Origin of the sequence: Gracilibacillus xinjiangensis, from assembly GCF_042651765.1 — a bacterium.
GTDB lineage: Bacteria > Bacillota > Bacilli > Bacillales > Amphibacillaceae > Gracilibacillus > Gracilibacillus xinjiangensis.
Genome location: NZ_JBHSDT010000004.1, coordinates 1,095,758 through 1,209,827, shown reverse-complemented (window position 1 = coordinate 1,209,827; position 114,070 = coordinate 1,095,758). Strand labels below are relative to the sequence as shown.

Annotated in this window: 136 protein-coding genes, 2 pseudogenes and 1 riboswitch (1 of these 139 only partly in view); of the genes and pseudogenes, 23 read left to right on the top strand and 115 right to left on the bottom strand. The window is 36.3% G+C overall.

The features are described 5' to 3' along the window. Window positions 1-268 precede the first annotated feature (268 nt). Window positions 269-550: a hypothetical protein gene (locus tag ACFOY7_RS10010; RefSeq protein ID WP_390251906.1), complete on the top strand. Its 282-nt coding sequence runs from the start codon at window positions 269-271 to the stop codon at window positions 548-550. A gap of 53 nt (window positions 551-603) precedes the next feature. On the opposite strand, the gene ACFOY7_RS10005 is transcribed toward ACFOY7_RS10010, so the two are convergent. Beyond that, entirely contained in the window at window positions 604-1,518 is a 915-nt protein-coding gene (locus ACFOY7_RS10005; protein WP_390251905.1) for a phosphatidate cytidylyltransferase, read from the bottom strand. Between the two features lie 88 nt (window positions 1,519-1,606). Between ACFOY7_RS10005 and ACFOY7_RS10000 the strand changes: the two genes are divergently transcribed. After that, a complete protein-coding gene (locus tag ACFOY7_RS10000; RefSeq protein ID WP_390251904.1) occupies window positions 1,607-2,155 on the top strand; it encodes a hypothetical protein in 549 nt (182 codons plus the stop codon). 83 nt (window positions 2,156-2,238) lie between these two features. Further along, a complete protein-coding gene (locus ACFOY7_RS09995) occupies window positions 2,239-3,369 on the top strand; it encodes a CAP domain-containing protein (protein ID WP_390251903.1) in 1,131 nt (376 codons plus the stop codon). Between the two features lie 57 nt (window positions 3,370-3,426). On the opposite strand, the gene ACFOY7_RS09990 is transcribed toward ACFOY7_RS09995, so the two are convergent. The 3 genes from ACFOY7_RS09990 to ACFOY7_RS09980 form a co-directional block, all read right to left on the bottom strand. Then, window positions 3,427-6,609 (bottom strand): rhamnogalacturonan lyase family protein, encoded by a 3,183-nt coding sequence (locus ACFOY7_RS09990; RefSeq protein ID WP_390251902.1) that lies wholly within the window; start codon window positions 6,607-6,609, stop codon window positions 3,427-3,429. Window positions 6,610-7,013: 404 nt separating this feature from the next. Continuing rightward, the gene (locus ACFOY7_RS09985; protein WP_390251901.1) at window positions 7,014-8,834 is read right to left on the bottom strand and encodes a YhgE/Pip domain-containing protein; all 1,821 of its coding nucleotides are present in this window, start codon (window positions 8,832-8,834) and stop codon (window positions 7,014-7,016) included. A gap of 4 nt (window positions 8,835-8,838) precedes the next feature. After that, on the bottom strand, window positions 8,839-10,782 hold the full coding sequence (locus ACFOY7_RS09980) for an efflux RND transporter permease subunit (RefSeq protein ID WP_390252075.1): 1,944 nt from the start codon (window positions 10,780-10,782) through the stop codon (window positions 8,839-8,841). A gap of 273 nt (window positions 10,783-11,055) precedes the next feature. On the opposite strand from ACFOY7_RS09980, the gene ACFOY7_RS09975 reads away from it, so the two are divergent. Next, on the top strand, window positions 11,056-11,628 hold the full coding sequence (locus ACFOY7_RS09975) for a TetR/AcrR family transcriptional regulator (RefSeq protein ID WP_390251900.1): 573 nt from the start codon (window positions 11,056-11,058) through the stop codon (window positions 11,626-11,628). Window positions 11,629-11,670: 42 nt separating this feature from the next. Here ACFOY7_RS09975 and ACFOY7_RS09970 read toward each other — a convergent pair whose 3' ends face one another. The 8 genes from ACFOY7_RS09970 to ACFOY7_RS09935 form a co-directional block, all read right to left on the bottom strand. After that, window positions 11,671-13,422, bottom strand: coding sequence for a hydantoinase B/oxoprolinase family protein (locus tag ACFOY7_RS09970; protein WP_390251899.1), 1,752 nt, complete (start codon window positions 13,420-13,422; stop codon window positions 11,671-11,673). Beyond that, window positions 13,422-14,888 carry a hydantoinase B/oxoprolinase family protein gene (locus ACFOY7_RS09965; protein WP_390251898.1) on the bottom strand — a complete coding sequence of 489 codons (1,467 nt, stop codon included), beginning with the start codon at window positions 14,886-14,888 and terminating at the stop codon, window positions 13,422-13,424. Before ACFOY7_RS09965 ends, ACFOY7_RS09970 begins: the two co-directional genes overlap by 1 nt. Beyond that, window positions 14,885-16,984: a hydantoinase/oxoprolinase family protein gene (locus tag ACFOY7_RS09960; RefSeq protein ID WP_390251897.1), complete on the bottom strand. Its 2,100-nt coding sequence runs from the start codon at window positions 16,982-16,984 to the stop codon at window positions 14,885-14,887. Before ACFOY7_RS09960 ends, ACFOY7_RS09965 begins: the two co-directional genes overlap by 4 nt. A gap of 15 nt (window positions 16,985-16,999) precedes the next feature. Continuing rightward, entirely contained in the window at window positions 17,000-18,334 is a 1,335-nt protein-coding gene (locus tag ACFOY7_RS09955; protein WP_390251896.1) for a purine-cytosine permease family protein, read from the bottom strand. Beyond that, the gene (locus ACFOY7_RS09950) at window positions 18,327-18,731 is read right to left on the bottom strand and encodes an OsmC family protein (RefSeq protein ID WP_390251895.1); all 405 of its coding nucleotides are present in this window, start codon (window positions 18,729-18,731) and stop codon (window positions 18,327-18,329) included. The genes ACFOY7_RS09955 and ACFOY7_RS09950 overlap by 8 nt, the downstream gene beginning before the upstream one ends. Beyond that, window positions 18,728-19,351, bottom strand: coding sequence for a TetR/AcrR family transcriptional regulator (locus tag ACFOY7_RS09945; RefSeq protein ID WP_390251894.1), 624 nt, complete (start codon window positions 19,349-19,351; stop codon window positions 18,728-18,730). Before ACFOY7_RS09945 ends, ACFOY7_RS09950 begins: the two co-directional genes overlap by 4 nt. Before the next feature lie 412 nt (window positions 19,352-19,763). Further along, window positions 19,764-21,065 carry a nucleobase:cation symporter-2 family protein gene (locus ACFOY7_RS09940; RefSeq protein WP_390251893.1) on the bottom strand — a complete coding sequence of 434 codons (1,302 nt, stop codon included), beginning with the start codon at window positions 21,063-21,065 and terminating at the stop codon, window positions 19,764-19,766. After that, window positions 21,065-21,652, bottom strand: coding sequence for a xanthine phosphoribosyltransferase (locus tag ACFOY7_RS09935; RefSeq protein ID WP_390251892.1), 588 nt, complete (start codon window positions 21,650-21,652; stop codon window positions 21,065-21,067). The genes ACFOY7_RS09940 and ACFOY7_RS09935 overlap by 1 nt, the downstream gene beginning before the upstream one ends. Window positions 21,653-21,849: 197 nt before the next feature. Then, a riboswitch (purine riboswitch) is annotated at window positions 21,850-21,951 on the bottom strand. A 489-nt stretch (window positions 21,952-22,440) separates the two neighbouring features. Between ACFOY7_RS09935 and ACFOY7_RS09930 the strand changes: the two genes are divergently transcribed. The 4 genes from ACFOY7_RS09930 to panF all read left to right on the top strand — a co-directional run bounded on the left by ACFOY7_RS09930 (window position 22,441) and on the right by panF (window position 25,670). Next, window positions 22,441-22,821, top strand: coding sequence for a DoxX family membrane protein (locus ACFOY7_RS09930; RefSeq protein WP_390251891.1), 381 nt, complete (start codon window positions 22,441-22,443; stop codon window positions 22,819-22,821). Window positions 22,822-23,021: 200 nt separating this feature from the next. Further along, a complete protein-coding gene (locus tag ACFOY7_RS09925; protein ID WP_390251890.1) occupies window positions 23,022-23,834 on the top strand; it encodes an ATP-grasp domain-containing protein in 813 nt (270 codons plus the stop codon). A gap of 136 nt (window positions 23,835-23,970) precedes the next feature. Further along, window positions 23,971-24,246, top strand: a complete 276-nt coding sequence (locus ACFOY7_RS09920) for a YhdT family protein (RefSeq protein WP_390251889.1) — start codon at window positions 23,971-23,973, stop codon at window positions 24,244-24,246. Beyond that, complete coding sequence (gene panF / locus ACFOY7_RS09915) at window positions 24,243-25,670, top strand: sodium/pantothenate symporter (RefSeq protein ID WP_390251888.1); 1,428 nt, start codon at window positions 24,243-24,245, stop codon at window positions 25,668-25,670. The genes ACFOY7_RS09920 and panF overlap by 4 nt, the downstream gene beginning before the upstream one ends. Before the next feature lie 105 nt (window positions 25,671-25,775). On the opposite strand, the gene ACFOY7_RS09910 is transcribed toward panF, so the two are convergent. Further along, window positions 25,776-26,423: a YqcI/YcgG family protein gene (locus ACFOY7_RS09910; protein WP_390251887.1), complete on the bottom strand. Its 648-nt coding sequence runs from the start codon at window positions 26,421-26,423 to the stop codon at window positions 25,776-25,778. A 206-nt stretch (window positions 26,424-26,629) separates the two neighbouring features. Next, a complete protein-coding gene (locus tag ACFOY7_RS09905; protein ID WP_390251885.1) occupies window positions 26,630-27,220 on the bottom strand; it encodes an SCO family protein in 591 nt (196 codons plus the stop codon). A gap of 691 nt (window positions 27,221-27,911) precedes the next feature. On the opposite strand from ACFOY7_RS09905, the gene ACFOY7_RS09900 reads away from it, so the two are divergent. Next, window positions 27,912-28,454, top strand: coding sequence for a hypothetical protein (locus ACFOY7_RS09900; protein ID WP_390251883.1), 543 nt, complete (start codon window positions 27,912-27,914; stop codon window positions 28,452-28,454). Between the two features lie 186 nt (window positions 28,455-28,640). Here ACFOY7_RS09900 and ACFOY7_RS09895 read toward each other — a convergent pair whose 3' ends face one another. The 5 genes from ACFOY7_RS09895 to ACFOY7_RS09875 all read right to left on the bottom strand — a co-directional run bounded on the left by ACFOY7_RS09895 (window position 28,641) and on the right by ACFOY7_RS09875 (window position 34,618). Continuing rightward, window positions 28,641-29,390 (bottom strand): hypothetical protein, encoded by a 750-nt coding sequence (locus ACFOY7_RS09895; RefSeq protein ID WP_390251881.1) that lies wholly within the window; start codon window positions 29,388-29,390, stop codon window positions 28,641-28,643. 12 nt (window positions 29,391-29,402) lie between these two features. Then, window positions 29,403-33,113 carry a multicopper oxidase domain-containing protein gene (locus tag ACFOY7_RS09890; RefSeq protein ID WP_390251880.1) on the bottom strand — a complete coding sequence of 1,237 codons (3,711 nt, stop codon included), beginning with the start codon at window positions 33,111-33,113 and terminating at the stop codon, window positions 29,403-29,405. Between the two features lie 15 nt (window positions 33,114-33,128). Further along, window positions 33,129-33,431, bottom strand: a complete 303-nt coding sequence (locus tag ACFOY7_RS09885; RefSeq protein ID WP_390251878.1) for a hypothetical protein — start codon at window positions 33,429-33,431, stop codon at window positions 33,129-33,131. Between the two features lie 28 nt (window positions 33,432-33,459). Continuing rightward, on the bottom strand, window positions 33,460-33,753 hold the full coding sequence (locus ACFOY7_RS09880; RefSeq protein ID WP_390251876.1) for a hypothetical protein: 294 nt from the start codon (window positions 33,751-33,753) through the stop codon (window positions 33,460-33,462). A gap of 91 nt (window positions 33,754-33,844) precedes the next feature. Further along, window positions 33,845-34,618 carry a hypothetical protein gene (locus ACFOY7_RS09875; RefSeq protein ID WP_390251874.1) on the bottom strand — a complete coding sequence of 258 codons (774 nt, stop codon included), beginning with the start codon at window positions 34,616-34,618 and terminating at the stop codon, window positions 33,845-33,847. Window positions 34,619-34,770: 152 nt separating this feature from the next. Between ACFOY7_RS09875 and ACFOY7_RS09870 the strand changes: the two genes are divergently transcribed. The 3 genes from ACFOY7_RS09870 to ACFOY7_RS09860 all read left to right on the top strand — a co-directional run bounded on the left by ACFOY7_RS09870 (window position 34,771) and on the right by ACFOY7_RS09860 (window position 36,289). Further along, window positions 34,771-35,184: a hypothetical protein gene (locus tag ACFOY7_RS09870; protein ID WP_390251872.1), complete on the top strand. Its 414-nt coding sequence runs from the start codon at window positions 34,771-34,773 to the stop codon at window positions 35,182-35,184. 11 nt (window positions 35,185-35,195) lie between these two features. Next, entirely contained in the window at window positions 35,196-35,660 is a 465-nt protein-coding gene (locus tag ACFOY7_RS09865; protein WP_390251871.1) for a hypothetical protein, read from the top strand. A 176-nt stretch (window positions 35,661-35,836) separates the two neighbouring features. Continuing rightward, the gene (locus tag ACFOY7_RS09860) at window positions 35,837-36,289 is read left to right on the top strand and encodes a CotY/CotZ family spore coat protein (protein WP_390251869.1); all 453 of its coding nucleotides are present in this window, start codon (window positions 35,837-35,839) and stop codon (window positions 36,287-36,289) included. A gap of 281 nt (window positions 36,290-36,570) precedes the next feature. On the opposite strand, the gene ACFOY7_RS09855 is transcribed toward ACFOY7_RS09860, so the two are convergent. The 4 genes from ACFOY7_RS09855 to ACFOY7_RS09845 form a co-directional block, all read right to left on the bottom strand. Then, window positions 36,571-38,079 (bottom strand): malate:quinone oxidoreductase, encoded by a 1,509-nt coding sequence (locus tag ACFOY7_RS09855; RefSeq protein ID WP_390251867.1) that lies wholly within the window; start codon window positions 38,077-38,079, stop codon window positions 36,571-36,573. A 224-nt stretch (window positions 38,080-38,303) separates the two neighbouring features. Further along, window positions 38,304-38,897: a class D sortase gene (locus ACFOY7_RS09850; RefSeq protein WP_390251865.1), complete on the bottom strand. Its 594-nt coding sequence runs from the start codon at window positions 38,895-38,897 to the stop codon at window positions 38,304-38,306. A gap of 165 nt (window positions 38,898-39,062) precedes the next feature. Further along, complete coding sequence (locus tag ACFOY7_RS18435; RefSeq protein WP_465260648.1) at window positions 39,063-39,182, bottom strand: SpaA isopeptide-forming pilin-related protein; 120 nt, start codon at window positions 39,180-39,182, stop codon at window positions 39,063-39,065. A 48-nt stretch (window positions 39,183-39,230) separates the two neighbouring features. After that, window positions 39,231-39,995: a sugar phosphate isomerase/epimerase family protein gene (locus tag ACFOY7_RS09845; RefSeq protein WP_390251863.1), complete on the bottom strand. Its 765-nt coding sequence runs from the start codon at window positions 39,993-39,995 to the stop codon at window positions 39,231-39,233. 168 nt (window positions 39,996-40,163) lie between these two features. Here ACFOY7_RS09845 and ACFOY7_RS09840 point away from each other — a divergent pair, with 168 nt between their 5' ends. Then, entirely contained in the window at window positions 40,164-40,937 is a 774-nt protein-coding gene (locus tag ACFOY7_RS09840) for a protein kinase family protein (RefSeq protein ID WP_390251861.1), read from the top strand. On the opposite strand, the gene ACFOY7_RS09835 is transcribed toward ACFOY7_RS09840, so the two are convergent. The 5 genes from ACFOY7_RS09835 to ACFOY7_RS09815 form a co-directional block, all read right to left on the bottom strand. Then, window positions 40,934-41,140: a hypothetical protein gene (locus ACFOY7_RS09835; RefSeq protein ID WP_390251859.1), complete on the bottom strand. Its 207-nt coding sequence runs from the start codon at window positions 41,138-41,140 to the stop codon at window positions 40,934-40,936. The two genes, ACFOY7_RS09840 and ACFOY7_RS09835, sit on opposite strands and share 4 nt — an antisense overlap. Window positions 41,141-41,624: 484 nt before the next feature. Beyond that, window positions 41,625-45,377 (bottom strand): alpha-L-arabinofuranosidase C-terminal domain-containing protein, encoded by a 3,753-nt coding sequence (locus tag ACFOY7_RS09830; RefSeq protein WP_390251857.1) that lies wholly within the window; start codon window positions 45,375-45,377, stop codon window positions 41,625-41,627. Window positions 45,378-45,665: 288 nt separating this feature from the next. Beyond that, window positions 45,666-46,865, bottom strand: coding sequence for a Bcr/CflA family efflux MFS transporter (locus tag ACFOY7_RS09825; RefSeq protein ID WP_390251855.1), 1,200 nt, complete (start codon window positions 46,863-46,865; stop codon window positions 45,666-45,668). Between the two features lie 394 nt (window positions 46,866-47,259). Continuing rightward, window positions 47,260-47,991 carry a hypothetical protein gene (locus tag ACFOY7_RS09820; protein ID WP_390251853.1) on the bottom strand — a complete coding sequence of 244 codons (732 nt, stop codon included), beginning with the start codon at window positions 47,989-47,991 and terminating at the stop codon, window positions 47,260-47,262. Beyond that, window positions 47,988-48,791: a hypothetical protein gene (locus ACFOY7_RS09815; RefSeq protein WP_390251851.1), complete on the bottom strand. Its 804-nt coding sequence runs from the start codon at window positions 48,789-48,791 to the stop codon at window positions 47,988-47,990. The genes ACFOY7_RS09820 and ACFOY7_RS09815 overlap by 4 nt, the downstream gene beginning before the upstream one ends. 91 nt (window positions 48,792-48,882) lie before the next feature. Here ACFOY7_RS09815 and ACFOY7_RS09810 point away from each other — a divergent pair, with 91 nt between their 5' ends. The 3 genes from ACFOY7_RS09810 (at window position 48,883) to ACFOY7_RS09800 (ending at window position 50,999) form a co-directional block, all read left to right on the top strand. Continuing rightward, window positions 48,883-49,305 (top strand): uracil-DNA glycosylase family protein, encoded by a 423-nt coding sequence (locus ACFOY7_RS09810; RefSeq protein WP_390251849.1) that lies wholly within the window; start codon window positions 48,883-48,885, stop codon window positions 49,303-49,305. 334 nt (window positions 49,306-49,639) lie between these two features. Further along, a complete protein-coding gene (locus ACFOY7_RS09805; RefSeq protein ID WP_390251847.1) occupies window positions 49,640-50,449 on the top strand; it encodes a TraB/GumN family protein in 810 nt (269 codons plus the stop codon). A gap of 31 nt (window positions 50,450-50,480) precedes the next feature. Then, the gene (locus ACFOY7_RS09800; RefSeq protein ID WP_390252074.1) at window positions 50,481-50,999 is read left to right on the top strand and encodes a TraB/GumN family protein; all 519 of its coding nucleotides are present in this window, start codon (window positions 50,481-50,483) and stop codon (window positions 50,997-50,999) included. A 110-nt stretch (window positions 51,000-51,109) separates the two neighbouring features. Here the strand turns inward: ACFOY7_RS09800 and gvpU are convergent, their stop codons facing one another. From gvpU to ACFOY7_RS09620, 36 genes and pseudogenes are all read right to left on the bottom strand, one after another. Continuing rightward, window positions 51,110-51,505 (bottom strand): gas vesicle accessory protein GvpU, encoded by a 396-nt coding sequence (gene gvpU / locus ACFOY7_RS09795; protein WP_390251845.1) that lies wholly within the window; start codon window positions 51,503-51,505, stop codon window positions 51,110-51,112. Window positions 51,506-51,526: 21 nt separating this feature from the next. Then, window positions 51,527-52,120, bottom strand: a complete 594-nt coding sequence (gvpT, locus tag ACFOY7_RS09790) for a GvpT/GvpP family gas vesicle accessory protein (RefSeq protein ID WP_390251843.1) — start codon at window positions 52,118-52,120, stop codon at window positions 51,527-51,529. Next, a complete protein-coding gene (locus tag ACFOY7_RS09785) occupies window positions 52,120-52,449 on the bottom strand; it encodes a gas vesicle protein (protein WP_390251841.1) in 330 nt (109 codons plus the stop codon). The genes gvpT and ACFOY7_RS09785 overlap by 1 nt, the downstream gene beginning before the upstream one ends. A 24-nt stretch (window positions 52,450-52,473) precedes the next feature. Further along, window positions 52,474-52,758, bottom strand: coding sequence for a gas vesicle protein K (locus ACFOY7_RS09780; RefSeq protein WP_390251839.1), 285 nt, complete (start codon window positions 52,756-52,758; stop codon window positions 52,474-52,476). Continuing rightward, window positions 52,724-52,996 (bottom strand): gas vesicle protein, encoded by a 273-nt coding sequence (locus ACFOY7_RS09775; RefSeq protein WP_390251837.1) that lies wholly within the window; start codon window positions 52,994-52,996, stop codon window positions 52,724-52,726. The genes ACFOY7_RS09780 and ACFOY7_RS09775 overlap by 35 nt, the downstream gene beginning before the upstream one ends. A gap of 10 nt (window positions 52,997-53,006) precedes the next feature. After that, window positions 53,007-53,813, bottom strand: coding sequence for a GvpL/GvpF family gas vesicle protein (locus tag ACFOY7_RS09770; protein ID WP_390251836.1), 807 nt, complete (start codon window positions 53,811-53,813; stop codon window positions 53,007-53,009). Window positions 53,814-53,822: 9 nt separating this feature from the next. Then, window positions 53,823-54,080, bottom strand: coding sequence for a gas vesicle protein GvpG (locus ACFOY7_RS09765; protein WP_390251834.1), 258 nt, complete (start codon window positions 54,078-54,080; stop codon window positions 53,823-53,825). Window positions 54,081-54,084: 4 nt separating this feature from the next. Beyond that, window positions 54,085-54,852, bottom strand: coding sequence for a GvpL/GvpF family gas vesicle protein (locus ACFOY7_RS09760; RefSeq protein WP_390251832.1), 768 nt, complete (start codon window positions 54,850-54,852; stop codon window positions 54,085-54,087). A gap of 4 nt (window positions 54,853-54,856) precedes the next feature. Further along, a complete protein-coding gene (gvpN, locus tag ACFOY7_RS09755) occupies window positions 54,857-55,777 on the bottom strand; it encodes a gas vesicle protein GvpN (RefSeq protein ID WP_390251830.1) in 921 nt (306 codons plus the stop codon). Between the two features lie 21 nt (window positions 55,778-55,798). Then, window positions 55,799-56,065, bottom strand: a complete 267-nt coding sequence (gvpO, locus tag ACFOY7_RS09750) for a gas vesicle protein GvpO (protein ID WP_390251827.1) — start codon at window positions 56,063-56,065, stop codon at window positions 55,799-55,801. Window positions 56,066-56,117: 52 nt separating this feature from the next. After that, window positions 56,118-56,381, bottom strand: a complete 264-nt coding sequence (gene gvpJ, locus ACFOY7_RS09745) for a gas vesicle protein GvpJ (RefSeq protein WP_390251824.1) — start codon at window positions 56,379-56,381, stop codon at window positions 56,118-56,120. 34 nt (window positions 56,382-56,415) lie between these two features. After that, a complete protein-coding gene (locus ACFOY7_RS09740) occupies window positions 56,416-56,799 on the bottom strand; it encodes a gas vesicle protein GvpQ (protein WP_390251822.1) in 384 nt (127 codons plus the stop codon). A 23-nt stretch (window positions 56,800-56,822) separates the two neighbouring features. Continuing rightward, window positions 56,823-57,242 (bottom strand): hypothetical protein, encoded by a 420-nt coding sequence (locus tag ACFOY7_RS09735; RefSeq protein WP_390251820.1) that lies wholly within the window; start codon window positions 57,240-57,242, stop codon window positions 56,823-56,825. A 23-nt stretch (window positions 57,243-57,265) separates the two neighbouring features. Next, window positions 57,266-57,520, bottom strand: coding sequence for a gas vesicle protein GvpJ (gene gvpJ, locus ACFOY7_RS09730; protein ID WP_390251818.1), 255 nt, complete (start codon window positions 57,518-57,520; stop codon window positions 57,266-57,268). A gap of 510 nt (window positions 57,521-58,030) precedes the next feature. Then, window positions 58,031-58,885, bottom strand: coding sequence for a DegV family protein (locus ACFOY7_RS09725; protein ID WP_390251816.1), 855 nt, complete (start codon window positions 58,883-58,885; stop codon window positions 58,031-58,033). 353 nt (window positions 58,886-59,238) lie between these two features. After that, window positions 59,239-60,138 carry a 3-hydroxyacyl-CoA dehydrogenase gene (locus ACFOY7_RS09720; protein WP_390251814.1) on the bottom strand — a complete coding sequence of 300 codons (900 nt, stop codon included), beginning with the start codon at window positions 60,136-60,138 and terminating at the stop codon, window positions 59,239-59,241. Window positions 60,139-60,359: 221 nt separating this feature from the next. Then, entirely contained in the window at window positions 60,360-61,871 is a 1,512-nt protein-coding gene (locus ACFOY7_RS09715) for a glycine betaine uptake BCCT transporter (RefSeq protein ID WP_390251812.1), read from the bottom strand. 515 nt (window positions 61,872-62,386) lie between these two features. Continuing rightward, window positions 62,387-63,136 carry an SDR family NAD(P)-dependent oxidoreductase gene (locus ACFOY7_RS09710; RefSeq protein WP_390251810.1) on the bottom strand — a complete coding sequence of 250 codons (750 nt, stop codon included), beginning with the start codon at window positions 63,134-63,136 and terminating at the stop codon, window positions 62,387-62,389. 494 nt (window positions 63,137-63,630) lie between these two features. Continuing rightward, the gene (locus tag ACFOY7_RS09705; protein ID WP_390251808.1) at window positions 63,631-64,305 is read right to left on the bottom strand and encodes a general stress protein; all 675 of its coding nucleotides are present in this window, start codon (window positions 64,303-64,305) and stop codon (window positions 63,631-63,633) included. Between the two features lie 949 nt (window positions 64,306-65,254). After that, window positions 65,255-65,659 carry a hypothetical protein gene (locus tag ACFOY7_RS09700; protein WP_390251806.1) on the bottom strand — a complete coding sequence of 135 codons (405 nt, stop codon included), beginning with the start codon at window positions 65,657-65,659 and terminating at the stop codon, window positions 65,255-65,257. Then, on the bottom strand, window positions 65,640-66,116 hold the full coding sequence (locus ACFOY7_RS09695) for a MerR family transcriptional regulator (RefSeq protein ID WP_390251804.1): 477 nt from the start codon (window positions 66,114-66,116) through the stop codon (window positions 65,640-65,642). The genes ACFOY7_RS09700 and ACFOY7_RS09695 overlap by 20 nt, the downstream gene beginning before the upstream one ends. 337 nt (window positions 66,117-66,453) lie before the next feature. After that, a complete protein-coding gene (fosM, locus tag ACFOY7_RS09690) occupies window positions 66,454-66,876 on the bottom strand; it encodes a FosM family fosfomycin resistance protein (RefSeq protein WP_390251802.1) in 423 nt (140 codons plus the stop codon). A 174-nt stretch (window positions 66,877-67,050) separates the two neighbouring features. Further along, the gene (locus tag ACFOY7_RS09685) at window positions 67,051-67,314 is read right to left on the bottom strand and encodes a hypothetical protein (RefSeq protein ID WP_390251800.1); all 264 of its coding nucleotides are present in this window, start codon (window positions 67,312-67,314) and stop codon (window positions 67,051-67,053) included. Between the two features lie 191 nt (window positions 67,315-67,505). Further along, window positions 67,506-68,435, bottom strand: coding sequence for a prenyltransferase (locus ACFOY7_RS09680; protein WP_390251798.1), 930 nt, complete (start codon window positions 68,433-68,435; stop codon window positions 67,506-67,508). Between the two features lie 277 nt (window positions 68,436-68,712). After that, a complete protein-coding gene (locus tag ACFOY7_RS09675; protein ID WP_390251796.1) occupies window positions 68,713-68,892 on the bottom strand; it encodes a hypothetical protein in 180 nt (59 codons plus the stop codon). 80 nt (window positions 68,893-68,972) lie between these two features. Beyond that, on the bottom strand, window positions 68,973-69,179 hold the full coding sequence (locus ACFOY7_RS09670; RefSeq protein ID WP_390251794.1) for a hypothetical protein: 207 nt from the start codon (window positions 69,177-69,179) through the stop codon (window positions 68,973-68,975). Window positions 69,180-69,185: 6 nt separating this feature from the next. Continuing rightward, window positions 69,186-69,428 (bottom strand): hypothetical protein, encoded by a 243-nt coding sequence (locus ACFOY7_RS09665; RefSeq protein ID WP_390251792.1) that lies wholly within the window; start codon window positions 69,426-69,428, stop codon window positions 69,186-69,188. 232 nt (window positions 69,429-69,660) lie between these two features. Further along, window positions 69,661-69,918: a hypothetical protein gene (locus tag ACFOY7_RS09660; protein WP_390251790.1), complete on the bottom strand. Its 258-nt coding sequence runs from the start codon at window positions 69,916-69,918 to the stop codon at window positions 69,661-69,663. 1,332 nt (window positions 69,919-71,250) lie between these two features. Further along, the gene (locus ACFOY7_RS09655; RefSeq protein WP_390251788.1) at window positions 71,251-71,598 is read right to left on the bottom strand and encodes a hypothetical protein; all 348 of its coding nucleotides are present in this window, start codon (window positions 71,596-71,598) and stop codon (window positions 71,251-71,253) included. 716 nt (window positions 71,599-72,314) lie between these two features. Next, window positions 72,315-73,247: a PIN domain-containing protein gene (locus ACFOY7_RS09650; RefSeq protein ID WP_390251785.1), complete on the bottom strand. Its 933-nt coding sequence runs from the start codon at window positions 73,245-73,247 to the stop codon at window positions 72,315-72,317. Between the two features lie 1,223 nt (window positions 73,248-74,470). Beyond that, on the bottom strand, window positions 74,471-74,623 hold the full coding sequence (locus ACFOY7_RS09645; protein WP_390251782.1) for a hypothetical protein: 153 nt from the start codon (window positions 74,621-74,623) through the stop codon (window positions 74,471-74,473). Window positions 74,624-74,847: 224 nt separating this feature from the next. Further along, a complete protein-coding gene (locus tag ACFOY7_RS09640; RefSeq protein ID WP_390251780.1) occupies window positions 74,848-75,363 on the bottom strand; it encodes an ImmA/IrrE family metallo-endopeptidase in 516 nt (171 codons plus the stop codon). A gap of 13 nt (window positions 75,364-75,376) precedes the next feature. Further along, window positions 75,377-75,733 (bottom strand): helix-turn-helix domain-containing protein, encoded by a 357-nt coding sequence (locus tag ACFOY7_RS09635; RefSeq protein ID WP_390251778.1) that lies wholly within the window; start codon window positions 75,731-75,733, stop codon window positions 75,377-75,379. A 940-nt stretch (window positions 75,734-76,673) separates the two neighbouring features. Further along, a pseudogene (locus tag ACFOY7_RS18425) lies at window positions 76,674-77,213 on the bottom strand (N-acetylmuramoyl-L-alanine amidase family protein); the annotation flags it as partial. A 25-nt stretch (window positions 77,214-77,238) separates the two neighbouring features. Further along, complete coding sequence (locus ACFOY7_RS09625) at window positions 77,239-77,508, bottom strand: holin (protein WP_390251775.1); 270 nt, start codon at window positions 77,506-77,508, stop codon at window positions 77,239-77,241. Between the two features lie 25 nt (window positions 77,509-77,533). Beyond that, window positions 77,534-77,836, bottom strand: a complete 303-nt coding sequence (locus ACFOY7_RS09620) for a hypothetical protein (protein WP_390251773.1) — start codon at window positions 77,834-77,836, stop codon at window positions 77,534-77,536. A gap of 1,028 nt (window positions 77,837-78,864) precedes the next feature. On the opposite strand from ACFOY7_RS09620, the gene ACFOY7_RS09615 reads away from it, so the two are divergent. Next, entirely contained in the window at window positions 78,865-79,182 is a 318-nt protein-coding gene (locus tag ACFOY7_RS09615) for a hypothetical protein (protein ID WP_390251771.1), read from the top strand. 34 nt (window positions 79,183-79,216) lie between these two features. On the opposite strand, the gene ACFOY7_RS09610 is transcribed toward ACFOY7_RS09615, so the two are convergent. The 29 genes from ACFOY7_RS09610 to ACFOY7_RS09470 all read right to left on the bottom strand — a co-directional run bounded on the left by ACFOY7_RS09610 (window position 79,217) and on the right by ACFOY7_RS09470 (window position 99,660). Next, window positions 79,217-79,351, bottom strand: coding sequence for an XkdX family protein (locus ACFOY7_RS09610; RefSeq protein WP_390251769.1), 135 nt, complete (start codon window positions 79,349-79,351; stop codon window positions 79,217-79,219). After that, window positions 79,352-79,567: a hypothetical protein gene (locus ACFOY7_RS09605; RefSeq protein ID WP_390251767.1), complete on the bottom strand. Its 216-nt coding sequence runs from the start codon at window positions 79,565-79,567 to the stop codon at window positions 79,352-79,354. Continuing rightward, on the bottom strand, window positions 79,567-81,297 hold the full coding sequence (locus ACFOY7_RS09600; RefSeq protein ID WP_390251765.1) for an Ig-like domain-containing protein: 1,731 nt from the start codon (window positions 81,295-81,297) through the stop codon (window positions 79,567-79,569). The genes ACFOY7_RS09605 and ACFOY7_RS09600 overlap by 1 nt, the downstream gene beginning before the upstream one ends. Beyond that, a complete protein-coding gene (locus ACFOY7_RS09595; protein WP_390251763.1) occupies window positions 81,297-81,842 on the bottom strand; it encodes a hypothetical protein in 546 nt (181 codons plus the stop codon). Before ACFOY7_RS09595 ends, ACFOY7_RS09600 begins: the two co-directional genes overlap by 1 nt. 2 nt (window positions 81,843-81,844) lie before the next feature. Beyond that, complete coding sequence (locus tag ACFOY7_RS09590) at window positions 81,845-82,153, bottom strand: hypothetical protein (protein ID WP_390251761.1); 309 nt, start codon at window positions 82,151-82,153, stop codon at window positions 81,845-81,847. After that, window positions 82,153-82,833 (bottom strand): phage tail protein I, encoded by a 681-nt coding sequence (locus tag ACFOY7_RS09585; RefSeq protein WP_390251759.1) that lies wholly within the window; start codon window positions 82,831-82,833, stop codon window positions 82,153-82,155. The genes ACFOY7_RS09590 and ACFOY7_RS09585 overlap by 1 nt, the downstream gene beginning before the upstream one ends. Then, window positions 82,826-83,974, bottom strand: coding sequence for a baseplate assembly protein (locus ACFOY7_RS09580; RefSeq protein ID WP_390251757.1), 1,149 nt, complete (start codon window positions 83,972-83,974; stop codon window positions 82,826-82,828). The genes ACFOY7_RS09585 and ACFOY7_RS09580 overlap by 8 nt, the downstream gene beginning before the upstream one ends. After that, window positions 83,952-84,191, bottom strand: a complete 240-nt coding sequence (locus ACFOY7_RS09575) for a GPW/gp25 family protein (RefSeq protein ID WP_390251755.1) — start codon at window positions 84,189-84,191, stop codon at window positions 83,952-83,954. The genes ACFOY7_RS09580 and ACFOY7_RS09575 overlap by 23 nt, the downstream gene beginning before the upstream one ends. A 70-nt stretch (window positions 84,192-84,261) precedes the next feature. Next, entirely contained in the window at window positions 84,262-84,669 is a 408-nt protein-coding gene (locus ACFOY7_RS09570; RefSeq protein WP_390251753.1) for a phage tail protein, read from the bottom strand. Window positions 84,670-84,672: 3 nt separating this feature from the next. Next, a complete protein-coding gene (locus ACFOY7_RS09565) occupies window positions 84,673-85,092 on the bottom strand; it encodes a phage baseplate assembly protein V (RefSeq protein ID WP_390251751.1) in 420 nt (139 codons plus the stop codon). Continuing rightward, complete coding sequence (locus tag ACFOY7_RS09560; protein WP_390251749.1) at window positions 85,092-86,111, bottom strand: phage late control D family protein; 1,020 nt, start codon at window positions 86,109-86,111, stop codon at window positions 85,092-85,094. The genes ACFOY7_RS09565 and ACFOY7_RS09560 overlap by 1 nt, the downstream gene beginning before the upstream one ends. Next, the gene (locus tag ACFOY7_RS09555) at window positions 86,112-86,318 is read right to left on the bottom strand and encodes a tail protein X (RefSeq protein ID WP_390251747.1); all 207 of its coding nucleotides are present in this window, start codon (window positions 86,316-86,318) and stop codon (window positions 86,112-86,114) included. 12 nt (window positions 86,319-86,330) lie between these two features. After that, complete coding sequence (locus tag ACFOY7_RS09550) at window positions 86,331-88,271, bottom strand: phage tail tape measure protein (protein ID WP_390251745.1); 1,941 nt, start codon at window positions 88,269-88,271, stop codon at window positions 86,331-86,333. A 171-nt stretch (window positions 88,272-88,442) separates the two neighbouring features. Then, complete coding sequence (locus ACFOY7_RS09545) at window positions 88,443-88,730, bottom strand: phage tail assembly protein (RefSeq protein ID WP_390251743.1); 288 nt, start codon at window positions 88,728-88,730, stop codon at window positions 88,443-88,445. A 14-nt stretch (window positions 88,731-88,744) separates the two neighbouring features. Further along, on the bottom strand, window positions 88,745-89,263 hold the full coding sequence (locus ACFOY7_RS09540) for a phage major tail tube protein (RefSeq protein WP_390251741.1): 519 nt from the start codon (window positions 89,261-89,263) through the stop codon (window positions 88,745-88,747). Further along, complete coding sequence (locus ACFOY7_RS09535) at window positions 89,263-90,720, bottom strand: phage tail sheath family protein (protein ID WP_390251739.1); 1,458 nt, start codon at window positions 90,718-90,720, stop codon at window positions 89,263-89,265. The genes ACFOY7_RS09540 and ACFOY7_RS09535 overlap by 1 nt, the downstream gene beginning before the upstream one ends. After that, complete coding sequence (locus ACFOY7_RS09530; protein WP_390251737.1) at window positions 90,720-90,974, bottom strand: hypothetical protein; 255 nt, start codon at window positions 90,972-90,974, stop codon at window positions 90,720-90,722. Before ACFOY7_RS09530 ends, ACFOY7_RS09535 begins: the two co-directional genes overlap by 1 nt. Beyond that, entirely contained in the window at window positions 90,971-91,447 is a 477-nt protein-coding gene (locus ACFOY7_RS09525) for a hypothetical protein (RefSeq protein ID WP_390251735.1), read from the bottom strand. The genes ACFOY7_RS09530 and ACFOY7_RS09525 overlap by 4 nt, the downstream gene beginning before the upstream one ends. A 3-nt stretch (window positions 91,448-91,450) precedes the next feature. Further along, the gene (locus ACFOY7_RS09520) at window positions 91,451-91,984 is read right to left on the bottom strand and encodes a phage tail protein (protein ID WP_390251733.1); all 534 of its coding nucleotides are present in this window, start codon (window positions 91,982-91,984) and stop codon (window positions 91,451-91,453) included. A 26-nt stretch (window positions 91,985-92,010) separates the two neighbouring features. Continuing rightward, on the bottom strand, window positions 92,011-92,328 hold the full coding sequence (locus tag ACFOY7_RS09515) for a hypothetical protein (RefSeq protein ID WP_390251731.1): 318 nt from the start codon (window positions 92,326-92,328) through the stop codon (window positions 92,011-92,013). Beyond that, a complete protein-coding gene (locus ACFOY7_RS09510; protein ID WP_390251729.1) occupies window positions 92,328-92,696 on the bottom strand; it encodes a DUF7210 family protein in 369 nt (122 codons plus the stop codon). The genes ACFOY7_RS09515 and ACFOY7_RS09510 overlap by 1 nt, the downstream gene beginning before the upstream one ends. Before the next feature lie 12 nt (window positions 92,697-92,708). Further along, complete coding sequence (locus tag ACFOY7_RS09505) at window positions 92,709-93,743, bottom strand: major capsid protein (RefSeq protein WP_390251727.1); 1,035 nt, start codon at window positions 93,741-93,743, stop codon at window positions 92,709-92,711. 12 nt (window positions 93,744-93,755) lie between these two features. Further along, window positions 93,756-94,106: a head decoration protein gene (locus ACFOY7_RS09500; RefSeq protein ID WP_390251725.1), complete on the bottom strand. Its 351-nt coding sequence runs from the start codon at window positions 94,104-94,106 to the stop codon at window positions 93,756-93,758. Next, window positions 94,106-95,149, bottom strand: coding sequence for a head maturation protease, ClpP-related (locus tag ACFOY7_RS09495; RefSeq protein ID WP_390251723.1), 1,044 nt, complete (start codon window positions 95,147-95,149; stop codon window positions 94,106-94,108). Before ACFOY7_RS09495 ends, ACFOY7_RS09500 begins: the two co-directional genes overlap by 1 nt. Window positions 95,150-95,168: 19 nt before the next feature. After that, complete coding sequence (locus ACFOY7_RS09490; RefSeq protein ID WP_390251721.1) at window positions 95,169-96,761, bottom strand: phage portal protein; 1,593 nt, start codon at window positions 96,759-96,761, stop codon at window positions 95,169-95,171. Window positions 96,762-96,775: 14 nt separating this feature from the next. Further along, a complete protein-coding gene (locus tag ACFOY7_RS09485; protein ID WP_390251719.1) occupies window positions 96,776-97,003 on the bottom strand; it encodes a hypothetical protein in 228 nt (75 codons plus the stop codon). Window positions 97,004-97,019: 16 nt separating this feature from the next. Then, window positions 97,020-97,238, bottom strand: a complete 219-nt coding sequence (locus ACFOY7_RS09480) for a DUF6148 family protein (protein ID WP_390251716.1) — start codon at window positions 97,236-97,238, stop codon at window positions 97,020-97,022. Window positions 97,239-97,277: 39 nt separating this feature from the next. Beyond that, the gene (locus ACFOY7_RS09475) at window positions 97,278-99,092 is read right to left on the bottom strand and encodes a phage terminase large subunit family protein (RefSeq protein ID WP_390251715.1); all 1,815 of its coding nucleotides are present in this window, start codon (window positions 99,090-99,092) and stop codon (window positions 97,278-97,280) included. Further along, window positions 99,070-99,660, bottom strand: a complete 591-nt coding sequence (locus ACFOY7_RS09470; RefSeq protein ID WP_390251713.1) for a hypothetical protein — start codon at window positions 99,658-99,660, stop codon at window positions 99,070-99,072. Before ACFOY7_RS09470 ends, ACFOY7_RS09475 begins: the two co-directional genes overlap by 23 nt. Window positions 99,661-100,502: 842 nt before the next feature. Here ACFOY7_RS09470 and ACFOY7_RS09465 point away from each other — a divergent pair. Further along, window positions 100,503-100,691, top strand: coding sequence for a hypothetical protein (locus tag ACFOY7_RS09465; RefSeq protein ID WP_390251711.1), 189 nt, complete (start codon window positions 100,503-100,505; stop codon window positions 100,689-100,691). Window positions 100,692-100,744: 53 nt separating this feature from the next. On the opposite strand, the gene ACFOY7_RS09460 is transcribed toward ACFOY7_RS09465, so the two are convergent. From ACFOY7_RS09460 to ACFOY7_RS09355, 22 genes and pseudogenes are all read right to left on the bottom strand, one after another. Further along, a complete protein-coding gene (locus ACFOY7_RS09460; protein WP_390251709.1) occupies window positions 100,745-101,287 on the bottom strand; it encodes a site-specific integrase in 543 nt (180 codons plus the stop codon). Beyond that, window positions 101,284-101,751 carry an ArpU family phage packaging/lysis transcriptional regulator gene (locus ACFOY7_RS09455; RefSeq protein WP_390251707.1) on the bottom strand — a complete coding sequence of 156 codons (468 nt, stop codon included), beginning with the start codon at window positions 101,749-101,751 and terminating at the stop codon, window positions 101,284-101,286. Before ACFOY7_RS09455 ends, ACFOY7_RS09460 begins: the two co-directional genes overlap by 4 nt. A 22-nt stretch (window positions 101,752-101,773) precedes the next feature. Next, a complete protein-coding gene (locus ACFOY7_RS09450; RefSeq protein WP_390251705.1) occupies window positions 101,774-101,971 on the bottom strand; it encodes a hypothetical protein in 198 nt (65 codons plus the stop codon). 63 nt (window positions 101,972-102,034) lie between these two features. Next, window positions 102,035-102,337 (bottom strand): hypothetical protein, encoded by a 303-nt coding sequence (locus tag ACFOY7_RS09445; RefSeq protein WP_390251703.1) that lies wholly within the window; start codon window positions 102,335-102,337, stop codon window positions 102,035-102,037. Between the two features lie 99 nt (window positions 102,338-102,436). After that, window positions 102,437-102,634 carry a DUF3954 domain-containing protein gene (locus ACFOY7_RS09440; RefSeq protein ID WP_390251701.1) on the bottom strand — a complete coding sequence of 66 codons (198 nt, stop codon included), beginning with the start codon at window positions 102,632-102,634 and terminating at the stop codon, window positions 102,437-102,439. Between the two features lie 65 nt (window positions 102,635-102,699). Next, window positions 102,700-103,203: a hypothetical protein gene (locus tag ACFOY7_RS09435; RefSeq protein WP_390251699.1), complete on the bottom strand. Its 504-nt coding sequence runs from the start codon at window positions 103,201-103,203 to the stop codon at window positions 102,700-102,702. A gap of 9 nt (window positions 103,204-103,212) precedes the next feature. Next, window positions 103,213-103,800 (bottom strand): annotated as a pseudogene (locus tag ACFOY7_RS09430) (dUTP diphosphatase). Between the two features lie 25 nt (window positions 103,801-103,825). Further along, entirely contained in the window at window positions 103,826-104,092 is a 267-nt protein-coding gene (locus ACFOY7_RS09425) for a hypothetical protein (RefSeq protein WP_390251697.1), read from the bottom strand. 189 nt (window positions 104,093-104,281) lie between these two features. After that, window positions 104,282-104,485, bottom strand: a complete 204-nt coding sequence (locus tag ACFOY7_RS09420; RefSeq protein ID WP_390251695.1) for a DUF6877 family protein — start codon at window positions 104,483-104,485, stop codon at window positions 104,282-104,284. A gap of 68 nt (window positions 104,486-104,553) precedes the next feature. Beyond that, complete coding sequence (locus ACFOY7_RS09415) at window positions 104,554-105,327, bottom strand: DNA-methyltransferase (protein ID WP_390251693.1); 774 nt, start codon at window positions 105,325-105,327, stop codon at window positions 104,554-104,556. A gap of 115 nt (window positions 105,328-105,442) precedes the next feature. Beyond that, a complete protein-coding gene (locus ACFOY7_RS09410) occupies window positions 105,443-105,970 on the bottom strand; it encodes a Holliday junction resolvase RecU (RefSeq protein WP_390251691.1) in 528 nt (175 codons plus the stop codon). Next, window positions 105,934-106,155, bottom strand: a complete 222-nt coding sequence (locus tag ACFOY7_RS09405) for a hypothetical protein (RefSeq protein WP_390251689.1) — start codon at window positions 106,153-106,155, stop codon at window positions 105,934-105,936. Before ACFOY7_RS09405 ends, ACFOY7_RS09410 begins: the two co-directional genes overlap by 37 nt. After that, entirely contained in the window at window positions 106,143-106,283 is a 141-nt protein-coding gene (locus tag ACFOY7_RS09400) for a hypothetical protein (protein WP_390251687.1), read from the bottom strand. The genes ACFOY7_RS09405 and ACFOY7_RS09400 overlap by 13 nt, the downstream gene beginning before the upstream one ends. Next, window positions 106,280-106,435, bottom strand: coding sequence for a hypothetical protein (locus ACFOY7_RS09395; RefSeq protein WP_390251685.1), 156 nt, complete (start codon window positions 106,433-106,435; stop codon window positions 106,280-106,282). Before ACFOY7_RS09395 ends, ACFOY7_RS09400 begins: the two co-directional genes overlap by 4 nt. Window positions 106,436-106,561: 126 nt before the next feature. Then, window positions 106,562-106,702 (bottom strand): hypothetical protein, encoded by a 141-nt coding sequence (locus tag ACFOY7_RS09390; protein ID WP_390251683.1) that lies wholly within the window; start codon window positions 106,700-106,702, stop codon window positions 106,562-106,564. A gap of 23 nt (window positions 106,703-106,725) precedes the next feature. Then, the gene (locus tag ACFOY7_RS09385) at window positions 106,726-107,772 is read right to left on the bottom strand and encodes a phage replisome organizer N-terminal domain-containing protein (RefSeq protein ID WP_390251681.1); all 1,047 of its coding nucleotides are present in this window, start codon (window positions 107,770-107,772) and stop codon (window positions 106,726-106,728) included. A gap of 19 nt (window positions 107,773-107,791) precedes the next feature. Continuing rightward, complete coding sequence (locus ACFOY7_RS09380; protein ID WP_390251679.1) at window positions 107,792-108,373, bottom strand: BRO family protein; 582 nt, start codon at window positions 108,371-108,373, stop codon at window positions 107,792-107,794. Window positions 108,374-108,902: 529 nt separating this feature from the next. Further along, a complete protein-coding gene (locus tag ACFOY7_RS09375; protein WP_390251677.1) occupies window positions 108,903-109,124 on the bottom strand; it encodes a hypothetical protein in 222 nt (73 codons plus the stop codon). 153 nt (window positions 109,125-109,277) lie between these two features. Next, window positions 109,278-109,562, bottom strand: coding sequence for a helix-turn-helix transcriptional regulator (locus tag ACFOY7_RS09370; RefSeq protein ID WP_390251675.1), 285 nt, complete (start codon window positions 109,560-109,562; stop codon window positions 109,278-109,280). A gap of 116 nt (window positions 109,563-109,678) precedes the next feature. Further along, window positions 109,679-109,933 carry a helix-turn-helix domain-containing protein gene (locus ACFOY7_RS09365; protein WP_390251673.1) on the bottom strand — a complete coding sequence of 85 codons (255 nt, stop codon included), beginning with the start codon at window positions 109,931-109,933 and terminating at the stop codon, window positions 109,679-109,681. Continuing rightward, window positions 109,934-110,716, bottom strand: coding sequence for a phage antirepressor (locus ACFOY7_RS09360; protein ID WP_390251670.1), 783 nt, complete (start codon window positions 110,714-110,716; stop codon window positions 109,934-109,936). It abuts the gene before it with no gap. Beyond that, entirely contained in the window at window positions 110,713-110,967 is a 255-nt protein-coding gene (locus tag ACFOY7_RS09355; protein WP_390251668.1) for a helix-turn-helix transcriptional regulator, read from the bottom strand. Before ACFOY7_RS09355 ends, ACFOY7_RS09360 begins: the two co-directional genes overlap by 4 nt. A 158-nt stretch (window positions 110,968-111,125) precedes the next feature. Between ACFOY7_RS09355 and ACFOY7_RS09350 the strand changes: the two genes are divergently transcribed. The 5 genes from ACFOY7_RS09350 to ACFOY7_RS09330 all read left to right on the top strand — a co-directional run. Next, the gene (locus ACFOY7_RS09350) at window positions 111,126-111,464 is read left to right on the top strand and encodes a helix-turn-helix domain-containing protein (RefSeq protein ID WP_390251666.1); all 339 of its coding nucleotides are present in this window, start codon (window positions 111,126-111,128) and stop codon (window positions 111,462-111,464) included. 71 nt (window positions 111,465-111,535) lie between these two features. Continuing rightward, window positions 111,536-112,144, top strand: a complete 609-nt coding sequence (locus ACFOY7_RS09345) for an ImmA/IrrE family metallo-endopeptidase (protein ID WP_390251663.1) — start codon at window positions 111,536-111,538, stop codon at window positions 112,142-112,144. Then, the gene (locus tag ACFOY7_RS09340) at window positions 112,141-112,494 is read left to right on the top strand and encodes a hypothetical protein (RefSeq protein WP_390251661.1); all 354 of its coding nucleotides are present in this window, start codon (window positions 112,141-112,143) and stop codon (window positions 112,492-112,494) included. Before ACFOY7_RS09345 ends, ACFOY7_RS09340 begins: the two co-directional genes overlap by 4 nt. Window positions 112,495-112,573: 79 nt before the next feature. Beyond that, a complete protein-coding gene (locus ACFOY7_RS09335) occupies window positions 112,574-113,659 on the top strand; it encodes a DUF4236 domain-containing protein (protein ID WP_390251659.1) in 1,086 nt (361 codons plus the stop codon). Window positions 113,660-113,661: 2 nt separating this feature from the next. Next, on the top strand, window positions 113,662-114,070 hold the 5' portion of the coding sequence (locus ACFOY7_RS09330; RefSeq protein WP_390251657.1) for a thermonuclease family protein. Its footprint extends 692 nt past the window's final position; the window shows 409 of its 1,101 coding nt (coding positions 1-409); the start codon lies at window positions 113,662-113,664; its stop codon lies off the right edge, out of view.

The following is a 114,070-nucleotide window of genomic DNA, read 5'->3' as shown; positions in this document are numbered from 1 at the left end:
ATTATTTAACATTCTATCATAGAAACCTATACACTTTATATACAATTAATCATAAACAGAATCATATAAAGGGAGGATTTGTCTGTGATTCCACCCTTTATAAGCAGGAAGAACTTATCAGGAAGTTAACTGCCGTGATAAACCATTTATTTCAGTAATGTTACAATTGTCATCATTTTTTAACGGAACAACATGTTTGATTGGTAGATAAACGGTGTATAGATTACTAACACAGAAAATAACACAACATTATATGGAGGTTCTTCAAATGAAAGAATTTAAATCAAAAAATATTACTTTAAATAAAAAATTATCAATTAATGAGGTTCTGGCAATTAACTTATATCAAAAAGTGTACGATGGGAATATTTACTTGCTACATAACCATGAATTGGTTAACACGGAACAGCTACCTGAACTGGTTACATTCTCACTACTAATAGAAGAAGGTACAGAATTACAGTGTGTTGTAGAAGGTCCGAATCCAGAAGAAGCTTTAGAAGAAGTTTCTCATAGATTACATGCAAGGGTACTAAGTGAAGCATTATAAAATAAGGAAGAGAGCAGGGTGCCTCAAAAACACCCGGTTCCCTTCCTTATTTGTTACATAAAATCAAAATAATACCGGATAATATGAAAAAATATCGGCGATGTATAAGTTAAACTATCGATTCGACTTAAATACCGTCCTTTCAGCAACTCCTGTTTTTCTTGATTACCAATTAGCAAATCCCGTTTTAAAACAGAAATTGTTAAACTTCCAATAAATCCTGCCACACTAATAATCACTCCTGATAAAATACCAAAGTTGAATGCAAAAGGTGTCAAATATGGATATAAGGTATAAGAAATTACTGTAGTCAGCATTATTCCACCAATAAATCCTTCCCAGGTAATATAAGGATTGGCTGATGGAATAACCTTTCTTTTTCCAATGTACAATGTGATGAGATATTGGATTACATCATTAGCCTGTGTTAATATGATTAAGAATAAAACCAAGTTAGATCCGTACTCTGGTGTTGCGAATTGATAATAAGCTAAGTGACTTAGACCAAATACCATGAGCATCACACCCCACTGTGTAAAACTTACAGAACGAAGGAAACCAATAGTTCCTTTTCTAATAATCCTTGGTAATGGTAAAAATAAGAATACATAGACAGGAATAAAGACAATAAACATACCATACCACCCAATGAATATCCAATAATATTGAATAGGGATCATGAGGTAGGCCCACAAAAATAGTCTGCGGTCAGATTTCCTTGTTTTCATCATCGAAAAATACTCGTTCAGTGCAAAATAAGATAGAGCCATTATTGATAATAAAGATAATGTTGGGCTGAATAATGTTGCAAAGAAAAAAACTATAAACATTCCCCACCATACTTTCACCCGATACTGTATACCTGAAAAATCTTTATTTGGTTGTTTATTTTTTGCAATGATATATAATATTGTTGCAATCGTAATTGTTAAAAGAATAATAGATAATGTCCAGATTGTTTCTTCCATATAATACCCCTCTTTTTTTCCTGCTTCATTTATTTTACAATAACTCATATATAATAAAAAGGTGAGAATATAAGGTGGAGACTTTAGAATGTGCTATGTTTATATTATGCTTTCAGATACCGGGACCCTGTTTACGACAATGATTAAAAAATATACCAAAGCACCATATAACCATGCTTCCATTTCATTTGATCCACAGTTAAAAGAAATGTACAGCTTTGGTCGAAAACATCCAAAAAACCCCCTAAATGGCGGATTTGTAAAAGAAGATATATGGTCAGGGACATTTAGCAGATACCCGGATACTACTTGTGTTATTTATAAATTAAGGGTTAGTGAAAGGCAAATAATAAAAATGAAACGTGTACTTCATGTTTTTATTAAAAATAATGATAAATTCCTATACAATATTTTAGGTGTACTCGGGGTCTCTATAAAAGAACCTGTTGAATTTAGCAACTCTTACTTTTGTTCCCAATTTGTTGCCGAAATCTTAAATCGATCAGGGATAAAGTTGTGGGATAAACTCCCTGTAATGGTGACACCAGATGATTTTAGGAACTGTGACAAATTAGAGTTAATTTATGAGGGCAAGCTTTTTGAATTCAAACCGATCATACAACACATGCCTAAATAGAAGGGATTTCACAGGATTGTATCTTTATAGATTTGGGTAAGATATGGATAAAGATACGAACGGTTTAGAATAGGAGTGAGAGCTTGGGTAAACTGAAATTTTTATCAATGTTAATCATTGTTCTCTTAGGTATTTATTATTTTTATGGTGATGAATTCCAGCAATCTGGTATCACTGGTGTCAGTAACGAAATCAAAGATGATGTTCAATCAATCATTGAACACCCTCAGCTTCACGCAATCATTGACACCATTAACCAAGAGTTTCAATTATTAAGAGGGAGAATAGAAAACTTAGGGGAAGAGAATAAAGACACAAAAATGACTGATGTGGAGAAACCGGACCTATCTGTTCCTTCATCCCAAACTTTTTCCATATATAATATTGAATTAGGCGATACAAAAGCAGAAGTAGAAAACGAGATAGGGAATGCAAAACGAAACTCCCTCAATGAATATGGAGTCGATTGGTATACTTATCACGAAAATTACCAGAACTTTGTCATGGTTGCCTATAATGCTAATCAGCAAGTCGCAGGACTTTATACAAATCAAAACCTGCTTACATCAACCAATGGTTTGACCATTGGCAGTGAAAGAAACAATGTCAGGTCTGCATTAGGTGACCCGATCGACGGTATTCGTAAAGGATTTACTTATTATCAAACTCAAAATAATGAGGAGTATGATACATTTCTAATCGATCAAAATTATGTCACCATTTTTTATGACTTGCATCAAGGCGAAACCGTTACTGCTGTCCAAATAATTTCAGCAGATTTAGAAAGTGAGAAAGCTGGCTTTTTTGCTGATCCTAGTGATCAATTAAGACAAGGCTTCGAATCTCAATTGTTTGATTTGACCAATGCTGCAAGAGTGGTTCATGGAAAACGGGTGTTAGCATGGACAGAATCTGTAAAAGAAACAGCACGTCATCATAGTGAAGATATGGCTAGTAACAATTATTTCTCTCACACAAATTTAGATGGGGAAACTCCATTTGACCGATTAACATCGGATGGTATCGATTATCGAATGGCCGGAGAAAATTTAGCTGCCGGGCAATCTAGTAGTATATTTGCCCATGAAGGATTAATGAATTCACTTGGTCACAGGAAAAATATTTTAAAGGGTGACTATCATTCTCTTGCGGTTGGTGTGGCATTTGGGAGTGACGCCAGACCATTTTACACTGAGAATTTTATCACACCCTAAAGAAATTCTTGATTGAGGCTGGGACAAATCAAAGATCTTTTGTCCCAGCCCTTTTTCTTAATTAGACCATATTTCCATCAGTTTCAAGGCATCATTATTTAGTGATGTCTTTGTATCTGAAGCAAGGTTACTTTTTGTTAGTTGTTTGGTAAAGTCATCCAAATGCTTGATCGCTTGCTTTATGTTGTTATTTTCCAAATGATGTTGGGCCTGATCCAATTTGTTGAATAAAACAGATAAATTCTTATCACTTGTTTCCAGCTGAAGTATATGTTTCATTGCCCTTATATTGACAGTATAATCGACATTCGGGAATTTTAATGATCCATTTAACACCTCTTCCCTTATGTCTTCACCAAGATAATAACTTATATGCGGCGGCTGATTATAAGTAGTGTTTTGCCACGCAATTCCCATGCGGTACACAGTGTCATGCATTAATGTTGGCAGCCTGTAATCTGTTGGAATGGTTGTACTGAAGATACGTAATTCTGAACTATCTTCTGTCGGATAGATTACCTCTTCTCGCCAATCACCTAATATATCCGCTTGCAGGGTAGGATTCGCTTTCGTACCATTATTGCTTACAACCTCTTCAAACCTTTCCATCACAGTGACTTGGTTAGTTTCTTCATCATATTTAGAAATGGTAGTCCCATCAAGTAACTCATGGAACAAATCTCCATCCCAGTATGTCACAAAGTTTACTGGAAGACCAATGTCTCTAAAGCTGTCTGTGATGACATCTCCTTGTACATTATAGACGCCGCCACCAGTTTCTACAGTTCCTCCGCCAGTACCCCAGAATTCATAGCCCGGCTTCGAGGTAATATTAGCAGCAACTCCGCGGCCAGCATCTTTGAATGCATAGAATGATTGTAATGTTTCCCCAGTTGCACCATCGCGATATTGTAATGAGGCAACAGCAGGATCTTCATGAACACCAAACACATGAAGACCCTCACGGTTTGGGTCAAATGCGCCAACATGAAGTGCATCTCCATGGGAACCTTTCTCCCGGCCCATTTCTCCGTCCATTGCATAAAGAATCGTTCCATCATGATCTAATGTCAATGATCCAGCGATAATCTCGTCAAATCCATCATTATCCACATCACCTGTTGCAAGATTATGGTTACCCAAACCTTCACCACGGCCAGCCTCATCTGTATCAAATACCCAATCTTCTGATAGCTTACCATCTTTTAGACTGTAAGAAACAAAACCTGTTCTTTCATAATATCCGCGTCCGTATATCGCACTAGGGTTTTTTCCATTGATATATGCAACACCAGAAAGGAAGCGGTCAGATCTGTTATAAAAGCTATCACCCCATGAGATGCCTCCATCCCCTTCTTCTTTTTCTACAGGGAAAGCAAAATCAATTGTATCAATTACTTCACCTGTTTCCCCATTGAATACCGAAACATATTCCGGTCCACCGACTACATGACCGCCATCATTAATCCAGCGTCCATCGTCTTCAGGATTGCCAATTACACTGACTACCTTATCCGGATCATATACGCCATCTGTTGTACCATATACCGTTGTTGCATCAGCTGTCTTAATTAAAAACTCTGATTTCCCATTACCATCCATATCTGCCACAACAAATTGATGATATTGCGGACCAGATGTTAAGTTCATTCCCATATTCATTCGCCACATTAATGTTCCATCTAACTTGTATGCATCAAAAATCGTCGGACCTGTTATCACATCTTCTAATGCAGTCATTGCATTGGATGGACGCCATAACAGGATAATTTCATATTCTCCATCACCATCTAAATCCCCGACACTAGCATCATTAGCACTATAGGTATAATCGCCTGTCGGTGTCGTCCCACCTTCAGGTTTTTGCACTGGTATGGATAAGTAATTTTGAGATGCTGCGATCACTTCACTATTATCTGTCTTCTCACCATTTATCAGTGTCTCTACTTTGTATGCAGCTCCAGCTGTCCCTTGCTGGTCTACATAGTTCGTTACAGCAAGTGGTTCATTGTTTACCTTCTCACCATTTCGATATAAGTTAAAGGTAACATCTTTATCATACTCATCTGCCAGTAAACGCCATGATACGAAAATTCCATCATCAGCTTGGAGTGCAATTACACCTCTGTCTAACCATTCTGTATTACGATTCGTTTCCGGTGGTGTTAGTCTATTATAGACATAGATAGATGCTTTCCGACCAAAAATGTTCTCAATCTCATTATCTTCAGCAATAGTTCCCTCAAAATGATAGACACCTGCTTTATTTGGGTCCCATTTTTTATCGGATTCTTTCCATTCATTGACTGCTACATTTACTGTTTCATTATTCGCTAATACAACAGGCACTGTTTCTGGTAATCCAATCGAATCAATGCTTTCTGTTGTTTCACCAACATAAACACGGTGATATGGTAAGGATTGGATACTTGTAATCATATGATCTGCAATTGGCTTATGATAAATTCCAATATTATCTAAGTACGTTGTCCATGTATGATTATTTCCAGATGTACGAATTCCCACAAGTCTAAGTGTTGAAATTGTGCCATCAAAGGTCACACCGTCTAATGAGGATTGGTGAGATTCCCTTTCCCCAGTCTCTTTATTCTCAATCGTTAAGGTTGCATTATTTTCTAATAAATCAAAGGCAACTTTAATATTATACCATGTAAGGGGATTATCGAAACTTGTTGTGGTAGCCTCATTATTACCCAGGAAATATTTAAGGGCCGCGTTATTTGTATGATTTAAAGTGAAAATCGGATTTTTCGAACTGTCAAGAATTCTAAATTCTCCCCCATTTTCACTAGGGTGGGAACCTTTATCATTATGTTTCCCTGGATACCAGTCAAATTCGACAAGCATTTTTGTTCCCATTACTGGAGTATCCAATGGTTTTGTGGCAACACGGCCGCCTGACTGATCGATAATAGTAAAATCTAGTTTTGCTGTGTCATTTCCTGCTAACTCTTCTTCATGGATAGAAAGAGTTGCGCCTGACGTTGTAAAGCCTGCGTTTTCTTCTATAAGTTCACCTGTATCGCCGAAGTCAGTGAAATATACATTTTCATATTCATCTACATTAGTTATTTCTTCTACAGCATGTATGGAAACATAGGAAAAATTACTGATTATTAGCATAGCTATTACTATGAAGAATAAACTTCTTTTTAAACCTTTAGGAAATTGCAAACCATCATCCACTCCTTCTTTATTGTTATAATAAGAGACACGCATTAATGAAACAGAATAATTCCCCCCCTTTCATGTAAGCGTATTCATAATTCTGTTTTTTTAATGGAAGTCTCGATAACAGATTAACAACACTGGTTCAATTATGTAAATAGGATTTTTTTGCGTCTCTCAATCATTGATATAGAAGAATATTTAAAAGTTTTAATACTTTATTGTAGTATCAATAACGATTAAGCAATTATTTACTAGTAAATTTGTTCACCTTTTTATCTGTTAGTAATCTCACAATAGTAGAAAATGCATAATAACGATAAGTGTATGGTCCTACTCCTCGTTGCATGCTGAAATTATTTATTAGTGAATTTAAATAGAAACTTTTCATCATTTTCATATAAATGCTGAAAGAGAAGCCCAGTATGGTAGGCAATAACACACTGGGCTCTTCCTTATGAAAATAATTCTATTAGTTTTGACCAGAATCCTTTTTCTTCTTCTTCTTCTTCAACTGGTTCTACTTCTTCTTGCTCTACAATACTCTCCGTCTTAATAACGAATTGAACTGTTTCCACCTTTTCATTCTTATCAGAAACAAATGATACTGGATCAAAATTCGATTTATCAAATTCCTCTATCATTTTATCAACTTCTGATTGTATTTCATCTGGCATTTCACTTGTAGCATCAGCTAATTCAGACGTTCCATTCTGAAGCTCTCCAGCACCGATTGATAATTCACCTGCACCATTTGATAATTCAGCAATGCCGCTATTTATCCCACTGTAATTATTCGCTAATTGACTCACTCCATTTGTATATGACACTAAGCCATTATGAAATTCCTGATAATTAGTGGAGAGACTTGCAATTCCGTCCTGTAATTGACCTAAAGAATCAGTTACATCCATTGTTTCCAATGAGTATGATAAATTAGTCGCAATTGTTTTTAAAGAACTGGACATTTCGGTCAGGGTTCCATTGACTTGATTTAATGTCCCATCAATCGCATTAAAAGCTTCTTTTACATTACGATACGTTTCTTTTACAGTCACAGCTGCTTTATATGTTTCTACTAGTTTATCAACTACATTACTATTGGCTCCGCTATTATATAATGCATTAATTTGTTCTTGATTGACACCAGATGCAGGCAATGCTTCTATCGCTTGATCTAATGCATGGAATGCATTCACATAGTTTTCATGCAATGTGGATAATCCAGCAGCTGTTTCATTCAGACCATTTCCAATTTGCGTAAGTCCTTTTGGTAATTGTGTTAATTGTGATAAATCTATCTCCTCGGTTTCACCTTGAAGCGATTGGTTCATTAGTGTTAAGGCCTCTTGGATGGAAAGCGATGCATTGACCAATTCAGTTGATGATTGGTTTATTTCTTCTATCCCGTTATTGTATTTCTGAGAACCATCGGCAAGGTTCGCAATACCTGTATTCAATTCAGCAATGCCGTCTTCTAATTGTGAAACACCTGAATTAATTTCAGCTACTGCATCCGATAATGTTTCCATCTCTCCTGTCATTTCATCTACATCAGGAGTATCTATTGACATAGAAGATGGTACAGCATTTATTTCAATCCCATTTAGTTCAAAATCAGTTACATCTGCAGATAAGGTCAGATTTCCATCCTTCTCTGGCATTACTGTAAAAGTGACTTGTTTGTTCTTACCTGCATTGGCAATGGTGCCCTCAGGTGCACTAATATTATTATATACAGATGGATCTAAAGTTAGAGAAACTTGCAATAAATAATTCTGATAAAAAACGGTATTTGCATTCTTATTTTCTGTTGTTGTAATTACAATTTCTAGTGCTCCGTCTTTCCCTAACATATCTTCTGGTTTTATCGTCTGTCCATCTAATGTGTATACTATTGATATATCCCATGGCAATGAACGGTTTCCCAGGTTCCCTTGGTAATAATATTCTCCCTCATCTGCATGAAAAACCACTTCTTGGTCTGTCTGTTCTATTTCGGTTAAGTCGGTTAAGTTTTTAACAGTCGTATATGGTCCATTATCAATAATTTGCCCAGCTTTACTTATATCAAAGCGATTGACCACATACAATGCTTGTTCTTCACCAGTTGCAGAAAGGGTTGCATAGACAACCTCATCCTTACTTTCATATTCACCGCTGGATTCATCCCCGCTACTCGCTTCAACCTCATCCTCATTCGAGGCTGCATTAACGAATGAGGGAAGAACGAGAACGAGTGTGAGCAACAGAAGAAATATATTTTTCCATCTCATATTATCATGTCTCCTTATAATAATTTGCGTTCCATGTTGTTTTATTAATTACTTTATCAAATACTAATAACATCGCTGGAAGGAAGCAGATCACCATTACAAATGCAAGTAATGCACCACGCCCTAACAATAACCCAATCGATGATACAACTGGATTTGTAGATGTTATCCATAGTATGAATCCAACACTTGATAGAATAGATGCAGACACGGCAATTGAGAAGAATTTCTCATTGATTGTTTGTTTAATTGCCTGTAATGCCGGCATTTTTTGACGATTTTCTTTATACCCCTCCATCAATAAAATCGCATAATCGACTGTTGCTGCTAGCTGAACAGTACTAATAATCAGATAACCTACAAAAACCAGGGAAGAGTTTGTAAAATACGGTACAGCTAAATTAATCCAAACAGCTGATTGGATTGTAAGTAATAATACAATAGGAATAGTTAAAGAACGAAATGTTAATAACAGAACAATCGCTATCGCTATAACTGTCAACAGATTAACAACTGTATTATCTTTTTCAACAGTATGTTTTATATCATATAGTGTTACACTTTCTCCAAGTGTATAGCTTGCATCATCATAATACTCTTTTGCTAATCGATTCACATTTTCAACCAAAGTAAATGCCTTGTCTCCTTCAGTATCCGTTTTACCATAAATAATAATTCTACTGTAATTTTCCGAATAGAATTGATCTGTTACCGATTGATCTAAATATTCTGAAGGAATCACAGGGCTTACTGTGTTAACATATGCAAGCACACTAGCAACATCATTTAATTTCTCCAAATCCTGAACAAGTACCTCTTCTTTTGCTGGATCACCTTTTGGTACCAATAGAACAACAGGAGTAGATTTTCCAAAAGTTTCTTCTATTTTGATTAAATCACTTCCTGCTCTAGTAGAATCAGGTTGTTCTCCAATCCCGTAGATAAAATTAGTGTTATTTTGCGCCAAAAATGCTGGAACAATGATGATTAAGACAATAAATAAACTTGGAATTCTTAATTTAATAATTCTTTTTCCTGCATTTTTAAACTTTGGTATGATTGGTTGATGTTTCGTCTTGTCCATCCATTTGTAAAAACATAATGTAAGTGCCGGCAAGAAGATCATGACACTAATAAAACTTAACACAATCCCTTTTACTAAGTTGACACCTAAGTCCGAACCTATTTCAAATTTCATAAATGTTAAGGCAATGAAACCGAAGAAAGTTGTTGATGCACTTGCAGCAATAGCCGGGAAAGATTTTTTCATCGCTAACTGCATTGCTTCTTTCGGATCCGATACCCTCTCACGATAGTCCGAGAAACTATGCAGCAGAAAGATCGCATAATCCAGCGAGACGGCCAATTGAAGAATTGGAGCAACCGATTGAGTAACAAAGGAAACTTCTCCAATAAAGATATTTGTGCCAAGATTGATAAGCACAGATACACCTATTGCGGTTAGGAAAAAGACCGGTTCGATCCAGGAATTTGTTGAAATCACTAATATAATTATAATGATTGGTACTAGCAAGGCCGCAGCATACATTGATTCTTTTCCAGCCATTGTTTGCGATGTAGCTGTGTTTAACGCTTCACCAGACATTGCATTCTTCTCACCGATAACTTCGTAAATGTCATTCGTAATCTCAACTTCATCACCTTCACGAATACTTAGAGTAATCAATGCATTATTATCTTTATAGTATGTTTCAACAGTTTCTGGGTCAGCGATTTCAATTGGTGTTTTAACATCTATTGCATCATCAAGCCACATTACATCAGATACACCATCAATAGAAGCAAGCTGTTCTTTATATTCCAGCCCTTCTTGTATGGTAACATCTTGTAACATTACACGAACATTTTGCGTTGAGCCCTCGAATTCTTGATCCATCACTTCCATCGCATTTGTTGATGGGGCATCTTCAGGTAAATAATCCACCATATTATAGTTTACAGAAACAAAAAACTGTGCAACTGAACTAATTACTGCAATAATCAGGAAGGCAATGACCACTGTTTTTTTATGTTTTACTATTGACGTAACTATGATTCTTCATCCTCTCTTGCATAAACGAACATTCCACTATATCATTATAAAGACACGGTGTTGCTTATACAACAGACAGTTTTCTAGTCTTTGTTAAATGAACAACAGTTTTAGAAAATGTGTTGGATAGTTAACAAAATCTCAATATTTAAGAAGGTGTTTTACAACATGCCAATAAAAATGGATCGCCGGAAAAAGTATACGCAAATGGTTTTGAAAGAAAGTTTTTTGAAATTACTCAATGAAAAACAATTATCAAGTATAACTGTGAAGGAATTATGTCAACTAGCCGATATTAATCGTTCTACATTTTATTCCCATTATGCCGATCAATATGATCTTTTGTCCAAGATGGAAGAGGAGATTATTGAAGATATGAATAAATATTTGAGTGAGTGCAATTTTACAAAAGAAGATGAATCTGAACAGGTCACAGAAAAATTGATGGAATACATTGTTAAAAATAAGAAAGTATGTCAGACTTTATTATGCGGGAATGGTGATGCGAGTTTTCTTGAGAAGGTAATGTTAGTTGCTAAAGAAAATATTAAAAAAAATGGATTCTTAGGAAATCATTTTAATGAGGATACAGCAGACTATTGGAGCACTTTTATTGTAAGTGGAGGAATCTATGTAATCAAAAACTGGTTAGAAAGAGGAATGGACAAAACGCCGAGAGAGATGGCACTCATGATTAATGCTTTTGCCAGTTCTGGAATGAACATGTTGAAGTTCCATTAAACCTTAGCTTCTGCTAATTTTATTAAAAAGAAAAGACTGAGCTTAATCGCTCATTCTTTTCTTTTTTGAACTGTTCCTGTGTCTATTTGTTTTGTCTATATTAACTGATAAATCTTCGCGATCTATAATTACACCATATTCCTTCTCAGCCGCTTCTATGGAAACATAGCCATTTTTCACATCTTCTAATACCAGTTCTGGATCACGTTCAAAAGGGTCTCCCCAGCCCCCTCCTCCAGCCCGATAGAATTGAATAATCCCACCTGGAGGCATTTTTATTGCAAATGCTGTCTCTTCCACATCTTGCTCATTTTCAGAGCCGTAATTTACAATAACTTTATTACTAGGCGCATCGTGACCGCCAACAAATCCTTTGGTTGTGTTCCTGACTCCTGCCATCATTACACTTGTCGAACTGTTATCTAAATGCTGGATTTGAACATCTAGCCCTGGAGTTCCGCGCCACTTTCCTGAACCAGTAAAATCTGCTACATATTCATGTCGGAGTACTCTGCTCGGATACTGGATTTCATTCATTTCAATCGATGGCAAAGTAACCCCTGTCATTACCGGAGGATAAAGCCCCCATCCATCAGTTTGATAGGCTGCACCCGCACCACCAGTATAACCAAAAAAGTTCAAATTCACCCACTGATTCCCACCTTCGTCCACCCCATTGGTATATGCTAAAGGTAATTTATGGGCATTAACTCCCACTCGTTTTGGAGCACATTCGGCAATAGCTAACAGTACTGCTTCAGCGATCTCCGCACCAACACATGCTGTAGCATGTCCGCAAGGTGCCGGTAATACCGGGTTTACAACTGTCCCTTCTGGCGCAGTAACAGTGACAGGATTCATGTAACCTTCATTAATAGGAATATCTTCATCACAACATGTGGAGATACCAACAAACGCGAATGAAGTTGTATTGGATAACGGGCTGTTAATAAAACCATCGACTTGCGGGGAAGATCCTGTAAAATCAATATGCAAATCACTCCCTGTTACTGTAACAGTAGCTTTTACTTTTATATCATGATTCCCCTGAAAATCATGATCAGCATATGTCTCTGCACTGTACGTACCATCAGGCCAGCTTGCGATTTCATCACGTACTCTTCGTTCCGTATAGGAAATTCGGTTATCAATCGTACCTATCATTTTCTCTGCACCGTATTGATCTAACATCTGCTGGATTCTGCCTGCAGCTAACTTACATGCACCAATCATTGCATCCAAATCTCCTTCTAACCAATGGGACAATCGATTATTTGCAACAATTAAGTCAAATACATCCTGACGTTTTTCGCCACGTTCGTATATTTTTAATGGCGGGATTCGAAGTCCATCATGCCAGATATCTTGTGATTTAGGATTATAACCACCTGCGACTGGACCACCATTGTCTCCCATATGACTTCTCACCGCTGGCAAGAGAATTGGCTTTCGATTATAAAAAACGGGCATGACAATCGTCCAATCCAGACTGTGCGAGCCACCATGATAAGGGTCATTCACAAGTAAAATATCACCTGGATGAAGGTCGTAACGAAATGCATCAATTAAATGATCAACAGCACCTACGATCGCATAAAGGTGTAATGTACACCCCGGTGCTTGGGCGACCAGACGTGATTTACGCCCAGATAAGTCAAATACACCTGTTGTGAAATCGTGTGCTTCATTAAATAGCGGTGAACGAGCTGTTCGTGTAACTGTCGCACTCATTTCACGTGCGATCGCATCCAATGAACCACCAACTACTTGTGATAGTATCATATCCTGATCCATTATTGATTACCTCCCATCTCATAAACAAATTCTATCTCGTCACCATTATGAAAGGATATACCTGCAGTACTTTGGTTGAGTGCATATTGATCACCTTTGGACATTATTCTTATCTCCCCAAGAGAATGGTCAATTTTCTCAGGAATAATTGTGACAACTTGATATAAATCACCTTCATTTACTAACCTGATTGTCATCTGGTTTGCTTCTTTCTCTCTTTTTATCATTTTGAAGCTGTAATTGAATTCTAGTTCCTCAGCAGAGACTAATTTCCGGTCACCAAATAACCCGGAAGGTCCAAAGCCTTGTTTCGATTCAGGGTAGCCAGGTACTAGAAAAAGAGGTTCTGTTTCTTTGTTTTGCCCAAATGGCGGAAAAAGAATAGCCTGCGGACCAGGACCGTGAATTTCTGAAAACAGGGTTTCTGAAGCACTCGCATTCCTTAATGCAGTTGTAATTACCTCTGATATAAAATGACCAGTAACAGCAGTATTGAACCCAACAGAGGCTGGAAATTTCGGATGAAGCAGAGACCCCTTTGGTGCACTAATTTCAAAAGCATCCAATATCCCCTGGTTAATAGTAATTTCTTCCGCTATTGGGGCAAGAATTGGCCATACTGCAAATGCCTTTGTAACAGGTAAAGTCGCATTCACAGGTAGAGCCACTTGTTCGATTGTTCCATCGAAATCTATTTTCAATTTGTCTTCAGTCGGACTTACAGATACTTGAATGGATAAGTCTTTATTATTACTTTTAAAAAGCAATTCAGCACTCATATTATCTTTTGGCAATTGGTTTATTTGTTCGACAACCCTGCGATTGCTGTAGTGCTGCATTTCAGAAATGGATATGTCCAACTGGTTTCTGTATTGTTTTATTAATACTAACAATTGTTCTTGTGCTGCGCGTAAACAAGCATACATTGATTGTAACTCTGCTTCATATACACTTTCTACACGGCTGTTTGCTAAAAAGAAACGAAGTACATCACGTTGCAGCAGTCCTTGTTTATACAATTTAATCGGTGTAATTCTTATATTTTCCTGCCATACTTCAAATGCATCTGGATTGAAACCCCCGGGATATTCTCCGGCAAGGTCCATCATTTGAACACGTAAAACTGGAAAAAGAACTAGCTCCCCTTGATCGAAAAGCGGGGCTGCCATTGTTAATGTTTGACCTTTTGTACCGCCATTGTACGGGTCTGCTGTTAATAAAATATCCCCATCCGAAATATCAAAAGAAAAATATTCAAATAAATGGTTCACACTTTCTTTCACAGCAAATAGATGCTCTGGTTCATATTGATGTTGGACAGCCAAACTTAACTCACTTGTGAATATTGCTGTAGCAAAAGTGCGATCTTGTGATACTAAAGGGGATCTTGATATTCTTTGTAACGTTTCCCCCATTTGCCGGCTTACCGCTTGCAGTTTTGAATAATTAATTTGCGATTCAATCATTGCTGACCACCTCTGGCTTGTTGCACTTCAATAACACAGTTTCTGTTTGCATCAATCAATGCTTCTTGTCCGGGATATACTACAATAGTTGTTCCCCATTGTTCAATAATGGCTGGACCAGCAATTAAATTACCTGGTGTCAATAAAGAACCATTATAAACAGGAATCGTGTTTGGCTCTTTTTCAAAGTAAACAATTCTCTCACCGCTTTTTGCTCTATTTGGTTCTTCATCACCAAATGCTTCATCTATTAAAGCTAGCTTCTCTCTTACTCCAATAAGATCAAGACGTAAATTTAATATTTCAATCGATTGCTCTGGATCCTGGTGTGCATAAAGCCTTTCATGCATTCCATGGAAATCCTTAATCGTTGCCTCTAAATTAAGTGCAGTTATTCTTTTTGTTCTCGAACGTACAGGAACAGTTACTTCATGGACTTCCCCTTTATAGCGCATGTCAATATACTTTCGTGTTTCAAAATGCTTCACAATACTTTCTCCACCTAATTTTCCACGAGCTATTTTTTCCATTTGTTCAAAGTCTTGATTGATCTCATCCAAGTCGATTGCATCTATATCTTCAAATCTTGTCTTTAATTCTGTAACCTTTAGGTTTGCCGCTACATCACCAAATGCAGAAAAGACTGGAGCAAGTGCTGGCACAATAACAGTATTGATACCTAAATCCTCTGCCTGTCTGCCGGCATGAATGGCACCAGCTCCGCCAACAGCCATTAATGCAAAATTACGGGGATCATATCCTCGTTGGGAGGAGACATACTGAACAGCATTGGACATATCACTATTTACAATTTGTGAAATTGCTAATGCTGCTTCTATTGCTGTAATTCCTAATGGTTCTGCAACATGTTTTACTATGGCTTGCTCTGCTAAATCCCGATCTAATTTCATTTCACCACCAAGGAAATTATCTGGATTGATATAACCTAAGACGACATTCACATCTGTTACTGTTGGCTCTGTTCCACCTCTGCCATAGCAGGCAGGTCCAGGATAGGAACCAGCACTTTTAGGGCCAACTCGCAATGCCCCTCCACTATCAATCCAGGCAATACTGCCACCACCTGAACCAATTGTATGAATGTCCATCATTGGCAATGCAACACGATAACGGCTTATCCAGCTTTCTGTTGTTATTGTTGGCTGAAGTTGTTCAATTACAGAAACATCATAGCTTGTCCCACCCATATCAACTGTAATAATATTTTCATTACCAGATTTCTCCCCAATAAAAGCTCCAGCAGATACCCCACCAGCAGGGCCGGACAGTAAACTTCCTGCAGCCAATTTACCTGTCTGCTCGATATTTTGTACACCGCCATTTGACTGCATGACAAACAATTCTCCTTGAAATCCCTGTTGCCGTAACTTTGATTCCAAGTGATTCAAATATGATTGCATTGTCGGACCTGTATATGCATTAACGATAGTTGTTGATACACGTTCAAATTCCCGGATCTGCGGCAAGACTTCACTTGAAATGGAGACAAATAAATCTGGTGCTTCTTCTGCAATGATTTCCTTTACTCTTCTTTCATGTGCTGGGTTAACAAAGCTAAACAAGAAACAAACTGCTATTGCCTCCATTCCTTCATTGACAAATTGGCGAACAGAATCCCGAACAGCCTTTTCATCTAATTCTTTTATTACATTTCCTTCTTTATCTAATCTTTCCGGAATCCCGATTCGAAACCTTCTTGGTACAATCTGATGGGGGGCTTGTAAGCGGACAGAGAAAACACTTTCTTTATATGCACGACGAAATTCTATTTCATCACGGAAACCTTCCGTTGTTAATAATCCAACTTTTGCTCCATCATACTCTAATAACGTGTTTGTTGCTACAGTTGTTCCATGGACAATTAGTGGACAATTTTCTAAAAATGTATCATAACTTACTTTAAGTAATTCAGCTATCTTTCTAATTCCGTTAATGACACCATCAGACTGATCAGGAGTGGATGGTGTTTTTGTTGAAATTAACTCCCCGCTTTCTGTTGTTGCAACTAAATCTGTGAACGTTCCACCGACATCAACACCTAGCACCCACTTGTTTGAATCAACAGCATTATTCATCTTTTACCTCCCTAATTAAAAGCCATTAGTCTGTTCCGATTTCTTGCCTACTTCAAAATTAATATTTGTTTTCTTTAGAATATACGCAATCACAATATATAAAACGAACCCAATAATAATGGAATTAATTGCCGTTATCCCAATATGTAACTGTGAACCAATAATTCCTGCTAAAACAGTCGATATAATTGCAGCAATATTCCACTTGGCATATGTTGTACCTTCACCGAATTGATAAGATTTCTGCAGTATCTTCGGTTTCACAATCCAATGATCGGCTATCATTACACCAGCAATTGGTGGGACATATGTTCCTAAAGCATTTAAAAATGGAACAAAGTAGTCTTGAATTCCTATTAATGCAATTCCTAAACCTAAAACGCCTAACAAAACTACAATAACTGACTTTCTTACATTAATTACATTACGTAAACCAAGTGAACCTGTGTATAGATTGTTATCATTTGTTGTCCACTGTGCAAATACCAGGATTAGAAAAGCGAAAAATCCTAAACCGATTTGGCTCATTGCTGCAGGAATATTTGGTGTTGATCCTAATGCTGGTACTTGTGCAGCTAACGCCATTGCTGCCCCTGCAACCACACAAAATACACCACCTAAAAAATAGCCAATCGAAGCGGCAAAACCGCCTTTTTTCGCAGTTTTCCCATATCTCGTTACATCCGCGAACACGATCGCACCAGCCACAGCATTCCCGACTACAATCGTGATCCCTGCAAATAAAGTTATCGGATCACCTGTTGGTTCTGTTGTAAATAATGCATTCCAGCTCCCTAAGTGATTAACAGCCTCCGCTAACCCCCATACAGATAAAATAGCTACTAATGGTACAGCAATCATACTGAGAATGGCTAATCCTCTGTAACCAATTAATGCGGTTAATATCATAAGTGTGCCACCCCAAATCATCGCTATTCTAGGTTCTGCAAACCATTGATCAGGAAACATTTCCGCGATTGTCATACCAAAAAAAGCAATTTGCCAACCAAACCAGCCAATCCCCATTGTTAATGCCAATAACACACCAAATAGATTAGCACCATAACGGCCAAAAGCCTGACGTGTTAACATGGTAGTGGAAACACCGTATTTTGCCCCCATCCATCCTTGAAAATAGCCAATAACCGCAAGAATCAGCATTCCAAAAATAGCCGCTAAAACGGCATTTTGAAAGTCCAATCCAGCAACTAAAGCACCACCTGTAAAAATAGTTGATAAAGAGATAATCCATGCACAACTTGTTATCGAAACATTTAGTGTGCTTTTCCGTTGATCAGCAGGAACTGGGCTTATCGAGTAATCTTCAAAATTTGTACTTTTATTATTCACTTTGTATCACTCCATCTCTAATCATTATTTTGGCTCCATTTTTAATTGTATTCCCGATAGTACATGCCTTCTCAGCTGAATGTATCAGTTTATTCCTATATGCCTCCTCTAAGTAAGCTGGGAAACTTACTTCTACTAATAACTCCTCTATTCTTGAAGGTCCTCTCAAAGCTTTGAACGCTTCCACAGAGACAGTAAATTCATTTTCTTTTATTGTAATTCCATCCCTCTCAAACAACCTGGAGATTGTTATAAAAATGCATAAACCGAGAGAACTTGTTAGCAATTCGACTGGTGTATAGCCATTTTCTTCACGTACTGAAACTCCAATGATTTGATCAGCTGACTGGTTTGTTATCTGCATGTTCTGATTCGACCATTTAATCATTGTTTTCATTTTTTACCTCCTGATCCGATAAGACCAAAAAATTCGTAGCGAACAATTTCTTCAGTTACTTCATTAATAGATGTAGTTGGTTTAAAATCCACTTGATTCATTGGACCAAATAACCATCTGGACATTATACCAATGATAAAGCTTGTAAGAATCTGTGCTTGCAGTTCCACACAGTCACGGTCTTCTAACATATTAAGTTCAATTGCCCGTTGAATATTTTTAGCGAACTCTGTTTCAATAGAAATAATTGTCTCAGAAACAGCATTCCTAATTTTCTCCTCACCACCTTGTCCTTTTAGCAACAGAAAAATCATTAAATTACGATTGCTGTCACCAAAAAGTAATAAGTTCTGCATTAATCTCTTTGATGATTGAAGCATATCGGAAACATTACCTACTTCTTTACGGTAACCTTTACGAACAACTTTTAGTAATTTTTTCTTGCCCTTTTCGATAATTTCTAATCCGATTTCTTCTTTACTAGTGAAGTACCAATAAAAAGTCCCTTGTGCCACTCCTGCTTGTTTTACAATGTCTGATACTTTTGTAGCATGATAACCTTTCGTTGCAAATAACTCTAATGCAACTTCTAAAAGTAGTTCTTTTGTATTTTGCTTCAATGTTGCCACCCCTTGATTGATAAGTCAGTCAGTTTATTTAAATATTCTGATAATATAACAATAGATTGCTGTAAGTAAATTGTCAAATTATAAATATGAATCTTTATGCCCAGAAACAAAATTGACTCCGATAATATTCTTCCTTTTCGATTCTTATATAGCAACTAGCAATGTTTAATCCAAGTAAACCCATAAATTCAACATGACCTGAACAGCTAATTTACTGAGTAACAATCACATAACATTAGAAAAAGAGCCTGAGACAACAAACCGAACATTCAGTAGAATTAGTTCAGGAAATCTGTATTTAAAGTTTCTATCATAAGTTATGTATTGGCAATGTATAACACCACACAACAAAAAAAGACAGATGCTTACTAATAAGTAAAGCATTTCTGTCTTTTACAGTCTATTATGCCGGTCTCTTTGATTCACTTACAACGACTGGTTTTTGACGTTTAAAATTTAAGATGATATTTAGAAAGATTGCTGTTAAACTCCCAATCACAATACCACTCTCTGTTAAAACACTTAAGCTGCTAGGTAAGTCAGCAAAAATCTCCGGTACAACTGTTACACCTAATCCCATTCCAACAGAACATGCTACAATTAGAAGATTTTCTTGTGCAGCGAAATCAACATTACTTAACATCTTGATCCCATAGGCGATTACCATGCCAAACATTGCGATCATTGCACCACCTAAAACTGCCTTTGGGATAACTAATGTTAATGCACCAATCTTCGGAACGAGGCCTAATAAAATCAGCATTCCCCCTGCAGTGTATATAACATTATTTGTTCTGATCCCTGATAATTGTATCAAACCAACATTTTGTGAGAATGTAGTGTATGGAAATGAATTAAATAATCCACCGAATAAAATTGCTAATCCTTCCGCTCGATACCCTTTTTCCAGGTCTTTATCTTCTAACTTTTTGTCACATATATCACTTAAAGCAAAATATACACCAGTTGATTCGACAAGACTGACAATAGCAACAAGAATCATTGTTAATATTGGTGCTATATGGAATTCAGGTACCCCAAAATGGAAAGGTGTCGGTAAATGCACCCATGAGCTTTCCGCAACTGGACTAAAATCAACTAATCCAACAAATGATGCTGCAACCGTTCCAAGCAAAATTCCTATTAAAATCGCAATGGATTGAATAAATCCTTTACTAAAGCGAAAAATTAATAGAATGATAAGCAATGTGCCAAATCCTAGTGCTAAATTGGTAAAACTGCCAAAATCGGTACTACCTTCTCCGCCAGCTAAATCGTTCATCGCAACAGGAATTAATGTAATCCCAATTATTGTAACAACAGACCCTGTTACAACTGGTGGGAAAAACTTGATTAACTTACTAAAAAACTTAGCAATTAAAACAACAACAAGGCCTGAGACAAGAATGGATCCATAAATATAGGTAATCCCATAATCATTACCTATCGATATTATTGGTCCTACCGCTGTAAACGTACAACCAAGCACAACAGGTAAACCAATACCAGAAAATTTATTTTTCCAAACTTGCAGAATACTTGCAATCCCGCACATTAATATATCAATCGATATTAAATATGTCAGTTGTTCGTTTGTTAATCCAATTCCCGCTCCAACAATTAATGGCACAATGACAGCTCCCGCATACATTGCTAAAACATGTTGTAACCCCAGTGAAGCAATTCTTCCTTTTGTTAATTTCATTATACTTGCTCCTTCTCCTTAACAAACTCTATTTTTTTATCACTTAATGACTGAATACGAGCTAAAGATTCTACGCGGTAGCCTTTTGTTCGTAAAACAGCTCCGCCATCCTGAAATGCCTTCTCAATAACAATCCCAACTCCTGCTACTGTTGCTTCTATCTTTTCAACAATATCAATAAGAGCTAGTGCTGCTTGTCCATTAGCAAGAAAATCATCGATTATTAATACATTATCTTCTTTACTTAAGAATTTATTAGAAACAGATACTTCATTCGTTTCCTGCTTTGTATAAGAGTACACTTTTGAAGTGATTAAACCTTCTGTTAGTGTTAAAGATTTTTTCTTGCGGGCAAAAATTACCGGAACATTTAGAATCAATCCTGTCATTACAGCTGGAGCAATTCCTGATGATTCCAGTGTAACAATTTTAGTGATCCCTTCCTTTTCGAACTTACTAGCAAATTCCTTTCCCATCTCATGCATTAATTGTGGATCAATTTGATGGTTAAGAAATTTGTCCACCTTTAGCACAGAGTCTGATAACGCAACGCCTTCTTCTCTAATTTTGTTCTGTAATTTCTCCATGATTGTCCCCCAAATCTGTGTTTAATAAAAATAGTGAGAAAAACTGCCAAGTCTAATTACATTCCTCATCTCAAACTACCTTGCCTGCGAAGTGATAACTTCCAATAAAAAAAGCCTAAAGATTCATCTGCCCACCGTATGAGATGAGCAAGAATCTTCAGGCTATAACTGGTCTTTAGCAGAGATTGAATTATAACTATCATTCATTGCTCACTCATAGTCAGATTATTTACGGTAATCTGGTAGAAACTTGCAGGCCATATCCCTACTATTATACGAGTGAATATTATGTTATTTAAAATGTGATTTTTATATTGTATCATGTTTCTTAAAGTTAGCAAGAGGTTTTTATTCCCGGAGTTAAATAAACTATATATTCCCTGTTTCGAAAGCGACAAAACCCGATTATTGTTAGACTTTTACATCCATCGATAGTTAAATTATGGTAATATTATATAGAAATAGACAAAAAGGAGATTTAATCGAGATGAGAGAATTATTCAACGAACTAACAGGTTGATTCCTCTATTATTTTGTCATCTTGGTATGCTACTTATTAGTTAAATTTACGGAGTTAATAGATAACGAAGATGGAATCATTCAGACAATTAACCCATATCAGAATTAATTAATTTCATGTTTCACTTTAAAAGAAGAGTAATAAGGGCCATCATTCTAATTGACTCTTTATAACTCGATTTTTAATTCTTCATTTAAGATATTTTTATTTACAAATTCATCATATAATAGTGTTAGGGTCATATTTTACGTGAAAGGAAGAGTGGTTAATGATTAAAATAATAATGCATGTTAGCAGATTATTCTTAGGTGCTGTTTTCTTAATTGCAGGTGTAAATGGTTATTTTGTTTACTTTGATTTCGAACCGTTTATAACAACAAGCCCTGAGGCGATGGCATTATTCGAGTTCAGGTATTTACTATTTATCGAAAAGACGCTGGAGATCATTTGTGGAATACTATTACTAATAAACCAATTTACTCCATTAGCTCTTATCATCTTAGCCCCCATTATTATTAATATTATTTTGTTGCATATTTTCATGGATCCGTCCCTTCTAGCTTTAGCTGTCTTATTATTCCTGGCACACGGATATTTAATATTTTATTACAGAAGGTTATTTTTACCAATCATTACAAGGAACCCTTAACCTTACCTAGCAATATGTAACTTGCCTTCATTTTTATCGTTTAATTTTATTTAGTGCCTGGGCAGAATCTTCTTATGCTCCCAATGGCAGATATGTCCAATGTAACTGCCATTTTCTTTTTTCTATAGAAAAATAACTAGTATTTTTTTGAAATAGTGCTAATATTAGAGTGTTAAAATAAAAAAATGGAGAAATGAAAGATGAAATTGATTTCTTTTAATCCTTTTCGAACAATTGGAATTCCAGGCGTTCACTATATAAAGCCTGAACTTATGTTCCAGGAAATCGATACGATTCGTGAAGCTGATCTTATCCTCTTTCCAGAAACATGGCAAGTAACAACCCTTGTATATGGTTTGAGAAAGAAAATATTCCCAAGCATTGAAACAATACAAATAGGATCCAATAAAATTGAAATGACACGTGCCCTATGGTCTGTTTCAAAGCCATTTGTTCCATATACAGAAATTCTGGCAAGTACTGCTTCTAATATTTTAAAAGTACTTGAAACATTTCCTTTCCCGTTTGTTGCAAAAGAAGCAAAGAATTCAATGGGAAATGGAGTATTTCTTATTGAAACAAAAGAGCAATTCCTTGATTATGCGAATCATAATGATATTCTTTATGTACAAGAGTTTTTGCCGAACGATGGAAAAGACTTGCGTGTTTGCATTGTTGGAGAAAACATACATGCAGCTTATTGGCGAGTTGGCCAAGAAGGAGAATTTCTTCATAATGTTGCACAAGGTGGGGATATTTGCTTCCATTTTATCCCTGAGGATGCATTGGATTTAGTCAAAAATGTGGCAAACGCACTGAATATTAACCATGCCGGATTTGATATCCTAGTGAGTAAAGGAAAATATTATATACTTGAATTCAATGTATTGTTTGGTAATCAAGGATTATTTAATCAAGACATAACAGTAGAACAAGCCATTTATCAATATATTCTAGAGACGTTCTTATCACCTTTTCCAACAGCACCCACTCCTGGGAAAATTATTTCATAGTTAAACTAGTCTTACTAATACTAGAAGGGAAATTGCTATTATCAATTTTCCTTCTATTTATTTTTTTCTCTCACTTGTATTCTTAAATAATGTATAATTTAGTTACTAAATCGAGCCTGAAAAGGAGGATACTATTTTGTCACAGAGAAAAGATTACCGGTTTAAGATTGCGAATAGAGAAGCTTTAATCGGAGTAGGCTTGGTCATATTCAATTTCATATGGTGGTTCGGTTTTGCCTATGGGCTGGGAAGTGGTGATATTACGGAGTATCAATATATTTTGGGATTTCCTGCCTGGTTTTTCTACAGCTGTATTGCAGGGGTACTGATTATGTCTGTACTCGTATTTATTATTGTTAGAAAGTTTTTTGTTAACGTACCATTTGATAATGAGGAGTTAGAAAAAAGATGAATTGGCATGCAACCATCTCACTGTTCGGTTCAATCGCTATTATATTCTTGATTGGACTGATATCGAGCAGAAAACAAAGTAATGGAAACACATTTATGCAAGATTATTATTTAGGTGGAAGGAGTCTTGGCGGATTTGTCCTGGCAATGACAATGACCGCTACATATGGAAGTGCCAGCAGTTTTATTGGGGGACCTGGTGTCGCCTACAATGAAGGATTAGGCTGGGTTTTATTATCTGTTACGCAGGTAGCAACAGGGTATTTTACTTTAATGATTCTTGGAAAGAAATTCGCCATCGTAACAAAGCAATATAATGCAGTAACAATGGTTGATTTTTTAAAGGAGCGGTATCAATCAAAAGCAGTTGTTATCCTCTCCTCGATTAGTATTGTGATTTTTTTATTTTCCGCCATGGCCGCACAGTGGATTGGCGGCGGACGACTAATAGAATCTCTTACTGGTTTATCCTATAATTCGGCATTATTTATCTTTGTTCTAACTGTATTAATTTATGTTACGTTCGGGGGATTTCGTGCCGTAACTTTAACTGATGCGATTCAAGGAAGTATCATGTTTATTGGGACATTAGTTTTACTTATTGCTGTGATTATTGCAGGTGGAGGAGTTCCTGCAATTATTTCAGAGTTACAAGCAGAGAATCCCAATCTGATTACCCCATTCGGAGCAGATGGCACATTAACACCTGCCTATGTATCTTCTTACTGGATTTTAGTTGGTGTAGGTGTTGTCGCATTGCCACAGATTGCGGTCCGTGCAATGTCTTATAAAAATACAAAATCTTACCATCTTGCCTTATCGATTGGAACGATTGTTGTTGGTGTGATTATGCTAAACATGCATGTAATTGGTGCATTTGCGAGAGCAATCTTACCAGGAATTGAAGTTGGTGATAAAGTAATGCCAGAGATTGCATTGGATGTGCTGCCTGCATGGGTTGCAGGTATCGTACTAGCAGCACCATTAGCTGCCATTATGTCAACAGTGGATTCTTTGCTCTTGCTTGTAAGCTCTACCATAGTAAAAGACATTTATATAAATTATATGAATCCTGAAGCAACAAAGAAGAAAGTCCAAAAGATTAGTATGTCAGTGACAGCAGTACTGGGTATAATAGTTTTCCTGATTGCAGTCAATCCGCCTGATTTAATTATCTGGTTAAACTTGTTTGCAATCGGCGGGCTGGAAGCTGCCTTTATTTGGCCAATTGTATTAGGCCTTTATTGGGAAAAGGGTAACAGGTTTGGAGCCCTCGCTTCCATGATTGTCGGGATTCTTTCTTATATATTATTATACAACTTTTATCCACGGCCATTTGGCATGCATGTTGTAGTTACAGCAATTATCTTATCATTGCTGGCATATATTGCAGGAAGTTTAGTGAAAAGAAAAAACCACATATAATATGAAATAACAGGCTGAGCTGACGGGCTCAGCCTTTGTAAACAAACACTTCTCCCATTTCATAATCACTTCTTCCCCACAGTTAGTTTTATGCTTTTATTGTTCTTATGGTTTATCACGATGAAAAGGACACTTTAATAAGGAGGTATTATCATCACGCAAAAAATATTGTTTCCATTCAAAATTGTCTTCCGCACCATATTTCCTTAATTCCGGATGGATTGCTACCGTATCATAAGAACCAATTCTCCCTCTAATTTTATCTTTTATCTTAGGTGCTTGTTTATTAGAATCATTAAACAAATCAAATACCCACCTTGGAGTTAGAGCTAACATCATTGTATCGAACTTGCGACTTTTTCGTTCTTTATGTGCTGGTGTTGCACAATAAACAAAATATCTTTCTTTTTGAAAACAGAATTCCCATAAAGTATTTTCAGCATTATCCGGTATGTTACTTGGCCAATCACACAGATCCATAACGGATAAAGAGTTCAGTTGCTGCCAGAATAACTGTTCATATTGTTCTACTGTAAATCTTTCCTTTAACCCCTCTGATAGTTCATAAAAGACAACGAGAGATGTATACTTTCCGAATTCTCTTGATTGTTCTGTATAGGAATTTAACAATCCAGCTAGTTCCTGCACTGTTTCTTTTTTGGTTGGACAACCGATAAATCCATAGCGGAAATGTTGTAAAGTGTGACCGATTGTTGCAGGAATACAAGGAAATGGCTTATCTTTCTCTGACATCTTTTCACCGAACCTCTTTAACACTTCTCTTTCCCTACAGGAAAGTTCTTCCCTGTTCATAACATTGTCAACAATTAACCGGCTCAAGAAAATCACCACACGTTTTTCTAACACTATATTCAGTTATATAAAATAGGTGAATGTCTATAAAAATAAATCTGTAATTTGCCTATCCTATCCATAGTAAAAATCATATAAAACAACCATTAATCAACTAATAAAAGCATGTCACCTACTATTTCTTCCATATTTATTGGATTTTTTCTGTTCGCCATGTCATAAATTGCCCGGATGTTATGATGTTGATCTAATAGATACATCGTTGTTCCATGAATCAGAAAGTTATCCTCTGTTGCTTTGTAATACATTTGAAAGTCCTCCGCTATTTGCTTTGTTTGACTCAACGTACCTCTTAGCCACAACCATCCGGCAGGGTCTACATCAAAATGGGAAGCATAGTTTTTTATGACAGAAGTTGTGTCATTTTCGGGATCGAGTGTTATTGCCACTAACTGAACAGAGTTACCGAACAACTCTTCCCTTTTCAGTTCTTCTTGTAATTTATTAAAATCCGACATCGTTAAAGGGCAAATATCAGGACAATTCGTATAAAAAAAGGCAACTAATTTTATCCTTTGATTATCCAATTGATACTCATCACTAAATATCGAATCTACTTGAAATGGCTCAACCTTCCCTAAGTTAGGTAAATCATCATATTGAGGCCAAAATAAATACAATAAACCAAATGTAACAATTGCTCCAATCAGGATAGCAGTCAATATTTTCCCCTTCATCCATTCATTCTCCTTTCTTTACTACACTATGCTTTCCCTTATTTTTTGAGCTAGTCGTAATAATTATTTTGACTATAGAAAGGACGAGTGTATGCTACAGGCTTTTTATATTTTCATAAATTAATATATAGGGTGTTTAAGGGAGGTGAATGAAAATGAGCAAATGTAAACAAAAGAGAAACTGTTGCTGTTCATTATGCAATAACAAGCATTTTAACGACGACTTTCATAACCCTTTCTGTAGATGCCGCAGATTCCAATTCAGAGACCCCTGTCCGCGTTGTCACTGTTTCAACCATCGTTTTTGTTAAATAGATCTATGACTAAGCGTTGGTTACGCTCCAACAATCAAATGAAAAACTACTGTTTTACAGTAAAGTATACTAAGTAATATTTGAATGGAAAGGAGAATGAAATTGAGTCACTATTATCACGATTTTTGCAACTGTCAGTCTAACGATAATTTTAGACACCAGCGCCATTGCGATTGTAAGAAAAACCACTTCCCTCATCAAAACAATAATAGATTCTCCTCACACCGTCGATACAATGATTATTCCTTACAACCATTACGAAAAAGAGAATATCGCCGCAAGAATGACTATAAGGATAAAGACCTGGAATTCCATTGTGACAGTGGGAAGAAAAATATCATTATTATTCTTTAACATTCAAAAAAGGAGGTAAAGAAATGAGTCATTCAACTTGTTCAAATTGTGGCAACCCGAGATTTGATGATCGAGGGTTTCATCATCATTCACTTCCCCATGACCATCACCATTTTGCCCAACATAATCATCAATTCGACAGAGAAGGCTGCTTCTGTGAGAGCTTTGTTTGTGATGACCGGTTTAAAGTAAGATTAGGGGGATTGACCGGTGGCATGAACTTCCGCCTTCGTCAACTCATTGGCTGTGAAGTAAAAATGAAAGTGGATTGCGGTGAAGAATGCAGAGATATTCAAGCAGAGATATGCTTTGTTGGCCGTGACTTTGTCGAAGTCAACGTTCATAAAGAGTTAGATGATCACATGGATGATATAGATGACGATATGGAAGAGGAAGAGCTTGAGAAGGATTGCCCTCACTGCAAAAAGCATAAACGGAAAAAATGCAAAAAATGTGCAAAGCATAAGAGAAGGAAGCAGGATTTTGTTATATTCCCACTAGAATCTATTAAATGGTTTGAGATAGAAGATGATTGTGACTGCCATGATGAATGTGATTGCTGCTAACAGTCTGCTGAATTAATAGGGTGCATGGTTTTTGTTAAGCCTCTGCACTCGCTTTTTTATGCATAATTTAGAATATTTATCTACTATTGTTTAACTAAAAGTCAGTAATACAATGTGAATGTAAAAAACTGTGTAGGCAAGAGCAACTGTACCCTGCTTACACAGTTTTTATTACCTGAAAAATACTTATCCCTTACAAATTGGTAAGGTGATGATACACGGTTCTTCCATTGGCATGATTCTATTCTTCTTTTCATCACATAATATTAGATACTTGTCACGTACATCGTGTAATTTTGCTTTCAATTTTTCATCTGGTGTAATAATCTCTATTTCCTGATCAATAAATTGAAGCAAGTAGACTTCCTGAGTCAATCCGTAGAAAATTTGGATTAATTCAACAGAACCTGAAACTACTTCACCAAATCTTAACGTGATACATCTGCGTAAACAAGGATCGATATCTTCTAATAACCCTTCCGTTTCAACCGGCTCTGCAAAACGGTTTTTCAATTGAATTTTACATATTTTCTGATTAGGAACTAATAACTGTTTTCTTCCACTTGTAAGAACAGTAAAATCACGTCCTGCCAGTTGAACTCTTCCTATAACAGTATTAATTTCACCAGTCTCATCCATGCGTAATGAACAATCGATCTCTAATTCTACTTCTTGACCAATTAATCCCTCCATTGCACCTTCAATGACTTCCAGTATTTCTCTTTCACTTGATAAGGAACTGTTAAGCAGAAATTCGTTTGCTGCCCTAATTCGCAATTCTAATTCTTCTAAAATTTCTTGTGGTAAACAACTAGTTGGTGATGGCAGTTGAAGTGTTTGTGCTCGTTCAGGACAGTCTGTTGGTATACAGAAACCTTCCATCTGCTGTTTTTCTGGTAAATTGGTGTTTCCAGTCAATATTCCATTATTCAACATTTATCCCCTCCCTCATAGCTTTTTGATTTTTCTTTTTTTAGTATTCTTATTGTCATAGACCTTTTTCAATAATGGTAGATCCTTATCTCGTTTTGCAAGAACACGAAGGATCCCCCACATACCTTGCTCAATATCCCAACGTATATTTCCTGATCGATACATATAATCGCCAGGGTATTCATATAAACCGCCTGCTCCATAATTAAGATTCAGGTTAGAAGTATGCCCTGCAACAATTTCCCCTACAATTGATTTTACTGTTGAAAAGATATCCTGAGAGTCTATATTCCAGTAATGCCCGTGAAGATGGAACGTATGGGAACGTCTCCGTTCTGACGGGTTAACTAATCTGATGGTGACAGGATCTCCTGGATATGCTTCAAACACTGGTGTAGATGGATCGCCATGGACTTTTGAACTGAATAGCTTTTCTAAGTCTGGTATATTATTAAACCGATTAATCAATCTTTCTGTACGGTAATTAAAGCCACGCGACCCATTATCATACGTATCAACAAGGTCACGTATTATTGCTGCTTGATCTGCCTCATTCAATAAAATTCCGTCTATTGGATCAACAATCAGCTGATCCTTCTTATCTAATAAACGGGCACCGTCATATAGCACAAGACCAAACTCACGAATCACCGGAAGGAAAGGTTGACGTAAAATGACATTAGCACCTTTGTTGATTGGTTTTAATGTACAAGGATCAATAATTTCCGTACCTCTTGGTTCTGCGACAAACATTCCAAAAGTACCTAGTGAGCGATGGTTGCGAATATCAGCCATGTCCCACATTCCGCAAGCCCCTAATGGGGAATCAACAAACCAGCGATATGTGACAGTTTCGCCTGGGCCTGCAGTCTGGTCAGGGTTAAACCCAACCGTTTCACCACTTGACGTCTTGATATCATATTGAATTAATTGCGGATGCAAAGATATTCTAACGGAAGGTGGATAAAAAGCCTGTTCTTTAACAGGAGGATATGGCCAAATGCCATCTAAAAACGGGAATTTATCGAACTCTAATAAACTCGTTAAATTTACTTCTACAATATCCCCTTGATTCGCCCTGATAATGAGCGGCTCTGGATTTTTCCTTCCACACATAATATCATCCAAATCTTCCTTCAGTGCAAATACTATTCCGAACGGGTCACGTTCTCCATGTTTGCTATAGACGATCGGCACTTGAAAGGCAATGATGTTAAATTGCTTTACAGGCGCATTTCGAGGAGCTTGTAGTGGCGGATATACGAAGTCAGCTTTAGCTGGAGGCTCTCCTGTACATTCCGGTAAAGCCTTCGTTCGTTTCGGCGGAGGACATCGGTCAGGAAGCGAAATTAAGAAATCTACCTCCTCATCGAATGCTCGAATCAAACCCCATAACCCATTCCATAAATCTTCCTCTGTCTCAAATGTCCATAAATAATCCCCAGAATAGAATGCATTCGTTTCAAAAGTAAATGATTCCGAAATACCAATATGCTGTTGTGATTTATATTCAGATTCGAGATCAGGTCTTTCCGATTTCCATCTTAAACCGTGCAAATTAAAACTGTGTGACTCTTCGTGGGATCCTTGTAAAAGTCGAATCCTGATCGGATCTCCTTCATAACAGTGCAATATTGGGGTCACAGGATCACCATGCACAAATGAGCTAAACGAATAGGCAGGGTCACAATCTTTTCCTAACCGGAACTGTAATGGTTCATTTTTATAATTTACGCCAAACAAACCTGGATCATCCTCTGAACCCGGGAACTCAGGAGGATTAAGCGGATTTCCGTTTTTATCAAATAACAAGGAGAAATCCTGTACCAGTAATGCGATATCCCGGTAATCTGGAATCATTGGATTCACTGCAGTAATTTGGGTTCCGTGATCAACCGGTTCGCCTGTACGGGAATCTAAAAATCTAGTAAATCGGCCATGGACAATACCTGAACCAAATACACCGTGCTGCTGATGATAGTTTGCGAATAAGTGATCATGGAAAAACCATGCTTTTAATTCCACATCAGCAAAATACTCATAACGGATGGTTTCTCCTTGCAGAACACTTGAATCATAGTTCCATCCAACATTTGCCCCATCATTAACTAACACATCAAACTTTACAAAGTGAATATGAAATGCTGTTTCATACGTCCGAGTGACGAGCTGGAATGCATCACCATCTGCAACATTTGGTACACGGTTCGTAAAATTGACACGAATACAGGTTCCTGCTGATGCATGAATAACAAGTGGCTCGGGCTCTTTCCTGCCTGAACAGATGGCATCAATATCTTCATCAAGTACAAATATTCTTCCTTTTGGATCATTCCACCCTTGTCGGTTATAAATGATCGGCAGTTCTATCAAAGATATATTAAATTCTTTCACAACAGGGGATTTTGCCACACCACAAGGATTAACAAAAACTGTTCCTGGCCTGGGATTTGGTATCGCTGCATTTCGCTCTATCTCTGTTAATCCCCTGCCACCAACAATCCCAAGCGGTGGTCTTGGTGCCTTACAGCCAACTTTTCCTGGTATGAAGTTAGGAAAACCAGGACATTCCTTCGTAGGTTTTGGTGGAGGCTGGCGATCTGGTAATGGTTTTAATGGTTTAATTGGTACGTCATTCGGATAACATTGGCTTCCATCCTGAAGGGTATTAAAAATACGATTGATCCCCCACATTCCCGAAGCAAAGTGCGGATATAAGTGACAATGAATGATGGCATCACCAAATGAGCCCTGCAGTGACCCTAGTCCGTATAATGGTTCTACATCATACCATGTTTGCGGACTAGTTGATTGGGAATCAATAATTTCAGAGTCAACATTCATTGGATCCCTAAACCATGTATGAACATGATAATGAAATACGTGGGTTTCTTTAACCCCGCCATGGACCAGTCTGATAATGGCAGGATCACCAACATAGCCACGTAATATTGGTGTAGCCGGGTCTCCAAACACCCATGAATCATGGTGGACTTCCTCCCCATCACAATCTGGACATACAACTCCTTCTTCTATCAGCCTGTGACGATTTGAAAGTGGCTCAAAACGATAATTAACAGCATGGGTAGCTTCTGCTTCTTGGTTGGTAATTGGATTTATTGGTCGATTTCCTGTTAAATCAACTGTTGGCATTTCGTCATTAAAAATCCATGCATATTCGCGCCTGGAGGGGAGGAATGGATGGTGGATATCAGCATATACCCCACTTTTTAATTCACCACCAGTCTCAGGATCAGTCCACCAAGAGCCTTTCGGCTGAACGAACAATGCTCCAAATAATCCATTAATATTTGACCCTTCTTCACTGCTTGCCGGATTGCCAAGATCCGAAAAGTAAAAAATCCCTTCATGATTTGCTTTAATACAGTATAAAATTTGTTCCCCACACTCAACCAGTGTACTTTCATTAAATCCTACATTGGCACCATCAGCATCCATAACATCATAATCTGCTTCTTGGAAATGGATGCCTGTTGCAAATGGCAACTGATTTTCGAATAAGATTTCAACTTCATCTTCATTATTTGCCCTGATGACCAATGGTTGAACAAGATCTACCGGTGTGAACGGGTTTTTCCGTACCAATTCTCTCACTTTTTGCTCATTTTCTTTGAGAACATACATCATTCCATCTGGATTATGGTCACCAAAGTTATTTAATACAATCCGAATTGGTATTGCAACAACGTGATAAAAACGTTTCATCCCATCTCTCCTTTACTAGCAAAGGTCCTCTCTTAATTCTGGTATCTTTGGACCATTATCTCGTTCAATATAAAATGCTTCAATTTGATGAATATGGAGATTCCATATTCTATTTTCCAGCTGACTAATAGAAGTGGTTTCTACATCGATAATTACATGATCATACATCACATCTACAATTTTCCCAATAAAAATAAATGGAAAAGAAGGGGTCATTATAAAAACCATTCTCCCAATTCCGTCTTCGAAGTGTTCAACCAAAGCGTAATCGTGAAGAATATTATCTGTTGGGTATGGGATATTGAAATCTTTAGACATAATTATTACTCCTTTCGATTTTAAGAGGTTAAGTTAGTGGGAAGCCCATATTACAATCAAAATTAACTGTCATATTTGCAATCTTCTCTAATGGAAAACTTAAAGGTGTTGGAAATTCAAAAAAAGGCGCATTAATAAGCTTAATATTGACCGGAAACAGGGTTACTTGTCCTGGTTCTACTTCTGTAACACGCCCGCAAAATATTGGCCGAAACGTTTGCCCGAATAAATTCAATTGATCAGCGGTGGTAACAATCAACACATCTTCTCCTATTAATCTTTTCACATCCTGAAAAAATTCACTTCCCAATTCATATTTCATTACGATCACCTACCATTTTTTATAGTTAAAACTTAAAACTCCCTGTTAAATCAAATTATGCTTCTTTCATTAATTGATATAGTTCGACCAACTACGATTTAGCCGATTTAATGAAAATAGCGTTTTTAACTATACTGAAAATACGCACAGTCTGAATATATTGAACAGTATTGATGGCAATTGATTCTTTCTTGCCAAGGAAAGATAAGATAATATACGAATCCTCTAATTTGTCTATTCTTCCCATCCTCTTCTTGTTATTGTTCATTCTTATCTCGATCCATGTATTCTTCCAGGAGTTTAAATTAGTCCTAAGTGATTCTTCATAAAATTGCTGTTTCAAAATTTCTCTTTTGGAGACTACCTCGCCAAAGTTAGTTAAAAGCTTATTACGTAAATCATTATCATAAATATAATGCTGGTGAGAATTTGAGTAATTGGGAACACCAAAAGGAATGTTTGCAGATTCAATTGAGTCATATGGTATCCAGATTCTATCCTTTAAATTAGTCAGCATAACAAAGTCTCTGCCAACCGCACTTACTTTCCCTTGTGTATACAATGCTTTTTCACCAAATTTGGAATATACTTCTACTTGCTGGTTTCTTTTTGATTTAAAAAATTTTCTTAAAGTCAGCGGTTTTCCACGTTTACGATCCCGATTTACAATGTTCAGCATATTGGCCTTATCCATATACTCCATTAATAAGCGTGTTTCTTCTGTTGTTGTTAATGTTGTTGGTGAAGTTATTCCTAAGCCATTCTCCTCATTAAATTGATTGAATATATCCTCTTTTTTTTCTTCCTGCGCTCTTTTCTTTAACAATTCTTTTACATAATCATCAAGCCTAACTGTTGTTTTCAATAGCCCTCTCCTTACATACAAATATTTGTGCATTACTTCATTCTATATTATGGAATTCAGAAATAATCGTTCGCGTGAATATGATCAGGATGAATGTCATAACTTTAATAAATTCATACTCTAACTATATAAATACAAAGGAGCTAGAATATATGGGCGTACTGGGTGCTTTATTATACGGAAATTTGTTAATGATTACGCTCTGTTATGTGTATGTGTTTCGCATTCGTAAATTAATCGGTTTTCAATTAGGGATGAATCTCTCCATGTTAGCGGGAGGATTTATGTCCATATCAACAGGTGTAATCCTTATTTTTGAGTTTCCTTTGCAATTTACAGTCGTAACAATTATTACAACAATAATTGGAATGGCTGTTGGGGGATTATTTGGTGCGATTTTTGACTATCAAACAATGTTAATGGGTTATGCAAATGGGCTAATGACAGGAATCATGTCACCAATGATTGGGGCTGCTGCGAATTATAATTTGTTTTTTATCGGCTTCATCGAGTGTGCATTTATTTTTTCCATGATTTTATTTGTTTCTTCTACTAGATACTCTTAGGGGGAATGGCGATGCTAATTTTTCTTCTAACAATGTTACTTATAAATAGCTTAATAGGAATTTGGTTATTCACTGGAATGTTCAAAAAGAGAAAAGTCTTCGATGACCGCTTCGGAATGATTATGGCGGCATGCAGTGGTGGAATAATCAGCTTTTCTATTTCCTTACAATTAGCGTTTTTACTCCCTTTATCTTTCTCATACATTTCATTAATTAATGTGATTATTGGCGGCAGTATTGGTATATTGTTTGGTTCCCTCGTAAAATTTCAATCACTATTATCAGGCTACTTTCAAGGATTTATTGGGGCAATAATGGGGACAATGTTAAGTGCTGTTACACAGGATCCTTCTTTATGTAATTTACCAATCTATTATGAAGAGAGTATTCTTCATAATATGTATTATTTTAGTGTGTTCGGCACGACCTTAACAATGCTTACAGCTTATCTTATTAAGTATTCCATGAAGGTATAAGTATGCTCTGAGCTGATGTCTTGATTGACAACACACCTTGAGACACCTTAATTAGTATAAATAAAAAGTAGGGCTTAGACTCCGATTAAAATTGTGGTACATGAACTATACAACTTGTTCCATCACGCATAAAGTGTACTGTTCCAACAAAAAGATTTTAAAAGGAGTGCATGTTAATGGGTTGTAATAGAGAATGTGTAGCTGATGTTGTAGAGGCAATTGCTAACGCTCAGGATGACGTATTAGATCAACAATGTGACATTAGCTGTCACCGTTCTATTCAGAGTTTAGTTTCACCAGTAGCTGGAAAAGGACTTGATACTGTACCTTTTATTCTATTCGGTGAAAATGGAGTACCATTTAGAGGTACTGGTGTGCAAGTTGCAAGAAATGGAGTTGCTGAATTTGCATGTGTCGAAAGCTTTATCTTCCGTGTAAAAGAAGTAGATGGAGCTTGTGCAGTACTAGAATTATTAATTTTTGATGAAGAAACAGATCCAGGAGATGCGCCTTGTGATCAATTAGATGGCGAAGAAATTGCAGAGCTTGAGCGTACTGGTATTTGTATCACTGTTGATTTATCTTGCTTCTGCGCTATCACTTGTTTGCCAGCTGTTTCTGTACTTTAATAATTAATAAACTCTCCCGCAAATATCGGGAGAGTTTTTTTCGCTCTTTTTGAGGGATAGTATTATCAAAACAGGTTTGCTTTTTCCCCATCATCTCTCCAAAAATCAATATACCGCAGTTATTTAACATTTTTGGCAATAAGGAGAAGAAAAAAGGTTCCGATAATCCAACCTGATGAATATCAGAACCACTTACAAATCTTTAGCTTATCATACCTCAGCCTTTTTCAATATTTTAAGGTGCGTAACGGCACACTTAGGCAAAAATCACTTCATCTCAATTATGACGAAGAGTTTGCCAAATCTTTGTCCGTAAATCCAAGTGCATCGTCCGTTAAAGTATGAATCTCTTCAATTAAAGAAGGATTCTCCAATAGTTTCTGTCCATAAGATGGGATCATTTCTTTTATTCTAGGTTCCCACTTCTCCATTTCCTGAGGGAAACACCTTTCCAATACTTCAAGCATAACAGATACCGCTGTCGATGCACCAGGTGACGCTCCAAGCAATGCAGCAATGGAACCATCTGCCGCACTAACTACTTCCGTACCAAATTGTAATGTCCCTCTTCCACCAGACTCAGTATCTTTAATTACTTGTACACGCTGACCGGCAATAAGTAATTCCCAATCTTCACTTTTCGCATCAGGAATAAATTCGCGGAGCTCATCCATCCTCTTTTCTTTTGATAGCAGCACTTGCTGAATCAAGTATCTAGTCAATGTCATATTTTTTACTCCGGCAGCTAGCATTGTCATTAAATTATTAGGTTTTACTGAAGTAATTAAATCAAATAATGATCCTGTTTTTAAGAATCTAGGGGAAAAACCTGCAAATGGACCAAACAATAACGATTTTTTGTTATCGATAAACCTTGTATCAAGATGTGGAACAGACATTGGCGGAGCACCAACTTTCGCTTTTCCATATACTTTTGCATGGTGCTTTTCTATAACTTCCGGATTTTTACACACCATAAATATTCCGCTTACAGGGAAGCCTCCCATACGTTTTCCTTCTGGAATACCCGTTTTTTGGAGCAAGTGCAGACTTCCTCCCCCTGCCCCGATAAAAACAAATTTGGCTTTATGGTGTTCCATTGTATCATTATCAAGATTACGTACTTTTACTTCCCACAACCCATCACTAATGCGCTTAAGACCGTCTACACTATGTTTAAAATGAATATTAACATTGTTTTTCTGTAAGTGATCAAATAATTTGCGAGTTAATGCACCAAAATTAACATCTGTTCCTGTGTTGATTTTCGTTGCAGCAACTGGTTCACCTTCTGCTCGGTCTCTCATCATTAAAGGAAGCCATTCCCTCAGTTTTTCTAAATCATCGGAAAATTCCATTCCTTGGAATAACGGATTATTCGAAAGCGCTTCAAAACGTTTTTTTAAAAATCTGACATTATCTTCACCTTGAACGAAACTCATATGGGGTAAAGGCATAATAAAATCTTGCGGATTGCTAATTAGGTTACTATTCACTAAATGGGACCAAAATTGCTTGGACACTTGAAATTGTTCATTAACTTTTATCGCTTTTGAAATATCCATCGTACCATCCGGTTTTTCAGATGTGTAATTAAGTTCACATAGTGCTGCATGGCCGGTTCCTGCATTATTCCACTCATTCGAGCTTTCTACTCCTGCACTATCCAGCTTCTCAAACACTGTAATATTCCAGTCAGGGGCCAATTCTTTAATAAGAGCTCCCAATGTTGCACTCATGATTCCAGCACCAATTAAAATAACGTCTGTACTAGTATGATTGTTGCTCATTATAAACCTTCCTTACACTGTTTTATTTGCAGAAAAAATGGAGACGGTTATATGGGGCATTTCAACAAACAGAGTCACACATCTTTTCCAGCTGCTATATATCTATTTCATAGTTTATCACTATGACTACTAGATTGAAATACTTAATTACCATTATATTATACATAGGAGTGATTGCAAAGTGACGGAATGAATGATTAGGCAGTTTAATTATTTCATATCATTTAAACAGGTTTTGCATAAATAATATAGCGTTTAGTTGCATTTCCTACATAGGAGAATGGATAACAAGTAGTGATGACCAGCTCTTCATTCGGAGCTGTTGATTTAATAATAGAAGTATCGTCCTCAGCGACTATTTTTGAGTTTACCATTTGATATTCAAATTCACCATAGGGCAATTTCATGGTAAAGGTATCTCCTATTTTTAATTTCCCCAGGTTCCGAAATACTGTATCCCGATGGCCAGACAGAACGATCTGGTCGCTTTGCAATGGATAGGCAGAGTTCCGATAATGGCCTACACCCTTTTCTAATTCGTCCGGGTCTGTTCCTTCAATGATAGGTAATTCCGCATTTAAAACCGGTATTTCTAATATTCCTACTGTTTCTCCTGTCTCAGGTTTAAAGTCTTCTATTGCTTCTTCTGCAGAAACAGCCATCTCTTTGGTTGTTACTGATTGTGTTGATTCAGCTAACATCTCATTTGCTTCAATCATTGCTTGTTTCTCAGATAGTTGATTTCTAAAATGCTGATAACCGCCAATACATAATAAAACGACCCCGACAACAATAAACAGAAAAGCTGTCTTTCTCATTTTTACACCTCACTAATCGTGTCCTGTTTTTAATACTATGTAGAAAAATAATATCATTCCGCAAACTTATTTACCTTTTTTCTTTGAGCATATTTGAATACCGATCCTATTGCTAATCGTATAAAACCAGCTAGCAACAGATTAAATAAATTTATTCAACTTCCTTCATGTCTTAACATTTTCATCATTAACAGTCAATTGAAAGACAATTCCCTTTAGTGGTTTATTATCATTGCCATCCAATTTCGTTAATTGAATAGAAACTTTTATTATCTTATTTTCCACTGTCAGTTAAATTGCTTCCGTTTGATCTGTTGTTATGGTAAATTTCACTCATAATTCCCGTCCTATAATATAATCTCTCCATTCCCTTAATTGTCTGGCATCCTGCTTAAATTGCTCAATACTGTCTTCTCTAACAAACTCAATTAAGATATGACGTTGGTTGCCATCAGACATAATTTTGCTTAAATATGCTAACCAATATCGTTTTCCATCTGCTAGTGCATAACGGTGATCCCAGGATTCCCAGTGAAAGATATGAACATTGGAAATCCACTCTTGTACAGCCTCAATACTTGCTAATCTTTCCTCAAATGATACATCATTTGATGGCTGCCAATAAAGCCAAACATTATCATCGAAAATATCATTCATAAGCATTCTAGCACTTTCTTTTGTATCAGTTAAAGTACCTCCATGATACTCTATATGAATCGAGATATTAACTTTCTTTGCTAATTCAGAAATTCGGCGGATATCATTCACCACTAGTTCCCGATATTTCTTGTCCGCATCTTTACTTCCTTTGTTACCTGGCCAAATACGAATTCCTGACGCTCCTAATGCTTCAGCGGTCTTTACCACTTCATCAAAATTTTCACTTTCCCCAGCTTTATAGTAAGAACCATAGCTGGACACTTGAAGTCCATGAAATCGAGTCAGCTCAGCAACTTTTCGAGCATTTTCTAAATCTCCTGCAGGAACATGGATATCTCCTCCCCATTCAATACTTTCTAACCCAGCCTGTACAGCTAATTCAATAACTTCTTCTACAGCTTTTTCCCGAAACGTGACAGAGCATAACCCTATTTTCATTTTCATCATCCTTTATCATAGATTCTTTATCAACTTTATATGGTATTACATTTTTAAACTATTAAATAACTTAATCATCTAGCTTAGTTAAGGTGGGCAAGTCCCAAGTGACAACGATAGAATTTTGATATAATGATAGTATAATTATTTTTTAGCTGCGAGGTGCTCATGGAATTTTTACATTGGACAATAAAAAAATTATGTCAGGCTGTTATGGATAAAACATACTCCCCTAACCATTTACTAGCTGACAAATACAAAGTTGAAAAAGTATTAGGTGATGGAAATTACGGGATAGTTTATTTATGTAAAGAACTGAAATCAAATCGAAAATGTGTCGTCAAACAAATGCGAAAGAGTAAGAAGAAAGAGAATGAACAATTATATATACAAGAAACGAACGTGCTTAGATTTTTAAATCATCCCAGCATACCAAAATTAATCGAAACATTTACATATGAAAAAACTAAATTCTTTTCGATGCAATTTATTGAAGGGGATAATTTAGATGATTTACTGTTTAGTAAGGAAAAAAGATTTACTGAAATAGAGGCATTACTATCTTTTAAAGGATTACTTGAAATTATCTCATATATACATGAAAAAGGAATTGCCCATGGTGATATAAGAATTCCCAACGTAATGATAGGTGATGATAAATTATATTTAATAGATTTCGGATTAACACAATATCTTCAATCAGGAATGGAAAAAAACACCGTCCAAGATGACTATTATGACTTAGGTGATTTTCTTTTATTCCTACTTTACTCCACTTTTGATACCAAGTCTAAAAAAAACCAACCTTGGACCGAAGAATTAAATTTGCACACAGGTACAACGAATATCTTAAAAAAGTTGCTTCAAATAGATAAACCATATGACAATATAACAGACATTATCAAAGACACCCATCAAATAATTGAGGATTTGAGTAATTAGCTGCTGCTGCTTCCAAAGAATCCGCGTCGCTTATAGCGGTGAGATCCGGAGTATGGATAATGGCGACTTCGTCCACTGCTGCTTCCATAATGACGATACTTTTTTCTTTTATTAGAACTGTAGTGATGGTATCTATGCCTCTTACTGCTACTGCCTTGCTTTTTCATTTCATGGGATATATTTTTCAGGAATTTTTTAAACATCTGTCACCCTCCTTGTTATTGGCTATATACGAGTTTCTTTGCTTTAAAGTTTCATTATATTCTGCACTTACCTAGTTTCTTCGTTTTGTTCTATATATTTCTGACCTTTCTCAGGCAAAAATTTTAAATCCCATTCCTTCAGCCTTCCCCATTTCTCTTGCTACTCAATAAAACCTACTTTCATTGATGAGAGTATTTTTTCTGTAGCTCTGGCTTAGATAAAATATTATCACAACCAAGAGTACGGAATGAATAGTGTAAGACTGAGTGTGGAGTACTATTGTCCGGCCATACAGGTTATTGACCAGAACGATGATAGGAGCGAATCTAATAATGCGATGAGAAAAGCAGTCTTATCCTTTTGATTTGCGGAAAGGCTGAGACTGCTTTTTACTGTACTTTTAAATAAATTGATTGTCCTTTCATTGTAAATTAAAGGACTTATCATGTATAGTACGACCCACTTTTCTCTTTCTGTTTCAGATTAAAAAGATAGCAAATCCAAAATCATGATATTAACTGAATTAGCCGGTAATGATACAACTGCACTATCACCTTTTAATTCTATTGCTGTTTCCATTGGTACAATCTTTTCAGCATTCTTTTTATTTACATTTGGTTGATAGACAAGTGATTCGTCCCCAGTGACTGTAATAAGTTTGCCTATTGTATTAACATTTAGAGCTTCCAATAAAACTTCGGCTGTTTTATCAAAAGGATCAGCGTTTACTAGCTTCACATAGACATGGTTATCATCTTTCGTTACAGAGTTAAAAATTTCTCTATTATATGCTTCTAACTTGTAATCCAAAACTTTGCTAGTGAATACCCCGTCTGTGTACGAACAAACCAGTCGATTCCCTGTATCTCCACCGTAATTAACGGAAATCGTATATGGTGTATTATTTGCTACTTCTTCATAACAGCTTGCTCTCAAATTACCAGCAGCTGTACTTGATGAATAATCTCCTAGCGTATAGCCTTCCACACCTTGTTTGTATACTTTCACACCAGTCGCCTCACCATTATATCCTATCGCATATTCCAAAACATTCTTTTTCTCCGGTGTGATATCTGTTAGACCAGCACCAACATAAAAGCCATCATTGCCGGATACCTTAATTGCTTTTACTTCCACCTTATAGTTAGTCCAGTTCTTATCTAAATATAAACCGTTTAATCCCTCACTTTGCGCTTTTAATATTAATCCTTTTTGATGATCCAATTCATATCCAATAGACCCTGGAATCACTTTCCAATCAGATATTAATTCATTTGTGAAATCTTGTTCAAATAACAATTCACCACTATCATTATCGATTACTTTGACATGCTTTATGTGTATTTCAGCATTACCTGCAGCAATTTCAATCCCGCCATGCGGAGCAATTTCTGTAAGATTTCCATCTTGATATGCGGAAAAGGATGTGCTTAATACTTTTGAACCAAGGTGTTTGGCAAAAAGTTGCTGCACATAATAGTTTGGTGTGAACCAAACATCTTCATTATCAAACCAGATTAGATCAGGTGTCCATCGATAGGTACCGTCAGTTAATACTTTGTTAAATAACGGTGCATATGCTACTAACCTGACAACATCCGAATTGTTTTCATAGCCTGTCATGATAGCTGCTTCTGCAACTGCTCCTGCTAACGTATTTTTATCTGTTGACGCGAACTCACCAACAAATACTTTAGAAGTCTCTTTTTCATTCAAACTGCCGTCAGGCTGATATGTCCGGTAATAATAATTGTACCTGTCCACATTATTTAGTAGATATTCATTCGAACGGTAATAATGCTCATCTACAATTGTGTCCAAGTAGTTTGCTTGCTTTTCATACCACGTTACCGTTTCTTCCATTGTCTGCTTTCCATCTGTAAATTCTACAGAGGCTTGACCCGGCATATTTCCACTTAGAAACTTCCAGCCTTGCTGGTAAGCGTCATCGTCTGCTTGTGCGCCAACAGTAGAAATGATATGCAATGCATGTCCGGGATAATGCTTATCCATATAATCGTCGATCTTTGAATTAAAGTACTCAAAGTTTGCAAAAAACTCTGTACCCCAGTTCTCATTACCGACACCCAAGTAATGCAAATCAAATGGTGCTTCATGTCCCATACTTTTACGCATATTAGCCCATTCATTGTTTTCAAAATCTGTATTAATCGCAAAATCAATTAAATCAGTAAAGCTCTTCACGTAATAATCTCTTAACTCGCCACCAGCAGGATTCACATAGTTTGAACGAGCCTGGCAGAGTACACCGCAAGCCATAACAGGTAAAGGTGTGGCATTAAGATCTTCTGCTAATTGGAAGTATTCCATATAGCCAAGCCCCATTGTCATCATATAGCCCCAAACATTAAAATTTTCCTTCCGTAATTCTACAGCACCGACAGAATCCTTCCATTCATACACATTTTCCCAAATATAAGAACCTTCAGAGATACAGCCACCTGGGAAACGGAAGAAAGTTGGATGGAGATCAACTAATGCATTTACTAAGTCTTTTCGCAGACGGTAGTTAGGATTCCCTTTATAATTTGAGTGAGCTGTTTGTGACCTTTCTTCTTCTGTCGCTCCCCAGACATCTCTTGGCATCAAGGAAACCATATCAATCGATATTTGCCCATCAAACGTTAATACAAGTTGTCCAAGTACAGTTTTAGTGCCCGTCAGGACAAGATTTGAATCGACACCATACTTCTTCCAATTGTCACCGCCTTCAATTTCAACAGTTACTTTTTCACTAATTACTTCACCACTTTCATCTTGTAACTGAACGGTGATCATTCCGTTATTCTTTGCTTTGGCCCATATCGTAAAATCATACAAATCACCTTGTTTAATCGACATGGCACATTGATGATTCGAATCAGTAAACCCTTTATTTATAATTGTCGTTCCATCTTCCACTGTAATATAATGAGAATTGACATCCTTATCTCCCACTCCGAAGAAATCGTTCAATCCACCAGTATTGTTTACGGTTACTTTATCAACCTCTCCATACCAGGCATGTAATGGGACATGATTTCTGCCTGTTGAACAGCCGCACACACCAGAATCGTGAGAATATGTATCAAAAACAAATGATTCGAATGAGCGGTTTTGAACAAGTTCTGCATAAATACCGCCGTCTGCTGCATTATTGATATCTTCATAAAATAAACCATACATAATATCACTAACATTTAATACTTCCTTATCGCCATTAATCGTTAAGTGATGTGTTGGCACTCCTTTTGGAAGAACCGTTAGGCTGAACTCTTTTTCCGTAACGCTATGTGCCTTTTTTAAAGAAGCAGTTAACTTAATCCCTTCTGGTGCATCAACTTTTCCAATTTCCCCTTTTTTTGATAAAAGTTCAGGATGACTGGATTTCCAAGTTACTTCTACCTTCCCACCCATCAGTGAAGAAGGTAAAGATACATTCTTTGATACAACAGTTATCGGGAATGATAAATACTTATCCTTTGCCAGTTCCACAATTTCTTCATCTGAAAGAGATTCACACATTACTTCAATCACTTCGTCTTCTGATAAGCCTGTCTGGTATACACGGAAATCTGCTAAAGAACCATTAAGGTCCGGGTCTGCAGCATGCTGGGACCTGCCAATATAATTATTGCTGTAATTATTTTCAACCGAAAAAGTCTCAAACCATTTACGAAGTTGTTTGTATGTACCACTTGAAGTCTGATTTACTGAACCATCAGCCACTATTTCCCCATTCACATAAATTACAGGACCTCCGCTGCTCAGTGTTCCACCTTCCGTCCCTTTCACAGACATGGCAATATGCATCCATTCCCCTGAAGCATAACTTCTTCCTGCATCAGCAAAAATATCTGAATCATTAAAACATACACCACGTAAATTACGAGATAGAAATAAATATGGTCCATCAGGGCCTTTCCCAAAGTCAAAAAAGCGCTCCCATACATTCTCGCCTTTTCTTAAGTAAACCCAGCTGCTAACAGTGATTCCTGTATGATCGCTTACATTTTGCAACAAATTGGATGGAAGTTTTAAATAAGAAGATCCATTCTCTCCTCCAGCAAATGTCACTGCATTTCTGCCACCTACTGTTTCAACTAAAGGTTTAATTTTCCCTTCTGGTACAGCATCATTCCCCATATTGGAGCTGTCTTTACCGACATAGTTTGGATCATCGAAATAATAGTGTGCAATGATTTGGTTAGTAAATGAATGATTATTATCTTTCATAGTAGCGCCTCTTTTCTTTCATAATATAAGTACAACTTTTAAAAAATCACCTATTTTATTACCACATGTACTTACAACTATTATAATATTAAATAGCTTATTTACCAAATCATTTCTCAAATCTTCTAAGAAATAGAGTTTTCCCTTCTGAATAAATTGGAGTTCTTGTTTTAAAACTGATGGTTGGAGAGTGGTTAGTTTGATAGGAGGCTAAAACAAAACAGCAAAGCCAAGCTCTATGTCCGGGTGTGTTCAAAGTGATGGAGCATAAAGCCTGGCCGAGTTTGTTCACCTTTTCGTTAAAGTAAAAAATGCGGTAAATCCAATCAATGATGTTGTAAATAAGGCGAGTCCCATTGGAATGGCACTTGTTTCGTCAAGTCCAACAATTGGTGCGATAATAGAGCCCATTAGTAATGGAGACATACCTAGAATGGCACTTGCACTGCCTGCACGTTTTGCTTGATTTTTCATTGCTAAAGAGAAAGAACTTGTTAATATAATTCCAATTGTAAACATATGAATAAAAATTGGAATGACAATCATGGCAAGCGGGCCTTTAATAATGGTCATAATTAACAGAATGGTATTCGCACATAAAGAAACAATAACTCCTGTCTGCAACATTGTCCGCTCTTCTATAATCCCGCTTAATTTACCAACTAAAAAACTGCCTGAAATAATCGCAAGACCATTAATCCCGAATAAGAAACTAAACACTTGTGGCGACACATTATAAATCTCTTGATACACAAAAGGGGTACCTGAAACGTATGCAAAGGTTCCACCTTGGACAAAACAAACTACAATAGCATACCCGATAAAAGAACGATCGATTAGTATACCACCCATTGTCCTCAGCGTACCCCGTATTGAACTGGGTTGCCGATGTTCAACAGGCAATGACTCTTTTAATCGAAATACAACCATCCCGACAAGAAAGAATCCAAATATACTTAAGAACAAGAAAATCGTATGCCATGTAGCAAATGGCAATAACAAGACGGCTCCTCCGCTTATTGGAGCAATCATTGGTGCTGTTGCATTGATAACCATTAACAAAGAAAAAAACTGAGTTAATTCTTTTCCGCTAAATGTATCCCTAACAACTGCCCGTGATAATACAATTCCTGCAGATCCTGTGAAACCTTGCAGAAAGCGGGCAATTATCAATACGATAATATTTGGTGCAAAGGCACATATTAAAGAGGCTGCAGCGAATAAGGAAATCGATATGATTAATGGTTTCCTTCTCCCTTTCGCATCACTAATTGGCCCAATAATTAACTGCCCAACAGCCAGTCCCACTAAACATGCCGTTAAGCTTAGCTGAACAAGGGATGCACGAACACCAAAGTCATCAGCGATCATTGGAAAACTCGGCAAGTACATATCAATATTAAATGGACCTAACATTCCTAATAATGCCAACAATATGGCTAACCCCAAACGTTTTCTCCCTTTAGGTGCTTCTGATGTTTGTGACAAATCTACCACCTTCCTATCTCTCTCTATTATAATGGATGCCTAAATTTAAGGGTAATTTTCTGATTGCAGATCCAGACGTTGCAACTCAATTAACTTTTATAGATACAGCGGTGTTTTCTTGTATATGTAGGGAAAATGTCTAATTATCAACTAAATAAGTCTGTCGAGCTTATGGGCATTCCTTTGGTATCATTCCCCTTATTCACTGATTGATAAACATTCAGAAAAAAGCCTTGTGTAAAAAGGGAAAGATTACTACTTTTAATTGATGATTTAAATAAACAAAAATAGTTAAAGATAATAGGAGAGTTAGTCATTCAATCACCAGAAGTTTTGTTAAATTCCTATTTTGAAAAAATATCGGTAATTTACTAAAAAATTACCGATATTGGTTTTATGCTTTTTTACTTCTTCGATTATGAGGTTCACTTATTGCTAACCAACCAAACCAGACAGTTAGGAATAATAATGCACCCCAGCCAATCCATTCTCTTTTCTGCTTCTGTTCTTTTGGCAGATATAGTTGTTCTATTTCAGGCCAATTGGCTAATATATATCCATCCGTATTGCTTGTTAACCTCTTATCTTCTGTATGAATTGCTAATGTAATTCCCTTCCAATCACCTTTTTCCACAACCATTACATGTGAAGGAACATTTGTTTGAACTAATTTACCATCTTTGTATACATCTGCCCATCCCCAAACAGCAATTGCAGGTTCCACTTTCGGCAATTCCGCAATTCCTGTATCCGTGTCCCCATGCATTGGTTGATTACTATAGACTACCCCAGACCATGTAGGGTCAACACCGTTAGGGTGGTGAAGCATGGGTTCCTGAATAATTATATGATAATCTCCATCACTGGTGGAGATGGATGATTCAATTAGCATTTCGTCTTTATTCATTAGAGCAGACCAGCGATCACCATGATTAAGTGTGCGAATAGAGATTTCTCCTTGCATCGGGTTCGATAAATCCAGATTATAAGGATCAGGCCCTGTAACAATATTTCCTGTTCCAGAAGCTTTAGCACTTGCTGGAAGACCCTCCTTCGTTACAGTAGCTTCTATATGCGAAGCCGGTAAAATCAGTAATAAAACGAATAAAATTAAAATTCTTGTCATGGCAACCGAACCTCCAGTGGCATAAAACGCCTTGTTATTCCAATTCCAACTAATGCTGAAACAAGAGCACCTGGAAACAGAAGGAACCATAGCTGGTTGTAGCCCAAGTAAACTGGAAAGTTATCTGGTAAACCTATCGGACCAAGGTACATGTTGTAAGTTAGCCATACTAAACTTAGCAGAACCGCCCCGCTAATATATCCTTTTAAATCTAAACCTACGTAACTATTCCAAAAAAACAGGAAAACAAAGCCTGTAATTAATCGTTGCAGGAAAAATGTGAATCCCGGATTGTATCCCATGACAAGAAAATGTGTAAGTAACCCGTCCAAAATTAAAATAAGCAGTATAGTTATAAGTGAAAAGATCGCAATCCTGCTGGCTTTGATAATCTCCACCACTTGTTTCATTTTGCTTTTACGTCGCCAAATCCAGAGTGCAAGCAAGTACCCAATCATGTAAACAAGGAAATGGACAGGGAATCCTGTTATCCATACATCATAGTCAGAAAGCCAGTATGGCTGTTGAGGCAAACCAACCGGTGATAAAAACTCATAATACATCTCCAAAATGAATGCTTGTCCTGCAATTAACAGGACTCCTTGCCATAAACCTATTCCTATAATTGCGGAGCCAAAACTAACTATCGTCGCGATCAATGTAGCGTCTGTAATCCAATAGGTCCAGTAAGGATCATTTAACCAGAATAAGCCATGGCCAATTACGGCATCAATAAACATTGCCAATAGACCGGTGAAAATACCAAACTTAATCGCATCATTTGCAGCCAAACTCATCATATTACACCTCCATTTTAAAATTTCTTTTTATAAAAGATAGCTATTCCGGTAAAACAAAGGTTATGAATGGAAAAAATAAGAGATAATAAATATGGAAGGAGTTGACCGTAAAATGACCGATTTTTGTCCAAGCTTATGGCCAGAAGAACCAACACCACGGTTGGAAAGAAAATGCGAAGACTGTGGACTAATTAATCATGGATCCCGGATGATTTGGGGCGAAGGAAATCCATCGGCACCTATAATGGTAATTCTGGATAATCCCGGAGCCCGTGAAGATCGAGATGGTAAGCCTTTTGTTTGCAGTACTAGACACACATTACAAATCGCTGTACAATCTTTTTTTCAGGATTCTGATGCAGATGTAAAATCACTGCGTGGGACGACAACCGATGTAAGAGAATATAAGGTTGCAGTCGCCTATCATCCTTTAGCTGTTAAGAAACGGCCAAACCTATGGTCTCTGTTTGTCGAAGACTTACAGTATGTTGCCAACTTATCCTGTGATCATTAAAAATATAAGTTACCGCTGTGTTACCAGAAATATGATGAGGTATGTGATAAGCTTAAACAAGTCTTCTCTGGTGAAAGTTTTGCTTAATGCATGAATAGAGAGGTAATGGTAATTTAGAAATCTTACGATAGACTCTCTCTGGATTTCTAAAAGACACTATTAGTATTTGTAATTACTGGTATAATTTACTTATAATTAATTGACACTTTACCATAAATTAGCTAATATTAGAAACTATGAGATAGACCAACTAATCAGCCATACATATTTTACAAAGGTATATCTTTGTAGAAAAACTTCCGAAAAGTCTTCTATTAACAGAGAGGAGAAATTTATGAAAACGAACAAATTAACTAAAGGAATGTTGGCATCAATTTTTGCGATCGTGATGATGCTAACAACTGTAATCCCTGTATTTGCTGTGGAACAGCAAACACCAGACATCAGTCCATGGGCAACTGGCGAGTTAAATGAAGGGGAGAAATACGGAATTTATCCAATGGAATGGTATTATGATAATTTCCGTAGTGAGATCTCAGAAGAACGTTTAGATGAGATTCTTGCACAGACTTCAGAAAAGATTGCTAGATTAGAATTAGAAAAGAACGAAAACTATCAACCTGTCACTATTGACGGTACCACAAGAGGGGATGTATTAAATGGCCTCTTTAACATTGTTGCTCAATCCGATCTCCCTGTAGGGGACTCTGCAGTAGAGTATCTTCAAGACCGCAAGATATTGGCGGGTACTGGTAATGGACTAGCATTAGAGAGGCCTGCAACAACTGAAGAAGCAGTTATTTTCGCAACTAGACTTGTAAAAGATACATATGATCAATTAGATGCTGGCGCTAAAGGAGTCGCATGGAAAGTGGAAAACGATGGAAATATCGTTTATTTACTAGGTTCTATCCATATAGGATCACCAGATTTATATCCATATAATAGTAAACTATTAACTGCATTTGATGAGTCAGATAGTTTATATGTTGAAGCAAACCTTTTAGATACAGAGGGAATGCAATATTTCGCAGAACTTTCTATGTATCAGGACGGTACAACGATCGAGGATGCAGTGAGTGATGAAACGTATAATAAAATCGAAAAAGTATTAGAAAAATACGGACAACCCGTAGAACTATAAGAGATTCAAACCTTGGAGTCTAGCAAGCGGTATCTCTAATTTTTCACTTAGTGAATCCCTAGGAATGTCTGCTGAACAGATCTCAAGTTTGGGAGTTGATATGTATTTTATGACTAATGCGTTTCTTGATCAAAAACCAATCAAGGAATTAGAAGGAATGAAAGCACAGGCAGATATGTTTGATGGGTTATCACCAGAAGCACAGGAAGAGTATTTAGTTCAGACTTTAGACAGTGTTCTCGATCCTGATGCAGGAGAATACAATGAGGCTGAGTTAATAAATGAATGGTTTGGCCACTGGATAAATGGCGATGTGAATGGTTTTACTGAAAGCTTTACTTCCATAACAACAGGTGAACCGACTGAGTTTGATGAAATGCTGTTTGGTACAAGAGATAAAGATATGGCAGAAAAGATTATGGGACTGTTAGAATCCGAAGAATCAGCAACTTCTTTCATTGTTGTAGGTGCAGGTCACTTTACGATGGATGAGAGCATTCTGTACCATTTGGAACAAAATGATTATCAAGTAATACCATTTTACGAATAATGCAAAAGGTCGAATTCTATAGGTTCTATAGAATTCGACCTTTTCATATAGAGAAGCGACTTAACTAAAAGCAAACTCCCTATCAGGATTTTAAATATGATTATCTTTTACTACTGGTCAGATGATGGGGATTCTGCTATTTTCCCCAGAAAAAAACCATCAATATCACTTAGTTTTCCCCGCCACAGTATTTTGCCTTTGGATGGGGTAGATTTACTGTCACCACAATACACTCTCGTATGCTTTAAGTGAATGAAATTGGCAGATTCATCTGTACTTGATTCTGCACCTTCACTCGCATGCAGTAACTGTTCGCTAATCTTCTTTGATATATCATTTCCATCCTCAAACGCTTCACTTAATTCAGCAAAATATTCCTGTGCTGAAATTGTTGTTCCTGATACTATTGCTCCCTTTACATTTAATGTAATATCTAAGCTGAAATCATGTTTGTTCGTTGCCTTGACAAAAAAACCGAGAATGTCATCCCTTGTCTCCTTACTCATTTCAACTCACTCCTCCTATCCTTATGAATTCGTATCATCGTTATTGGAAATGGCAGTATCCAATGATTCGGATTCCACTGAACGTTCGTTATTATTTCTACTGTTTCCTTGCTTATTGGTTGTTTGATTTGCGTTCTCACTATTGCCTTTCGATTGTTGGCTATTCTGTTTTTCCGTTGAATTATTTTCTTCTCCCGTTATAGCAATTTTATTTAATTTTTCCTCAAGGTCATTTAGCCTTTCCTGCAGCAACTTGTTTTCTTCCTTTAATTCCAGATAGCTCTCTTCATTCACTAATTCTGTTGTCACATCTTCGCCTGATTCCTCATACGGATCGTTTTTCTCACCATTAAAGACTTTCGAATCCTTTACCCGCTGGTAAGCCTCTCTTGATTTCTTTTTCCCAGCATCTTTCAACTCAGCAACTTTTCCTTTCGTTGCTTTTCCTAGATCTATTCCCTTTTCCTTCCATTCTGTTTCATTAATCCGGGCAATCAGTCTTTTACTATTTTCCGGTGTGGCGAGATAGCCGATGGTTGCACCTAGTACACCTCCAGTAATCGTTCTTTTAAGCGGCATTTTTTTCGTCTCATTTGCTGTTTGTTTTTCAACCATTAGTCAACACTCCCCTTATTAGTATTTATACCTGCGTTTATTTTTTCTTCCAGTTGATTCAGTCGTTCCTTAAGCTGTTTGTTTTCTTCTTCCAATGCCCTATTGCCGTCATTTGCTTTTGAGCTTAAATATGGATCCGTTTCCCACCAATCCATACCAATTTCTTTCGCTTTATCGACAGAAGCGACTATTAATCTTATCTTAATCGTTAAAAGTTCCACATCTGCTATCCCAACAGATATATCCCCAGCTATCACCACTCCTTTATCCAGAATTTTATCTAGCACATCAACAATCGTATTGGATTGCATTGGAGATTCGACTGGCATACACGCTGCACCTCCATCCCTAATTTACATAAGCTTTCCTAATGGACCTAAATCAATATTTAAATCTTCGGCATCCAGACCAAATAATTCCTTCAACTCTTCCATTTTTTGCTCTAAATTCATTAAAGCAACACCAAGGTTCTCGATCTGCTCCTCTGTTAAATTACCGCCTTCCACCCTTCTCATTGCATGCCGTTCAACAATTTGTCTCAAAAGCTCTATCACCGTCATGACTAATTGTGCAAGCCCATTTTCGGCATTATCTGGATCAAGATTAATCCGGCCACTTTTCTGATTCGTTGGCTGCATCAGACAACACCCTCCTTTGTGTATCAAATTGTTGAGAAGAAATACTTGGATTGTTATTACTAGACTGTACAAGCTTTTCAACGGATGAAATCAATACCCGTAAATCTAAATAGACGAGGTCTACTCCCGCTATTGAAATAATTAAATCTCCTTTGATAGCAATTCCTTTATCCAGTATTACATCTAAAATATCAATTAATGCTATATCCTTGTTTTCGACAGATTCCTTGATCGGCATTCTTATCCCCTCACTTTAAACCCGTAAAATGATACGCTGGCCAGGGACCCGTTAATTCTAGTGTAAAGCCTTTAATATCTAGCGACTTTTCTTTTTGTTTCATTTCTTCAAGAAAAAAATCTACCTGAGATTTTTCAAGGAAATATATACTGTTCCAACACATATTTTCCTTTCGGCCAGTCATTTCTTTACTCCAATTTTTCTTCACAGCAGCATCTATTGCAAACTGTTTCATCTGTCTATGCACTTCTTCACAAATCCTGTTTTTTTCCTTATCCAATTCTTCGTCAACGAAACTGTCTATTTTTTTCCTTTCAAAGTAACGACGTCCTGGCGATAATTGACTGATTTCTTTTTTCTTCGCTTCTACAATAGGGCTGTGGCTGCTTATATCTTCTTTTAATTGTGTATCCTCACAATAGATTTTCAGATTCCACTCTTCTCTTCCTTTTATCTGTGCTAACATTTCTTCCATCTGGTTCTTTTTTGGCTCGACTGTTTGGTATAGTCTTTCTTCATTTTTATAGATCGTACAAAATTTTAAGGGAATTAATGTATACATCTTATAAAGGGCCATAATGGTATGATGGTGATGCAGGGCCTTTTGCTGGAGCCACTCTAAATCATTCTCTGTCTTCTCTTGAAGCGCCTTCTCTGAGAACTCTGTTTCATCGAGGCCGCAAACTACTGCCTCCATATTACCTACAGAGACCGTATATATACTACCTCTACCATCAAATCCTTTTATTTCTGGTAATGGGTTCTCTTTAGATTCAGTTTCCGGGATAAATCCGTACAGATAGATTAATTCTCCCATTCTGTCACCTCACTTCTTCCTGCTTGCCATGTCTTGCCACTGCTTCATTTCAATCAGCTTTGCCTGCTCATAGCGATACAGCAACTCTTCTTCCTTCTTCTTATAATCAGCTTCTGGAACATCTCCTTGCTCATACATTGTCTGTAAATGAATAAGCTTTCGCTGAATTGTTGGAAGATCATATAATTCTTTATCAGCTTCTTCCTTAACCTTTTCACCTATTTTGATCATGACATTCATTGGTGCTGTCACTATCTTGTGCAGCATTTGATCAACTCTCCTCCACCGTTAATCGTATATTGACAAAATTATATGCCGGCCATGGTCCGCTGTATTGAAAATCAACCTTATCCTTCCACTTTTCATGTGCGTCATTAACAAGCTGGTCAAATTCCGTTTCTTTCTCTCGATCAACTAAAAAGGAGGCATTTAAGAGCATTTTTTCCCCAACTGGATCATTTACCTTTGACGCTTCAGCACTTCCCTCAAGAGGCGTATAAACGTCTTGCTCTATTTCATGGATAATGGAGGAGAAAATTTCCTGTGTTGCACCACCTAACTGAATTCTGTCATAGTATCCAGCCATCTCTGTTTTACCTCGCAGTTGTCCAGTCAACTTTTCTACTTTCTCATTGGCATAAACTTGAGATTTCAGCCAGTCAGTTTTTCCAATCACTTTCAAACCGAGTTCCATTTTTCCTTTAATTGCAGGGAAAAGCTCTTTTAATTGGGGATAAAGGTTCTCTAACAGTACTTCTATATCTTCAACTGAATGAAAGACATTCCCAAAACTAATCGGAATAACCGTATCATTCTCAGTCATCACCTTAGAAACAAGCTGCTGATGCATCATAAGGTTTTCCTTATTTGGATGATAGATCTTCATTGGTACCTCTGCCGCAACCATTGCTGCATCCTTATAGTGAATGGTAAAAACAGACCTTTCTTCACCATCTAAAAAAACACTGCCGAAATCTTCTTTATCATTTGTTTGAATTCCACAGAAAACATATATTCCTTTCTCTTGTTCCTCTATCATTGTTTTATCCCCTTTCTTCTTCCTTCATTTTCTTGCAAACTTCGAGGATAAGCTCATTTGCTTCTTCTATCTTGAGTCCTAATCCTTGAACAACTGAATGACCTAACAAATCTAGACAAAGCTGTTGAAAATCCTGCCGGGAACCATTGATTGGTATATCCTCCAGTTTGGCTATCCGCGCTATTTGAAGAGAGGTTCTGAGGCTGGGAGCTCCTTTTCTGTTACCAAATTCCTCACGCAATTCATGTATCAACCCGGAGATTATCTCAGCACCCTTCCTGTCTATTCCTAGTTTTTCCCTTATAATAACAGCCTCTTGATCTTTACCCTTAAAGCCAACATGTAATGTTATCAATCTATCTAATAATGCATCTTGCGTTTGGTAAACTCCTGAATACTCATCCGGATTACTAGTAAAGATCACCGAAAATTTAGGATGTACCTTTAAAAACGGCTCTGTAGACTTTAAACCATATAGCGGTAATACACCTTCTTCCAAAATGGAGAGAAAGATATTATTCGTTGCTGGGCGAGAACGTGAAAATTCATCGTAAACAAGTGTATATCCGTGCTTGACTGCTTCAAGTAAACGTCCATCTTTCCATGATTCCGTTACGGTTTCATCTTTTTTATATACAGACCTGACATACTGATCAACAACCTTTGAACTGGTATATCCGTTAAAACTTCCAATTAAATCCTTATTGTCTAATTCGTGATTTCCATGCATCAGCATTACTGGCCGTTTGATCTTTTTTGCTAAAGCTAAGGCGATCGAAGTTTTACCTGAACCAGAGGGACCTGTAAAATGTACAGGATAACCTGCTTTAATATACTGTATAGATCTTTTTATTAATGATTTCGTTGACTTATCCTGTATTAAAGCATTGTTGTCTGTCGTGACTCTTTCATTTAACACGGTCATCTCCTGATCCCTCCATCATCTCTAACTCTCTACACCTACCGCACTTCGATAGCGAATTTCCAGTCTCTTATATGCAGTTATCTCTTTATCTTCATCTAATAAAACTTCATACGTTCCTAACATTTCGTCCTTTGCATATCTCTTCATATATTCTTTTTCTTCCACTACCTCAATCTTTATCTTCCAGCCACCTTCCTCTAGCTTTTCTACGGAAGTTATTTTATGTGGTGGGGCAACATTCTCTCGAAAAAATTCATTGACGTTTTTCATGATTTCTTTAATTTTCATAAATTACCTCCTCTAAACAATGGGAGAGAGGGCTATATCAGCCCCCTGACTATCAAACACTAAAAGATGCTTCGCTTCGTTCATTTTGCTGTGCAGGTAATCCTTCTTCTTCCACTTCATCTCTTAATAGACCAACAGCTTCCGCATAACGCAGCCATGTATCCACACTTGCAATAACGACCCTTGTTTCCACTGTTAATATTTCAATTCCTACTACAGATACTCTTGCGAATGCATCAATCACAATTCCCTTATCTAAAATTCTATCAATAACCTCTGCTAAACTTGAACTATCCGTCGTTTTTTGAATGGCCATGATTTATTCTCCTTTATTATAAGAATTTTAAGAGCTAACTTTTGATATCCTTTGATGATTTAATATTTGTTGAACTTTTGATATTACTTACACCTTTGGTATCCATGTAGCTCTTAATATGTTGAATCCCTTTAACTTCTTGATAGCTTTTTATCTTATTGTGGTTATTGGCGGAGGAAATGCTCTCTTGGAGGTTTTTTCCTGCCTCCTTGACATTACCTAATTTCTCTCTTGCGGAAAGCAGGACATCCTGAACCTTCTCTTTTGCCTCTTCTGCATTTCCATGAACCTTTTCCTCCATTTTTTCTATCGCCTTTTCTTTCAGTTTGTCGTTTGCTTTTTCTTTTAAAGAATCAGGCGACTTTTCATACGCTTTTTTCACCACTTTTTTAGCCGTTTTTTTAATTGGATTATTCATTAGATCCTCCTTTAGTGTACCGGCTAATCCTTTGCTTGAAGCTCGTCCAGCTTTTTCTCTATACTTTCCAAACGTTGATTAATCTGCTTGTTTTCCTGTTTTATCTCCTCAAAATTTGAACCTTTCTCCGTTTCATTTCCTTCTGATTGTTGAGATTCCGAGCTTGAAAATTTCCTTTTTGCCTTGTTCCAATAATTAGGGGCAGCCTGCTGTACAGTTGCCATTACTTGTTGAGAAATCAACTGTTGCAAATTCCTTCCCAGTTCTTTTGCAATAAGTTGTCCTGTCTCAGATTCCTGAACCCTGTGACATAGCTTTTGAACCGTTCCAGGATTGGATAATAGTCCAACCCCCGCACCAGCTGCTCCACCTAATAAGATATACTTGATAGAAGTCTGATCACTTTTTTGATCATTTGAATGTTGACTCTCTTGCTCAGCCATCCGTGCACCACCTTTCATTTACTTTAAATGGTAAAGGCTGTATCTTGTTGTTTAGTTGATTGCTCCTCTTCATATCCTTCATTACGAAGGAGACCCACTGCTTCTGCGTACCTTAACCAAGTATCCACACTTGCTATAACGACTCTTGCATCTACAGTCAAAATTTCAATACCGACAAGTGATACTCTTGCAAATGCATCAATGACAATACCTTTATCCAGTATTCTGTCAATCACCTCCGCTAAGCTTGAACTGTCCGTCGTTTTCTGAATACTCACAAAAAGATACCTCCTAATCTTCAAATGGCAATTACCATTAATGAAGTTATAGATATCTACCACGCAGAAACACACTCTAAAACACTGGCAGGATAAGAGTGGTAATTAAATGGTTAAAATTCCTTCTATTTTTACATTATTTGAACATTTTGTAATAGAAAATGATAGATACGATGCGTAATCCATTCTATTAACTCCATTATTTATTACAAATCTTTTACTTTTATTATTTGTCTGTTACATCCTCTTTCATATTACCAATGATTGGGAAAGGCAAATTAATCAGGGGGATTGGTGGTTAATTGACACCTCTTATGAATGGTTACAACGTCAAAAAATTAAAACACCCAAGGGTTCCATTTATTGTGGATAAATATCCAGCAATAATGTAGCCATGGGTGTTTTATTCTCGAGCGAATTGTATTTCCGTTTTATATTACTAAGTGGTTAGGAGGTAATTGGATCAACCAAAACCTGCATTCATAAATGTAAGCATGGTCACACTGCATTTCAAGCTCTTTCTATTCCCGCAACTCCAAAACCGCCTGGTCCGGCGTGAGTCGAAATCATTGCACCAGCCTGTATCCATTTAATATTTTTAAATCCATTATCTTTTGCAATATCGGTCAGATTCCTCTTGATTTTTTCATCTAAACCAATAGAATAAATTAGATATAGTTGTCCTTTATCAATGTTATATTGATGAAAATACTCTTGAAGCAGCTTTTCTGTAACAACGCTCATTTTGCCGCGATATTTTTTGGTTGAAACAAGTTTTCCATCTTTCAATTCAATGCATGGCTTTATTTTTAACAGGGCCCCTCCAAGATACGCCAGGTTACTTACTCTTCCACCTGCTCTTAGAAATTCTAAACTGCCGGGAATAAAAGCTAATCTTGAGTTTGGCACGATATGCTTAATTTTATCTACTATTATTTCTGGTGCAATTGCAGGTTCTTTTTCTAGCAGATCAAGCGCATACATCACAATAGCTGCCAATCCTCCGGTAACATTCAACGCATCAATTAGATAAATATTATTCAATTCTTCTGTCGCAATTATGGCATTTTGAAAGGAAGAAGATGCTTTTGACGTATATCCAATATGGATAATCACACATTCCGGATACTTTGCCTGGATCTCTTTAAAAAACTGCTCATACTCATGAATATTAGTCGCAGTGGTGGAAGGTATTTTTTTCGTTCGTTCATAAAAGCTATAAATATCGGCTACCGGCAACGTACCATCTAAATAATCTTTCCCGTCCATAATCACATGCATTGGAATCACATGAACTGTATATTTGTCAGCAATCTCTGGCGGCAAATCTGCTCCGCTCTCTGTGGTTATTATAATCCTTCTCAAATAAATCTCCCCTTTCCTGCACTTATTCCCTTCGACTAACCTATCTTAACTATACATTAATATGAGTATCATTTCAGAATTTTAGTATGTTATGATGCTCTTTTTGAAAAATAATTCAAATAACCAGCTTCTTTCCTTGCAACACAGAGATAAACCATTCAGGGACTCAAGCTTTACAGCTATTTTTCTTTAAGCAGTCTGAGAATTTATGCAATCAAGAGAGGAATAGGGTTTTTAAAATTTTTCTTATAAATTTTTAAAAACTTATCGTGGAATGTTCTTGTAGATAAAAAATCCCCTTGTAGAGAATTTTTTATTTCACTCTATAAGGGGAGTAGATACATACTTATTGATTATGGTTTAAGGAAATCAGTGTTGTTATAGCTGGGATTAGGATATTTATAGAAACCTTCCCCTGTTGCTGTTCCCAATTTCCCTTTATCTATATATTCAGTTTTTAACAAATGGGCTACCTTCTCAGCTATCTCATCACCTGTCTGTTCCGCTTTTGCGTTGACGATATTATATGCTGTAGTAATACCAACAATATCAAGGATCGCAAAAGGCCCTTTTGGTGAGCCGGTAGCAGCCATCCACGTTTTGTCGATTGTTTCCACATCTGCAATCTCTTTAGCAAGAAGCATTTGTGCTGCATCTAGGAATGGGACAAGCAGTGAGTTTAAGATATAGCCTGGCTGTTCCTTGTGAAGAGGCAAGGCAATCATACCGATTTGCTTTGCGAACTCAGTTACCTGATGGAATACACTTTCATCTGTTCCCTCGTGTTTCATAATCTCTGCCGTATTATTTAACCAGATTTCGTTTGCAAAATGAAGGGCGAGGAACTTCGCCGGACGTCCTGTTGCTTCTGCAAACTGGCTTGGTAACAATGTGGAGGAATTCGTTGCAAAGATCGTATGATCTGGAGCTGCTTTCCCTAATTTCTCATAAAATTCTGTTTTGATCTTAACTACTTCCGGAATTGCTTCAATAACCAAATCAGTAACTTCCACTGACTTGTCCAATTCCGTGAAGTATGTAATTCGGTCAAACGCAATGTCAACTTCTTCTTGTGTGGCGCCAAGATCTGTTTTATAACGTTCTTTTAATTTCGTTATTGTAGCTTTGGATTTTTCAATAGCTTCACTATTAATATCATAAACGTTTACCCCGAAACCTTTAAAAGCAGTCTGGAAAGCTATTTGGCTCCCTAATACCCCACTGCCTGCTACAGTTATGTTTTTAAAGCCCATGTTAATTTCACTCCTTTTTTATACCTATATTATACCCTAACAGAAAAAGGAAGTGTACAAAAATAATTATGATCTTCGTTATATCTAGCAGGATGTATAATTTCCCGCTTATTTAATTCATTAACCTTTAATTAGATTGTTGATTGTAGTTGTTTCATTCAAAAAGCGTCAGGACATGAACCCAACGCGTTCAGTGATATAGCAACTGATAATTTATGTTACTATGTCTTTCTTTTTTTGATCCGGCCAATACCAAGTTGTCTTGCTTCTTTTTGTAAAGCTCTCAATAGGCTGATTGCCATTAAAGCAATAATGATAGAAAACGGTAAAGCTGCTATAACCATGATATTTTCTAATGCTTGAAGGCCGCCAGTATATAGCAGGGCTATCGCTATTGCAGAAAGTAAAATCCCCCATGTAAACTTTACTTTATTTCCTGGTGAAAGGGATCCGTTTGTTGTCATCATACCTAACACAAATGTTCCAGAATCAGCAGATGTAATGAAAAATGACCCAATAAGCACCATTGCAGTTATGGAGGTTATGAGAGGGAATGGATAATAGGATAAGACACCAAATAATGATTCTTCTGCAGACAGGCTTGATATGTCAGCAATACCATTATGTTCTAATGATATGGCAGACCCTCCAAAAGTAGAAAACCATAAAAAAACAACAATGGAAGGGATGAGCAGGACAAAGAAAACAAATTCTCTGATGCTTCTTCCTTTGGAAACCCTGGCAATAAAGATACCAACAAACGGTGACCATGCGATCCACCATGCCCAATAAAAAATTGTCCATCCATTAATCCATCCACGAATGTCTTCGTTTAATGGTGCAATTCTGAAACTCATTTGCGGCAGTGTTTGAATATATCCACCAATCGTATTGGTAAATAGATTGAGAATAAATAATGTTGGGCCAAATATAAACATTAGTAAAAATAAAGCACCGGCTAACATCATATTTGCATTGCTTAATATTTTAATTCCCTTACCTAAACCAGACCATGCTGATATTAGGAATAGTACGGTAACAATGGCAATAATTATAAATTGCATCCAGAAACCTTTAGATATCTCAAACAAATATGCCAAACCACCATTAATTTGTACTGCTCCAAATCCTAGCGATGTTGCAACACCAAGAACAGTTGCCAAAACAGAAAAAATATCAATAGCTTTCCCTGTAATTCCGTTCACCTTATCACCGAGTATCGGATGCAAAGTTGCACTAATTAACCCTAATTTATTATGCCTGAAATGAAAATAAGCAATTGCAAGTGCGACAATGGCATAAATAGCCCAAGCATGGATACCCCAATGAAAAAAAGTAAACCTGAGTGCATCCTTTATAGCTTGGTCGGTACCAACTTCACCAGTAGGAGAACTAATTGCATAATGGCTAATCGGTTCTGCCGTTCCGTAAAAAACAATTCCTATCCCCATTCCAGCACTAAATAACATAGAAATCCAAGTTATTCTGGAAAATTCCGGTTTTTCATCTTGGTTACCGAGCTTAATTCGGCCAACTGGTGAAACTAATAAATATAGACAAATTACGAGTACAATAGCCACAAGAATTAAATAGTACCATCCAAATGCATCAGAGAAGAAATTTTGGATATTCGAGGTGCTCTTCTCTAATGGGTCAGGTATCATTATTCCAGCAATAACGAGTAAAGCCAGTAAAAATATTGAAATATAGAACACTAAGTAACGTTGTTTCATTTCATTTGCCCCCACTTTAGTTTAACGATATATTGTAGTATCCGCTATTTTCACAATATTATCATGCTTCCTTTTACGAACACTTTGTTATTTCTGTTTTTATAAGTACCCGTTACTAATAAAGCGGGAGCAAAATAAATCAAAAAGAACCATTCACCTCAACAGGTAATAAACTTAGACACTAATATAATAAACAATAGCTGCATCCCCTGGCATCAGGGAGAAACTATTGTACGCTTTCATTATATTAAATAAAATAATTTTCTCCCCTAATAACCATACCGTATATGCATCCATTAGGCTTAGTGGCACCTGTTGCGCTAATGGATGAGGTTGTTCTGCTGTAATTATTCATCAGAACAGTTTGATCCTTCATTCTATCTGTCCGTTCCTCTGCAACATACTCCTTACTCCTTATAAACGATTACGAAAGAGGCTGTTGAGAAAGTACTTTCTCAACAGCCTAAACACAACTGATTTTTCCTGTTCTTGGGAATTAACTAAATTGTATTTTTTTATTTAGTGTTTGTAAATCCCCCATCAATACGGATTACTTCACCATTAATGTATTGTGCCTTTGAAGTCAACAGAAACGTAACTAATTCTGCAACCTCTTCTGGTGTACCTAACCGTTTTTGCGGTATCCCGTTTGTTGCGTTTTCTTTCATTTCAGGATTCGCTTCGTAGAATTCTTTAACCATCGGCGTTTCTGTAGGTCCTGGAGCAATGGCATTCACTCGTAAACCGTCTTTCGCGTACTCTGCAACCATACTTTTTGTTAGACCAATAATACCATGCTTTGTAGCAGAATAAGTAACGACAGAATCTTGACCGATTACACCTGCACTTGAAGCTGTGTTAACAATGGAGCCTCCACCATTCTTCATCATTTGTTCTGCTACATAACGTACTCCATATAATGCTCCAAGTAAATTAATTCCAACAATCTTTTCAATTTCGTTAATTTCTGTATCTAAATAGAACTTACCACTACCAGATATACCGGCATTGTTAAAGAAATAATCAATGGTTCCAAAATGCTCCATCGTTTGATTGACATAGTTTTTAACATCAGCTTGTTTGGAAACATCTGCTTTAATAAAAATAGCGTCAACTCCTTGCTTTTTCACCATTTCTACAGTTTCATTACCGCCTTGCTCATTTATATCCACAACAGAGATGTTAACACCCTCTTCAGCTAGGCGAATGGCTGTTGATTGTCCTAAACCACTACCTGCCCCTGTAATAATAGCTACTTTTGTCATATAAAATTCCTCCAATATGTAATAAAGACTAAACGCTTCTTTTATTAGTATTACTCTTTTCATATTTATATAAACCACATTTATTGGAGCATGAACATGCAAAAGAACAAGAGCATAGGAGGAAGAATTGTTTATTATTACCATACTTTTCGACTTTAAAGAAGCTGCCGAATTCTTTGAAAGTGTACTAAAGGCTATAAAAGAAATAATGTTAACAAATGTCAAAAATAAAGCCAATGAAAAAGGTGGTTTCATAAACAAGAAAAGTTGGTAACGCTCGGTAAGGGATAAACACCCCTATTCTCCAATTATTTAATCGATTCTAAAAGAAAATATGTAATTCCTAGAACTTTTTGTAAGGAATAAAGTTTTAATAACTTGATAACATTTGTTTGGTTTGCTTTCGTCATCTGTCCATCAAAAACCCCCCGCTTCTATAATAGAAACAGGGGTTTATTACTTAACGATAGAAAATGGCATGGAAATACCTTTCATTACCAGCCTCTTCGTTTATTATTGTTTACATCATTTTCGTCTTCAAAGACCGCCATATCGTGTTCACGGGAATCTGTGTTTTCATTTACTATTGAGTTACTGCCTCGTGCTTCAGTCACTCCACCATTGTTACGTCCCTTAGTAACAACACCATCTGGATACATGTGTGTGTTTTCTGTTCTGTTATTTGTAAACGTTGTATAAACATCATTTTGGTTTTCTTTTGTTTCTACAAGCACAAGAATATTTCCATCTTTAAGATATTGTTCATATTCTTTCGCATGTTCTTTCGGAATCCCTGCACCAACTAAAGCACCAACAAGTCCACCGCCAACAAGTCCAGTAATAGTTGCTGCAAGTGGCCCTGCTGCTACAGCTGGTCCAATTCCCGGAATCGCAAATAAACCTGCTTCAGCAACTAAAGCTGCTAAACCGCCAAGAACGCCGCCTGTTCCGGCACCAATTCCAAGTCCTTTCCCTGCGTTTTTACCTCTTTCGCTGCTGTCAACTTCTACGTCTGCACCTGTACGGTCTTTAATGTCGTTTACTTCATCTTTATCTTTTGCTATGATAGTTAAGTCGTCCCGACCATACCCTAATGTTTGTAATTCCTTTACAGCTCTAACTGCATCTTCTTCATTTCGAAATACTCCACCAATAACTTCTTTTTTCATCTTTTCATCAACCTCCTTAATAATGGTTACATTCATTCCATACCCGCTTCCAAACAATATCAATCATTTTTTATCGGAGTTTCCACCTCCGGAGTTGAAAAAAGCCGGGGTTTAATGGAAGGACAATTCATTAGCATATGAAGTCTATTACCATAAATTGTAGAATATATATCGGTAATCTTATCTAGCAGATTCTATTTCATTAATTTTTCTTATTTTTGTTCCATTTGGTTAAGACTTGGTATCTGCAAAACCTTAATAGATTGTTAATCTTATGGAATTACCCATAACGCCGCTTCGAGTTTGCACTGGGAAAATATAGAATAAATGGTAAAATAATATTTGAGGATAAGAAGTTATTTTCTAATGAAAGGGGATTATGTGGGTCTTATAAGGAAATATACTCAACAGTTTGAAAAGCCAGAAGGTTTTATTGGGATCTAAAAATATTTGAGTCAGTATGTAGGGCATAGACCAATTATTTTACCTGATTCTGTTGCGATAAAACTACAACACCTATTATAAGTAACCTGCGGAATAGACGCATCACACACGACTAGACCCTCGCCACGTCTGGCATAGAGACGTGTCTCCCTTGATATTTTTACTTTTTACATTGCGTCAACTAGTGGGGAAGGGGCGGTATATTTACACATAAAAAAAGATGGTATTAAACCGCCTTTGTTAAACTAAAGCTCCCCGTTAGTTTAAATACATTACTTCACAATCTTTTTTACACCACAAAAAGCTCAATACCTTAAATGTGTGGTCTATGCAAAAAGACGACTCCTTTTTAATAACGAGCTCCAAGTGTTCGCCACCTTTCGAATGACTTTATTGTGCAACCTTGATCATAAACATATTTAATCAAGAAAGACTAATGATTGCTTTGTATATAGCTTAGATAGAGTCTACAAGTTCAGACTTACTGTAGCTGCTAACCTCCTGTTTATTTTTTATTCGTGCCCAATATAATCAAGGCAACATAGATTACGATGGCAATAGAATCTACAATCGTATCCGTAAGAGCTGAAACGTCAAGTAATGCAGTTACGCCAAGAATGACAATCAGTCGGACGATCAGGATCGCCGCGATTATCCAAGCGGCAATAGTGATTTTAAATTGCTTACTTAGGAATGACATGTAAATGAATGCAATGCCAAAGACCAGATTTTCTGCCGTTATAATGTGCCAAACATATGTGAATACCGTCCGGGTATCCATAGGCATCGCCTTAATGTCGAGTGTCGGCAGCACAACGGATTGCCCATTCCAAGCATGCGTAACGGCAAACAGAATTGCAAGAATCCCTACAAACAGATAATAATAATTCCTAACCTTGATGACGATCACAACCCTTCTTAGAAAATTCCGGTTCATTGTCTCGGATATCCTTGTAAAGCTCGCGGACGAATTCTGCCAATCGTTGGTCACTTTCTTGATTAAAGTCCCTTAACGTTTCGGCTACCATATCGAGCAGCTTGCTGACCTTTTCCAGATGAGTAATCTTCATCCGTGTTTCTGCGTTTTTAGCATCGAGGAACAAAGCAACATCTTCACAGTAAGCGGAATCAATATTTTCCACTTTGCGGATACCAATAAATTTCTCCTTGATTTCGTCAAGAGAAAAGTCCGCATACTGCATGATTTGAATATTCATCAAGTCTATGAGGTCATCCCTCGAATACTTGCGGTACCGATTGTTATCCCGAGAAGGCGAGATGATCCCAATCCGGTCATAATACCGGAGTGTATCCTTGGGTATCCCAAGTTTTTGTGCAACCTCTTGTATAGAATAAAGTTTTTCCATGAACCTAGAATATCATTGGAGTTGACTCCAATGTCAAGTAGTTTTTATACTTTTTACTTCATATACTTTTTTAAAAAAACTTGTGGTCAAATGAACTGCAAAATCCGGTATTTAACGAAAAAAAGATTGATAAAAATGAAGTCTTTTCCACTGTGTTTAAGTGTGGTTTTTATAAAAAGTTCAATCATTTTCTATACTATTCAATAATCTGGCCCGATTGTTGAACACAAGTTAAACATCAATCTTCAACTAATCTGCCCTTGAAGTTAAAAGAGAGCGCCATATTGACGATCCCTTTGTTGTTTTAAAGCACCGTTTGTTGAATAAAAAAATCCTCTTAATCGAAAAACTCCATATGTGCTTTCTCTTGCTTGTAGTAATCCAATCTATCTTGTAGTGTACCTGTATGAAATTCAAATTTATGACCATCAGGGTCTGTAAAATAAATTGACTTTTTATCTCTCTCATCTCTTGGACGACCTGATAAAATGTTCACATTCAATCTACTTAGTTTCTCGTACATTTCATCAAACTTTTCTTCTTCAATTGAAAATGCTATGTGTGTATAGGATTGGTTTATTTCATTTCGAGGTATATCTTTCTCTATATTGAGAGCAAGCCATATTCCATTTAAATCAAAGTATGCAGTACTTCTGCCCTTTACTAACAATTTAGCATCAAGTACATTTTTATAAAATTCAATAGAAACTTCTAAATCAGAAACTGAAAACAAAAAATGATTAAGTCCTTTTATCGACATTTTATTACCCCCAAAATAGGTCCTTTTCTTCCAAATTACGGACATCCTCCTTCAAGTAAACTGCCCGTTTGCTCAAAATCTCTAATTCAATAATTGCATAATATTCCTTTTGTTTTTTTCAAAAAATAAAAGACAATCACTGATTGCCTTGTTCAACTCTAGCCACCCTTTATTTTAATACCAACCTAATTTTGTAGTTCCATCTTTATAAACAATTTTTACTTGATGGTCATAATTAACAGGAGTCTCCGAGAAGCGGGTATTGTCAAATTCATTTGAGGATGAGGTGTATAACAGTTTTTCTTCTAATGCTTCATTATTTGATTCTAAATTCTGAATAAACGCCATCCAGAATACATTCAATTCCTTACTATTCATTGAAGCAATATCATTGTTTTTAAATTGTTCTTCTAAGTAACTTAAATCTCTAATTAACATTATGCGGATTTGTTCGAGTATTATGTTAATGATCCTATGAATAGAGAGATTAGGTCGGATATATATAATGAGAATAATAAACAATCAAGAGTAACTGGAATCATTTCTTCCACTGCCTTTGATTCATCTACCTTACTCCTTTAATCCTTACTTAACAGGCCTAAACCCCCACCAATGGAAGTCGCACTTTATTATACAAAAACACCTAACCATATTGCGATAGCAAGAGCGAGGCAAAGCAGCCGCTTCTCAACTGCTGTTAATTCCTCTACATTCTCTCCATTTACTCTTAAGACAATCCAGATTGCATAAACTAAGATAGTACCAACACCTATTGCGGCAACCGGACGCGTACAAGCAATCCAGATGATCAGCAATCCTACAATCATGAAGTAAAGTAAAACAGGAAATTTGGCTCCTTTAGTTCCCATACGTTCTACTGCCCATACGACAGACGTTCGTTTCATTGGTTTTGCTTTTTGGTCTGCATGTCTGTCAGGAATATGATGAAACATGACCCATGCCATGCACCAAACGGCATTAACGAGCGCATTTTGCCATGCCCAACCTGGTATAGATTCTAGCATTATCCATGGCAAGGCAATGGCTATCGCTAGCATGGTAGGAAATAAGCTGAACCATTCTCCTATAAAAGGAATATAAGCAAATTGAAATGGCTTCAAAGAATACGACACTGCACCCCATATCCCAACTAAGGTTAGAATGGCGAATTCTAGATAACCGAATACAGTAAAAAGAAATGCCATTAAAATTAAGAAAACACTCATCAATGTGCCAAGCTGCTTTAGCATGGTTACCGTCATTGTATTCGTTTGGATCACTCTACTTCCACCAGAAAGTATGCCTGGACTATATTGATCTGTTCCCGATTGATGGTCCGCTATATCATTTAACACATGCGTTAATACACCATGAATCAAAATAGCACCTACCAAAAGTACAGAGGTGGTTCCCAATAAGGTTAACCACGAAATTTGATAATAGAAAATCAATGGCAGGAGCATAGATAGAATCGTTGCTACACTGGAGAATACAACGGCAACTAGACGTAATAACATACCAATTCTTTTTAGACTAAATGCTGATTGAGCTGGAATCATAGCAAACATCCTTTTTATTTTTAATTTTGGGGTACAGACAACATTTTAACGAAAATATACGCTAAGACAATATTTGAAACAAATTTTAATATAGCAACCAGTACCAGGTCATGGAATAAATATCGTAGCACCTGGACCCATTGATGAACCAGCAATAGAACCAGCTGCTCCAAATACGGTTTTCCCCATCCTATTCGTAATTTCACAAGGTTTCAGGATACGTTCAGCACGAGTCGTTGCACCAGTATCCGTTCCAGTATCGCCCCAACCGTTTTCTTTACATCTGGACTATCTTCGTTTCCATCTGCACATTAACAGAGCCGTCTTTTCCTTTAATTTCATAATAATAAGTCAAGTCAAAGCTTTCAATCTGATAATCAGAAATGTTTGTGGTTGAAAGCGCTTCTTGCAATTGCTGCATACGATCTTCTAACATGGTTTCACCAACGTTATTCACAAGTATTTATTCGTCACTTCATTAGGTAAAAAGCATATCTGCTTATTTCAAATACGCTCCCGTTTGTTTAACAATAGGCTTTATTTAAATATTGGGTTCAATTGTTTAAATATCCTCGTATAAGCATCTTTTATATTTGCTTCATTTTCAGTATGGTTGTATAATCCGTATCCCCAAGTCTTAAATGAGACTCCTTCTGCTTCCTCCAAACTTCGTTTATCATTCGTACGCATAATTGCTGTAGCATACATTTGGTAATTAATATCTGGAGTGTCCTCATAAGTCATATCATCCTACCCAAATGGGAGATGTGCTTTTTTTGATTCAATAAAGAAGACAGGTATTTTTATGTCTCTATATACTTGTGCATATTGGTGTTCCCCAGCTTGTTCCAGATATTGTTTCATAATGAAAACAGCTTCGTACTCATTAGAAACCTTTGCAACTTTTGATTCTAATTCTGCTAAAGTTATGCTTTTAATATTAACATTCTCCTCACGTACTTCGGGTAAGTTACCTATTACACCAATAATCAATCACTCCCATCGTAAATAGGGGAGTCAACCTCGTTTTCTGCTTTACACCCCACTAATAAAAAGAATAAAATTAAAAATCCTATTAAAAAATAGACAATGTTTATTGAAAAACCCCTTTAATTCAAGTCCTGTTTTAAACAGATAACTTCTTCAACATAACTGCCCTTTACTTCAACAAAGATAGTGAATACCTTTATTCAGCACTTGCACCCATTTGTTGAATAGTTTTTATTTATTTTGATAAGATATCATCATTTTTATAAATCTTATAACTTGTTAGCACACCTACTAAAATCAATAAAATAGCGAATATGTTTATCACAGTGAAATTAACTGTATAGTCACTTGGAGAATAGCCCCCTGCCGTCGCAGCCTGAAAAGCAACCCGTCCCATCATAGGAAATACCTTATTCAAAATATTTGTTATAAACAATATACAAATTCCCATAACAGTTATTAGATTGCAAAAGAAAAAAAGAATTTTGTTCATCTTAGCTTCCCCCTACCATTTTTATTGCCCTAAATTTAACTAATTCTTGTTGAACTACACTGCCCGTTAGTTGAATAGCGTATCTGAAATTAATTCTAATATAACATTATAAAACCCTACACCGAAAATAAAAAAGAGACGGTTAAAATTCCGTCCCTTGTATACGTATTATATTCTCATTTTGCTTAACGGACTATGCTTGGCGTGTTGGTTAGTCAAGTCCTCGGTGTCCATCTGGATATATCGCCGAACCTTAGCGAGGCTACTATAACCGAGTATCTTTTGGAGTGTCATAATGTCGCCTTCGTTTGTAATTTCGGTTTCCGTTTCCTTTGAACCCTATAATGTCATTAAAAAAGCCTCCTCCTCCTATGCGATGATTTTAAATCCAACGCTAGAAGGCGGAACACTTACAGCTTAGGTACCGCAACACTACGTAAGTAATAGCGTTAAATACTTCGACCTAAAATGCCGTAACAATCCGGTTAATGATTCCGACTGGTCTCGAACCAGCGACCTCCACCCTGTCAAGGGCGGTTTGAACAATTAGGCAAGTTCATGTAGTTAAAACAAATTCGATTAATTCCGGTATATAAAGGTTTTTATTAGTTTTAAAATTAATTCAGTTCGTTTAATTTAAGCTAAAAAAATAAGTGCGTTAGCAAATGTGTTAGCAAGTTAAGAGTAAAATGGTCTGTTATACTTCTTTGCATTGATACAGTATAGTACAGAATTGAATATTTATATTTTTAGTAAACTCATTAATTTACATTATTCTGATTTAGAAGGACGAGTACTATCCATAAAACCAACGAATTAGGTGGAGTAGCATTATTTATACCTTTGCTATCTAATTTTTATATTTGGATATTCTATCTGCACAGTATCCGTTTCCTACGCAATACAAGAGAGTATACAATTTTTTTACCGCTTGCAGCAAGTTAATTTTGCTCTGTTAAATTGATGACAATATCTTTAGACGCATATCTCCGCAATTATGATTAATTCGACTTTCATTTGCTTTATCGGATATAAAAAAATAGCCATAACCTTTATATGACAAGGCTTACGGCTATTATTATGATGAATTTTATGAATGGTTAAATTGTATTTAACACGAACTTAATCTTTATGAAAAATTCTACCCTACATCAACCTTTAATCTTTCGAAAAATTCTTTAGGTGCCTTATCCTCACTAATGACGATTCGTACTGTTTTTTCTTCATTTTAAAAATAAGCCTTACACATGCGGAAGGCTTATTAATTGTTGATGATCCAGATTAAATCGAATTTAAAATAATTTCTTAAGAAAAAGACCTCTGCCATTATTATTAGTCAACTTGTATGACTTCTGCAATTAATTTATCAGTCTGTGTCGGCTCCGTCCATACAGATACATAATCTCCATTTTCTATTAGATTAATGTCAGTGATCCTACCTTCAACTTTAGTATTTTCATTAATATTTACTTCATATGAAGGGTAAGAAGCCTCCGGATCATCGGCTGGTGGTCCAATTATTAATATGTCTTCATTTAACTCTATAACAACCATGTCTAAGTACTCGCTCTGTGTTTTAATTGTATTATTGCGATTAATTAAATTAGGCTCTTCAGACTTTTGATTACAACCAATTAATAAAAAGAGAGAGAAAATTAAAACAATAATATATTTCTTCATATTAACCTCTTCTTTCTAAAAAGCTTACGCTCAATGTAAGTTGGAAACTGATTTAGTAATTTCTTTTTATTGTGTGATGCAGCAATTATCCCGCATCCCTTGATACACAAGGGATACAGGCTCCTGTTCCAGTATGATTCCGACTGGTCTCGAACCAGCGACCTCCACCCTGTCAAGGTGGCAAAGTACAAATGAACACGTTTTGATAGGTTAGAAAATCCTTGGTATGAAAGGTGATTAAATCGAATCAACCAGAAGCTTTAATATTAGAAATGTAAATGTTGGTCGGCAAGATGTCGGCAAGTTTTGGCACACTAATTTATAATATTTGCACTAGTCCAACTTCTCATGGGACCGGAGACCATTCAACGTAATTTCAGTCTGTTTCAAGACATTTCATTCAATCAGTTAAGTAACTTTAACCTTATTACCTACTATTTCATTTAAGTTTGTGGTTAACCGTTAGTTTGAGACATAGTTTGATAATCTATAAATATCTTTTTTGCTTTTTTTATGCTCCTCATAATAATATAACTATAAAACTGACAAACTAACAACAAACCCTTCTTTATAGATTACTCCTGTTAGAGGAGTAAGGAATTAGAACGTAAAATTAGTGTTCACAATAAAACGGATATCTAATGCCAGATCCCGGCTTTTTAATAATAGCTTATTATCTAATTTTAAGTCTTCGCTTTATTTTATGTTTACTTTTCTTAGTAGATGTCATCTAGCACATGATCTCCTGTGTTCCACATATGTTTGCATTTGGGACAGAGATAGTGATAATATTCTTTGTGTGTTACGATATCCGAGTTGATATGAACTTCGCTTTGGCACTCATTGCATTTGACAAAGTACTCATCAGTTAAATATCTAAAACGTCTTTCGTTCGATCCCACTATTGTAGAAACAAGATCCTGGAAAGAAGATTCAGCATCCTCATAAGAAAGAAATTGCATTGTAGAATTTAAATTATTAAAAAAATTTAAGTTTAAATCAGTGAAATACTTTTCCAAGTTTTCATGAATTTCTGATGGATTATTAGGCTTGCTGAAATCTTTTGTGTTACTCGAGAGAAATGCTACTTTATCAAATTTATCACGATTATTTTCAAAAAAATTAACTATGGAAAAAAAGATAACAGCATCTGTAGCTTCGTTTTTACTAGAATTTTTCCTCTCTTTTTTTAATTCCATTAAAAAGAAAGGGGGCAGTTCCTTGACAGCAAAATCAACTACAAGTTTGTCTATGTCCGCACTCCTATCTACAATCGCAGCAAAATCTGATATAACACTATCTATATGCTTTGCTCTAATTGCGTAGGTATACTGATAAGAGCGCAAAGATAGCTTTCTAATGTTCCTTATTTCAATTGACAAATCTCTCTGTCCGCTCGGTTCTGGGATATGTTTAACTAATCCTTCGTACTTCTGAAAATCATCATCTATTTTCTTCTTATAAAGCTCAATTCTCTTATACTTTAGACTGTCCCATTCAACCAGTACTTGTTGAGGTAATATAAGTTGTGTATGAGGACCATTCACACGCATTAAAAAATCATAAAATTGTTCTTCCGAGTATTTTTCTGGTTCTAAAAAGTCAATAAGGATATTTGTATCCACAATTAGAGCGTTTGGTTTATTCATTAATCTCCCTCCTAAGCTAAATCCATTCTAATATTACACAATATTTCCATTTAAAACAATTAATCGTTAGTAGATTTTTATTAGCCAGAAGGCAAATAGTCATACCTGTAGAGGTTACACTCAAATAAATTATTGGTATACTATGAAAAATCACAAAATAGAAATGAAGGATTTAGACGCTAAAGCTAGTTTCCTTGCTTTATCTACATTATTGATCAATAAGGGAATCTTAACTAAAGGAGAATTTAACGACGTTACAGAAAACTGTGGATCTGTATAATGATGAGTTAGAAAGCAGACTAAAAGAAAAATCCTAGCTTAATATACAAACTACGTTCGATTGAAAGAAAACAAACAAAAGTGACTTTTAGTTAATCCAAATGGATTATCTTTTTCTATTGCACAAATTTACTTTAGAGATACACAATAAGAACAAGCTCATGAAAAAAGGTGTTTTAGCGCGCGTTATTTAGATAAAGCAGAGTGGACACGATATTTATCTATTGATCTAACTTTAAAAGCGATTCATCGAGATTCAAAGATGCTAAGAGAGTCATCACCAATTAAAATAAAACGAGCTATATCGAGCAAAAAATTGGGACTGCCGAGAGAAAAGAACTAAAGAAAAATGTACCATGAGAAGGTCCAAGTAACACCAGCCAGGAAGGTTGATTCGTTTTCCTCTTACCTATTGTCGCTAAAGGAAGAAATAGAAACGGAAACTACTTAACCCCCCCACGTAAAAAGGTGGAGACATATTAAATGAGTGGATGAACCACAGTGAGATAACAGGACAAAAATAAAGGACCACCACATAATGGATAGTCCTTTAAACTTTCTATTTATTATTCGAGTAAAATATACCAATTAAACCTATACACACTACCACAACTGCAAATCTTTGTGATATTATGTAACTTATAAAGAATAACGAAGCAAGAATTAAAGAAATCCTTATAAAAGTAAAAATAACTCTACCCAATTCTGGGTTAATGTCAAAAAAGTTATCATTAAAACCATCCTTAATTCAACCAAATTCTAGTATTACGAGATCCTATCATCATCGAGAAAAGATTCGCACCCCAAGCAAGTAATAATTCTTAATGGTTAATTGGATCTTTCATGTAATTAGATAAAACTTGCACTGATTTGACTTCTAATTCTTGAAATAAAACAACAGTCAAAATCCCCTGCCGCAAGAGGACTTTTCATAAAACTGTGATTTATTTCTTTTTCTTTTTATTAGCTTTCTCTTTGTTTTCAAGGTATTTCTTATGTTGTTCAGGTGTTACTTCAAAGCAAAATGCTTTTTTCCCTACATCTTTAGCGTAAATTCTTCTTCCTTTTACTGTAATCCATGGTCTACATATCATCATTTTAATTCACGTCTCCTCTTCATTTTAGAATAAAACCCTTGCAGAAGAGGAAAGATAATGATACATTATAATTAGTTTTCGCCAAAAAACTTTATAATTGTAGCGACATTCATTATCTAAATTACATACAGTCGTTACACTACCGTAGGCCCTCTGCAAGGCATGCGGTTTTTTATTTTTCGCCTCATAATATGTAGCTCCTTCCTAAAATATATTTACTAGTTTTATAGTTTGTTCAATTGAATTTCGGCTACTTTTAAAGACACGCCACATTGTCTAGATACTTCTTCCTTTGTTAATCCTTTAATGATATTTAATGGTGCTAATATTTCCCCAGCAAATGTATTAGCTTGCCATTCAGGATCTTTATATGAAGGTATCTTTTCTTTATTATGATTTCTAGCTAAAGCAAAGAAACCTGGTCTGTGCATAATATAATGGCCTATCTCATGAGCAATTGTAAACCGATCTCGTGGAACTCCATCTATTGCTCTATCATAGACATCTTGCCTAATTTTTATTTTATTTGTTTCGGGAAATGTCAATGCATAATCATTAGGCATTTCATTTTTTGGTGCAATTTCAAGTGAAAAATCAGAATCTATTTGACTTAAACCAAATTCAAGAAACGGAATCACTGGAAAATATCTTTCATCAGATAGTTCAAATTGATCTCTAATTAATCTTGTTAAATTCCTGATATTTTTTCTAGATGTTGGTTCCGCTATGAATTCACTCATATTTCACCTTCCTTTACCTCTTTTTATGAAGAAGATTTTTTATAATAACTTTATCATCTTCATTCATGCCATCAATGGATCTGGCTAGAGCCATCATAATGTCTTTATCACTGTTCGTTAAATTTTTTAAGTCAACTTTGTTATTAATTTTTGACTCTTCAGCTGAGTTTTGCAGTTTAATCTGTTGGTCATAATCTAATGTATAGACTTCCGTTATTTTTTTTATCCAGTCTTGAGGAACATTTCGCTTGCCATTTTCTACAGCGGACAAATAAGATGAGGTTACTCCGAGTTTACTAGCCATATCCTTTAGTAAATCACCCTCGTCAATTCTTAGTTTTCTACAAAACTTCCCGAATGCAGTTAACATGGATTGCTCCTCCTTCCTAATTTAAATTTCTTTACATATATAATTTACAACAATCCGAAAGAAAAATCAACAGTTTTTTTGTTAATTTTAACTACTATTTTCTAGTTAATTAATTCCCTTTATTTCTCACTAACATTAAATTAGCACAATAGTAGCTTGTTCGAGGGAATAACTGTTTATATAGTAATCAAAATCCTTAACATCTATAAAAGAAGCACTTCTAATGTGTTCCTTTTTCTTTTATTATGAATTTTTCATTGTTAAACATTGTTAATCAATAAAAATGAACCCATCATTCATTTAGGTGATGGGTGTGGTACACTCATCAGACAGTTGTTTCTGCTCTAAATATTTTTTCTCAATAAAAACTGTTTTATGTATGAGGATCACAATTTTGCGGTCTTTTTCGGAATATACTACATAAATCACCATAAACTATTTACTTTTACGTACTATGCATAGTACTTTATGCGCAATCAAGCAACATTGGAGGATATAGAGGATTTAAGAGAGTTGTTAAAAGAAAGAGAAGGAAATTTAAAAAAGGAGCGCTGACAAGACGCTCCTTTACGCTTTTATTATATAGTTTATTTTATAGACATAACCCTTATTCGCTTAATTCTGCTACTTGCTTTTCCAATGCATCCACACGTTTCTTGAGTGGATCCACTTCATACTCTCTAATTTTAGCAGCAAATCGATCTAATACTTCTGCAGCTTGTTCCCTAGTTAAAGGCAGTTTAGGATTGCTTCCATCGAAATAACCTTGCATCACTTGCTTTTTCCAGACTTCTTCTGCCCAACCACTAGGCTGATCAGGATTATTTGGTTTATCTACCTTTTGATCTAACAGTTGCTTCAACTCATTAATTTCCTTTTGTAATTTCTGTGCTTCCATATCAGCAAACCCTCCTTCTGGTGTTGTGGGTGTTGGATCAGTTTTCATCAAATTAAAGATTCGGACCAAACCATTTACGTGACCTTGTGCGATATCATTCAAGAATGCATCTGATTTTAAACGTTCAGCATCATTTGCTGCATCAATAAAACCATTCTCAGTTAAGATAGCTTCCATGTTTGATTCGCGTACCATGTGGAAATTAGCTTTTTTCCTGCCACGATCATACATGTTAGTCTTTTTAATGATTTCTTCATGCATAACATCTTGTTTCTGGGCAGTGCTTGAAGAATCGGAAAGTTTGTTGTAAATGAAATCTTCATACCCTGTACCACCACCAGCATTTATATGAACACTAATCAAATAGTCAGCTCCCCATACATTTGCATCATGTGTACGCTGATTTAAGGTTAATGTTCTATCCGTTGTACGTGATAATCTTACCTGGACATCTTTATATTGTTTGAGTAAATCTCTAATTTTTAAGGATATTTTTAATGTTAAATCTTTTTCCTGAAGACCGTTATCAACTGCTCCTGGATCTGTACCACCGTGACCTGGATCGATATATATTTTCACCATAAATAACCCTCCTCGTTATAAATTATTAAGCAGCATCTTTCGTTGACCCTACTCTTTTATTAAATGTTAACTCAAACAATCCTGTTGCGGCTAATCCAGCAAAACCGCCTGCCCACAGCCTTAAAATCACCTCAAGCTCCGTAAATGGTTCAGCTGCAGCACCGATTAATAAACCTACAACTAGGCTGATTAAAGGTATGATATTTTTTGGTAGGTTTACTGACCTTTTTACACCCTCCATTAAAGCTGTTACGATTGGCAAAATAACTGTTGCAAAAATCATTACTTCTTCCATTTTTTATTCCTCCTTAAAATAAAAATCAGCCCTTTTCCGGACTGATATCATCAATTCTCTTATGTGCTTGTTTAGTTGATTCTTCTACCCTTGTTACCCTTTCCCCTATTGCCCCAATTTCCCTTTCACTAGCTCGTAAATCGATTCGAATGTTTTCCACGCCATGACTGATATTATCAAGTTTCGTTTCGATAACGGCTTCTCTAGTCGCATCATTTTTAACATTCTTCTGGTGCTCAGTCTGTTGTTTTTGTCTATTTAATTGATACCCTAAGACACCAATTACAACTGATGCTATAGATAACATGACACCTAATTCGATTGTCATTCTTGATCCCCCTGAATTTATGACATAAAAAAGAGACCGCTAATGTGATCTCTAAAGATACCTCAAACATACTAATTGAATATTTTCGCTTTGTATTATCTAAAATATTGTATTCGTTCAAAAAGTCTAAGAATATTCACAACTATTAAACTACTTTGAACGATTATTAGAGTAGAAAGCGAGGTGAGGTAATTGAAATTTAAATTTAAATACAACCATAAGAAAAAAGAATTTTCTATCAAAGTCAATTTAGGTAAAATCCTAATGATAGTAATTGCACTGGCTTAAGCCAGTGCTTTTTACTGACATATTATTATTATTATTATTTGCTCTACGTCGTATAAGCTTCCTTGTGTGTAAGAAAAAACCCCACCGTTAAGATAAGGTAACTTAATCACGAAATAGTTTCGGTTCTACTAGGAACATTATTGTTCATATCTTTAATTGCCCCAGAAACGAAAGTTATATAATAACCTGATGGAATACTACTGTCGCCCCTAACACCTCTACTGTTAATATTGGATTATTTAGATTAGTTACATCCAGATTCATAGAAACGGAAGAGAATTTAAGGATCCAGGAATATCCCGGGCCCTCCATACTAGAGACCACGTTTTTTGGATAAGTCTCTGATAATACTTCATTAAACTCAATGATAATAATACTATTTGTACTGTCACTTCTGATGGTTGCTATATCTGAAATAGTATCAGCTGGTGGTTCACTATTCTCGTCTTATCCTTCTTTATCACTCAGTTTTATAACGAGCCTTCACCATGCAGGCGACTTTCGTCGCACACGACGATCCGTCAGCAGTAGAACCTTTGCTTATTTCCCCTACTTTTAGTATATAACATTATATTATTAAATAGTAATATATTTAAGTCATAAAAAATACACCTATTAGATGTAACTTCATAAGAATATGCAATAATTTTTTGGTACTTAAAAAATTTTTAATGAAACTTTTTTAAATGACCCCATTTTTTTCTGTATAATAATTTTATTAAATTAAAAGGAGTGGTACCTTGACTAAACTAGAAGCTATAACTTACAGAAAATCTTTTGATCAAATTTATTTTAAAACATATGGATCCCGTACTTCAGGTGATTATGAAATTACTTTACATTATCCAAATGGAGATTATATCTCCCTCCCTTCTATCAAAGGTAATACCCAAAATGGGTTAGAAGAGGCTAGAATAATAATTTGTAAGTACATTATTGATAATATGAATGGTACACACGATACTATCTTTAACCATTATTGTGTTAGTCCCGATAGGTCTCCTAATAGTAAAGATCAATGGAATCAATTCGAGGTTTCACAATTCATTCAACCATAGGGGAACTCCCCTTATGGTTTATGACTAGAAAAACCTACACTTGGTATGGCTCTCCGGTTATCTGTGCATATTCGTCCTTAGTAATCTTTTCGCAGACCACTGCATCAGCCACCATGTCTTTTGTCCAGAATTTCGGATAAAAACCTTTAATCATTTTAAACCAATCCATCTAAATAACCCCTTTCTGCATCAATTGATAAAATAGGTCCGACTGGTTGCCCGTTAATTCATCTATTTCTAAATCCTTCATCATCAATTCATAAGCTAGTTGAGCATTTTGAGCGTCTAATCTAGCTATGATTTCTCTATCCGTTTCTCCTGCAAATTTCTTTTCTAGAGGTCCAAGCGATCCATCTGGTAACCGCGGTTTACTCATCAATGCCATTAATCAAGCACCCCCGTAATCATTGTGATTGCTTCACTCGTTGTATCATCAGGTCTTGTTAAAGTCAGCTTAATGACAATATTCTCTTTCGGATCAACTGATTCAAATTCAAATTCATCTTCAACAATACCTGTATTTATTGGTGCAGTATTGGATAAAACCATAGGCTGATAACTTTCAGCTTCACCGGAACTAGTCATAGATATCTCTGCTTCAATCATTAAATTCTCTTCCCGTTGAATCCAAAGAAGAACCCCTTTGGCACTTCCAGTTGGAGGTTCGATTTTATATCTTGCTACTGATTTAAGCAATGGTGCTGCATTTTGAGCCTTATTTAATATTACTGTCTTCGATACTTTAAAATTATACGTATCTACTGCCTCAACAGCGATGGTATTCTCGCCTTCTACTAAATCAGCTATATTCAGATCAAATGACCAAGCACCTGGTAAATCATTGTATATCTCAATGGCATTACTTTCATTCAATCGATAACTTACTTTAACTGTGTTACCATCATCCGGATCACTCGCTTCTCCGGAAACGGTGATAGTGTCCGAATTGATTTTATCTGTTTGTTGAGTAAAAGGATTAAATGTTAAAAGTGGTGCACGGTTAGGAACAACATAGAAAGTGCGAGTCTGTTCAATTGATTTACCACCTTGATCATCTTCTACAAATACAACCAGTGTGTATGATGTATTTGCTTGTAAGCTTTCTGCTATTAAAGTGTTACCGTCATATAGGCTTCCTTCACGGAAAGTAAGTTCCTTATTAAATACTAAAGGTGTTACTCCATCTGATATTTTTGCATCAATTGCTCGGTTGGACGTATGACCTTCAATTCGATATCTTACAGTGAATACATTACCATTATCAGCATCATTTGCTTCACCATTAATTCTAAAGGTGTCATTCTCATATATTGTTTGGCCATCTTCCGTGTTTAGTGTTAGCGTTGGATCTGCATTGTGTGAAATAGTGTAAACTGGTGATGTGCGGTAACTTGAAAAACCACCTCTCCCATCATATGCTCTTACGCGAAATTGAATTGAAGTATAATTTTTACCGGATGTAATAACTTGTTGGCTCGATCTATTTGCACCGTTATACACATTAACAAAACCACCACCGTGTAGAGAACGATCCAAATAGTAAGTTATACTATCCCCTTGTGCATTACTACTAGAACTCCATACTATTGTGTAATTATCTCCACCTCTTAAAACGGTTCCACTTGCCGGACTTGTGAATGGTCCCGGTGTTGAAGGTGCGGTGTTTTGAATTTGCCTTTCTAAAATAAGGAAGAAACTATCATATACCGATGCTTGGTTTCCACTACTACCGAAGTTTGTTGTATAGCTTTGATTTAATGTATATCCAGTTGAACTTGGTTTCGGGTGCAAGTTCCCGGATGTGGCAATAAATTTTTCATCTTGAATTGGTGATCCGGAATAATTGTCACGCCTCACATATAATATTCTTATTCTGTAATCATACCCCGATTGAAAATCGCTATATGTTACAAAAGCACCATTCATAAGTTTACTGCTTGAATACCCATCACCCGAATAAGAAAAGCTCGCTCTTATACTTTCAGTTGTTGAATAATAATACAATCTAATATTTCTGCTTGTAGCACCACTATATCTGTTTTCTTCATAAAATCCATCCGGTCCTACTACATCATAAACGCTGTACTCTGTTCTTTTAACTTCCGACCATGCCATTATTCAATCACCTCACTAATCGTATACGTTCCCCAGGTACCAAAGGTCATCAGCCCATTACCAACTTTCACATTACTACGCTCGATTCTGGCACCCTTTTTATAAGAGTTAACTAATGGTTGTACACTTAATGTATCTCCATCTACACTAGATACAATGACATCTTCAATGTTTTCATTATCATATATAGTTACTTGAGTGTTATCTTCAAATGCTAGACCATCATCTACGTCTATCTGAGTAGCTCCTGCAGTTATGGAATTAAGAAGGATAGCAGTGTTTGTTTGTCGGATTGCTCGACTAAAGGAACCTTCCAATAAATCATAAAATGCACCACTATTTCCAGGTACACGTCCATCTATTTCTAATAAAGCTTGGATCCTTCTAATCTGATTATCTTGTTCATCATTTTTCTCATGAGCATCATAGATACCTTTTTCAAAGTGGTTTGCTCTTGCAGCAGTATATCTTGTTCCTTCTTGGAGAACTTCTCCGTTGGTTGGATCTACAATATCGTCAACCCATTCTGTCATTTCATAAGGCATGTTTATCCCCCCTCAATCTCTGTTTGAATCAGTAAAGTTATTTTAAACACAAATATTAGACCATCTGGCCCTTTTTCGATATGCATTTCCTGCAAATTGAGAGGTCGCCCCAACGTATCTACTAATCTAACATCTGTAATCGTACCTTCTTCGTTATCCACATAAACAAATGTCTTCAATACATTATCTTCTATACTGTTTCGGTAAATTTCATGATCAATTTGGACATCATCTATAGTAACTATCGCATGATCAATTAACCCAATAATATGATTTGCCACTTCTTGAAGAACTAGTGGTTGAATTGCCATTACTTCGCCTCCCCTGCTCTAAATCGGCCACATATAGGATAACTAACTTTAAAATTATAAGGTTGATCTTCTAAAAGTATGGTTGATAAAATAGCCTTCCCATCTCTGGTCGCTGTTTTGAATCGATTAGTGATAGGATAAGGCACTCCAAAAGAATACTGATCTTCTTGTATAACGATGGATTCCTTTGTTACAATATCGACGCTTTCTAATTTAGATCTCTTGTTCTTCGTTGCATCTATCATTTTTCTTAATCTTGATAAATCATCATTAAGAATGGTATGGTGATTCAATTCCACCTTAAAAAAATAAGGGTTTCCACCATACTGAAACCACTCTAAAACTCTAGCATCCGTAAAAATAACAGAAGCCACTTCTTCTACAGCTGCAGGAGTTCCCTTTTTCATGTGCCATAATACAGATGATTTTACTAATTCTCTTTTTTGTTTTAATGGTAAATCCATTTCATAAAAATCAACATGCATTTGCCAAGCCAAATGATCTATAAATTCTTCTGGTAACTTATCTATCTTTGGTAATATGACTACAAAATCTACATACTGAGTAGTCTCGAAAAAAGTACTATCAATTGCTTTACTTGCAGCATTGATATCAGAATCATAGCGTAAATTTTCTGGCAAGATATCTAGGACAGAGGTGTTGTCTATCAACCTATTCATCTTCTAAACCTCCATAGGTGATATTTTCACTTGAAGCAATCGCCACTTCATTTGATCCAATCGAGGCGAATACCGGGCTTACTACCTCTACCCGCTTAGCTTCAGCTTTTATTACTTCTGAAATTAAATGAGATGGGTTAATATCTCTTCCAATTTTCAAACGTTGCCAAACAATATAATCTTTAATGGCTTTTTCAACGTGCTCAATAACTTGGCTTTCTACTCCAGAATCACTAGTCTTTATATAATAAGTTATATTTAAATCATAATTAATAACTTCCGGAGCAGTCACAGATACTTTGTCGGTAAGAGGCCTAATGTTTTTATCATTCAGGTGTGTTCCTAATCCTACCAAGAAGCTTTCGTTTGGAATTTCCCCATTTTGTAATAGTACAGATACATTTACCTCTCCAGGTGATTCTGAAGATATTTGTAAATCACTAATCAATGCACTATGCTGTTTAGCAAAATATTTATATGCTCCTTCTGGGCCAGCTACAGAAAAACCTTCTGGAGCAAGTTGAATACGGTCTCGATAACTGTCTGCGTCTTCTTCATCTGAACCACCGTGACTTGTATCAATATTTTCAACACTTGAGCCCCATGGAAGAGGATCTACTAAAATATTTATTTGTCCTGGTGTAAACCCATTTCCAATAGTTCCGAATTGTGCGCATGTAACGCTGAAAGTAACTTCTTGGTTACCTGCAGGAATAACTACATCATCATCTACGGTAAAGTAAATATCATTTCCTGGTGAAACTCGAGTTCCTGCAGGGACCACCTCGTTTGTAGGTATTATCTTACTTAGAATTAATTTCATATTTGTTGTAGCTGGCTTTGCTTTTAAAATCCCCGTATTGCTAAATGCTCCTAAATGTTCTAAGTAATCTTTTCTAGCATATTTTAATAAGTTTTGCTTTGCTGCATCATCAATTAATACACGCAATTGAAATTCGCGTAATGCTTGGGAATATAGCCAAATACGAATAGGGTCTCCTGGGTAAAGCTTTTTTTTGATCCCCGTAGATTCAAAGTAGGCTTTTTCATAACTTGATATCGTCTCATTTAAAATCTGGTTAACATCCGTATTCACAAAATTAATTTCTGGTAAATCTTTAAGCGTTAAGGTCAATTTCAATCACCACCTTGGGAATCAACTTTCCGCTAGTTGGTTCCGAATCAAATATTACTTCTTGCACAAATGCTCTTGGCTCATATTGCCTAGTTTTTTGACGATATTCAACCATTAGGCGACCTTGTGCGATTGGTAGTGGATCATCTATAAAACTAATGTCTATTCCGAAATTGCGATCAAATGCAACTGTCCCTTTTGGAGTAGTATAAAGTACTTTCAAGTTTGATAGACTTCATCCATCCCATGTGCATTCAATTCAATACCGATTATTTCAACAGATTCATAATCTATCACGCTCTCCACGTCCTCTCTACATATTCCTCAAGTTCTATATCCACTTTGCCAGAAATAAGCTCTCCTCTATTCAATACAACATCCCAAGCCTGAGAAACGGATACTATGCGCCACTTATCAACCCCAAGATAGGCATCTCCAATAACTAATGGAGAAACTTCACCTACACGTTCTTTTATAAGCCAACGATTCATTTCATATCGTGGTTTCACACCAAAAGAGCCGTTGAGATTGACAGTAAATGAAATAGTATCCAGCCCTGGGCCCAAAAATTCTGATGATGGTTTTGCTCCAATGGTTTCTTGTGTGGACCACCGGGATGAAGAATTTCTGGTAAATCCACTGAAATTTAATATTCTTCTATCGCTCGTTTCAAAAACAATATCTCCAAAGAAACCAATCATATTTTACACCTGCCCAGTAATGGTTCCAGTTGCAACTATGTTTCCTTCTACAATAAGATCATTTTTGATTTTTACGGGTTTGTCAGCGTTTATTAGTAGTTCTCTAGTTTTATGGTTGTACTCAATATAGGTACCTTCATCAAATTGTTTTCGGAAAATTTCCTTATCTGCTACAGGTGGCAGTGATATGTCAGAATAATAAGTAAAGAGGCAGAAACCTTGTTCTAGACCGTTTGCTAAGAAAACACACAGGGCTTGTTCTCCTACTCTTGGCATATTATATTCAAAATTTGGTAGAGGAAGATTACTAGCAATTTGATTATCTTTATCTACAAATAAGACATCTACAGTTCCATTATCTTCATCCACACTATTGATCTGGCCAACTCTGATTACATTTCGAACAATCTTCAATACATCCATCAGTATCCCTCCAATACTTTCCGCAATTCCACGCTAGTTGTAAAACCCCCGCCTATGGAATGTGTTGCTTTTTCTACGTAATACTTGCCATCAAATACTCCAAATCCTTCAAGGTTCACACAAACGCTGCCAAGCAATTCGATATTACCAATCACTGATAGTGAGGCTGTGGTTTCTCTTTTGTTAAGGTTTCGTGCTGTCTTCTGAGCTAATCTTCTAGCTTGATCACCACTTTCAACCTTTTTATTCACCTGGTATATCTTACTCTCTTCATTGATTTCATTAATTGTATAAAGATATTCGATCGTTTTTCCTTTCATTGGATCATAATATTTCACATTGACTCCGTCATAATTAGTATTAGACAACGAAGTATTAAAGGAGTAATCTAGAACTACACTGCCCCACTCTTTATAGGTAGTGACAGATGACTTCTTCTCAAATTCAAGTTCATCAAATATAACTATCTTTGAGTCTGTCACTTTCATAGCTAAACCTTCTTCTTTACACAGTTCTGATAGGAAGGATGCATCTGGTGTCTCTGATTGCTCTTTTACCTGATACCTTGGATTATTGTTACCAATATACTGAAGTGTTAGGCCAGCTCTGTTTGCAATGTCATTTGCAATCTCCTTTAATGCGATATTTCTCCAACTTTTGCTTCGATTTACATCTTTAAAATTTCCATTTAGAGGAGAAGAAATGGCATCTAATTGGAGTTTGCTTGGCCTACCGTTATAAGATGGTTCGTCAATATAAAAACGACCACAGGACAACGATTGTTTATCATTTTCTCGTCTCCAATTGGTCGTTTTAATTATTGGTAAAATCATGTCACCTTTTTCAGGAAACCAATCAATTAGCCATACATGTTTTTCGTCTTTCAAAGTCAGACTAATACTATCGCTTTCCCCGCTCGCATTATCCACATACTCAAAGCTAATTAAATCTTTATCAACCGCCTCGGTAATATCTACCCCTTGATAGGAAACATCTATGGATGCTCTTTTACCTAGCATCTAGCTATCACCTCTCTTCCATGGTGGAAGATTTATAGAAGGTGCTACTTCGATATCTGGTATCTTCAATATTGTACCTGCGCCAAAGATGAGAACACTAGCATATGCAACATTTGCTTTTATAACGTGAATTGCTAGCTTCTCATCATCAAAAAATTGCTTAGCAATACTATCAAAAGTATCACCGGACACTGTTTCATATTCCAATCTGTCCGCCTCCTAAAGAGATACCCTTCTCTTTTTGTATAAATATTCTTCTATCCATTTTTCGAATTTTTTTCGATCCTCATTTAATGCCCTTTGAACATCCTCTTTATCGGCATTACCTTGTACAATAACTTGTGGATTATACTGTAATGTTAAATTATTATTACTATCAGTGCTCCCTGGAGAATCTAATAACGCTTGTAGCTTAGACAAAGGTAACACCGCTTCTTGTTCCGCTCCCTCGCCAATCATAGCAAGTGTAGGACCTGTTGTAATACCTCCACTAGCAAGATATGGGATGTTAGGGATACTTAAACCGAAGGTACTCCCTCCTACATTTGGTACCCAATCAGGAATATCAACCGATATACCATTTAACTTATCAATTGCACTATTCGCTAGTCCGATTATGCTATTGATCCCCCCAGTAAAAACACCTGTCACACCACTCCATATCCCAGTGAACCAGTCTCCAAGTCCACTAAATAAACCCGTTATTGCATTATAAGCTGCCGTGAAATTGTCACTTATCCATGTACCTGCAGTTGTAGCTGTATTTTGCACACTCGTAAATATTCCTGTAAACCACTCACCTATTCCAGTGAACAAACCAATTACCCAGTTGTAGGCAGAAGTGAAAGCATTACTTATGGCTGTTCCTACTGTGGATACGGCTGCCTTAATTGCTTCCCATGCTATTAGAAGATATGTCTTTACAGTATCCCAATTTTTCCATACTGCAATACCTATGGCTATTACGGCCATAAAGGCTGCGATGATCCAAAATGCAGGGTTTGCAAGCATGGCTCCATTGAGACCTAGCATGGCAAGACGGCCCGCAATTGTGGCTGCTTTAAATCCTTTTAAAAAGCCTGTGACTACTTGAACGACAGACAATGCGATCATAGATCCCTTGACTATTACAAGGGCTGTTCCTAATCCAATTAAAAGGGGCTTAATAGTGGACCAATTTTTGGATATAAATTGATAGAATTCTTTTGCTTTTTCTACGATGGTTTGAATCGCATCTCTCGCCATTGGGATTCCAGTATTACCTATCCAATCTATTATAGGTTGGGCCTTTTCCAATCCGCTCGCTAACAAATCACCTGCTTTTTCGGCGATATCTCCAGCCATAGATAATGCATTGGATATTTTATTTTGAATCGCTGGCATGTTTTCGATTACCCAATCTAACATCTTTTGAAATTTAGGAATTAATTTTGCTATGATCTGTTGTCCGGCAGTAGTCATAGATCGTTTCATCTGGTCCCAAGTATCCTGAAATTTAACACCCGCATTAAGGCTATCTTCACCTATTACAATTCCTAATTCTTCTGCCTTCTTTTTTGCATCCTCTATTGATAGAGCCCCTTCTTGCAAAGATGGGAGTAATTCTCTACCTAATTTCGTGCCAAACAAGTCAGATGCGAGAGCTGCTTGCTTATTACCATTAGTCATTTCAGATAAAGATTGAATGCTTTGTGCCATTACTTCTTCTGTGGATACCGTACCATTTTTTACGTCATCCATATTAACCCCTAGATCTGTAAGAGCATCTGCATATTTTTTGTTACCATCTGCAGCCATACCTACCCGCTGATTTAAACGACCAATTGCTTTTTCCATATTTTCATGAGATAGCCCGTTTTGCGATGCCCAAAAGTCCATTTCTTGATAAAAATCTGAGGAAACCCCTACTCTTTGAGCTCCTTTGGAAATAGCATCAAAACTAGCAGTAACCTTCTTCGTCATGGCAAATGCCGCGCTTCCTATTCCCACAAACGCAGCTCCCATACCAGCCGCGACTTTCGCGCCTGTTTTCACTGCTTTCCCTACACTTCCTGCAAAATTACCTATTCGTTTTTGTGCGTCAGAAAATGTTTTTTTCATAGAGGGATCCATTTTTGCACCGAGTTCAAAAGCTATTTCGAAATTACTTTTCTTTGCCACTCCTCAATGCCCCCTTTACTTCTTCCGCAATTTCAGAAAGTTCAAATATATCTAAAGACTCGAAATGATCCATACCTGTATAAGTAGATAAAGAAAGACGGACGCAAGCTTTTCTAAGCTCTCGTCCGCCTATTTCTTTTATGATCTTTTGACCTTCATGTCTTAGAAGGCCTATGCGTTTAAAAAACCCATTACCGTGTTTTTTAACTTTAATCCCTCTCCTGCAGGTAGGCCTTCAAAAAATTCAACTGGCTTTCCTGTTGCTTTAGAAGCTACGATACAGGAATATCCAGTTGTCATTTCGTTCATTAGCGCCATTTGACCAGAAGTATTAAATTGTTTGTCCGCTTCAATCAAGTCTTTTGTGGAGAGGTTCTCCAAACCAGATAAATCAATTTTGCTAAATTCTTCTCCTTCAAATGTGTAAGGATTTTTAAATTCAACTACATAATCTCTCATTTATATTTTCCTCCCTAAATCATATTTCTTATATCTGCTAATAAATCTTCCCCATCGACAACGAATACAAAGTTTAACTTGTCATATTCCAACATGGTGTTATTGTTTTCTTCAACCTTGATGTATAAAACTTCTAGTGTGTTTGTGCTTTCAGTCATTGCCCCAACACCTAAAGTTCCTAAATTTAGACCTTTTGGTTGATATTTTAAGGTGATCTTCAAAGGTCTACGTTCTGACTTTCCTGCTGCCACATCATAGCTTTGTTGTGCAGCACGTAATACTAGTGATCGTCCACTATTTTTCATTAGTGAGAAAGAATTATCCATTAATACACGGAAAGGAATCTCAATTGTTTGAGAACCAAAGTGACCTGGTAAAGCCGATTCAAATTCCCCGGCAATACCAGCGCCACTAACCGTTTCAGTCATTGCTTCAAAATTGGGTAAGGTAACCTCTGCGGAAACACCAACAAGTTTGTCGGTTTCGTCATAGATGTTGTAGTTAACGACTCTTTCTGGAATTGGATTTGTCATTATTGGCCACCTCCTAATAATGCATTTTCAAGTATAGTAGGATCAAATTCGAGCACGTTAACAATGTTTTCAGCTGGGGGGAATGCAGCAATTTTTTGTATGAATTGAATGCGACCATTTAAAATATTTGTAATTGGATTATCCTCTTGCCTAAATTCAATGCGAGCACCTGCAATTTGCCCTCTCGCCTGAAATCCATTTCCTCTAATATTCTCGCTATCTACCACACTTTCGATCAGTCGATAATTCGATGGCTCGTCTACCTTTTGGAAGTATGTGAGAATAAAAGTATTACCCCACCAATCAAATACTCTTCGGATGGCAATAAATCTATCTTTGGGATCGGTTGTAGAAGGATATGCAGCTGTATTATTCCCCCATAATCTCCAACCGTTGATGTTTATCGCAGTAACAATTCCATTTCCATTCAAGAAATTGGCTTGTGTTTGGTCAAGAAAAACCTCTGTTCCATCAGCCAACACTGTACCATTAATAGGTAATGGTTTATTAGATGGGGATACATAGGGAACACTATCATTTCGTGCATCTGTATAAGAGGTAAGGCCAGCTATAACTGTACTCATCCAATACATATTTTCTCCTATTTTCACTTTAGGCCAACCGACAATAGAACGATTGCTCGTATATGCATTATTATTTTTCCAAGATGGTGCTTCTTGATAGGAAGTTACCGTTGCACTATCAATATCTAACACATTCATGCAATTAAAGCTTCCGTTTATCAATTCGCTTTTCGCATCAATAACTGTTGCTACATCAATTTTGTGGCTATACCCAGGCGCTAGAATTAACCCTGGAACAATACCTAATCGAGGGTAAACTTGTCCAATTAATTCCATACCTGAATATTCCTCTATTGCTAGGTCATAGCCTCCTATAATATCAGCTTCATCCACCAACGAAGGATCCAATACATCAAATTCTAATTGCAACTCGTTTGTAGTTGCCATCGCTCCATCTTCTAGGACAGAAACAACAGGAAACCCTCCATCATTAAAAGCTACTGTGTAATCAGTATTTTTTGTGTATGATGTGACTCCGTCTTGGCTTTTAACAGCGAGAGTGTCCAATAAAACCCCTTTTGTTTCTATCGTTAACTCTCCATTATCAATAGCTTGTGTTTCCGTTCCTGCAGCAGTATGTTTTTTTGGATCTAAAACATTAATAAAAATAACCGGCGCTACTCCGACTCTTTTAAAATTCCAATCCATAACTTCGCATAAATTATAACTTTTCCAGTCCTCGCTATAACCCAAATTATCCACGGCTTCTTTCCATGAATAAGCTATAATTGGTTTATTAACAGCTTCGCTAGGATTGGCTGTTAAGTGTATCGGTGATTTACCAACGACTACCTGAACCCCTGAATTAGCAGTTAACGGAGGAATAATAGAGGTTGGATTTTCTTGAATATAAACACCATGTTGATATGCCACTATTTAGCCTCCTTTTGATATTGCAAAATGTTATTAAAAAGTTGGTTTTCCTTCTTGCCTGCAATATTTAATTTTGTTCTTGTTTCTGCTAATTTACTTGTTTCTACAAATAACTTTTCAATAGAGGGACAAGCTTCCATATGTTTATTAACATGTTTAGGGATCCCTCCTCTGAAAATGGAAAACTGTTGAAGTTCACCAGGGAAACTCGGACCACAATAAATTAACGTTTCGCTTTTCTTTCTTTTTTTCATATCATATCCTCCACATCTTCTCTGATATGTTTAGGTGTAGACCAATTCGTTTGGACGCCTGCAAAAAAATAAGGTTCAGAATCTTCATCGTGATAAGCCCATGTGATAGGCATCTCCAATTCATATCTTTCCTCTACCAATGAATTACGTTTTACGTTTTCGATAATTCGGTTAGCCACTGTAATTGCATCACGATATCCTTGGAAGGTATTCTCACGATCCACAACACCCACGATAAATTGAATAGAAGTATTACCAGATTCGTTATTATCTGCTTGTTCCCCATCTGATAACCTAACAATAATACATGGGTACGGATCTGTATTATTCTTATTATTTTTGTCTTTAGCTGGTAGATGCTGTGTGAAAATATTAATAGGTACCTCTTCATTCTTTACGTTTTTTAGAAGCAAGTCTTTAAATTCTTTTCCCATTCTTTCTTTTAGAGCTTCTTGCAATTCAAGAGGAATCATTCACTATCCACTACCTTTTTTTAAAATACGGCCAATTTCATGTTCCAACCTTTTTTGAAATGTTTCTTGGCCTTTTTCTTCAATAACTTGAACAACATTTTCATTACCTAACATTTGTGGAACAGATGGGCCAAACAATCGTTCCACAGGTAGCCTGCTTTTGCCTGATCTTTTGAAAACCTTGGATCCGTTAATGTCAGTAACGAATGCTCCCATTACTTTTGTTAAGCTACTTTTCTTAACCCCTATTTTTATGGGAGATTTTCTATTAGGGTTAATTGTTTTGGGAGACACTTTAAATTTGTCTAACCCCACTGGCGAACCTTTTGAAGTTACAGAAGCACGCAAATCACTCTTATTTGCACGGGTTTTCTGTAAGGTTTCAGATACATCTTTTGCTTTGATGTTGTATTCTTTTCGAACTTCTTTTTTTACATTCGAATTAACGGTAGTTACCGCTCTGTTCAACGCTCTAGAAATGGCGCTTGGGGCTTGCTTATGAAAGCCGCCAAGCTTCTTTTCTACTTCAGTAATCATTCTTTGATTTACATCGACTGTTACTCTCATGATCGAGCAACTCCAAGTGTAATCGTATAAAGTCCTTCATCTTCCTTCACATCATTCAGGTAATATAATTTTTCATTTACCATTAAGTCTTGTCCAGGAAATGGAGTGAAATTCAGTTTGCTTTTTTCAACATGAAAAAGGAGCTCGCTATTTGCAAGCCCTTCTCCACTACTCGATAATTGCATTTTCGTTAATGTGTCACTATCCATAACAACTTTCACCATGTTTCCTTCTATATCTACTTCTACAGCAAACTCATCCGTATTAATGAATGTATCATAGTCAGATTGGAAGAAATCCCGAAGCTTTACCATTATTCTTCAACCTCAGTCATTCCAAGAATCTCTTCCGCTTTTCCTTGGTCAATAATAGCCCGGATTAAATCAACACTCTTAATTTGACCTTTAAATTCGACACCCACCTGGTTAGCAAGAGATTTTAAATCATTGTATTCAATGTCATCTAACTCTTCCGCTAACCTTTTCAAATCTTCTTCATTTCTTTCTGAAATATTATTTGTTTCCCCTTCATCAGGAGAAGCATTTCCCTGTTTGTTTCCAACAAAAAAAGCAGCACCTAATCTTACTAGTCGTTCTGCTTGTTTCTTTTCAATATTTTCAATTGATTGACCAGCTTCATACGTTCTGCCATTGTGTGTTACTCTCTCATACAATTCCAGCAACATCAGCACCTCCTATAAAACTGTAGCTACAAACCAGCTATCTACTTCATGTGGTACGGGTAGAGGCCGACTGTTAACTTGTAAAATGCGGGCCGGAGGATCTTTTTTAATCCATGAATCTGGGACTCTTGCCCCTTCATATGTTATGAAGTTTGTAGTTTGAGCGCTAGTTAATGTAACAGACCCGTATAGCATAGAGGAACGAGCACTAGATGAACCCAGCATTAATGTACCCTCTGGCACCATTGGCTTTTCTTCCTGTGATTCCTCATCAAAATACCATTCATCGTAACTATAAATATCTACTCCTAATTCAGATAAGGAACCAATATAAGTTACTCCGTTTGGCAACTGTTGAGGGTTGATTTGTCCTAAAATAATACGTCGGTTGTCCAGTTTTTCTTTAACTTTCTCGTGACTAATAAAAGCCTCTACTACATCAGACGCCATAATGATTCGGTCAGGATTCACCCCTGACTTTTTAATAACTTCTAAACGCCACTTCTTTAAATTTTTAATTGGATTACTATTTGAATCAGACCATGCGTCAGCTCCAGACAAAATGTCTTTATTGGTGAAATCAAAGTCTAGTGTGGCTTTAATATCTTTCCCTACAACATCCACTTTCCCAGTGAATAATATTTGAGCAACCATCCATTCTTCTCGTCTGGTAATGGCCTCATCTAAATCCGATAAATCTTTCGCAAGAATTTCTGCTGCTCGTTCATCTGGGCTCTTTGCTGCATAGAAATTTTCACCTATTGATCGTTTGTTAATATCGTCTCCAGTAATGATTCGTTGTGGTTTGACCATTGCAGGTTTGAATGATTTGGTAGTGAATCCATCTCGATCCATCACCTTACCTGCCCCTCTACTAGACACAAAAGGAGCCATTTTTCGTCGTCCTTTATAATAATCTACATCCACATGCTCACTGGTAAATGTATTAACATCTCCGAAAAAAGTGTCTTTCAAAAAGGTACGAACTGGCATCATCATTTCAATCGCTTCTAACATTACTCGTGTGTCATAAATGTTCACGGCCATCATTTACTCCCCCTAAATTCCTTGATTATTTTTTAGAAATATTCCGATCTCGCGTAACTTAGCCCTGTGACTATCCGCTGTATCTTCTCCACCAAAGGAGAGTGCTGCTTCATTGAATTCTCCCGTTAAATACGCAACTGCTGGTATAGATGCTTCTGTTGCATTTACATCATCTGCTAAAATCCCATAAGGAGTAGTTCCTTCTACAGCTCCGGAATTTACCGCTACAACTTCACCTGATACTTTAGCGATTACGGTACCCCGCTTTAAATTTTCACCAGACTTTACAGTAACTGCTTCTCTCACTATTTGTGCATCACCAGCAAATAGATTATCATATTCAAATGTTCCTAATGTTGGCATTATTTAACACCTCCTCGTTTTTTATTGATAAAGTTAGCGATACTTGATGCCGTATCTTCTCGCTCTTTTTCATCATTCGAATTATTTTCAGGTGTTGCAGTTCCATAAACATCATTTAACTCCGCTGCTTCATTTTTCACTTGATTAAATATATTTTGCCCTTTTTCTTTTTGAGCCTTGATAATGTCTATAGCAACATTTTCAGCAGTTGCCTTTGTTTCAAATTTTGCTTTATTAACTAATTCCTCACTACCTGGTATGTCTAACTCTTCAATAGCTTTAATACGGCTATTTTCAGCTTTAACGCCCTCTTCATGGCCTTCCGCCTTCACTTGTTTATAAAGTTCAGGATAGTCATTCTTTAACTTTTCTATATCCATAGGCTCTACATCCTCCTGCTCATTTTTAACTTGATTAGTAAACTCTTGTTTCTCTAATATTTCATTACGCAACTTATCAATGACTGATTGTGGTAGCATCTGATTCGTTTCATCACTGGCAACGAACTGCATATCATTTTCAAACATGACTTCATCAATAAAACCTTTTTCTTTTGCTTGTTGAGGCGTAAGCCATGTCTCATCATCCATCATGTCTAATAATTCTTGCTCTTCCATTCCTGTTTTTATGCGATAAGCACTTGATATGGTTTGATTTACATTTTTTAATACTTTAGCTTCATGATCCATATCTCGATAATCACCAATTGCAATCGAAGCTGCATTGTGTATCATCATTTGGGCTGTGGGAGCCATAATCACTTTTTTACCTGCCATAGCTATGACGGATGCAGCACTTGCTGCAATACCTAATACTTTAACAGTTACATTACCTGGGTAAGATTTTAGCGCAGTGTATATTTCAGATCCTTCAAATACATATCCACCGCCACTATTGATTTCCACTTCGATATCTTCATTGTTACTAGCTGTTGCAAGCTCTCGATTAACCTTTTTTGGGCTTGTAGCCTCCATATCTAACCAGTCATAAATCCATTGCTGATTACTTGAAATAATGGGACCTCTAATGCTTATCTTCTTCAATTCTTCCACCCCCTTTCAGTTAATTTCCTCTTCGTTCTTGTTGATCCGTTTGATCAGGATCCTCTTCCACATAAGATTCATCGGTTGAAGCAAGACCATCTCTTCTTCTCATTCTTTCCTCGACAACACGCAAAGTATGGTTTCTAAAAAAATCACCGTTACCAAACTCTATGGTTTCTCGTGTTCTCGTACTAAAGCCTTCTTCTACTCGTCTAGCTGCCGCATTGACCTCTTTTAGTGGATCCAATTGCCCTTGGGATGGTCCGTTCCATTCCGATTGGGCATACGCCTTTTTTGCTAAGGGATCTTCAAAGAAACCTGGGGCATTTATACGACCTTTAGCAACCGCCTCCGCTAACCATTCTTCATATATAGGCTGGCAAAAATCATTCGACATCCATGTTCGCCTCATCTTAAACATTTTCCACGCTTCCAGCAATGCTGCTCGACTAGCTGAATAAGATGAAGTAAAGTGCTTCAACAATAATTCATATAGTACCTCAATAGCTGAACCAATTTGTCGGCAGATAGATGTAACAAATCCATCAAACGCTTGATTGGGTCTCCCGGGATTTGCCTCTTTCACATCTTCCCCCTCACCTAATTGAACCATTGCTCCATTACCTAGTTCATAGGAATTTTCATCATAAGGATCCACTTGTTCCTCTCCATCATACAATTCTGGAAGCTGCCCATCGCTTTTATCATCGTTAGTTGTAATGAATACTGTGTACATTCCGCTAACAACGGCAGCCATTAGCTCCGCTTCTGAATATCGGCTTAATTGTTTTAAGGATTCAATAACTGGGGCAAGAATCGGCACACCTCTTCTTTGTTCTGGTCGTTCCGATTCCATGAGATGGATAACGTTATGCCTTCCTGTTTTTGCACCGAATTTTCTCACTCTTTTCCACTCGTTTTTAGAATAAGAAATACTGTTTGGGTGATTTTGAGCAATATGATACGCGACTACTTCCCCACGTTTATTAATCTCCACCCCGTTTAGGATTTTGTGGTCTTTATCCATAAATGGTGAATTTCTTGGATTGCAGACTCGATCCGATTCCACTATCTGAACACGCAAATCATATGGCATATTTGGTCGCTCTATATACGGTAATAGAGTAAATGAGTCTCCAGACATTAACCAAGATAAAAATGCTAATTGCTGAAGCTCATAAAAATTATTCATTCGCTGGGCATCACAATGTAAAGATTCTGCCCATAAATTAAATTCTCGCTCTGTCCTTGTCTCCCAGTTATCCGCCTCTTCTTGAGTCATCCCTAAATATTCATAATCAATTTGCGAATTTAACTTTAGGCCACTGCCAATTACATTGGTTCTAATAGTTTTTAAGGCGCCAGTTGCAAGTGGAGCGCCCATATACAAATCACGCGATCGCTCTCGGAGTTTCGGTATGTTATATTCCACATCTTCAATGACAGAACCCTGTCTAGTAAGCCAGCCCATTAGGCTTTTCTTCTTTGAGCTTGCGCCGTGGCTCCCGTAACCAGCACCATGACCTATTAAGTTCATTTTTTGTTTAGCGTGCATTCTTTTTAAACCACGTTCAGGCGATACCCATGCAATCGTACGGTCTATCCAATTCAATTTCTATCACCTCCTTAATCACACTCACTGTGACCATTTCTTATTTTCCTTTTGAAATCTTTTATTGGTAGGTTAAGTAACCTTTCTAACCCATCATTAAATTCTTTTAAACGTTTCATTTCTTTTCTCTTTTGAAAATTAAAGTAAATATCTATGGCAAACACTATTAACCAAAAGAAAAGAAATATGAATCCTATAATAGTCCATTGATCAAAATATAAAACAACTAACTGTTCATCCAATTAATCCACCTCATTTTTACCAATCCCTTGGAATAGCTCGATAAACTTTCCTTGAACCTTTACCCCTTAGTCTTGATATTTGGCTTTTCCAATAGCTGATTTGCTTCCGAATTTCGCTTAGATTTGCTCTTGTCAATTGTCTGCTACCAATACTATAAGATTGGCCAGTTGATACCGCTAATTCTGCATCTAACCATGCTTCCAAGTGTTTTTCTGCTCTTTCTAACGTAATCATTCTTCATCACTCCAATAAAAATAGCACCCTTATGGATGCTTATTTGACGCCTTTTGATAATACACGTCTTCTTTTTTTTCGTTTTGTTGGTGATTTTGTCTTATCAATTGTGTAATCTTTTTCTAAATTAGGATTTAAAATTTCTATTGCTGCCGTGTTATACACACGCAAATCTAACGGCTCATTTCGATCCCTAACCTTTTTCCAAATACGATAGGGTACACCCTGTCGATATTTCGTTTCTATTCTTTCAGCAGTCAGCCCATCAAAATATTGTTGGTTGTAACCTCGATCTGTAGGGAAGTGGCAAAAATTCGGACCTTCTTCCTCCACTTGGAGATTAGACATTACTTTCGCTTTTCCATCTGAAACACCAACAGTTACCAATAATGCTTTACTAGGTTTCACCCTTGAATAACCGCTTATTAATGGTACATACTCTCCGTTGTTCTCGCCTTTACCCTTAATGGCATATATCCTTCTCGCTTCCCTTTGCTTTGTAAAGCGATAGACTTCCTGAGTATAGTGACCGCCCGAATCCATACATACGCAAGCTATTCCATAATGAGCCCCATCTGCCTTTTCCCATGTTCGACTTAAATACTCATCCAGATCATTCCAAATCTGAGGTTGATTTAAATTGCCATGGATAACATGATATTCTATTCCCCACGACTCCTTACCATCACCCCATCCAACTACTTCTATTTCAAATCGATCATCTTGGGTATCTACTGCTGCAGTTAGAATTTTAACGTTATTAGGAACTGGGGCTGGATATCTTTCTAGCCTTTCATGTAAGTATTCACTATCCAACTGCTCGCCATCTTCTTCCCACGTTTCCCCTAAAGAAGTGTTGGTCCATACCTTCATTGCTTGGTTACCTTTTTTCTTCGCTTCAAGAAAATCGATAACAATTTCCTTCCACTTACGCCATGGACTAACGAATTCATTTAAATGGAATCCTCTAAACATACCATTTGGATTACTCGCAACCCATTTTCCCTTACCTGATTTCCATGCATATTCATCATGCAGGAATCCGCAACATTCACATCTGTGTTTCACATCTTTCAAATCATCTTTATTAAATATGATCTTTCCCCATTGCAAAGGTTGATATTCTCCACATGCTGGGCATGGTAAGTGCCAAAATTCTTTCGTACTTGATTCGAATTCAGCTTCTATCCTGCTTGCGCCTTTAATAGTTGGTGTGGACACAATTATTTTTTTTCGATTATAGAAGTTATTTGTTCGTTTTTCCGCAAGTGAGAGTGGATCACCTTCTGTACCGGCACTAACCGGGAAGCGATCTACTTCATCCGCTAACAGGATCCTTATTGGTCTAGATGCTAAACCAGATGGTGCATTGGCTCCAACTAATGCAACATAACCACCAGGAAATGATTTTTGTAATGTCGTATTGCTGCCATCTCTTGTCTTTTCATCACCTAATTTTTTTCGTAAAACAGGAGTATCACGGATCATAGGTGCTAAACGCTCTTTAGAAAAATTTTTAGCTAATAATTCGGTTGGCTGCATTAGCAACATGGGTGCTGGGTCGAAATCCATATGATAACCCACTGTATTTAATATCAATTCCGTTTTTCCTACTTGTGCTGAGGCCATGACCACAATTTTCTCTAATTCAGGATCCAATACGGCATCTAATATTTCACGCTGATAAGGTGCTCTATCGGTGCGCCATTGTCCTGGCTCGGCAGATGATTCACTAGAAAGTTTACGATAAGCATCCGCCCATTCTGAAACGGTTAGATCTGGAGGAGGAGATAAGATATCTTTTGCTAAATCTCGAAAAAGAGAAAAGGTATCACTTTTCCGTTTGGCTACCATCGTCAAGAAACTCCTCATCCTTAACCTTATCTAACTCTTCCAATTCATCCTCTTCTAGATACATTTTATCTTTACTTTTCTCATAGAAAACATTTGGATCATAATCAGATAACTCCTGCAGCGCTTCAAATACCGCATCCTTTAGCACTTGTTTAATAACAGGTATTTCATCTTTATCTAATAACTGTGGTGCAATTTTGGATGGTAAACCTAACAATCTAGCTCGAAATGATCCAAGCATATCGTTCATAACCAGTCGTACATCATTGGATCGATGCAATTCACCACGCATAATTTGTAATTCTAATTCCGTTTTCATTCGCTTTGCCCTTGTCCAAAGAGCTTCTTCTTCCGATTTATCTAGTTCATCCTCTGATTTTTCACGTTCAAACATATATTCTAAATAAGCTTGAATGGATGAAGGTAAATCATATTTCCCTCTAGCTGCCCGGATTAAGGCGTCCTCCTTGGCAAGTTGCTGTATTCTTCGGGGGCTTAATCCTAAGATTTCGCATAATTCGGATGTTGTTACTAAATACTCTTTTTTAACAGAACCCTTGTCGCTCATAGATTAAACACCCCTTTCAAAATTATTTCCCAAGATTTTATTAGCGAAAGCGAAATAGACTTTTCAGCGAAAAAACTAGAGCATTTCTGGGCTCGCAAGCACCCGTAGGGATTTCATATCCCTGGGAGGACCCAAGCGTTATAAACCCTTATGTATCAAGGGGTTTAGTGACCAAAAAGAAAGAAGCACAACACAATTTATGTGCTATGCTTCCCAAAGAGGAATTATGGCTTTTCTTCCTTACTACCATAATAACTGATTTATTTACTAATGAACTGCCGTAATTCTGCCATAATTCTGCCTAGTTACTGCCATTTTTATTAATTACCCATATCTTATATTGTGTGTAATCAAAGATAAGCTGAAAGCATTGACATTAGTGATACACACTAAGTTATAACTGTCGGTTACACGATAGTTTATTATGAATAACTAATAAAGAAAGTCAAACTTTGAATTGATAATAATAGGAATAAAATGTATAATTATTATTGTGAGGTAGGAAATTTGTAGGAAATTTCTAAAAAGGGGAGTGATCTTTATGTTGAAATCAGCTTTATGTAATCAAAACTCCAATAATTGTAGTAACGAAGTACCGCAATTGTAGGAACAACTAACCGATTTATATATGAGACGTAGATTTATTTAGGTAAATTGATTTACCAGTCACTGGGTAAATCTCCAATTTTTCTAAACTAGTTTCTCCTTTAAAAACTACCTCACAAAAAATAAGAGGTTTGCACTGTCCAATTTTTCTATCCTAAAAGTAGCAGCTGGGTAATGCTGTACGCAAATGTAGTTTTGCCCAGTATATTAACTACTAATTTAGGAGGAAGTTATTTATGAAAAATTGGGATTATACAGTGACAAACATCTTAATGGAGTACGCTATTTATGGATTAGGTATCTATGGACCCTATGTTTTTACGGCATTACATGATGTAATTGCCAATTTGGATCCAGGACTATTCGGGATAGTATGCTCAATGTTAATTGCCTTCATTTTAATTCTACTGAAAAACTTCAAATAGTTTTAGTGAAGGCAGAGCAAGAAAGGGGCCTGCGCAACCTCTTTCTTGCTAATTCATATTCTAAATTTACTCATTGCTCTATCAATTCCATCTTGATTTATCCCAATATACCTTAGTGTTATATCAGGAGTAGAATGATTAAATATTTCCTGCAGCATTGCCACATCTTTTGTTTGCTGGTAGAAATGATAGCCAAAAGTCTTTCTTAAAGTATGAGTGCCAATCTCATCTAAACTTACATACTCAGCAGCTTCACGTAATATCTTATATGCCATACTTCTCCCAATCGGTTTATTAACTCCTTCTCTACTTTTAAAAAGGAATTCATGATCTTCTTTACCTTGTATATAATCCTTCAGTTCTCTTTTCAGGGATGGAGGCATGTTGATGCGTTTATGCTTTTTTGTTTTCTTTTCTCTTAAACTGAAATAAGGTTTCTTTGCATCCACTATCCTTAATGTGAGAATATCAGATATCCTTAAACCACTATTAATTCCCACCACAAATAACATGTAATTTCTAACATTCTTTTCTCTTAAATATTTCTTGATTTCTCGGATAATTTCTGGATCCCGAATCGGTTGAACAAAATTCAAACTGCCTCACCTCCCTCATTCTCACTATCCTTTTTATACACCTCTACACCCATGATAAAGGCCAGTGTGTAAATAGCCCTGGACTTCACTCGATAATATTTCCTCTCGCTAAAACCTAATTCATTATAAACTTCATACTCATAAATATTATCTGATAAATAGCTTTTTATAATTACAGACCTTTCCTGAAGAGGTAATTTATTTATACATCTTTGCACCCACGATATAAACTTTTCACGTTTCCTCTCCTGATCAATCTTTTTAATTGCCATTTCCTCTGTCGTTGAATGAAATTGATTGTTGTACGTTGGAGGCGTAATAGTAAAAGTACTCGTTATTTTGGGTTCAATATCGATCGGTGCTGCCAGTAAATATAATTGGTACTGGTTTAACTTTTCTTCTACCATTGCTTTAGTTGCAGCTCTATCAATTTCATTCAACATAAATTCCATTTGTTTTCCCATATACAACACCCCTTATAAATATTCATCCCTTTTGTCGGAACGCTCCACCTTTTTTTCTTGTATAAATTGGTCTATGGATACCCATCAATTCTTTTAATTCTCGTTCGGAAAATCCTCTGTTTGCTTTTTGCCATTCCTTTCTTTTTATACGTGTTTTTTTAACCTTCACTTTGTTCTTCTCTGCCCATTTATTCAATTGCTCCTGGAACTGACCTGACATACATTCCCTCCTTATCGGTTGCAAAAATATTTAAATTCCAGTACAAAAGTTGCATTTAATGCTTCACAACCTAGATCTTGCGTTAATAATCATTGGCTTTCGATGGATCACTTGATGAGGTTTCGTTGTGTTTAGAGGGACAACCCATGTTCTATTCGCTTTTTTATGATTTTGCTTATTTTCTCCATACTTAGCAGCTATGCCATTAGCAATTTCAAAAATAGTTTGGAATGTCGATCTCAGGCATTCCCCCACTTCACGAAAAAGCTTACTTATAGATTTAATTGCCGCAAAAACTTCCTCGTCAGAATACCCTGATACGCTTGAAACATCTTTAGATAATTCAGTTAATTTTTTATCATCCAAATCAATCGCTCCTTTTATCAAATTAAAAACGGACACAAACAAGAAGCGCCCTTTGCTCTTGTTCATGTCCGTCCGTTCTTCGGTAAGGACTATATTTTTTTAAATTACTTTTTGACCATTTATCCTAATTCTCTCACTTCTATCTACATCGAGGACTTGTCCATTTTTCCAAACTATCACATCTTGGCCATGACTCTTTGGGTTTACCTTTGTAACCTCTCCATTCTTTACAACATACAGAGCATCTTCTTCTAAATTTATAGCTGCAGTATTACTATCTTGTATTCTAGTTTTCATTTCGCAAACCCCCATGATATAATTGTCTTAGGATATTGAGTTGGAAGCTTGCTTCTAGCTCTTTTTTATTTCCCCTCCGGATCTCTGGCCATTACAATCGGTAATTTACTCTTCTGGTGTTCCAACAATTTATCTGTTGCCTCAAACCAAGAACAATCGTGATAATCTTGGATTGCTCGTACATAGCTACTCCATCTTAGCTGTACATTTCTAAAAGCTTTTGATTTTAAGCTATGGATACAATCAAGTGGATGAATGATATCTTCTGGAATTATAATTTTAATTACTTGTTGGTTTTCTTCCAGATCATCGGGGAGAAAGTCGAATAAATCCATCTGCTCCCAATGAAAAGTTTTCTTTGAATTATCTCTTGCTGCAATATCTTTTTCTTGAATTTTTTCCACTTCTTCAACCACTTCGAATCTATCACGTTGGTATGCACCAGTATGTGACTCTTCGCTATTAAATTTTGAAACATAAAATGCATCAGGACCATGAGGAAAGACAAAATATTGCATTCCTTCTTGGAGAACAGTACTGTTAGTTGCGTCTTTACAAATAGCTCTCATAACGTTACCTCAATAACCTCTATTCTGTCTGTCATGGTTGATTCTGTTTTTTTCTAAGTATGCTTGTTCGATCTGATTTGCGGTGAATCCTAGTAAACTACCTAAACCAATAAAATATTCTACGGATTCAAACCAATCATACTCATCAAATTCTTCTTCACTTATTCAACGGAATATATTTCTAAAGTTTGCAGTTAATCCCTCGGTAATACATATTGATTGTTTGATATTTAAATCCCAACCATTTTCTAACTCTTGTCCAATACTTAAGAGAAAATGAAGACAGTCAACGTATTCTTCTAGTAATAGATTTCCCTCTATGCGACCTGTCTCATTACAAACTGTGCATTTCCTAACATGTCTAGCATTAACAATATCTATTCTATCTCCACCACATCGATAGCATTCTTTGAAATTCCTCGGTTCTTGATCTTTACTCCAAAACTTAAAACCTCTCCACTTATTCGCTAATTCCCCTAACTCTACTTGAAGTGCGAGAATCTTTTTATCCAGCAAATCATGGTCTTGTAATCCTTTTTCCTCGGTAATGTGTTGGTCTAGTCCTGCTTGTATCTCAAAGAGCTTTTCCCAGTTCATTCATTTCCCTCCATTCCTTTACTAATTACCATTCATTCCGTTCTCGAATTACTTGCAATTGACCCGTATTCAAACTAACTTCAACAGGCTTAGAACCTTTCCTAAAAGTGTCATAATCAAACATGTTTAATTTACTTATGAACGTGTAAAAGTTTTCTAAATCACCCAAACCTGGTGCTTTATAGTCGCTTCTAATCACTAATAAAGCATCTTCTAACACATCTGTTTCACCGTTCTCATCAATGCTTGCCACATCAATACCATCAGCAATATATTTCCCTGGTCTCTCCATAGACTCAAACGCTGTCGCCTTAATATCCTCTATTTCAAAATACTCCAGCCAACCATGAGGAAAATTACCAACTTTCTTAAACTTAACTGTTCCTTCCTCTGAATCTACCAGTAGTCCGTTTTCTGCAAAATGAACAACATATCTTTTACCCTCTATCCAACTATTATTATCATCTGCTGTTTCAACATCTCACTTGGCAATTATGGTATATGGACTCATACTCTCTCCCCCCTTGATAAATTGTTTCGCAAATTTCAACTGCTGCTCGATATATGGATCGTCCTCATTTCCGCCACTAGTCAACCAATCTCCGATTCGTTGATTAATGTCTTGTATAACTATGATTGGTAGCTTATGCGCAATCTTAGATATTTCTGCTAATGGCCCTGACATTATTACACCTCGCAAATCATTAATGAACCAGGAATAAGGACGATAAATCCTTATTCCTATTTAGTTTTTTACTCACTTAACATTGTGACTGGGCTAAATCCTAACTTCTCACGATTATCATTAATACGCTTCAAACCCTCTTGGCAGTATTCATCGTTTAATTCAAATCCAATCCAATTCCTTTTCGTATTGTCACAAGCAACTGCTGTGGTAAATGAACCCATGCAGTTATCTAATATGACATCACCTCTGTTGGTGTAAGATTTAATTAAGTATTCAAAAAGCATTAACGGCTTTTGTGTTGGATGAAAAGTTTTACTATCTCTCGAAAAATCAATTATAGATTTAGGATAATTTGTATGAGTAGTGGTATATTCTTTCATCAGACTCTTATCCCCATCCTTATAAATCCCACCTACTTTTTTGCGTTGATTCTTTCTGATTTTTAATAATGGTAACAACCCTTGTGGGTGATAAGTTGGTAATTTTTTATAGAAAACACAGATGTTTTCGTGATTTTTCAGAGGCATTCTTTTTGCATTCTGAAAACCAGTCACATGTTTTCCTTTTTTCCATATCCATTCATAACGAAACCAGCTCATATTGCTTGCTATTAGCTTAGTAGTGAATGGTTGGCTTGCCGTTAGTACAATTGCTCCATTATCCTTTATAACCCTCTTATACTGTTCCCAGAGAAGATCAAATGGGATAATTTCATCCCAACTACAATGGGTTGTACCATAAGGTAAATCGCACAGGATCATATCGATTGATTTAGCAGGAATGGACTTCATTCCTGCTAAACAATCCATGTTGTAAATCGTGTTCTGCTTCACTTTCATTTCTTTTCCCCTCTCATCGTGCTATAATAATATTTGAGGGGAACACAAGTTCTCTCGACTTTTTGAGACCTGACAATCAGGTCTCAATTTCTCCCATCACTTCCCACTATCTGTCCTAAGCAACATTGTTGATCAATATATCCACTGCACTTAGATAATCCAAAGGAATCCCATTCTGCGATTTTAATAGTCCAACAGAGTAATATAGAAAATCATCATAAGGGATTGATTTTCTCCCTCCCCTGTCTGCGTGCACCACGTAATGGTGTATAAAATCGAACGGAACTAAAAATTGTTCAGAAGGCCCAGCAAATTCGATTATAAAGAAACAAATTGCTCCAGCCTTTTGCGCATGATACATGTACTCGATTTGGTGCTTGTGAATGTTTTTCAAAGGGAAGCGTGGGTCTTTCGTACTCTTCGCTTCGAAGTAGAGAGCATTCCCTTTGTATACTCCATCAAAATCCACTGTGGACTTTTCTTCAAAAAAACCATTTATAATTCTAGTTCCTTTTGATTTCGTAACTTTAACGGGAGTCGGTCGCTTGTTTATAACAGCAATCCCTTTCTGCAGGTATATCTCATTCGCATAATTGATCAGATTTTCTAATGCCGCCCCTCTTTTTCCGGTGTAGGTTGCCATTCCACAATTCCTCCTCGCTTGATTTTTTCTTGAATGTACGTGTACTCCAATGTGTACAAACTACAATTTTCGATATTGCGTCCATCTGCAGTATGTGTAACTTTCATTTTTGACAGCCCATAAAGCAAGTGGCTTTTGCGCTCGTTCACATGTACACTTTTCTTTCCATTGTTTATACTATCCAAAATGCCGCCCCTCCTCCTATGGCAACAGTAACCAATAAAATCCCTACCAATATCCAACTCAACCCTAGTAACCGTCTTAAATATTCGTTTTCCAGTTCTAATCGATTTACTTCAGCTTTTTGATTCACGATTTACACCTCCAGGCAAACTCTCTTGTTAATTTTCCTTCTATGGCTTGATGGAATAATGCAATGAATATCTCATCAGGGTCCCTTTTTAATGCCTCTCCAATTTGTTCCGGCTCATATCCTTCATTGAATAATTCTGTAACGATTTCCAACTAATCAACGGTATACGCACGATCCATTTCTTCAAGTACATAAACAATAGATTGTCTTCCCTTTATTGCCTTCACTCGGTTTCTGATGATTTTTGTTAGATTCATTGCTAATCAACCGACCTTTTATTATGCATGTCTCTTCCAGTTCTTTGGTTTAGACTTAATACCCTGTTTTTTCATACGCTCAAGACGCTTACGAAAATATTCTTTGTCCTTCTCGTTCATCGGTCTAGTGACAACTGGCCCTGGTCTTCGAGAATTGCTCATTTACCCCACACCTTTCTTTGGCATCAGTTATTTTGTGCTGCTAAATAATCCTGAAGCATCTTATCAGCTTCTGCTGCTTTTTTGGCTTTATCATTCTGATCTTCTTGATTTTTCCCATGATTTCGATCTGTTCTTTGTTTTTCATACCAATCAGGAACAATATCTTGTTTTGTTGATCTATACGGCTGTCCTCTAGGTGGATGTTGTGGTTGTCTATTGAAATTAGACTGGTTCTTTTTAATAAAATTATTTAACGGGTCAGCTTCATCTAAAAATTTACGAATGTCTTTATCTCGCATTAAGTCAGCTAATGGATATTTATGAGTAAACCAGTGATTGTCACTCTTTAAAACAAAGTCATAATTATCAATGGCTTTTTTCAATTCATCTAGGCTATAATCTTTCAACCTAGCATTAATTGCTGTTTTAATTGAATTTGTTAATTTACGATGATGAATTATGTTTTTTGAAATATAGTGATCGAATAGATCACGAACGGTATTATTCTTTTTATCTTTTTCTTTATCTATATCTAATTCTTTATCTATATCTAATTCTTTATCTATATCTAATTCTTTATCTATATCTAATTCTTTATCTATATCTAATTCTTTATCTATATCTGTTCCGTCATGTGACGTCACGCTAACATCACTACTTGTTTTATCTTCTAACAGACCTTGTTTTTTTCGCTCTCTGTATCTTTTATTTCTTTCTGCATTAAGCTTTCTTACCCTTTCCATTCCTTCGATATTTTGATGTTTATCCCAATTTGAAATTGATATAAAATGATCTTCATCAATTTCAATCATCCCAAATTGCTGAAAAGTACTTAAAGCTAATCTAACTGTATTTAAAGGTCTGTCAAAAACTGTTGCTAGCATTTCATCAGTGTAAGGAATATTTTCGGAAAGAAAGATATAACCGTTGGCATTGACCTTACCAGCTTGTGAGAGCAATTTTACCCAAATAATTAAAATGGTGTCTGCATCAGGCATTTTCTCTATAAGTTTAATTTTCTCGTCTTCAAACATCTGGGTACTCAACTTTATCCACTTTATATTTCCCAAGTTGACCCCTCCCTTTTTATCAATTCACTTGCCTATACCGATTGGCTAATAACCCTTTAGCGATATGAATACCTTTATCTAACTGATTACTACCAAGAAGATATTCAGGTATGGTGAGCTTGTCCAAGTTAAATCTAGCTTTATACAGCTCCATTTGTGCTTTTAAATTAGTTTGATTACTAAGATTAAAAGACTGGACAAAATCTTTATAACCTTGCTTATAACTGAGATTATTTTCAACGGTATATCTTCTGATCATTTTATTTAGGCGAGTCTTATTTTCTTCACCTTTTATTTCATCTTCATTCTGTGATCCGATAATGTCTTGATCTAACCAATTCTCCAAAAAATCTGCTTGAGGTGATTCGCTCATGTGACACAAAATCCGCAATCCCTCTGCGTCCACAAGGGCAATTTTTTGCTTTTTACTTCCCTCTACAATAAAACCGATATCCTTACGTTCCGTTTCTAATTGTTTTAGTGCATTAGGAACATGTCGGAGATCAAGGATGTTGCAAATGTCTTGCGCTACAAACCATAAACGATTTCGCTTCACTTCCACGTGTATTACCTGGTCGTTGAATTGTTTTTTTATTTGCAATAGACTAGCCTCCCATAACTTCCATGTATAATGACACTCGCCCGTGCATACCATATATAAATGAAACTATCAATGCTACAACTGCTAGCCAATGGCCGTGCTCTTTGAATAAATTCAAATTTCCACCTACCTTTAAAAAATGTGGTATAATAAAATTCAAATAATAAATTCTGAGACGAGGAACTTGTGACGTTCCTTTTCTCCCAAGATCTCTTTGCCAATCTAGTTGCATTCTTTCAAACCATCAGCTGCAACCAGATGTGATTCAACGGCTATGAGGTCTTTTTTTAATTGCTCATACACCGTTATTTCATAGATCATGTTCACCGTCCTTCCTTTAGTTGAAACTGATGCGTTATGTATAGTCGCATCTTAGCGATCACAAATCGTTGGTAGGGGGATTAAAGGCTTGGATTTGTGATCACTAAGACAGGACTATTTAAAACAAGTCTCTGTCTATTTTTCTGTAAGTATGATAAAATTCAGTTAAATTAATAAATTGCAGGAGATAAGTATTGGTTTCGCCGCCTTACTTATCTTTTTTTTCTTTTCCAACAATTTCTTTTGCATGACCTTCAAATTTTTCAATGTCCTCTCTAAAAGCAGAAATCCCTCTAACTATTGCCCGCCGTACACCTTCAGGTAGGTCTTGCCACTCATATGCACCCGATGCGAACCACTCTTCTTCTTTCAAATACCTTTTGTAATCGTCAACTTTCTGTTTCCAGTCAATTGCAGTCCAATTTGACATAATCACCTCAGCTTTAAATGCTTGTAATACAGGAAAAGTAAAAGAACAGGACACTTACAATAAATAAACTGCCATAGTAAACATTTAAAAACTTCTTCTTCAACTTGACCACCTCCCTATTGGAGAAGTGACTTGCTAATCAATACTTAATTTTTATGCAGCTAATAAGGAAAGGTTTGTAATAAGCATGGTCACCCCTGGAATACTCGTTACTGCAGTACTTACTAAATCAGCACTCATCATAAAATTAATTAACATATCCTGGCCATGTGTTGTCTGTACCCATCTGAACAGATCCACCGCTTTAATTTGGGTCTCGCCATTCTCAATTCTACTTATTGCCTGTCGACTCATCCCCATTAACTTTGCCATTTGTTCTTGCTTAATATCCTTCAAACGTCGCATCTTTCTCATAAGAAAAGCTAATTCCATATTCATTGTTTCTACCCTCCTTCCTTGCCCGAATAATGGGCATTTTGCTCGAAGGGCGTACGTTGTCTATTTTTCTATTATTCTAGTTGGTATAATTATCTTGCGCCCTACCAAGACTACGACTAAGGCTGTAAAACTCTTATTTGGCCGTATTCTTGGTTTTCAGTTTCTTTTTCAAGTTGGTCATTGATGTAGACTTGGGGTTCAGAACGTTTTTCTACCCATTGGTCAACTAAATCTTTTCGAAACATCCATTTCCTGCGCCCTGGAAAACGTAATACTGGCAAATGCTCTTGATGTACGTACTTGCGAAGCGTGTCCGGATGAACTCCGATATATTCAGCAGTTTCTTTCGTTGTCATATGTTGAGTTTTCATTTAGATTACTCCTTTCAATTGTTCATCTTTCAAACGATTGATAATACGCATTTGACCTTTAGTAGTAACTTTAGTTGTTCTAGTTAACTTCGAGCCATCTGGAGTCTGAATATTTCTTTGCAGTACTTCGAAATAGCCTGTATCAATTGCTCTTTGAGTTGGTTGTGTATCGCTCTTTTGGATATAACCCCACTCACGGAGCTTTCTATATAATCGGTTTTGACCTATTTGAATACCTTGGTTGCAAGCTAGTTTCGCAACATCTTTAACGAGTACAGAATCTTGTGATGCTAAACATGAGTCAGCGAAAGCGACTTTGGGTTTTTGTAGTTGGATAACCTTTTCTGCTTGTTGTTTTTCTGATTCAGCGATTCGACGTTTTTCTTGTTCTTTTTTTAAGTTGGTAGCTAATTTAATTATGGTATCTGGATTTAGTAATGTTTCTTCTATCTTCTCTATCGTCATATATGCGCCATGCTTTCTAATGGAAGGAATTACTTCTGATGTAATCCATTTGCGGAATTTCTTAGCCTCTTTTTTACGGCTGTCCAAAATGACATCATATAGGCCATCTTCATTCACGAATGTTGCGTTTTGTGTTCTGCCTAAGGAATCTTTGATGGGGTAAGTTGAACTTACGTCATCATCGAGCCTGTCTTTAACCATTCGTGAGTTACTAAGACCTAGAATTTTTACCAGATCATTTAACAAAAATTGGGGTTCTCCATTTTGTTCGATAATCGTTAACTTTTGATCTTCAAACATTTTTGTTAGTTGATTCATTTACATACCTCCTGCCTTTCATCGTAATCGCAATTCGCGATGTTATTATCAAAAAAAAGTTCATCAATTGTGATGTTATATAAGTTACGTAATATCACTAGATGTTTAACTTGCGGGAGACGTTTACCTGTTTCGATTTCTGAATAGGTACTTGGAGTTACGCCAAGTTTTTTAGCGACAAACATTGATTTTAAACCATTTTCTTCTCTTAGACTTCTTAGTTTAGTATGAATTTCCTTGGTGTATGTCATGATCTATATCACCTCTTTAAAATCGCATTTTGTGATTTATTGATATAAATATACCATCGCATTTTGCGATTGTCAACACAAAAATACCTCATTTTGCGAATTAATATATAAAAAATCATGAAATGCGATATAATCGCTTTAGAGAAGGGTTGGTGTATATGGAGGAATTTACACTTTCTAAAAGGCTTAAAAATTTAAGAGAGAGAAAAGGAATGTTACAAAAACAAGTAGCAGATAAATTAGGGATAAAAGCTAACACTTTGTCTGGTTATGAAAACGGTACTAGAAGTCCTGATCCGAAATTACTCAACGATTTAGCAGATTTTTATAATGTCACTGTTGATTACTTATTGGGAAGAACTGATAATCCTGAAGGAAAGAAAAAAGATGATAATATCAACAGAGCATTCCACGAATTTGATAACATTACAGATAAAGAGAAAGAGTATTTAGAAGAGCAACTTAGACTGTTTCGCAAATTAAATGAAGAAGATTAATTGAGAAGCCAAATTTGGCTCTTTTTTATAAATTTAATACGAACATACATTCTAAAAAAGGGGAGTCTAATATGTTTATTGGTTACAAAAAAACAGATTTGGAAATTTGGTTAGAACAGTTCTATTTAGCCAATAATCTTTTAACACCAGGCGATTTAACAATAGATAACATATCAAAAAAATTGAATATAAGTATTCAATACATGCCTGGTGCCAAAGAAAATGTCTTATGGAATGAAAAAAATGTAATGATCTTCTTAAATCCAGAAAAACCAAAGATTGAAATGCGAGAATTATTTTTTCATGAATTATGTCATCCTTTAAGACATCATGGAGATCAAGTGGAATCTGTTAGTAGTTTTCGTTATCTTCAAGAGAATCAAGCAAATCAATTCGTACTTTATGCAGCTATGCCTTTCTATATGATAGAACAATTAGAGTTACCGCAAGATAAATTAAGAATGACTCGTCTTCTATCATCTACTTTTAATGTTACTGAACTACTTGCTAAAAAACGAGTGGAGCAAATCAATCGAAGAATTCTTCAAACAAACATAGACAATGAATTTATCAGACAACAAAATAACTATCAAAAAAGTAACGATCCAAGTAATTGGTCAAAAGAAACGAAGACAATTATGACACAACTATATAGCCAAATAGAAAGGGTGCAATCATGAATAATATCACATTATATTACGATTATGTAGATAATCAAAAATCTCCTATTTGGTTAGTTGTGGACAATTTTAACTGGACAAGCAGTGTTATATATATATCTATCAATCATTTTAATACTGAAGTTATAACTAATTTCCTAAGCAACGAACTAAGTACAACCGTATTGCTTAGTGATTTAGTCATAAATGAAAAATACCCGGATAAGATTGGGATTAAATTATATGGAATCGAACAAAGAATAAACCAGATTGGAATGATGAGAAAGGATATTAGAAAACTAGTTATCAGAACTGTTGATTTGAAGGAAATAATTTATATAAATAGGAAAAAAGTAGCAAAGTTTTCATAGATTGATGGTGTCTTTAATGGTAAAATTAAATATATATTCATGATTAAATTTTCTTATATTATTAAGGGGTGAGGGAAAATTGGGATTAAAATTCAGGAAAAGTTTTAAAGTAGCTCCAGGAGTAAGAATGAATATTGGTAAGAGAGGTGTTAGTACCTCTATTGGCGGAAAAGGAGGCAGAGTTAATTTTAGTTCACGAGGCGTATCGGTTGGAACTTCAATTCCTGGCACAGGTATTTCCTATAATAAAAGGATTGTGGGATCTAGAAACAAACGTCCACAGAGAACAAATTATGAACGCATTAAGCAACAACAAGAGCGTGAAATTGCAAAAGCTAATCAATTGCAACAAGATAAATATGAAGTTGATAAGTTCGAATCACATATTGAGATGCTAACCTCGGTCCATGAAGAAGTTAGTGATACGATAAATTGGGAAGAAGTAGCAGAGTTGCCGAGACCATTTTCGGAAAATGAGGATGGCCCTAATGTTATGGAAATAAAGGATACCTTATCGAACTATAAACCTAGTTGGAGAGATAAACTTTTCAATCGTAAGGAAGCAAAGATCAAGCATTGGGAAAGTCAAATACCTAATGCTGAACAAAACGATATTGCCTTGATTAAAAAATGGGAAGACACTCGTGATATAGCAGATAGAATGATATTAAAAAACTTCACAGCGATGGAAGACGCTATAGAACAGATATATCCATTTGAAGATATCATTGATTTAGGAAGCACGATCACCTATGAATTTGATCCCAACGGAGATAGAGTATCCGTAAGATTAAATGTAGAAAATAAAAATGCAATCCCTGAACAAAATTTATCGTTAACTAAAACAGGTAAACTATCCAGAAGAGCAATGCCGAAAGGTAAGTATTTTCAGTTATATCAAGACTATGTGTGTAGTTGTGTATTGAGGATTGCAAGAGAATTCTTCGCCATAACTCCCGTGGATCAAGTGAAAATTAATGTGTATGATGAAGCAACAGCAGACGATAATACAGATTTCGGATGCATTTTATCAGCAAATATCTATCGAAACCAAATAAAGAATATGGAATTTAATAACATTGATTGTTCAGACACGATAGAACTATTTGAGCATAATATGAAGTTTTTAAAAACTAAAGGCTTTAAATTTATTGAGGAGGTTTAACATTGCAAGTTTTCTTAACTATATTATTTATTATTATTATTATATCATTGATAGTAAGTTTTCCTGTCGCCGCTCTTGCTTTAATTATCGGAATTGGAATTGCGGTATGGGGGAATAAAGAAAGGAAAATTAATAAAGAAATTTCTGCTCAATCTAAGAAACCAGCCATCATTATATTATTAGGTGTATTTATTATAATCGGGGGCTTTTCCTTACAGGGAGCCATTACAGATGACGTGGCCTCTGAATCGTCAGAAGACAATAATAGCGTTGCACCAAAAGAAGATAATGAAGAAAGTGCGATTGAAGCAACAAATGAAGACACAGAGAATGCTGCTAAAAATGATACAGCCGAAAATTCTGAAGAAACACTAGATACACATAGCGAAAATAAAAGTACTTCTGAAAGTG

What these genes read in the sequence shown, in the direction of transcription:
- ACFOY7_RS10010 (WP_390251906.1), top strand. Translation starts at nt 269, where the DNA reads ATGAAAGAATTTAAATCAAAAAATATTACTTTAAATAAAAAATTATCA.
- ACFOY7_RS10005 (WP_390251905.1), bottom strand. Translation starts at nt 1,518, where the DNA reads ATGGAAGAAACAATCTGGACATTATCTATTATTCTTTTAACAATTACG.
- ACFOY7_RS10000 (WP_390251904.1), top strand. Translation starts at nt 1,607, where the DNA reads ATGTGCTATGTTTATATTATGCTTTCAGATACCGGGACCCTGTTTACG.
- ACFOY7_RS09990 (WP_390251902.1), bottom strand. Translation starts at nt 6,609, where the DNA reads ATGCGTGTCTCTTATTATAACAATAAAGAAGGAGTGGATGATGGTTTG.
- ACFOY7_RS09985 (WP_390251901.1), bottom strand. Translation starts at nt 8,834, where the DNA reads ATGAGATGGAAAAATATATTTCTTCTGTTGCTCACACTCGTTCTCGTT.
- ACFOY7_RS09980 (WP_390252075.1), bottom strand. Translation starts at nt 10,782, where the DNA reads ATGGTGGATTATTTACCTGAAGATGCCCCATCAACAAATGCGATGGAA.
- ACFOY7_RS09975 (WP_390251900.1), top strand. Translation starts at nt 11,056, where the DNA reads ATGCCAATAAAAATGGATCGCCGGAAAAAGTATACGCAAATGGTTTTG.
- ACFOY7_RS09970 (WP_390251899.1), bottom strand. Translation starts at nt 13,422, where the DNA reads ATGGATCAGGATATGATACTATCACAAGTAGTTGGTGGTTCATTGGAT.
- ACFOY7_RS09965 (WP_390251898.1), bottom strand. Translation starts at nt 14,888, where the DNA reads ATGATTGAATCGCAAATTAATTATTCAAAACTGCAAGCGGTAAGCCGG.
- ACFOY7_RS09960 (WP_390251897.1), bottom strand. Translation starts at nt 16,984, where the DNA reads ATGAATAATGCTGTTGATTCAAACAAGTGGGTGCTAGGTGTTGATGTC.
- ACFOY7_RS09950 (WP_390251895.1), bottom strand. Translation starts at nt 18,731, where the DNA reads ATGAAAACAATGATTAAATGGTCGAATCAGAACATGCAGATAACAAAC.
- ACFOY7_RS09940 (WP_390251893.1), bottom strand. Translation starts at nt 21,065, where the DNA reads ATGAAATTAACAAAAGGAAGAATTGCTTCACTGGGGTTACAACATGTT.
- ACFOY7_RS09935 (WP_390251892.1), bottom strand. Translation starts at nt 21,652, where the DNA reads ATGGAGAAATTACAGAACAAAATTAGAGAAGAAGGCGTTGCGTTATCA.
- ACFOY7_RS09930 (WP_390251891.1), top strand. Translation starts at nt 22,441, where the DNA reads ATGATTAAAATAATAATGCATGTTAGCAGATTATTCTTAGGTGCTGTT.
- ACFOY7_RS09925 (WP_390251890.1), top strand. Translation starts at nt 23,022, where the DNA reads ATGAAATTGATTTCTTTTAATCCTTTTCGAACAATTGGAATTCCAGGC.
- panF (WP_390251888.1), top strand. Translation starts at nt 24,243, where the DNA reads ATGAATTGGCATGCAACCATCTCACTGTTCGGTTCAATCGCTATTATA.
- ACFOY7_RS09910 (WP_390251887.1), bottom strand. Translation starts at nt 26,423, where the DNA reads ATGTCAGAGAAAGATAAGCCATTTCCTTGTATTCCTGCAACAATCGGT.
- ACFOY7_RS09905 (WP_390251885.1), bottom strand. Translation starts at nt 27,220, where the DNA reads ATGAAGGGGAAAATATTGACTGCTATCCTGATTGGAGCAATTGTTACA.
- ACFOY7_RS09900 (WP_390251883.1), top strand. Translation starts at nt 27,912, where the DNA reads ATGAGTCATTCAACTTGTTCAAATTGTGGCAACCCGAGATTTGATGAT.
- ACFOY7_RS09895 (WP_390251881.1), bottom strand. Translation starts at nt 29,390, where the DNA reads ATGTTGAATAATGGAATATTGACTGGAAACACCAATTTACCAGAAAAA.
- ACFOY7_RS09890 (WP_390251880.1), bottom strand. Translation starts at nt 33,113, where the DNA reads ATGAAACGTTTTTATCACGTTGTTGCAATACCAATTCGGATTGTATTA.
- ACFOY7_RS09885 (WP_390251878.1), bottom strand. Translation starts at nt 33,431, where the DNA reads ATGTCTAAAGATTTCAATATCCCATACCCAACAGATAATATTCTTCAC.
- ACFOY7_RS09880 (WP_390251876.1), bottom strand. Translation starts at nt 33,753, where the DNA reads ATGAAATATGAATTGGGAAGTGAATTTTTTCAGGATGTGAAAAGATTA.
- ACFOY7_RS09870 (WP_390251872.1), top strand. Translation starts at nt 34,771, where the DNA reads ATGGGCGTACTGGGTGCTTTATTATACGGAAATTTGTTAATGATTACG.
- ACFOY7_RS09865 (WP_390251871.1), top strand. Translation starts at nt 35,196, where the DNA reads ATGCTAATTTTTCTTCTAACAATGTTACTTATAAATAGCTTAATAGGA.
- ACFOY7_RS09860 (WP_390251869.1), top strand. Translation starts at nt 35,837, where the DNA reads ATGGGTTGTAATAGAGAATGTGTAGCTGATGTTGTAGAGGCAATTGCT.
- ACFOY7_RS09855 (WP_390251867.1), bottom strand. Translation starts at nt 38,079, where the DNA reads ATGAGCAACAATCATACTAGTACAGACGTTATTTTAATTGGTGCTGGA.
- ACFOY7_RS09850 (WP_390251865.1), bottom strand. Translation starts at nt 38,897, where the DNA reads ATGAGAAAGACAGCTTTTCTGTTTATTGTTGTCGGGGTCGTTTTATTA.
- ACFOY7_RS09845 (WP_390251863.1), bottom strand. Translation starts at nt 39,995, where the DNA reads ATGAAAATAGGGTTATGCTCTGTCACGTTTCGGGAAAAAGCTGTAGAA.
- ACFOY7_RS09840 (WP_390251861.1), top strand. Translation starts at nt 40,164, where the DNA reads ATGGAATTTTTACATTGGACAATAAAAAAATTATGTCAGGCTGTTATG.
- ACFOY7_RS09835 (WP_390251859.1), bottom strand. Translation starts at nt 41,140, where the DNA reads ATGTTTAAAAAATTCCTGAAAAATATATCCCATGAAATGAAAAAGCAA.
- ACFOY7_RS09830 (WP_390251857.1), bottom strand. Translation starts at nt 45,377, where the DNA reads ATGAAAGATAATAATCATTCATTTACTAACCAAATCATTGCACACTAT.
- ACFOY7_RS09820 (WP_390251853.1), bottom strand. Translation starts at nt 47,991, where the DNA reads ATGACAAGAATTTTAATTTTATTCGTTTTATTACTGATTTTACCGGCT.
- ACFOY7_RS09815 (WP_390251851.1), bottom strand. Translation starts at nt 48,791, where the DNA reads ATGATGAGTTTGGCTGCAAATGATGCGATTAAGTTTGGTATTTTCACC.
- ACFOY7_RS09810 (WP_390251849.1), top strand. Translation starts at nt 48,883, where the DNA reads ATGGAAGGAGTTGACCGTAAAATGACCGATTTTTGTCCAAGCTTATGG.
- ACFOY7_RS09805 (WP_390251847.1), top strand. Translation starts at nt 49,640, where the DNA reads ATGAAAACGAACAAATTAACTAAAGGAATGTTGGCATCAATTTTTGCG.
- gvpU (WP_390251845.1), bottom strand. Translation starts at nt 51,505, where the DNA reads ATGAGTAAGGAGACAAGGGATGACATTCTCGGTTTTTTTGTCAAGGCA.
- gvpT (WP_390251843.1), bottom strand. Translation starts at nt 52,120, where the DNA reads ATGGTTGAAAAACAAACAGCAAATGAGACGAAAAAAATGCCGCTTAAA.
- ACFOY7_RS09785 (WP_390251841.1), bottom strand. Translation starts at nt 52,449, where the DNA reads ATGCCAGTCGAATCTCCAATGCAATCCAATACGATTGTTGATGTGCTA.
- ACFOY7_RS09780 (WP_390251839.1), bottom strand. Translation starts at nt 52,758, where the DNA reads ATGCAGCCAACGAATCAGAAAAGTGGCCGGATTAATCTTGATCCAGAT.
- ACFOY7_RS09775 (WP_390251837.1), bottom strand. Translation starts at nt 52,996, where the DNA reads ATGCCGATCAAGGAATCTGTCGAAAACAAGGATATAGCATTAATTGAT.
- ACFOY7_RS09770 (WP_390251836.1), bottom strand. Translation starts at nt 53,813, where the DNA reads ATGGGAGAATTAATCTATCTGTACGGATTTATCCCGGAAACTGAATCT.
- ACFOY7_RS09765 (WP_390251834.1), bottom strand. Translation starts at nt 54,080, where the DNA reads ATGCTGCACAAGATAGTGACAGCACCAATGAATGTCATGATCAAAATA.
- ACFOY7_RS09760 (WP_390251832.1), bottom strand. Translation starts at nt 54,852, where the DNA reads ATGATAGAGGAACAAGAGAAAGGAATATATGTTTTCTGTGGAATTCAA.
- gvpN (WP_390251830.1), bottom strand. Translation starts at nt 55,777, where the DNA reads ATGACCGTGTTAAATGAAAGAGTCACGACAGACAACAATGCTTTAATA.
- gvpO (WP_390251827.1), bottom strand. Translation starts at nt 56,065, where the DNA reads ATGAAAATTAAAGAAATCATGAAAAACGTCAATGAATTTTTTCGAGAG.
- gvpJ (WP_390251824.1), bottom strand. Translation starts at nt 56,381, where the DNA reads ATGGCCATTCAAAAAACGACGGATAGTTCAAGTTTAGCAGAGGTTATT.
- ACFOY7_RS09740 (WP_390251822.1), bottom strand. Translation starts at nt 56,799, where the DNA reads ATGAATAATCCAATTAAAAAAACGGCTAAAAAAGTGGTGAAAAAAGCG.
- ACFOY7_RS09735 (WP_390251820.1), bottom strand. Translation starts at nt 57,242, where the DNA reads ATGGCTGAGCAAGAGAGTCAACATTCAAATGATCAAAAAAGTGATCAG.
- ACFOY7_RS09720 (WP_390251814.1), bottom strand. Translation starts at nt 60,138, where the DNA reads ATGGGCTTTAAAAACATAACTGTAGCAGGCAGTGGGGTATTAGGGAGC.
- ACFOY7_RS09715 (WP_390251812.1), bottom strand. Translation starts at nt 61,871, where the DNA reads ATGAAACAACGTTACTTAGTGTTCTATATTTCAATATTTTTACTGGCT.
- ACFOY7_RS09710 (WP_390251810.1), bottom strand. Translation starts at nt 63,136, where the DNA reads ATGACAAAAGTAGCTATTATTACAGGGGCAGGTAGTGGTTTAGGACAA.
- ACFOY7_RS09705 (WP_390251808.1), bottom strand. Translation starts at nt 64,305, where the DNA reads ATGAAAAAAGAAGTTATTGGTGGAGTATTTCGAAATGAAGAAGATGCA.
- ACFOY7_RS09695 (WP_390251804.1), bottom strand. Translation starts at nt 66,116, where the DNA reads ATGGAAAAACTTTATTCTATACAAGAGGTTGCACAAAAACTTGGGATA.
- fosM (WP_390251802.1), bottom strand. Translation starts at nt 66,876, where the DNA reads ATGTCGATAAAAGGACTTAATCATTTTTTGTTTTCAGTTTCTGATTTA.
- ACFOY7_RS09685 (WP_390251800.1), bottom strand. Translation starts at nt 67,314, where the DNA reads ATGTTAATTAGAGATTTAAGTTACTTAGAAGAACAATTTAAAAACAAT.
- ACFOY7_RS09680 (WP_390251798.1), bottom strand. Translation starts at nt 68,435, where the DNA reads ATGATTCCAGCTCAATCAGCATTTAGTCTAAAAAGAATTGGTATGTTA.
- ACFOY7_RS09670 (WP_390251794.1), bottom strand. Translation starts at nt 69,179, where the DNA reads ATGACTTATGAGGACACTCCAGATATTAATTACCAAATGTATGCTACA.
- ACFOY7_RS09660 (WP_390251790.1), bottom strand. Translation starts at nt 69,918, where the DNA reads ATGAACAAAATTCTTTTTTTCTTTTGCAATCTAATAACTGTTATGGGA.
- ACFOY7_RS09655 (WP_390251788.1), bottom strand. Translation starts at nt 71,598, where the DNA reads ATGAAGAAATATATTATTGTTTTAATTTTCTCTCTCTTTTTATTAATT.
- ACFOY7_RS09650 (WP_390251785.1), bottom strand. Translation starts at nt 73,247, where the DNA reads ATGAATAAACCAAACGCTCTAATTGTGGATACAAATATCCTTATTGAC.
- ACFOY7_RS09645 (WP_390251782.1), bottom strand. Translation starts at nt 74,623, where the DNA reads ATGATGATATGTAGACCATGGATTACAGTAAAAGGAAGAAGAATTTAC.
- ACFOY7_RS09640 (WP_390251780.1), bottom strand. Translation starts at nt 75,363, where the DNA reads ATGAGTGAATTCATAGCGGAACCAACATCTAGAAAAAATATCAGGAAT.
- ACFOY7_RS09635 (WP_390251778.1), bottom strand. Translation starts at nt 75,733, where the DNA reads ATGTTAACTGCATTCGGGAAGTTTTGTAGAAAACTAAGAATTGACGAG.
- ACFOY7_RS09625 (WP_390251775.1), bottom strand. Translation starts at nt 77,508, where the DNA reads ATGGAAGAAGTAATGATTTTTGCAACAGTTATTTTGCCAATCGTAACA.
- ACFOY7_RS09620 (WP_390251773.1), bottom strand. Translation starts at nt 77,836, where the DNA reads ATGACAATCGAATTAGGTGTCATGTTATCTATAGCATCAGTTGTAATT.
- ACFOY7_RS09610 (WP_390251769.1), bottom strand. Translation starts at nt 79,351, where the DNA reads ATGGATTGGTTTAAAATGATTAAAGGTTTTTATCCGAAATTCTGGACA.
- ACFOY7_RS09605 (WP_390251767.1), bottom strand. Translation starts at nt 79,567, where the DNA reads ATGGCATTGATGAGTAAACCGCGGTTACCAGATGGATCGCTTGGACCT.
- ACFOY7_RS09600 (WP_390251765.1), bottom strand. Translation starts at nt 81,297, where the DNA reads ATGGCATGGTCGGAAGTTAAAAGAACAGAGTACAGCGTTTATGATGTA.
- ACFOY7_RS09595 (WP_390251763.1), bottom strand. Translation starts at nt 81,842, where the DNA reads ATGCCTTATGAAATGACAGAATGGGTTGACGATATTGTAGATCCAACC.
- ACFOY7_RS09590 (WP_390251761.1), bottom strand. Translation starts at nt 82,153, where the DNA reads ATGGCAATTCAACCACTAGTTCTTCAAGAAGTGGCAAATCATATTATT.
- ACFOY7_RS09585 (WP_390251759.1), bottom strand. Translation starts at nt 82,833, where the DNA reads ATGAATAGGTTGATAGACAACACCTCTGTCCTAGATATCTTGCCAGAA.
- ACFOY7_RS09570 (WP_390251753.1), bottom strand. Translation starts at nt 84,669, where the DNA reads ATGATTGGTTTCTTTGGAGATATTGTTTTTGAAACGAGCGATAGAAGA.
- ACFOY7_RS09565 (WP_390251751.1), bottom strand. Translation starts at nt 85,092, where the DNA reads ATGGATGTATTGAAGATTGTTCGAAATGTAATCAGAGTTGGCCAGATC.
- ACFOY7_RS09560 (WP_390251749.1), bottom strand. Translation starts at nt 86,111, where the DNA reads ATGCTAGGTAAAAGAGCATCCATAGATGTTTCCTATCAAGGGGTAGAT.
- ACFOY7_RS09545 (WP_390251743.1), bottom strand. Translation starts at nt 88,730, where the DNA reads ATGAGAGATTATGTAGTTGAATTTAAAAATCCTTACACATTTGAAGGA.
- ACFOY7_RS09540 (WP_390251741.1), bottom strand. Translation starts at nt 89,263, where the DNA reads ATGACAAATCCAATTCCAGAAAGAGTCGTTAACTACAACATCTATGAC.
- ACFOY7_RS09530 (WP_390251737.1), bottom strand. Translation starts at nt 90,974, where the DNA reads ATGAAAAAAAGAAAGAAAAGCGAAACGTTAATTTATTGTGGTCCGAGT.
- ACFOY7_RS09525 (WP_390251735.1), bottom strand. Translation starts at nt 91,447, where the DNA reads ATGATTCCTCTTGAATTGCAAGAAGCTCTAAAAGAAAGAATGGGAAAA.
- ACFOY7_RS09520 (WP_390251733.1), bottom strand. Translation starts at nt 91,984, where the DNA reads ATGATTACTGAAGTAGAAAAGAAGCTTGGCGGCTTTCATAAGCAAGCC.
- ACFOY7_RS09515 (WP_390251731.1), bottom strand. Translation starts at nt 92,328, where the DNA reads ATGGTAAAGCTTCGGGATTTCTTCCAATCTGACTATGATACATTCATT.
- ACFOY7_RS09505 (WP_390251727.1), bottom strand. Translation starts at nt 93,743, where the DNA reads ATGGCCGTGAACATTTATGACACACGAGTAATGTTAGAAGCGATTGAA.
- ACFOY7_RS09500 (WP_390251725.1), bottom strand. Translation starts at nt 94,106, where the DNA reads ATGCCAACATTAGGAACATTTGAATATGATAATCTATTTGCTGGTGAT.
- ACFOY7_RS09480 (WP_390251716.1), bottom strand. Translation starts at nt 97,238, where the DNA reads ATGATTACGTTAGAAAGAGCAGAAAAACACTTGGAAGCATGGTTAGAT.
- ACFOY7_RS09475 (WP_390251715.1), bottom strand. Translation starts at nt 99,092, where the DNA reads ATGGTAGCCAAACGGAAAAGTGATACCTTTTCTCTTTTTCGAGATTTA.
- ACFOY7_RS09470 (WP_390251713.1), bottom strand. Translation starts at nt 99,660, where the DNA reads ATGAGCGACAAGGGTTCTGTTAAAAAAGAGTATTTAGTAACAACATCC.
- ACFOY7_RS09465 (WP_390251711.1), top strand. Translation starts at nt 100,503, where the DNA reads ATGAAAAATTGGGATTATACAGTGACAAACATCTTAATGGAGTACGCT.
- ACFOY7_RS09455 (WP_390251707.1), bottom strand. Translation starts at nt 101,751, where the DNA reads ATGGGAAAACAAATGGAATTTATGTTGAATGAAATTGATAGAGCTGCA.
- ACFOY7_RS09450 (WP_390251705.1), bottom strand. Translation starts at nt 101,971, where the DNA reads ATGTCAGGTCAGTTCCAGGAGCAATTGAATAAATGGGCAGAGAAGAAC.
- ACFOY7_RS09440 (WP_390251701.1), bottom strand. Translation starts at nt 102,634, where the DNA reads ATGAAAACTAGAATACAAGATAGTAATACTGCAGCTATAAATTTAGAA.
- ACFOY7_RS09435 (WP_390251699.1), bottom strand. Translation starts at nt 103,203, where the DNA reads ATGAGAGCTATTTGTAAAGACGCAACTAACAGTACTGTTCTCCAAGAA.
- ACFOY7_RS09425 (WP_390251697.1), bottom strand. Translation starts at nt 104,092, where the DNA reads ATGGAGAGACCAGGGAAATATATTGCTGATGGTATTGATGTGGCAAGC.
- ACFOY7_RS09420 (WP_390251695.1), bottom strand. Translation starts at nt 104,485, where the DNA reads ATGTCAGGGCCATTAGCAGAAATATCTAAGATTGCGCATAAGCTACCA.
- ACFOY7_RS09415 (WP_390251693.1), bottom strand. Translation starts at nt 105,327, where the DNA reads ATGAAAGTGAAGCAGAACACGATTTACAACATGGATTGTTTAGCAGGA.
- ACFOY7_RS09410 (WP_390251691.1), bottom strand. Translation starts at nt 105,970, where the DNA reads ATGGCAACCTACACCGGAAAAAGAGGGGCGGCATTAGAAAATCTGATC.
- ACFOY7_RS09390 (WP_390251683.1), bottom strand. Translation starts at nt 106,702, where the DNA reads ATGAGCAATTCTCGAAGACCAGGGCCAGTTGTCACTAGACCGATGAAC.
- ACFOY7_RS09375 (WP_390251677.1), bottom strand. Translation starts at nt 109,124, where the DNA reads ATGTCAAATTGGACTGCAATTGACTGGAAACAGAAAGTTGACGATTAC.
- ACFOY7_RS09370 (WP_390251675.1), bottom strand. Translation starts at nt 109,562, where the DNA reads ATGAATATGGAATTAGCTTTTCTTATGAGAAAGATGCGACGTTTGAAG.
- ACFOY7_RS09365 (WP_390251673.1), bottom strand. Translation starts at nt 109,933, where the DNA reads ATGAAAACTCAACATATGACAACGAAAGAAACTGCTGAATATATCGGA.
- ACFOY7_RS09360 (WP_390251670.1), bottom strand. Translation starts at nt 110,716, where the DNA reads ATGAATCAACTAACAAAAATGTTTGAAGATCAAAAGTTAACGATTATC.
- ACFOY7_RS09355 (WP_390251668.1), bottom strand. Translation starts at nt 110,967, where the DNA reads ATGACATACACCAAGGAAATTCATACTAAACTAAGAAGTCTAAGAGAA.
- ACFOY7_RS09350 (WP_390251666.1), top strand. Translation starts at nt 111,126, where the DNA reads ATGGAGGAATTTACACTTTCTAAAAGGCTTAAAAATTTAAGAGAGAGA.
- ACFOY7_RS09345 (WP_390251663.1), top strand. Translation starts at nt 111,536, where the DNA reads ATGTTTATTGGTTACAAAAAAACAGATTTGGAAATTTGGTTAGAACAG.
- ACFOY7_RS09340 (WP_390251661.1), top strand. Translation starts at nt 112,141, where the DNA reads ATGAATAATATCACATTATATTACGATTATGTAGATAATCAAAAATCT.